Source organism: Microbacterium hanjuni, from assembly GCF_043556395.1.
GTDB lineage: Bacteria > Actinomycetota > Actinomycetes > Actinomycetales > Microbacteriaceae > Microbacterium.
Genome location: NZ_JBIGIK010000002.1, coordinates 1 through 113,210 on the forward strand (window position 1 = coordinate 1; position 113,210 = coordinate 113,210).

General features: G+C 68.9%; 108 protein-coding genes (1 of these 108 running past the window's edge). 39 read left to right on the forward strand and 69 right to left on the reverse strand.

The genetic code is table 11. The annotated features are described in order from the left end of the window. Positions 1–519 precede the first annotated feature (519 nt). From ccsB to ACFXP5_RS07740, 7 genes are all read right to left on the reverse strand, one after another. On the reverse strand, positions 520–1,548 hold the full coding sequence (ccsB, locus tag ACFXP5_RS07710) for a c-type cytochrome biogenesis protein CcsB (RefSeq protein WP_394544190.1): 1,029 nt from the start codon (positions 1,546–1,548) through the stop codon (positions 520–522). A 4-nt stretch (positions 1,549–1,552) separates the two neighbouring features. Next, positions 1,553–3,265 carry a cytochrome c biogenesis protein ResB gene (resB, locus tag ACFXP5_RS07715; protein ID WP_394544191.1) on the reverse strand — a complete coding sequence of 571 codons (1,713 nt, stop codon included), beginning with the start codon at positions 3,263–3,265 and terminating at the stop codon, positions 1,553–1,555. Further along, positions 3,246–3,998, reverse strand: a complete 753-nt coding sequence (locus tag ACFXP5_RS07720) for a cytochrome c biogenesis CcdA family protein (RefSeq protein ID WP_394544192.1) — start codon at positions 3,996–3,998, stop codon at positions 3,246–3,248. The genes resB and ACFXP5_RS07720 overlap by 20 nt, the downstream gene beginning before the upstream one ends. Further along, positions 3,995–4,585: a TlpA family protein disulfide reductase gene (locus ACFXP5_RS07725; protein ID WP_394544193.1), complete on the reverse strand. Its 591-nt coding sequence runs from the start codon at positions 4,583–4,585 to the stop codon at positions 3,995–3,997. The genes ACFXP5_RS07720 and ACFXP5_RS07725 overlap by 4 nt, the downstream gene beginning before the upstream one ends. Next, positions 4,585–5,226 carry a histidine phosphatase family protein gene (locus ACFXP5_RS07730; protein ID WP_394544194.1) on the reverse strand — a complete coding sequence of 214 codons (642 nt, stop codon included), beginning with the start codon at positions 5,224–5,226 and terminating at the stop codon, positions 4,585–4,587. The genes ACFXP5_RS07725 and ACFXP5_RS07730 overlap by 1 nt, the downstream gene beginning before the upstream one ends. Before the next feature lie 75 nt (positions 5,227–5,301). Then, positions 5,302–5,988 (reverse strand): DedA family protein, encoded by a 687-nt coding sequence (locus ACFXP5_RS07735; protein WP_394544195.1) that lies wholly within the window; start codon positions 5,986–5,988, stop codon positions 5,302–5,304. 113 nt (positions 5,989–6,101) lie between these two features. Then, positions 6,102–6,488: a DUF6264 family protein gene (locus ACFXP5_RS07740; protein ID WP_394527604.1), complete on the reverse strand. Its 387-nt coding sequence runs from the start codon at positions 6,486–6,488 to the stop codon at positions 6,102–6,104. Between the two features lie 100 nt (positions 6,489–6,588). Here ACFXP5_RS07740 and aspS point away from each other — a divergent pair, with 100 nt between their 5' ends. The 5 genes from aspS (at position 6,589) to ACFXP5_RS07765 (ending at position 12,099) form a co-directional block, all read left to right on the forward strand. Then, positions 6,589–7,932 (forward strand): aspartate--tRNA(Asn) ligase, encoded by a 1,344-nt coding sequence (aspS, locus tag ACFXP5_RS07745; RefSeq protein WP_394544196.1) that lies wholly within the window; start codon positions 6,589–6,591, stop codon positions 7,930–7,932. Positions 7,933–8,073: 141 nt separating this feature from the next. After that, positions 8,074–9,216: an ABC transporter substrate-binding protein gene (locus tag ACFXP5_RS07750; protein ID WP_394544197.1), complete on the forward strand. Its 1,143-nt coding sequence runs from the start codon at positions 8,074–8,076 to the stop codon at positions 9,214–9,216. After that, positions 9,213–10,166, forward strand: a complete 954-nt coding sequence (locus ACFXP5_RS07755; protein WP_394544198.1) for an ABC transporter permease — start codon at positions 9,213–9,215, stop codon at positions 10,164–10,166. The genes ACFXP5_RS07750 and ACFXP5_RS07755 overlap by 4 nt, the downstream gene beginning before the upstream one ends. Further along, on the forward strand, positions 10,163–10,996 hold the full coding sequence (locus ACFXP5_RS07760; RefSeq protein ID WP_394544199.1) for an ABC transporter permease: 834 nt from the start codon (positions 10,163–10,165) through the stop codon (positions 10,994–10,996). Before ACFXP5_RS07755 ends, ACFXP5_RS07760 begins: the two co-directional genes overlap by 4 nt. After that, positions 10,993–12,099: an ABC transporter ATP-binding protein gene (locus ACFXP5_RS07765; RefSeq protein ID WP_394544200.1), complete on the forward strand. Its 1,107-nt coding sequence runs from the start codon at positions 10,993–10,995 to the stop codon at positions 12,097–12,099. Before ACFXP5_RS07760 ends, ACFXP5_RS07765 begins: the two co-directional genes overlap by 4 nt. A 4-nt stretch (positions 12,100–12,103) precedes the next feature. Here ACFXP5_RS07765 and ACFXP5_RS07770 read toward each other — a convergent pair whose 3' ends face one another. Then, complete coding sequence (locus tag ACFXP5_RS07770) at positions 12,104–12,865, reverse strand: ParA family protein (protein ID WP_394544201.1); 762 nt, start codon at positions 12,863–12,865, stop codon at positions 12,104–12,106. A 142-nt stretch (positions 12,866–13,007) separates the two neighbouring features. Between ACFXP5_RS07770 and ACFXP5_RS07775 the strand changes: the two genes are divergently transcribed. Next, positions 13,008–14,222 (forward strand): mechanosensitive ion channel family protein, encoded by a 1,215-nt coding sequence (locus tag ACFXP5_RS07775; protein WP_394527616.1) that lies wholly within the window; start codon positions 13,008–13,010, stop codon positions 14,220–14,222. On the opposite strand, the gene ACFXP5_RS07780 is transcribed toward ACFXP5_RS07775, so the two are convergent. The 6 genes from ACFXP5_RS07780 to ACFXP5_RS07805 form a co-directional block, all read right to left on the reverse strand. Continuing rightward, a complete protein-coding gene (locus ACFXP5_RS07780) occupies positions 14,210–14,512 on the reverse strand; it encodes a Dabb family protein (RefSeq protein ID WP_394527618.1) in 303 nt (100 codons plus the stop codon). The genes ACFXP5_RS07775 and ACFXP5_RS07780 overlap by 13 nt on opposite strands. Further along, positions 14,509–14,787 carry a glutaredoxin family protein gene (locus ACFXP5_RS07785; protein ID WP_394527620.1) on the reverse strand — a complete coding sequence of 93 codons (279 nt, stop codon included), beginning with the start codon at positions 14,785–14,787 and terminating at the stop codon, positions 14,509–14,511. The genes ACFXP5_RS07780 and ACFXP5_RS07785 overlap by 4 nt, the downstream gene beginning before the upstream one ends. Before the next feature lie 9 nt (positions 14,788–14,796). Then, complete coding sequence (locus tag ACFXP5_RS07790) at positions 14,797–15,102, reverse strand: rhodanese-like domain-containing protein (RefSeq protein WP_394527622.1); 306 nt, start codon at positions 15,100–15,102, stop codon at positions 14,797–14,799. A 70-nt stretch (positions 15,103–15,172) separates the two neighbouring features. Continuing rightward, the gene (locus ACFXP5_RS07795) at positions 15,173–15,271 is read right to left on the reverse strand and encodes a 30S ribosomal protein bS22 (protein WP_003792170.1); all 99 of its coding nucleotides are present in this window, start codon (positions 15,269–15,271) and stop codon (positions 15,173–15,175) included. An 83-nt stretch (positions 15,272–15,354) separates the two neighbouring features. Further along, positions 15,355–15,546, reverse strand: coding sequence for a helix-turn-helix domain-containing protein (locus tag ACFXP5_RS07800; protein ID WP_394527624.1), 192 nt, complete (start codon positions 15,544–15,546; stop codon positions 15,355–15,357). 102 nt (positions 15,547–15,648) lie between these two features. Then, complete coding sequence (locus tag ACFXP5_RS07805; RefSeq protein ID WP_394544202.1) at positions 15,649–16,044, reverse strand: ArsR/SmtB family transcription factor; 396 nt, start codon at positions 16,042–16,044, stop codon at positions 15,649–15,651. Between the two features lie 125 nt (positions 16,045–16,169). On the opposite strand from ACFXP5_RS07805, the gene ACFXP5_RS07810 reads away from it, so the two are divergent. Both ACFXP5_RS07810 and ACFXP5_RS07815 read left to right on the forward strand, forming a co-directional pair. Then, positions 16,170–17,564, forward strand: coding sequence for a TrkH family potassium uptake protein (locus ACFXP5_RS07810; protein WP_394527627.1), 1,395 nt, complete (start codon positions 16,170–16,172; stop codon positions 17,562–17,564). Beyond that, positions 17,557–18,228 (forward strand): potassium channel family protein, encoded by a 672-nt coding sequence (locus ACFXP5_RS07815; RefSeq protein ID WP_394527629.1) that lies wholly within the window; start codon positions 17,557–17,559, stop codon positions 18,226–18,228. Before ACFXP5_RS07810 ends, ACFXP5_RS07815 begins: the two co-directional genes overlap by 8 nt. Before the next feature lie 91 nt (positions 18,229–18,319). Here ACFXP5_RS07815 and ACFXP5_RS07820 read toward each other — a convergent pair whose 3' ends face one another. Then, positions 18,320–19,138, reverse strand: a complete 819-nt coding sequence (locus tag ACFXP5_RS07820) for a bacteriorhodopsin (RefSeq protein WP_394544203.1) — start codon at positions 19,136–19,138, stop codon at positions 18,320–18,322. A gap of 131 nt (positions 19,139–19,269) precedes the next feature. On the opposite strand from ACFXP5_RS07820, the gene ACFXP5_RS07825 reads away from it, so the two are divergent. Both ACFXP5_RS07825 and ACFXP5_RS07830 read left to right on the forward strand, forming a co-directional pair. Next, positions 19,270–19,755 (forward strand): MarR family winged helix-turn-helix transcriptional regulator, encoded by a 486-nt coding sequence (locus ACFXP5_RS07825; protein WP_394544204.1) that lies wholly within the window; start codon positions 19,270–19,272, stop codon positions 19,753–19,755. 112 nt (positions 19,756–19,867) lie between these two features. After that, the gene (locus tag ACFXP5_RS07830) at positions 19,868–20,245 is read left to right on the forward strand and encodes a nuclear transport factor 2 family protein (RefSeq protein ID WP_394544205.1); all 378 of its coding nucleotides are present in this window, start codon (positions 19,868–19,870) and stop codon (positions 20,243–20,245) included. Positions 20,246–20,247: 2 nt separating this feature from the next. Here ACFXP5_RS07830 and proC read toward each other — a convergent pair whose 3' ends face one another. Further along, positions 20,248–21,093, reverse strand: a complete 846-nt coding sequence (gene proC / locus ACFXP5_RS07835) for a pyrroline-5-carboxylate reductase (RefSeq protein ID WP_394544206.1) — start codon at positions 21,091–21,093, stop codon at positions 20,248–20,250. Between the two features lie 65 nt (positions 21,094–21,158). Here proC and ACFXP5_RS07840 point away from each other — a divergent pair, with 65 nt between their 5' ends. From ACFXP5_RS07840 to ACFXP5_RS07860, 5 genes are all read left to right on the forward strand, one after another. Beyond that, positions 21,159–21,542, forward strand: a complete 384-nt coding sequence (locus ACFXP5_RS07840; RefSeq protein WP_394544207.1) for an ArsR/SmtB family transcription factor — start codon at positions 21,159–21,161, stop codon at positions 21,540–21,542. Position 21,543: 1 nt separating this feature from the next. Next, a complete protein-coding gene (locus ACFXP5_RS07845; RefSeq protein WP_394544208.1) occupies positions 21,544–22,203 on the forward strand; it encodes an SRPBCC domain-containing protein in 660 nt (219 codons plus the stop codon). Between the two features lie 84 nt (positions 22,204–22,287). Next, on the forward strand, positions 22,288–23,400 hold the full coding sequence (locus ACFXP5_RS07850) for an alpha/beta hydrolase (RefSeq protein WP_394544209.1): 1,113 nt from the start codon (positions 22,288–22,290) through the stop codon (positions 23,398–23,400). 10 nt (positions 23,401–23,410) lie between these two features. Beyond that, positions 23,411–24,340 carry a cation diffusion facilitator family transporter gene (locus tag ACFXP5_RS07855; RefSeq protein ID WP_394544210.1) on the forward strand — a complete coding sequence of 310 codons (930 nt, stop codon included), beginning with the start codon at positions 23,411–23,413 and terminating at the stop codon, positions 24,338–24,340. A 15-nt stretch (positions 24,341–24,355) separates the two neighbouring features. After that, positions 24,356–25,288: an LLM class F420-dependent oxidoreductase gene (locus ACFXP5_RS07860; RefSeq protein WP_394544211.1), complete on the forward strand. Its 933-nt coding sequence runs from the start codon at positions 24,356–24,358 to the stop codon at positions 25,286–25,288. Between the two features lie 10 nt (positions 25,289–25,298). Here the strand turns inward: ACFXP5_RS07860 and tadA are convergent, their stop codons facing one another. Then, positions 25,299–25,760: a tRNA adenosine(34) deaminase TadA gene (gene tadA / locus ACFXP5_RS07865; protein ID WP_394544212.1), complete on the reverse strand. Its 462-nt coding sequence runs from the start codon at positions 25,758–25,760 to the stop codon at positions 25,299–25,301. 40 nt (positions 25,761–25,800) lie between these two features. Between tadA and upp the strand changes: the two genes are divergently transcribed. Then, positions 25,801–26,433, forward strand: a complete 633-nt coding sequence (gene upp, locus ACFXP5_RS07870) for a uracil phosphoribosyltransferase (RefSeq protein ID WP_394527643.1) — start codon at positions 25,801–25,803, stop codon at positions 26,431–26,433. On the opposite strand, the gene ACFXP5_RS07875 is transcribed toward upp, so the two are convergent. After that, a complete protein-coding gene (locus ACFXP5_RS07875; RefSeq protein WP_394544213.1) occupies positions 26,418–30,035 on the reverse strand; it encodes a TM0106 family RecB-like putative nuclease in 3,618 nt (1,205 codons plus the stop codon). The two genes, upp and ACFXP5_RS07875, sit on opposite strands and share 16 nt — an antisense overlap. Before the next feature lie 82 nt (positions 30,036–30,117). Here ACFXP5_RS07875 and ACFXP5_RS07880 point away from each other — a divergent pair, with 82 nt between their 5' ends. Then, entirely contained in the window at positions 30,118–32,175 is a 2,058-nt protein-coding gene (locus ACFXP5_RS07880) for an NAD(+) synthase (RefSeq protein ID WP_394544214.1), read from the forward strand. 6 nt (positions 32,176–32,181) lie between these two features. Here ACFXP5_RS07880 and ACFXP5_RS07885 read toward each other — a convergent pair whose 3' ends face one another. Then, positions 32,182–32,676, reverse strand: coding sequence for a DUF427 domain-containing protein (locus ACFXP5_RS07885; protein ID WP_394544215.1), 495 nt, complete (start codon positions 32,674–32,676; stop codon positions 32,182–32,184). Between the two features lie 86 nt (positions 32,677–32,762). Here ACFXP5_RS07885 and ACFXP5_RS07890 point away from each other — a divergent pair, with 86 nt between their 5' ends. The 3 genes from ACFXP5_RS07890 to ACFXP5_RS07900 are packed head-to-tail and all read left to right on the forward strand — an operon-like array spanning position 32,763 to position 33,665. Further along, the gene (locus ACFXP5_RS07890) at positions 32,763–32,957 is read left to right on the forward strand and encodes a hypothetical protein (protein ID WP_394527647.1); all 195 of its coding nucleotides are present in this window, start codon (positions 32,763–32,765) and stop codon (positions 32,955–32,957) included. Further along, entirely contained in the window at positions 32,954–33,091 is a 138-nt protein-coding gene (locus ACFXP5_RS07895) for a hypothetical protein (RefSeq protein WP_394527648.1), read from the forward strand. Before ACFXP5_RS07890 ends, ACFXP5_RS07895 begins: the two co-directional genes overlap by 4 nt. A gap of 16 nt (positions 33,092–33,107) precedes the next feature. Continuing rightward, positions 33,108–33,665, forward strand: coding sequence for a phosphorylase family protein (locus tag ACFXP5_RS07900; protein WP_394544216.1), 558 nt, complete (start codon positions 33,108–33,110; stop codon positions 33,663–33,665). On the opposite strand, the gene ACFXP5_RS07905 is transcribed toward ACFXP5_RS07900, so the two are convergent. The 16 genes from ACFXP5_RS07905 to ACFXP5_RS07980 all read right to left on the reverse strand — a co-directional run bounded on the left by ACFXP5_RS07905 (position 33,653) and on the right by ACFXP5_RS07980 (position 51,581). Beyond that, positions 33,653–35,158, reverse strand: coding sequence for an MFS transporter (locus tag ACFXP5_RS07905; protein WP_394544217.1), 1,506 nt, complete (start codon positions 35,156–35,158; stop codon positions 33,653–33,655). The two genes, ACFXP5_RS07900 and ACFXP5_RS07905, sit on opposite strands and share 13 nt — an antisense overlap. 176 nt (positions 35,159–35,334) lie before the next feature. After that, a complete protein-coding gene (locus ACFXP5_RS07910) occupies positions 35,335–38,355 on the reverse strand; it encodes an AAA family ATPase (protein WP_394544218.1) in 3,021 nt (1,006 codons plus the stop codon). After that, positions 38,352–39,506 (reverse strand): exonuclease SbcCD subunit D, encoded by a 1,155-nt coding sequence (locus ACFXP5_RS07915; RefSeq protein ID WP_394544219.1) that lies wholly within the window; start codon positions 39,504–39,506, stop codon positions 38,352–38,354. The genes ACFXP5_RS07910 and ACFXP5_RS07915 overlap by 4 nt, the downstream gene beginning before the upstream one ends. A gap of 88 nt (positions 39,507–39,594) precedes the next feature. After that, on the reverse strand, positions 39,595–39,888 hold the full coding sequence (locus tag ACFXP5_RS07920; protein WP_394527653.1) for a DUF2277 domain-containing protein: 294 nt from the start codon (positions 39,886–39,888) through the stop codon (positions 39,595–39,597). A 56-nt stretch (positions 39,889–39,944) separates the two neighbouring features. Then, complete coding sequence (locus ACFXP5_RS07925; protein WP_394527654.1) at positions 39,945–40,283, reverse strand: hypothetical protein; 339 nt, start codon at positions 40,281–40,283, stop codon at positions 39,945–39,947. A 2-nt stretch (positions 40,284–40,285) separates the two neighbouring features. Beyond that, the gene (locus tag ACFXP5_RS07930; RefSeq protein WP_394527655.1) at positions 40,286–40,525 is read right to left on the reverse strand and encodes a hypothetical protein; all 240 of its coding nucleotides are present in this window, start codon (positions 40,523–40,525) and stop codon (positions 40,286–40,288) included. A 78-nt stretch (positions 40,526–40,603) separates the two neighbouring features. Then, a complete protein-coding gene (locus ACFXP5_RS07935) occupies positions 40,604–41,008 on the reverse strand; it encodes a DUF1622 domain-containing protein (protein ID WP_394544815.1) in 405 nt (134 codons plus the stop codon). A gap of 34 nt (positions 41,009–41,042) precedes the next feature. Next, complete coding sequence (locus tag ACFXP5_RS07940) at positions 41,043–42,440, reverse strand: glycoside hydrolase family 5 protein (RefSeq protein ID WP_394544220.1); 1,398 nt, start codon at positions 42,438–42,440, stop codon at positions 41,043–41,045. Positions 42,441–42,453: 13 nt separating this feature from the next. Next, the gene (gene arfA, locus ACFXP5_RS07945) at positions 42,454–43,965 is read right to left on the reverse strand and encodes an arabinosylfuranosidase ArfA (RefSeq protein WP_394544221.1); all 1,512 of its coding nucleotides are present in this window, start codon (positions 43,963–43,965) and stop codon (positions 42,454–42,456) included. 33 nt (positions 43,966–43,998) lie between these two features. Next, positions 43,999–44,886 carry a carbohydrate ABC transporter permease gene (locus tag ACFXP5_RS07950; RefSeq protein WP_394544222.1) on the reverse strand — a complete coding sequence of 296 codons (888 nt, stop codon included), beginning with the start codon at positions 44,884–44,886 and terminating at the stop codon, positions 43,999–44,001. Continuing rightward, positions 44,883–45,821 carry a carbohydrate ABC transporter permease gene (locus tag ACFXP5_RS07955; RefSeq protein WP_394544223.1) on the reverse strand — a complete coding sequence of 313 codons (939 nt, stop codon included), beginning with the start codon at positions 45,819–45,821 and terminating at the stop codon, positions 44,883–44,885. Before ACFXP5_RS07955 ends, ACFXP5_RS07950 begins: the two co-directional genes overlap by 4 nt. Before the next feature lie 77 nt (positions 45,822–45,898). After that, on the reverse strand, positions 45,899–47,260 hold the full coding sequence (locus tag ACFXP5_RS07960; protein ID WP_394544224.1) for an ABC transporter substrate-binding protein: 1,362 nt from the start codon (positions 47,258–47,260) through the stop codon (positions 45,899–45,901). Between the two features lie 160 nt (positions 47,261–47,420). Then, positions 47,421–48,374, reverse strand: coding sequence for a 3-hydroxyacyl-CoA dehydrogenase family protein (locus tag ACFXP5_RS07965; protein WP_394544225.1), 954 nt, complete (start codon positions 48,372–48,374; stop codon positions 47,421–47,423). Continuing rightward, on the reverse strand, positions 48,371–48,832 hold the full coding sequence (locus ACFXP5_RS07970) for a ribose-5-phosphate isomerase (RefSeq protein ID WP_394544226.1): 462 nt from the start codon (positions 48,830–48,832) through the stop codon (positions 48,371–48,373). Before ACFXP5_RS07970 ends, ACFXP5_RS07965 begins: the two co-directional genes overlap by 4 nt. Further along, entirely contained in the window at positions 48,829–50,604 is a 1,776-nt protein-coding gene (locus tag ACFXP5_RS07975) for a dihydroxyacetone kinase family protein (protein WP_394544227.1), read from the reverse strand. Before ACFXP5_RS07975 ends, ACFXP5_RS07970 begins: the two co-directional genes overlap by 4 nt. Further along, positions 50,601–51,581 (reverse strand): sugar phosphate isomerase/epimerase family protein, encoded by a 981-nt coding sequence (locus ACFXP5_RS07980; RefSeq protein WP_394544228.1) that lies wholly within the window; start codon positions 51,579–51,581, stop codon positions 50,601–50,603. The genes ACFXP5_RS07975 and ACFXP5_RS07980 overlap by 4 nt, the downstream gene beginning before the upstream one ends. 115 nt (positions 51,582–51,696) lie before the next feature. Here ACFXP5_RS07980 and ACFXP5_RS07985 point away from each other — a divergent pair, with 115 nt between their 5' ends. Continuing rightward, a complete protein-coding gene (locus ACFXP5_RS07985; protein ID WP_394544229.1) occupies positions 51,697–52,722 on the forward strand; it encodes a LacI family DNA-binding transcriptional regulator in 1,026 nt (341 codons plus the stop codon). 20 nt (positions 52,723–52,742) lie between these two features. Here ACFXP5_RS07985 and ACFXP5_RS07990 read toward each other — a convergent pair whose 3' ends face one another. The 11 genes from ACFXP5_RS07990 to fdhD all read right to left on the reverse strand — a co-directional run bounded on the left by ACFXP5_RS07990 (position 52,743) and on the right by fdhD (position 68,861). Then, complete coding sequence (locus ACFXP5_RS07990) at positions 52,743–53,912, reverse strand: COG1470 family protein (protein WP_394544230.1); 1,170 nt, start codon at positions 53,910–53,912, stop codon at positions 52,743–52,745. Between the two features lie 84 nt (positions 53,913–53,996). Beyond that, positions 53,997–56,711, reverse strand: a complete 2,715-nt coding sequence (locus tag ACFXP5_RS07995; RefSeq protein ID WP_394544231.1) for an alpha/beta hydrolase-fold protein — start codon at positions 56,709–56,711, stop codon at positions 53,997–53,999. 247 nt (positions 56,712–56,958) lie between these two features. Continuing rightward, positions 56,959–57,258 (reverse strand): GNAT family N-acetyltransferase, encoded by a 300-nt coding sequence (locus ACFXP5_RS08000; RefSeq protein WP_394527657.1) that lies wholly within the window; start codon positions 57,256–57,258, stop codon positions 56,959–56,961. Positions 57,259–57,278: 20 nt separating this feature from the next. Then, positions 57,279–58,709, reverse strand: a complete 1,431-nt coding sequence (locus ACFXP5_RS08005; protein ID WP_394544232.1) for a GH1 family beta-glucosidase — start codon at positions 58,707–58,709, stop codon at positions 57,279–57,281. Further along, complete coding sequence (yicI, locus tag ACFXP5_RS08010; protein WP_394544233.1) at positions 58,706–60,934, reverse strand: alpha-xylosidase; 2,229 nt, start codon at positions 60,932–60,934, stop codon at positions 58,706–58,708. The genes ACFXP5_RS08005 and yicI overlap by 4 nt, the downstream gene beginning before the upstream one ends. Continuing rightward, positions 60,934–61,836: a carbohydrate ABC transporter permease gene (locus tag ACFXP5_RS08015; protein WP_394544816.1), complete on the reverse strand. Its 903-nt coding sequence runs from the start codon at positions 61,834–61,836 to the stop codon at positions 60,934–60,936. The genes yicI and ACFXP5_RS08015 overlap by 1 nt, the downstream gene beginning before the upstream one ends. Next, positions 61,836–62,810 (reverse strand): carbohydrate ABC transporter permease, encoded by a 975-nt coding sequence (locus ACFXP5_RS08020; RefSeq protein ID WP_394527661.1) that lies wholly within the window; start codon positions 62,808–62,810, stop codon positions 61,836–61,838. The genes ACFXP5_RS08015 and ACFXP5_RS08020 overlap by 1 nt, the downstream gene beginning before the upstream one ends. A gap of 87 nt (positions 62,811–62,897) precedes the next feature. Then, a complete protein-coding gene (locus ACFXP5_RS08025) occupies positions 62,898–64,208 on the reverse strand; it encodes an ABC transporter substrate-binding protein (protein ID WP_394544234.1) in 1,311 nt (436 codons plus the stop codon). A 128-nt stretch (positions 64,209–64,336) separates the two neighbouring features. Further along, positions 64,337–65,362 carry a LacI family DNA-binding transcriptional regulator gene (locus tag ACFXP5_RS08030; RefSeq protein ID WP_394527663.1) on the reverse strand — a complete coding sequence of 342 codons (1,026 nt, stop codon included), beginning with the start codon at positions 65,360–65,362 and terminating at the stop codon, positions 64,337–64,339. A 299-nt stretch (positions 65,363–65,661) separates the two neighbouring features. Then, positions 65,662–67,959, reverse strand: coding sequence for an FdhF/YdeP family oxidoreductase (locus tag ACFXP5_RS08035; RefSeq protein WP_394527664.1), 2,298 nt, complete (start codon positions 67,957–67,959; stop codon positions 65,662–65,664). After that, positions 67,956–68,861 carry a formate dehydrogenase accessory sulfurtransferase FdhD gene (gene fdhD, locus ACFXP5_RS08040; RefSeq protein WP_394527665.1) on the reverse strand — a complete coding sequence of 302 codons (906 nt, stop codon included), beginning with the start codon at positions 68,859–68,861 and terminating at the stop codon, positions 67,956–67,958. Before fdhD ends, ACFXP5_RS08035 begins: the two co-directional genes overlap by 4 nt. Before the next feature lie 52 nt (positions 68,862–68,913). Between fdhD and mobA the strand changes: the two genes are divergently transcribed. The 7 genes from mobA to ACFXP5_RS08075 all read left to right on the forward strand — a co-directional run bounded on the left by mobA (position 68,914) and on the right by ACFXP5_RS08075 (position 74,310). Further along, complete coding sequence (gene mobA / locus ACFXP5_RS08045) at positions 68,914–69,561, forward strand: molybdenum cofactor guanylyltransferase (protein WP_394544235.1); 648 nt, start codon at positions 68,914–68,916, stop codon at positions 69,559–69,561. Next, on the forward strand, positions 69,558–69,842 hold the full coding sequence (locus tag ACFXP5_RS08050) for a DUF6457 domain-containing protein (protein ID WP_394527667.1): 285 nt from the start codon (positions 69,558–69,560) through the stop codon (positions 69,840–69,842). The genes mobA and ACFXP5_RS08050 overlap by 4 nt, the downstream gene beginning before the upstream one ends. Then, on the forward strand, positions 69,839–71,071 hold the full coding sequence (locus ACFXP5_RS08055) for a molybdopterin molybdotransferase MoeA (protein WP_394544236.1): 1,233 nt from the start codon (positions 69,839–69,841) through the stop codon (positions 71,069–71,071). The genes ACFXP5_RS08050 and ACFXP5_RS08055 overlap by 4 nt, the downstream gene beginning before the upstream one ends. Before the next feature lie 355 nt (positions 71,072–71,426). Beyond that, positions 71,427–72,134: a winged helix-turn-helix domain-containing protein gene (locus tag ACFXP5_RS08060; RefSeq protein ID WP_394527669.1), complete on the forward strand. Its 708-nt coding sequence runs from the start codon at positions 71,427–71,429 to the stop codon at positions 72,132–72,134. Between the two features lie 28 nt (positions 72,135–72,162). After that, complete coding sequence (locus ACFXP5_RS08065; protein ID WP_394544237.1) at positions 72,163–72,825, forward strand: M23 family metallopeptidase; 663 nt, start codon at positions 72,163–72,165, stop codon at positions 72,823–72,825. A 52-nt stretch (positions 72,826–72,877) separates the two neighbouring features. After that, the gene (locus ACFXP5_RS08070; RefSeq protein ID WP_394544238.1) at positions 72,878–73,849 is read left to right on the forward strand and encodes a DNA-3-methyladenine glycosylase family protein; all 972 of its coding nucleotides are present in this window, start codon (positions 72,878–72,880) and stop codon (positions 73,847–73,849) included. 44 nt (positions 73,850–73,893) lie between these two features. Next, positions 73,894–74,310, forward strand: a complete 417-nt coding sequence (locus ACFXP5_RS08075) for a VOC family protein (protein WP_394544239.1) — start codon at positions 73,894–73,896, stop codon at positions 74,308–74,310. Positions 74,311–74,319: 9 nt separating this feature from the next. Here the strand turns inward: ACFXP5_RS08075 and ACFXP5_RS08080 are convergent, their stop codons facing one another. After that, on the reverse strand, positions 74,320–75,153 hold the full coding sequence (locus ACFXP5_RS08080; RefSeq protein WP_394544240.1) for a siderophore-interacting protein: 834 nt from the start codon (positions 75,151–75,153) through the stop codon (positions 74,320–74,322). A gap of 58 nt (positions 75,154–75,211) precedes the next feature. On the opposite strand from ACFXP5_RS08080, the gene ACFXP5_RS08085 reads away from it, so the two are divergent. Next, positions 75,212–76,249: a hypothetical protein gene (locus ACFXP5_RS08085; protein WP_394544241.1), complete on the forward strand. Its 1,038-nt coding sequence runs from the start codon at positions 75,212–75,214 to the stop codon at positions 76,247–76,249. A gap of 27 nt (positions 76,250–76,276) precedes the next feature. Next, the gene (locus ACFXP5_RS08090) at positions 76,277–76,498 is read left to right on the forward strand and encodes a hypothetical protein (RefSeq protein WP_394527675.1); all 222 of its coding nucleotides are present in this window, start codon (positions 76,277–76,279) and stop codon (positions 76,496–76,498) included. 9 nt (positions 76,499–76,507) lie between these two features. On the opposite strand, the gene ACFXP5_RS08095 is transcribed toward ACFXP5_RS08090, so the two are convergent. The 6 genes from ACFXP5_RS08095 to ACFXP5_RS08120 form a co-directional block, all read right to left on the reverse strand. Next, positions 76,508–77,347, reverse strand: a complete 840-nt coding sequence (locus ACFXP5_RS08095) for a hypothetical protein (RefSeq protein WP_394544242.1) — start codon at positions 77,345–77,347, stop codon at positions 76,508–76,510. Continuing rightward, on the reverse strand, positions 77,334–79,922 hold the full coding sequence (locus tag ACFXP5_RS08100) for a DUF4062 domain-containing protein (RefSeq protein WP_394544243.1): 2,589 nt from the start codon (positions 79,920–79,922) through the stop codon (positions 77,334–77,336). The genes ACFXP5_RS08095 and ACFXP5_RS08100 overlap by 14 nt, the downstream gene beginning before the upstream one ends. Positions 79,923–79,992: 70 nt before the next feature. Further along, positions 79,993–81,330, reverse strand: coding sequence for a hypothetical protein (locus tag ACFXP5_RS08105; RefSeq protein WP_394544244.1), 1,338 nt, complete (start codon positions 81,328–81,330; stop codon positions 79,993–79,995). A gap of 18 nt (positions 81,331–81,348) precedes the next feature. Then, positions 81,349–81,789 carry a hypothetical protein gene (locus ACFXP5_RS08110; protein WP_394544245.1) on the reverse strand — a complete coding sequence of 147 codons (441 nt, stop codon included), beginning with the start codon at positions 81,787–81,789 and terminating at the stop codon, positions 81,349–81,351. Between the two features lie 80 nt (positions 81,790–81,869). Continuing rightward, on the reverse strand, positions 81,870–82,313 hold the full coding sequence (locus ACFXP5_RS08115) for a GNAT family N-acetyltransferase (protein WP_394527680.1): 444 nt from the start codon (positions 82,311–82,313) through the stop codon (positions 81,870–81,872). A 9-nt stretch (positions 82,314–82,322) separates the two neighbouring features. Further along, entirely contained in the window at positions 82,323–83,237 is a 915-nt protein-coding gene (locus ACFXP5_RS08120; protein ID WP_394544246.1) for a DMT family transporter, read from the reverse strand. 105 nt (positions 83,238–83,342) lie between these two features. On the opposite strand from ACFXP5_RS08120, the gene ACFXP5_RS08125 reads away from it, so the two are divergent. Continuing rightward, positions 83,343–84,968 (forward strand): RecQ family ATP-dependent DNA helicase, encoded by a 1,626-nt coding sequence (locus ACFXP5_RS08125; RefSeq protein WP_394544247.1) that lies wholly within the window; start codon positions 83,343–83,345, stop codon positions 84,966–84,968. Positions 84,969–85,063: 95 nt separating this feature from the next. Then, complete coding sequence (locus tag ACFXP5_RS08130) at positions 85,064–85,894, forward strand: alpha/beta hydrolase (RefSeq protein WP_394544248.1); 831 nt, start codon at positions 85,064–85,066, stop codon at positions 85,892–85,894. A gap of 10 nt (positions 85,895–85,904) precedes the next feature. Here the strand turns inward: ACFXP5_RS08130 and ACFXP5_RS08135 are convergent, their stop codons facing one another. Beyond that, on the reverse strand, positions 85,905–86,300 hold the full coding sequence (locus ACFXP5_RS08135) for a VOC family protein (RefSeq protein WP_394544249.1): 396 nt from the start codon (positions 86,298–86,300) through the stop codon (positions 85,905–85,907). Between the two features lie 135 nt (positions 86,301–86,435). Between ACFXP5_RS08135 and ACFXP5_RS08140 the strand changes: the two genes are divergently transcribed. Both ACFXP5_RS08140 and ACFXP5_RS08145 read left to right on the forward strand, forming a co-directional pair. After that, entirely contained in the window at positions 86,436–87,275 is an 840-nt protein-coding gene (locus ACFXP5_RS08140; RefSeq protein ID WP_394544250.1) for a helix-turn-helix transcriptional regulator, read from the forward strand. 110 nt (positions 87,276–87,385) lie between these two features. Continuing rightward, the gene (locus tag ACFXP5_RS08145; RefSeq protein WP_394544251.1) at positions 87,386–88,309 is read left to right on the forward strand and encodes an SDR family oxidoreductase; all 924 of its coding nucleotides are present in this window, start codon (positions 87,386–87,388) and stop codon (positions 88,307–88,309) included. 24 nt (positions 88,310–88,333) lie between these two features. Here the strand turns inward: ACFXP5_RS08145 and ACFXP5_RS08150 are convergent, their stop codons facing one another. Genes ACFXP5_RS08150 through ACFXP5_RS08180 form a run of 7 tightly spaced genes read right to left on the reverse strand, consistent with a single transcriptional unit; the run spans position 88,334 to position 96,806 of the window. Next, entirely contained in the window at positions 88,334–90,037 is a 1,704-nt protein-coding gene (locus ACFXP5_RS08150) for an alpha-amylase family glycosyl hydrolase (protein WP_394544252.1), read from the reverse strand. Then, positions 90,034–91,314, reverse strand: coding sequence for a glycoside hydrolase family 36 protein (locus tag ACFXP5_RS08155; RefSeq protein ID WP_394544253.1), 1,281 nt, complete (start codon positions 91,312–91,314; stop codon positions 90,034–90,036). The genes ACFXP5_RS08150 and ACFXP5_RS08155 overlap by 4 nt, the downstream gene beginning before the upstream one ends. After that, on the reverse strand, positions 91,311–92,405 hold the full coding sequence (locus tag ACFXP5_RS08160) for a Gfo/Idh/MocA family protein (RefSeq protein ID WP_394544254.1): 1,095 nt from the start codon (positions 92,403–92,405) through the stop codon (positions 91,311–91,313). The genes ACFXP5_RS08155 and ACFXP5_RS08160 overlap by 4 nt, the downstream gene beginning before the upstream one ends. After that, positions 92,402–93,454 carry a zinc-dependent alcohol dehydrogenase gene (locus ACFXP5_RS08165; RefSeq protein ID WP_394544255.1) on the reverse strand — a complete coding sequence of 351 codons (1,053 nt, stop codon included), beginning with the start codon at positions 93,452–93,454 and terminating at the stop codon, positions 92,402–92,404. The genes ACFXP5_RS08160 and ACFXP5_RS08165 overlap by 4 nt, the downstream gene beginning before the upstream one ends. A 30-nt stretch (positions 93,455–93,484) precedes the next feature. Further along, entirely contained in the window at positions 93,485–94,399 is a 915-nt protein-coding gene (locus ACFXP5_RS08170) for a carbohydrate ABC transporter permease (RefSeq protein WP_394544256.1), read from the reverse strand. Next, positions 94,396–95,418, reverse strand: coding sequence for a carbohydrate ABC transporter permease (locus tag ACFXP5_RS08175; protein WP_394527691.1), 1,023 nt, complete (start codon positions 95,416–95,418; stop codon positions 94,396–94,398). Before ACFXP5_RS08175 ends, ACFXP5_RS08170 begins: the two co-directional genes overlap by 4 nt. Continuing rightward, entirely contained in the window at positions 95,415–96,806 is a 1,392-nt protein-coding gene (locus ACFXP5_RS08180; RefSeq protein WP_394527692.1) for an ABC transporter substrate-binding protein, read from the reverse strand. Before ACFXP5_RS08180 ends, ACFXP5_RS08175 begins: the two co-directional genes overlap by 4 nt. Before the next feature lie 121 nt (positions 96,807–96,927). Between ACFXP5_RS08180 and ACFXP5_RS08185 the strand changes: the two genes are divergently transcribed. Together ACFXP5_RS08185 and ACFXP5_RS08190 are read left to right on the forward strand one after the other, a co-directional pair. Next, positions 96,928–98,073, forward strand: a complete 1,146-nt coding sequence (locus ACFXP5_RS08185; RefSeq protein ID WP_394544257.1) for an ROK family transcriptional regulator — start codon at positions 96,928–96,930, stop codon at positions 98,071–98,073. Further along, positions 98,070–99,194, forward strand: coding sequence for a glycerate kinase (locus ACFXP5_RS08190; RefSeq protein WP_394544258.1), 1,125 nt, complete (start codon positions 98,070–98,072; stop codon positions 99,192–99,194). The genes ACFXP5_RS08185 and ACFXP5_RS08190 overlap by 4 nt, the downstream gene beginning before the upstream one ends. Positions 99,195–99,217: 23 nt before the next feature. On the opposite strand, the gene ACFXP5_RS08195 is transcribed toward ACFXP5_RS08190, so the two are convergent. Next, positions 99,218–99,790 carry a GNAT family N-acetyltransferase gene (locus tag ACFXP5_RS08195; RefSeq protein WP_394544259.1) on the reverse strand — a complete coding sequence of 191 codons (573 nt, stop codon included), beginning with the start codon at positions 99,788–99,790 and terminating at the stop codon, positions 99,218–99,220. A 137-nt stretch (positions 99,791–99,927) separates the two neighbouring features. Then, positions 99,928–100,215, reverse strand: coding sequence for a GlsB/YeaQ/YmgE family stress response membrane protein (locus ACFXP5_RS08200; protein ID WP_394527696.1), 288 nt, complete (start codon positions 100,213–100,215; stop codon positions 99,928–99,930). A 140-nt stretch (positions 100,216–100,355) separates the two neighbouring features. Between ACFXP5_RS08200 and ACFXP5_RS08205 the strand changes: the two genes are divergently transcribed. Then, positions 100,356–101,027, forward strand: coding sequence for a response regulator transcription factor (locus ACFXP5_RS08205; protein ID WP_394544260.1), 672 nt, complete (start codon positions 100,356–100,358; stop codon positions 101,025–101,027). 210 nt (positions 101,028–101,237) lie between these two features. Here ACFXP5_RS08205 and ACFXP5_RS08210 read toward each other — a convergent pair whose 3' ends face one another. The 4 genes from ACFXP5_RS08210 to ACFXP5_RS08225 form a co-directional block, all read right to left on the reverse strand. Continuing rightward, positions 101,238–102,122, reverse strand: coding sequence for an NmrA/HSCARG family protein (locus tag ACFXP5_RS08210; protein ID WP_394544261.1), 885 nt, complete (start codon positions 102,120–102,122; stop codon positions 101,238–101,240). Positions 102,123–102,157: 35 nt separating this feature from the next. Beyond that, entirely contained in the window at positions 102,158–104,461 is a 2,304-nt protein-coding gene (locus ACFXP5_RS08215; RefSeq protein ID WP_394544262.1) for an FAD-binding protein, read from the reverse strand. Between the two features lie 37 nt (positions 104,462–104,498). Next, complete coding sequence (locus tag ACFXP5_RS08220) at positions 104,499–105,110, reverse strand: TetR/AcrR family transcriptional regulator (protein WP_394544263.1); 612 nt, start codon at positions 105,108–105,110, stop codon at positions 104,499–104,501. Between the two features lie 309 nt (positions 105,111–105,419). Next, positions 105,420–106,004, reverse strand: coding sequence for a TetR/AcrR family transcriptional regulator (locus tag ACFXP5_RS08225; RefSeq protein ID WP_394544264.1), 585 nt, complete (start codon positions 106,002–106,004; stop codon positions 105,420–105,422). 70 nt (positions 106,005–106,074) lie between these two features. On the opposite strand from ACFXP5_RS08225, the gene ACFXP5_RS08230 reads away from it, so the two are divergent. Then, on the forward strand, positions 106,075–106,854 hold the full coding sequence (locus tag ACFXP5_RS08230) for a glucose 1-dehydrogenase (RefSeq protein WP_394527702.1): 780 nt from the start codon (positions 106,075–106,077) through the stop codon (positions 106,852–106,854). 56 nt (positions 106,855–106,910) lie between these two features. Next, entirely contained in the window at positions 106,911–108,323 is a 1,413-nt protein-coding gene (locus ACFXP5_RS08235) for an HNH endonuclease signature motif containing protein (protein WP_394544265.1), read from the forward strand. Here ACFXP5_RS08235 and ACFXP5_RS08240 read toward each other — a convergent pair. Both ACFXP5_RS08240 and ACFXP5_RS08245 read right to left on the reverse strand, forming a co-directional pair. Further along, the gene (locus ACFXP5_RS08240) at positions 108,295–108,564 is read right to left on the reverse strand and encodes a putative antibiotic biosynthesis monooxygenase (RefSeq protein ID WP_394544266.1); all 270 of its coding nucleotides are present in this window, start codon (positions 108,562–108,564) and stop codon (positions 108,295–108,297) included. The genes ACFXP5_RS08235 and ACFXP5_RS08240 overlap by 29 nt on opposite strands. Positions 108,565–108,657: 93 nt before the next feature. Continuing rightward, positions 108,658–113,210 carry the 3' portion of a metallophosphoesterase gene (locus ACFXP5_RS08245; protein WP_394544267.1) on the reverse strand. It continues 544 nt past the right edge of the window, so the window shows 4,553 of its 5,097 coding nt (coding positions 545–5,097); its start codon lies off the right edge, out of view — the gene reads right to left on this strand; its stop codon occupies positions 108,658–108,660.

Sequence of the window (113,210 nt, forward strand, 5' to 3'; positions counted from 1 at the left end):
GCATACGAAACCGGAATAGGTAACGCAGCGAGTTTGAACTGACGATCGGATGTCATTACTGACAAATCCGTTTAATCTCAAAAGAATCTCACCAACCAACCCAAAGGGCTGGTTGCGAGGTTTTTTGGCATTTTGACAAGTGCACGCTGTTGAGTTCTCAAGGATCGGATGCTCCCACGTCCAGCTTCACAGCCTTCCGCAGGGCAACTTCACTACCTTATCCCCACCACCCCAACATGTCAAGCAGAACTTTTCGCCCGCGAGAGCAGACGCTGTTCTACCCACCAAGCCGGGGGGCTGGGGTTCCTCATCCTAGACCTGGTGGTCCACCCGCTCAAGAGCGGGCTGGGATTCGGGATGTTCTACCGCGTGAGGGGGCGGGGCCGAAGCCTCTGCGCTCTCCCTGTGGGGCCGAACAGATAGAACATTACGTCAGCTTCGCGCCCTCGGCCAATCGCCCCGCACCCCGGGCGTGTCGCCCGCCCGACGGCGTCCGCAGGACGGCGGAACGACCGGTGTTCAGGACAGACCGGAGTAGACGTGCAGGCCCTTGAAGAACATGTTCACGATCGTGAAGTTGAACATCACGGCCGAGAAACCGATGATCGACAACCACGCCGAACGGGTGCCGCGCCATCCTCGGGTCGCCCGCGCGTGGATGTACCCCGCGTAGAGCACCCAGATGACGAAGGTCCACACTTCCTTCGTGTCGAAGCCCCAGTACCGGCCCCACGCGTCGTTCGCCCAGATCGAGCCGGCGATGAGCGTGAAGGTCCAGAAGATGAAGCCCACGATCGCGAAACGGTAGGCGAGCGACTCGAGCGCGTCAGCGCCGGGGATCGTGCCGAGGAAGGGCAGGCTGATCTTGGCGCGCGGACTGTCGGACGCCGCGACCTCGACGGCCCGTCGTTCCCGACGGGCTTGCAGCAGCTGCAGCACCGACAGCGCGAAGGCGAGGGCGAACAACCCCGTCGCCAGAGCTGCGACGAAGACGTGCACGACCAGCCAGATCGATTTGAGCGCATCGGGCAACGGGGAGATCTCGACGTAGAAGGTGAGGGTCGCTCCCCCCAGGAGCACCACGGTGAGCCCGGTGATGAACGAGCCCAAGAACTTGAGGTCGTACCGCACCAGCACCGCGAGGTACACCGCCACGATGAGCATCGTGCCGGTGAGGGAGAACTCGTACATGTTCGACCACGGCACCCGGCCTGCGGCGATTCCGCGCGTCACGTCCGCCCCGACGTGGAACAGGAAGGCCAGCACCGTCAGAGAGGTGCCGATCCTCCCCCACACGAACCGCGGCTTGTCGGCCGCGGCCCCGTCCCGCGCGTTCGGGGAGGGGGTGCGGGGTCGGGATGCTGCTGCCCCACCGCCGGCGGCGACGAGCTCGCGTTCGTACGCAGCATCCTGCGCCTTCAACGCGATGTCGGAACGCCGGGCGAGGTCCACCGCGTAGGCGGCGAAGGCCAGAACGTAGACCCCGATCGCCGTCCAGACAAGCAGCACGGAGACTGCGTCGAGTGAGAGCGGTTCGGTTCCGGGCATGGTCTCAGTCTACGTCGGAGGCCCGGATGCGGGCCTCGAGGGCGAGGTTGTGACGGGCTTCGAGCTGCTCGACCGCGTCGGTGAGGGTGGGGTCCTCGCCGCGGGCCAGACCCGCGTATTCGATGCGCACGGTGTCGCCGTCGGGGGTCGCTTTGACCCACACCCGTCGGCGGGGCACGAAGAGGCCGGCGAGCAGACCGCCGAGGGCCAACAGGGCGAACGCCAGTACCCACGGCGCGGCGATGTCGCGGTGCACCGACAGGGAGACGAAGCGCTTCACGCTCTCGGCTGCGCCCGCGGTGGTCGCGTCATCGAAGGTGATGGTGCCGAGGCCGTCGGGGAGATCCTGCGTCTGCCCTGGGGCCAACTCGATCGAGTCGATGCCGGTGTCGCCACCGGTGAGCTGGGTCATCTCGGTGGTGTCCAGGGTGTACACCGACCGCGGCGTGCCGCCGTCGATGCCGAGATCTCCCGTGTACACGTTCAGGGTGAGCACGGGGTTGATCAGCGCCGGGTAGGCCGACGTGAACGCCCCGCTTTCGAGTGGCGCCTGCGTCGGGTAGAAGAAGCCGACGAGTCCGAGCTGCTCGGGAAGACCGTCGGGCACCTTGACGACTCCGAGCGAGGTGAGGTTCGTGTCCTGCGGCAGGAACGGGATCGAGTCGGTGTAGACGACATCGCCGGCGGCATCGCGGATCGTGACGGTCGGCGCGTACCCGTTGCCGAGGAGATAGACCCGGTCCCCCGCGATGTCGAGCGGATGGTTGACCCGCACGTCGTCTTGCTGCGGCTCCTCTCCGGCCAACCGCGTGGTGAGGTTCGCGGAGAAGTCTCCCGCTTGACCCGACCCGATCTCACCGAACGGCACGTACGAGACGTCGAAGCTGTCCAGCGTCAGGGAGTAGGGGGCGAGGTTGTCGGCGTTCACGAAACGGCCGGGGTTGAAGGAGGAGTAGTCGAGCAGCGTGTTGGTGAAGGTCGTCCCCTCCACGATGACGCGCTGGCCGGTGTAGGTGAATCCCCCGCCGACGCCGACGGCGATCAGCACCCCGACCAGCGCTCCGTGGAAGACGAGGTTGCCGGTCTCGCGCAGGTACCCCCGCTCCGCCGAGACGGAGAAGGAGCCGCGGCCGTCGTACCGCTCGACGCGATAACCGCTCTTGCGCAGCTGCTCTTGAGCGAGCTCCACCGCTTCGCCGGCGACTGCCGTCGCATCGGGGCGGGATGCAGCATCCGCGTCGTCGGAGAGATCGATCACGCTCTCGCGGTAGGCGTCCAGTCGGCCCAGCCGAGCGGGAGTGCGCGGCGGCCGGGTGCGCAGGGCCTTCCAGTGGTGCTTCGTGCGCGGCAGCACGCAGCCGACGAGCGACACGAACAACAAGAGGTAGATCGCGGAGAACCAGGGCGAGGTGTAGACGTCGAACAGGCTGAGGTTGTCGAGCACCGGCGCGAGGTCGGGGTTGTCGGCGAAGTACTGCGTCACGCCGTTCGGATCGGCGCTGCGCTGCGGCACGATCGAGCCGGGAACGGCGGCGATCGCGAGCAGCAGCAGCAGAACGAGCGCGGTGCGCATGCTCGTGAGCTGTCGCCAGCCCCACCGCGCCCACCCGGTGAAACCGAGCACGGGCTGGGTGATCTCGGCGCCGTCGGCGTGGTCGGAGGGGCGAAGCGGATCGCCGGCGGAGTCGTTCTCGGTGTCAGAGCGGGAGAGGGACATTGCCCATCACCCCCTGCAGCTGCGACATGAGCGAGCCCCAGACGCCCGTGACCATCAGCAGTCCGAGCACGATGAGCAGGGCGCCGCCCAGGAGGTTCACCGCGCGGATGTGCTTGCGCACGAACGCGACCGAACGCGTGACCCAGCCGAAGCCGAGGGTGAGCAGGACGAAGGGGATGCCGAGGCCGAGTGAGTACGCGAGTCCGAGCAGGGCCGCCCGGCCGGGATCGCCGAGGTTCCACGAGATCGAGATGATCGCGGCAAGGGTCGGGCCGATGCACGGCGTCCACCCGATGCCGAGCGCGACGCCGAGCAGGGGGGCTCCGATCAGCCCGACGCTGCTGAGCGTCCGCGGCCGGAACGTGCGCTGCGCCAGACCGAACAGCCCGATGAAGACGAGTCCCATCACGATGATGACGACGCCCATGACGCGCGTGATCGGGTCGGCGTACTGCAGGAAGAAACGCCCGACCGTTCCCCCCAGCACGGTGACGGTCATGAAGACCAGCGTGAACCCGGCGATGAAGAGCAGCACCCCGCCCAGCAGCCGGCCACGACCGGGAGAGGCGGATGCTGCCGAGCGCCGCGGTGTGACCGTGCCGCCGATGAAGCCGAGGTACCCCGGAACGAGCGGGAGCACGCAGGGGGAGAGGAAGGAGACGAGGCCCGCCGCGAGCGCGATCGGTATCGCCAGCCAGAGCGCACCGTCGAAGACGATCGCGCCCGGATTCACGGCGACTCCGCGAGCGTGTCGCGCACGAGGGTCTCGAGGATGGAGGATTCCGTCAGTTCGCCGATGATGCGGGCAGCGACCCGCCCCTGCTCGTCGACGACGAGGGTGGTCGGAGTCGCGTTGATCGGGGTCTCATCCGCGAACGCGAGCTTGACGTCGCCGGAGTTGACGTCGATCACGCTGGGGTAGGTGACGCCGTTGTCGCGCGCGAAGGACGCCGCCGTCTGAGCCTGGTCGTACGTGTTCACACCCAGGAAGGACACCGGCTGACCCGCGAAGGCGGAGAACGCCTCCTCGAGGCGCGGCGCTTCGACGATGCACGGGCCGCAGGCCGCGTACCAGAAGTTCACCACGAGCACCTCGCCCGAATAATCGGCGCTCGACACCGTCGTGCCGGAGTCGGTGGTGCCGGAGAACTCGACGGGCGCTCCCCGCTCGGCCGGGGGGATCTCGACCACGCGGAAATCTCCCGCGATGAAGCCCTTGTTGTCGCCGTCGCGGTACTGCTCCGCGAGCGGATCGCTGGTGCACGCGGCCAGACCGACCGCCAGCGCTGCGGCGGCGACCGCGGCGAGCACGCGGCGCATCACACCGCCCCCACGTCGACGGCGCCGGCGGTCGAGGCGGGCTCGGCGTACGCGGTCTCCACCCACGCCCACCCGGATGAGGCATCGTGCCGCTCCAGCGTCGTGACGCTGGAGAGTGCGCACCGCCGACGGCGAGGATCGTGGCGCAGGGGTTCGCCGGCGACCGCGAGGTGGGTGACCCAGATCGGCAGCTGGTGCGAGACGAGCACCACATCGCCGGATGTCGTGCGGTCCCACGCGTCGTTCATCGCCGCGTGCATCCGAGCGACGATCCGCTCGTACGGCTCCCCCCAACTGGGGATCTCGGGGCGGGACAGGTGCCGCCAGTTCACGGGGTTCGCAAGGGCCTGTCGCATCCGCCGCCCCTCGAACACGTTCGTGGGCTCGATGATGCGCTCGTCGATGAAGGGGTCGATGCCGAACAGCTCCTCGAACGGTTCCGCCGATTCACGCGTGCGCTGCAGGGGGGAGACGACGAGTGCGCCGATGGGACGGTGCAGTCCGTGCACGTAGTCCGCTGCCTGACGTGCCATGCGACGGCCGTCGGCGCTCAGACCGAAACCGGGAAGGCGTCCGTAGAGCACGCGTCGCGGGTTGTGGACCTCGCCGTGTCGGACGAGGTAGAGGCGGTCGGCGGGCACGATTTCCAGTCTAGGGCGGCGGGTTCTGCGAGGCCCCTGAGCGTGGGGCGGATGCTTCGACGGCGAACGGTCTGCTCAAGCCCCGTCGGGCTGGCGCTCGCGCCGGTAGCCGGCGAGCGAGCGGATGCGCACCACGACGAACCACGCGATCGCGGCCACGGCGACGGCGATGACGAAGTACTGCAGGATGTCGGCGTACCGCTCGATCACGTGCCAGTTCTCGCCGAGCAGGTAGCCCGCCATCACGAAGATGGTGTTCCAGACCGCGCTGCCGGCGGCGGTGAGCAGGCCGAACTTCCACAGGGGCATCCGCGACACTCCCGCCGGGATGGAGATGAGGCTGCGGAAGATCGGGATCATCCGGCCGAAGAACACCGCCGCCCACCCGTGTTTCACGAACCACGCGACGGTGCGGTCAACGTCTTCGCCCTTCATGAGCGGCATCCACTCCGCGATTCGGCGCAGGCGTGCCGCCCCGAGCCACACGCCGATGCCGTAGAGCACGAAGGCCCCCACGACCGAGCCGACCGTGGTCCAGATGAGGGCTTCGGCCAGGGTGAACGAACCGCGGCTCGCGGTGAGGCCGGCCATGGGGAGCACGACTTCGCTCGGAAGCGGCGGGAAGAGGTTCTCGAGGGCGATCGCGGCTCCCGCCCCGGCGGGGCCGATGACCTCCATCAGCGAGACGGTCCAGTCGGCGAGGGCGCTCAGCCACGAACCGTCGCTCGTGGGAGTGGTGGCATGCAGCAGGGTGTCGGTCATCGGGTGCCTTCGCGCTCGGTGATCGGCCGCCCGAACGGGCGCCCGCCGCCCACCCTAAAGCCCCCACATCAGGGATTCCTGGGTGCCCGTGAGGAGTGACGGTGATGGCCCGGCTATCGGAAGGAAGCGCCGACGATCGCCGCGGCGACGAACCACAGCCCCACCATGAGGGCCGCCGCAGCCAGCGGTGCCCAGAATCCCAGCCGGCGTTTGATCAGCAGCACCACGGTCGCGCCCACCGCGACGAGCAGCACCACCCACGGCGCCAGCACCCCGAACCACAGCCCGAGGTTGAACACGCCCTCGTCGCAGAGCGTGGGGCGGCATGCCTGGGCGGCCATCGCCAGAAGCGATCCGGCGTACGAGGCGGCGAGCGCGAACAGCGTCAGCAGCACCAGCAGCACGATCGTCACCGCCACGTCCCAGACCCGCACCCGACGCACACGTGCACGCTCGGGCGGCAGGGTGCGGTAGGAGGACGGTGGCAGGGAGAACGTCACTTCTCCGAGTGTAGAGAGGAGCGGATGCCGGGAAGGAGGCCCGGTTCGCAGCATCCGCCCGCCACGAGCGGCCCCGTGCCCGCACGTAGACTGAACGACCGTGAGCGAACGCGTATTGGTCAAGCATCTTCAGTCCACCCCCGACGGCCCGGTCACGGTGTCGGGATGGGTCGAGACGGTGCGGGACCAGAAGAAGGTGCAGTTCGTCATCCTGCGCGACGAATCCGGTGCCGTGCAGCTCGTGAACCCCGCGACGCGAGAACTCGGCGAGGACGCCGACGCCGCCCGCGAATCGGCCCTCGCCCTGACGGAGACGATCTCCGCCCTGACGACCGGCACGTTCCTCACCGTGCACGGCGAGCTCAAGCACGACGAGCGGGTCAAGCTCGGCGGCGTGGAGATCAAGGTCGCCACCCTCGACATCGCCGCCGCCGCCCTCGCCGAGACGCCGATCGCGGCGGACAGCGGGATGGACAAGCGCATGGACTGGCGCTTCCTCGACCTGCGTCAAGCGCGCAACAATCTCATCTTCCGCGTGCAGACCACCCTCGAGCACGCGATGCGCACCTACTGGATCGAGCGCGACTACATCGAGATCCACTCCCCCAAGCTCATGTCGAGCCCGTCGGAGTCGAACGCCGAGCTGTTCAAGATGGAGTACTTCGAGGACAAGACGGCCTACCTCGCGCAGAGCCCGCAGCACTTCAAGCAGATGGCGCAGTCGGCCGGCTTCGGCAAGATCTTCGAGATCGGCGACGTGTTCCGCGCCGACCCGTCGTTCACCAGCCGCCACGCGACGGAGTTCACCTCGGTGGACGCGGAGATCAGCTGGATCGACTCGCACGAAGACGTCGCGGTGATGCAGGAAGAGCTGCTCACCGCCGCGATCTCGGCCGTGAAGGACAAGCACGGCGCCGAGATCCAGGAGCTGTTCGGCATCGAGGTCGTCGTGCCGACGCTGCCGTTCCCGCGCATCCCGCTCGCCGAGGCGCGCGAGATCGTGGCGAAGCGGGGCTACGAGATCCCCCGCGCCGACGGCGACCTCGACCCCGAAGGCGAGCGCCAGATCTCGGCCTATGTCGAGGAGACCTCCGGCTCGCAGTTCGTGTTCATCACCGACTACCACCCCGAGATCCGGCCGTTCTACCACATGCGCGACCCCGAGACCGGGCTCACCCGCAGCTATGACCTCCTGTTCAAGGGCGTGGAGATCACGACCGGCGCGCAGCGCGAGCACCGCGTCGAGGTGCTCGAGCAGCAGGCCACCGAGAAGGGCCTCGACCTCGCCGGTCTCGAGCACTACCTCGACTTCTTCCGCTACGGCACCCCGCCGCACGGCGGTTTCGGCATGGGACTCGCCCGCGTGATGATGCTGCTGCTGGGTGAATCCTCGATCCGCGAGGTCAGCTTCCTGTTCCGCGGCCCGACCCGCCTCGCGCCCTAGCCCGGCACGCGCGCGGGCCGCCCGCGTTCGCCCGCGAGTCACCGCACGTTCACCGATTGCGGTGCCCCGCGTCATTTAGCCTTCCTAAGTTTCTCTCGTCCCGGTGTGCCCTCGTGCATGCCGATCACCGAGAGGAAACACATGTCATCGTTTCGCCATCCCCGCCGCACCGCGGTGGGAATCGCCCTGACCACCATCGCCGCGCTGGCACTGGCCGGCTGCGCCGGATCTGCGGATGCTTCGTCCGACGGCTCCGACGGAGGCGTCGACGCGTCGACGGCCACCGCACTCTCCGACTTCGGCACGATGGAAGACCTGGAAACGGCCGCCAAGGCGGAGGGCCAGCTGAACGTCATCGCGCTCCCCCGCGACTGGGCGAACTACGGCGAGATCCTCGACCTCTTCGCCGAGCGCTACCCCGAGATCACCATCAACGAGCAGTCGCCCGACATCTCCAGCGCCGAGGAGATCCAGGCCGCCGAGACGAACGAGGGCCTCGACACCGCGCCCGACGTGTTCGACCTCGGCCTCACCGTGGCCCTGCAGAACACCGACTCGTTCGCGCCCTACAAGGTCGAGACCTGGGACGACATCCCCGACGCGCTGAAGGAGTCCACGGGCCTCTTCGTCGGCGACTACGGCGGGTACATGTCGATCGGCTTCGATTCGACCCGCTTCGACGCGCCCGAGAGCCTCGACGACCTGCTCGGCGCCGACTTCCGCGGTGCCGTCGCCCTCAACGGCGACCCGACCCAGGCCGGCGCCGCGTTCGCCGCGGTCGGTCTCGCCACGGTGCAGTCCGACGGCACGCTCGACGACTTCCAGCCCGGCATCGACTTCTTCTCGAAGCTCAACGACGCCGGGAACATGCTGAAGCTCGACGTCACGAGCGCCACCGTCGCGAGCGGTGAGACCCCCGTCGTCTTCGACTGGGACTACCTCAACGCCGCCCACAAGACGGACGTCCCCTCGTGGGAGACCGTCGTCCTCCCGGGCACCGGCTACGCCGGCTACTACAACCAGGCGATCAACGTGAACGCGCCCAACCCGGCCGCCGCGCGCCTGTGGCAGGAGTTCCTCTACAGCGACGACGTGCAGAACCTCTGGCTCAAGGGGGGCGCCCGCCCCGCCCGCATGGAGGCGATGACGGCCGCCGGCACGATCGACGAAGAGCTCGCGGCGGCCCTGCCGGCCGTTCCGGACGAGACCGTCGTTCCGACCGAAGACCAGTCCGCGGCCGCCGGCACCCTGCTCGGCGAGAAGTGGGCAGCGGCGGTCCAGTGACCTCCGACGTCCTCGACGGTCCTTCCCTGGACCGCGTGACGAGCCCCGTCGCGCCGGAGAGCCCTGCCACGCAGGGTGCTCCGGCGCGGCGGGGCGCCGCAGCGCGGGTGGGCGGATCCTGGTTGGGTCTCGTTCCCTTCGCCGCCTACGTCCTGCTCTTCCTCGCGTTGCCGACCGTGCTCGCGGTGGCGTCCGGCCTGTTCGACGGGGAGGGCGCCTTCACGCTCGACAACCTCGCCGCACTGGGCGACCCGGTGGTGCTCACCACCTTCTTCAACTCCACCTGGGTATCGCTGCTCACGGCCGTCGTCGGCGCCGTCGTCGGCGCCCTCGTCTGCTACGCCATGCTGGGCCTCAGCGAGACCGGGTTCGTACGCACGACCGTGGACGCAGCATCCGGTGTGCTCGCGCAGTTCGGCGGCGTCATGCTGGCGTTCGCCCTCATCGCGACGATCGGCACCCAGGGCGTCGTGACGCAGGTGCTCAAGAACGCGCTCGGCATCGACCTCTTCGCCGACGGTGTCTGGATCTACGCGCTGCCCGGCATCGTCGTCGCCTACCTCGTCTTCCAGGTGCCGCTGATGATCATCACGTTCATGCCGGCGCTGTCGGCGCTCAAGCCGCAGTGGGTCGAGGCGCACCTCACCCTCGGCGGCACGCGGGCGAGCTTCTGGCCGCACGTCGGGTTCCCGGTGCTCGCGCCGTCGTTCCTCGCGAGCCTCCTGCTGCTGTTCGCGAACGCGTTCTCGTCGTACGCGACCGCCGCCGCGCTCGCCAGCCAGGGATCGCAGATCGTGCCCTTGCAGATCCGCACCTCGCTCACCAGCGAGACGGTGCTCGGCCGGGAGAACCTCGCCGGCGCACTCGCGCTCGGCATGATCGTCGTCGTCGCGGTCGTCATGACGGTGTACGCCCTCATCCAGCGCCGGGCAGCGAGGTGGCAGGCATGAACGGGTTCGCTCCCTCCCGCACCGTGCGGTGGGTCATCGGCGTCGTGGTCGGGCTCGTCTTCGCGGTGCCCTTCGTGTCGACGTTCCTCTACACGCTGTCGTCCCCGACGGGCGGGTACTCCTTCGACCGCTGGGTCTCGCTGTTCGACCCGGCGAACTCCGCCGCGTTGAAGCCGATCTGGACGGGTCTGGGCAACTCGCTCGTGCTCGCCCTGGTCACCGTCGCGCTGGTGCTGTTCCTCTTCACCCCGACGATGGTGCTGGTGGCGCTGAAGTTCCCGAAGCTCCGCCGTGGCTTCGAGTTCCTCGCCCTGCTGCCGATCTCGATCCCCGCGATCGTGCTGGTCGTCGGGCTCGCACCCATCTACCTGCAGATCGGACGCACCCTGGGCACCGGGGCGTGGACCCTCGCCTTCGCGTACGGCATCCTCGTGCTGCCGTTCACCTACCGCTCCATCCAGGCGTCCATCGACGCGATCGACCTCAAGACGCTCTCCGAGGCCGCTCGCACGCTGGGGGCCGGCTGGTTCACCGTGCTACTGCGGGTCATCGCCCCCAACCTCCGGCAGGGGCTGCTCGCAGCATCCCTCATCTCGGTCGCGGTCGTCCTCGGCGAGTTCACGATCGCTTCGCTGCTCAACCGCCAGGTACTGCAGACCGCACTCGTCGTGATCAACCGTCAGGACGCGTACGCCGCGGCCATCTTCACCCTGCTCGCGCTCGCCTTCGCGTTCGCCCTGCTGCTGATCATCGGACGCGCCGGCCGCGCCCGATCCGGCCCTTCGACTCGCGCCCCGGGCGCTCGCTCAGGAATCAGGAAAGCCTCATGACCACTGCTGACACCCACCCGCGTAGCCTCCCGCGCACGTCCGACAACGCCCTGCTCGCCGAGGCGGGCGAGGGAACGCGCGTGCAGTTCCGCGGCATCGTCAAGGACTACGGCACCACCCGGGTGCTGCACGGCGTCGACCTCGACATCGCGCCCGGCGAATTCGTCTCGCTGCTGGGCCCCTCGGGGTGCGGCAAGACCACGGCCCTGCGCGTGCTCGCCGGCCTCGAGAACGCCACCGGCGGTTCGGTGTTCGTCGGCGGCAAGGACGTCTCGGGCGTGCCGACGAACAAGCGCGACATCGGGATGGTCTTCCAGTCGTACTCGCTGTTCCCGCACCTGCGGGTGCTCGAGAACACGGCCTTCGGATTGCGTCGACGCGAAGTGGGCAAGACGGATGCTGCGCGCCGGGCAGCCGACGCGCTCGACCTCGTCGGTCTCGGCCACCTCGGTGACCGCTACCCGCACCAGCTCTCGGGCGGCCAGCAGCAGCGCGTCGCGCTGGCGCGCGCCCTCGTTACCGAGCCGCGCGTGCTGCTGCTCGACGAGCCGCTGTCGGCGCTCGACGCCAAGGTGCGCGTGCAGCTGCGCGACGAGATCCGCCGTATCCAGCTGCGCCTCGGCATCACCACCGTCTTCGTCACCCACGACCAAGAGGAGGCCCTGGCGGTCTCCGACCGGATCGCGGTCATGAACGCGGGACGCATCGAGCAGATCGGTACACCGGAAGAGCTGTACCTCCGCCCCTCGTCGGCGGATGTCGCAGCGTTCGTCGGCGTTTCGAGCCTCGTGCCGGGAGTCGTCCGCGGCTCGTCGGTCGAGGTGTGGGGAACCACGCTGCCCCTGCAGGCCGAGGCGCCCGAGGGTGCGGTCGAGGTGTTCCTCCGCCCTGAGAACGTGCGCCTCGTGGGCACCGGCGAGGCCGGCGTCGACGCGGTCGTGCAGGAGAGCACGTTCCTCGGCAGCTTCCGCCGCACGCTCGTGCGCACTGCTGACGGCTCGCTCGTGCGCGTGCAGCACCCCGCCGCCGAACGCGTCGAGTTCGACGAGGCGGTGCGCATCGCGCTGGCACCGATCCCGGTGCTCACCCGCCCGGTCGGCTGAGCGCTCAGCGCTTGCGTTTGCGGGGCTTGGCCTTCACGATGCCCTGCACCCGCGCCCAGAGAGCCGTGTACGCCTTCGCCGCTTCCGAGGTGGGGGCGTACACGGCGATCGGCGCCCGCTCGGTGCCCATCCGCTCGACGTTCACCGTCGCGGGCACGACCACGTCGACGACGGCGCCGTCCTGTGAGGGCAGGGTCGTCACGGCCTCGCGGTGCAGGGTCTTGCGCCGATCGACCATCGACAGGAACGCCACCACGGGAGCATTCGAGGCGGAGGCCGCGACGAACTCCTCCACCTGGGCGAGCGCACGCATGGACAGCGGCGAGGGAACGAGCGGCACGACGACCGCGTCGGCCGAGTAGACCGCATTCTCCGCGACGAGGGATGACCCGGGAGGGCAGTCGAGGATCACGACGTCGTAGTCGTCCGCGACCTGTTCCAGGATCTTCGACACCCGCTGCTCGGACTTCTTGGCCTGGTCGAACACCAGGTCGAGGTCCCGGTAGCTGGCATCGGCCGGCAGCACGTCGATCCCGTCGACGCTCGTGGAGCGGATGGCGGAGGCGGCCTTCTTGTCGCCCGCGACGAGTGCGCCGACCCCGCCCTTGACCTTGGGTTTGACCTGCATCACGAAGGTGGCGGCGCCCTGGGGGTCCAGGTCCCACAGCAGCACCCGCAGGTCGCGAGCTGCCTCCCACGCGAGATTGACTGCGGCCGTGGTCTTACCGACGCCGCCCTTGGTGCTGTACACCGCGATGACCTTCATCCGCCCACCCTAGGGACACCACGCCCGTTCCGCACCGAAGCGGTGCGGACTCGCCGCGCGCCGTTCGGCGTCCCGTCACCCGGGCCCAGCGGACGGAGAGGTGGCGCCGATACCGTGGGAGCATCCCGCCCCGAGGAGGATCATGCTCGACCCCTGGTTGCAATTCGGCATCACACTCGTCGTCGCGGTCGTCGCCGCCATCGTCGTGACGGCTGTCGTCGCGTTCGCCGTCCGCGTGCTCGCTCGCCGGCGGGAGTGGCCGCACGGGCTCGTCCGACACGGCCGACGTCCCTTCCGCGTCCTCGTCCTCCTCGTCGCGCTCTGGATCGCGGTCTCGATCGCCCTTCCCGTCGAGGACGACCCGGCGTGGAGCGACCCCGTCGACCAGCTCTTCACGATCCTGATCATCGCCGCGGCCGCGTGGTTGCTGGGGGCGATGGTGCTCTTCGCCACGGACGTCACCCTGGGGCGGCACCGCATCGACGTCGCCGACAACCGGGTGGCCCGTCGCATCCGCACCCAGACGCTCATCGTCCGTCGGCTGGCCGTCGTGCTCATCGTCATCGTCGCCTTCGCGTCGATCCTCATGACCTTCCCGGCCGTGCAGACCTTCGGCGCGAGCCTGTTGGCGTCAGCGGGTATCGCCTCCGTCGTCGCGGGCCTCGCCGCTCAGTCGGTGCTCGCGAACGTGTTCGCCGGGGTGCAGCTCGTCTTCAGCGACGCGCTCCGCGTCGACGACGTCGTCGTGGTGGAGGGCGAATGGGGCCGGATCGGCGAGATCACGCTGAGCTACGTCGTGGTCGACCTGTGGGATGACCGCCGACTCGTGCTGCCCTGCACCTACTTCACCACCAAGCCCTTCGAGAACTGGACCCGCGAGGGCAGCGAACTGCTCGGCGCCGTCGAATTGGATGTCGACTGGCGCGTCTCGCCCGCGCGCATGCGCGAGCACCTCGAGACCGTGCTCGCCGGGACCACGCTGTGGGACGGACGCGCCTCGGTGCTGCAGGTGACCGACGCGGTCGGCGGTTTCGTCCGGGTACGCATCCTGGTCACCGCCGCCGACGCTCCGACGCTGTTCGACCTTCGCTGCCACGTGCGCGAAGCGATCGTGGCGTGGGTGCAGCATTCCGAGCCCGACGCACTCCCGGTGCAGCGCGTCATGATCACACAACCGGATGCTGAGACCACCGTCCGGCCCCCGATGCCCGCCGATGCGGGCGCCGGTCTGTTCACCGGAAGCGCCGCCGCCGAGGAACGAGCCGCCCACTTCACGCAGGCGATCCCCGTCGTCGGCGATGGCTCACGCCCGCGGACCGGATCGATCCGTGCGGAGGAGCCCGGTCAGAACGGGTAGTCGACGGTGGCGCGCTCGGCGACGAGGGTGCGCACGAATTGCGCCGCCTCCACGTGGGCGGGGTGCACCTGGTAGAGCTCGAGTGCTTCGACGTCGGCGAACTCCGCGACCAGGGCGACATCCCAGTTGGTCGCGGGGAACGCGACGTTCGAACCGACCTCGAGGTGCTGGATCTCGCTGATCAATGGCGGAAGGGTGAGCAGGCGCTCGGCGATCTGCTCGGCGTGCAGGGCGCGCGTGTCGGCATCCTCCGCCGCCAGCTTCCACAGGACGAGGTGTCGGATTCTCACGCGGGTGCTCCTTCTCGGTCGGCCTCGAGGAGCGCGGTCCGCAGGCGATCGGCCGAGAGCCGCCAGTGCGCGTGAAGGTCACCGTTGATCAGGACGACCGGGATCTTCTCCCACCACAGCGCGTGGAGGGAGGGGTCATCGAGAATGGAGACCTGCTCGACGACGACCGCGTCCGCGGCTTCCGCCGGCAGGTCGGCGATCACCACGTCGACGATCTCGCCGGCCACATCGCACAGATGGCAATCGGGCTTGCCGATGAGCGTGAGAGTGGTCACGCTCTCAGCCTACGGTGATTCGACCCGCTCGACGGGGTAACCGGAAGCGATCCACTCGCCCGTTCCGCCATCGACGTTCGTCGCGTCGTGACCACGCGCCGTGAGCGCCTCCACCACGCGGCTCGAGCGCCCGCCGACCTGGCAGATGACGTCGAACGAACCGTCGGGAAGCTGATCGAGGTGCTCGCCGATCGACGACATCGGCAGGTTCACCGCGCCGGGCACATGGCCCGCGGCGAACTCGTCGACCTCGCGGACATCGATCAGCGGAACACCATCGCGCTCGCGGAGCTGATGGACGGTGATGGACTTCATGGTTCCTCCTCGCCGGTGCCGCGGATGCACGAAGCGCCCGCCACGATGGACAGGCGCTCGGTGGTTGCCGCTACTTCTTGTTGCGGCGCTGGTGGCGCGTCTTGCGAAGCAGCTTGCGGTGCTTCTTCTTCGCCATGCGCTTACGGCGCTTCTTGATGACTGAACCCACGGGAAACCTCACTAAGTCGCGGTCTGGGTGCCGGTTGCGGCGCCCGAGATCAGGCAGGTGCGGAAAAAATGCCTCGGATCAGTCTAGCCGACGTCGGAGACCGGACGTTGCAGGGCCTCCACGACGGCGGATTCGGGCACGCGATAGCTCCGACCGAATCGCACGGCGGGGAGTTCCCCCGCGTGCACGAGTCGGTACACGGTCATCTTCGACACCCGCATCACCTCGGCCACCTCGGCGACGGTGAGAAAGCGCACGTCCGACAGATCGGCCATGATCCCCCCTCGTCCTCCGGTGTGCTGGACACACTCTAGGGGTTGGGTGCGACGGGTGTAAACCGCTGTGATCAGTGTGACGGGTGTGCTCACGGAGCCGCGTCAGCGGCCGGGGAACTTCCGCAGGGCGCTGGCGACGGCGTGCTTCGCGGATGCTGCGGCTCGACCGACGACGTCGGCGGCATGCGCGGCGGGCTCGGGCAGCGACAGCGCCGGGGCGGGCTCCACGGAGAAGAACGGCACGAGCCAGTCGTCCACCTGATCGAGGGGGGCGGTCGCGAGGCTGTAGTACCGGTGCTGGCCCTCTTCGCGCACCGAGACGAGCTCGGCGTCCCGCAGGACCTTGAGGTGCTTGGACACGGTGGGCTGGCTCACACCGAGCGTGTACACGATCTGCGACACGCTCGTGCCGTTGTCACCGCGCGTCTCGCGATCCAGCAGGAGCTGGAGGATGTCACGACGGGTACCGTCGGCAATCACGTCGAAGATGTCCGCCATGCGTTTAGGTTAGCCGTGGGCCCGCCGGGATACCATGATTCCCGGTTCGGCCTAGCGAGACGAGGGGGTAACCCGCTATGGCGCTCCCCCCGACGAGGCCACGAGCTCGAAGCTCGCTCCCCGGAATGCTCGGCGATCTGTGGGACAGGCTCCGCGACTCCACGACGTCCTCTCCGGCGCGTTTCGCGGTCATCATCTTCGTGACCCTGATCCTGTTGTTCACCGCGCTCTTCTCCCTCCCCGCCGCTTCCGCCGACGGACAGCGCACCCCGATCGCCGACGCCCTCTTCACCGCCGTGTCGACCATCTGCGTGACCGGGCTGTCGACGGTCGACATGTATTCGCACTGGTCGCCGCTCGGGCACGTGATCACCTACATCGGCGTGAACGTCGGGGCTCTCGGGGTGCTGACCCTCGCATCCATCCTCGGTCTCATCATCTCCAAGCGCCTGGGCCTGCGGGCGAAGCTCATCGCCGCGGGCGATTCGAACCCGCTGCGCGCACACGGCGGGCCGGTCAACGAGGGCCAGACCGTCCGCCTCGGCGAGGTCGGCCAGCTGCTCGCGACGGTGGCGCTGTCGACGCTCGTGATCGAGGCCGTGCTGGCGGTGCTGCTCTACCCCTCGCTGCTGCTCGCCGGGATCGATCCGATCGCAGCGCTCTGGGAGGCGCCCTATTACGCGGCGATGGCCTTCACCAACACGGGGTTCGTCCCGAACGAGAACGGGCTGCTCCCCTTCGCCGACGACTACTTCCTGCTGACCATCCTGATGGCGGGTGTCTTCCTCGGCTCGATCGGGTTCCCCGTCATCTTCACCCTCTGGCGCCATCACTTCCGGTTCCGCCAGTGGTCGCTGCACGCCAAACTCACCATCATCACGACGGTCATCCTCTTCATCGCCGGGGCCGGCGCGATCCTGCTGCTGGAGTACAACAACCCGTTGACGTTCGGCCGCTTGGGTGCGTGGGACACCACCTTCCAAGCCTTCTTCCTGTCGGCGATGACGCGCTCGGGCGGCTTCTCGGTCATCGACATTGGCGACCTGAACGGCTCCACCCTCGTTGTGGGCTCGATGCTGATGTTCGTCGGCGGCGGGTCGGCGTCGACCGCCGGCGGTATCAAGGTCACCACCCTGGCGGTACTCGCCCTCGCGGTGTTCTCGGAGGCCAAGGGGCGCCAGTCCGTCGAGGCGTTCGGCCGTCGCATCCCGAGCGACGTGCAGCGGGTCGCCCTCTCGGTGGTGGCATGGGGCGCCACGATCGTCGCCCTGTCCACCATCACGATCGCCCAGATCACCCACGCCCCCGTCGAAGACGTGCTGTTCGACGTCATCTCGGGGTTCGCCACCGTCGGGCTCTCGACCGGTCTGACCGCTGAACTGCCCGATCCCGCCGTCTACGTGCTCGCCGTGACCATGTTCATGGGCCGCATTGGTACAGTGACTCTCGCCGCAGCGGTCGCCGCGACGTCACGTTCGCAGCTGTATTCGCTTCCCGTGGAAAGGCCCATCGTTGGTTGACCGGTTCAGAGGCGATGCGCCTGTCCTCGTGATCGGCCTCGGGCGCTTCGGAGCGGCGTGCGCGGGCGAACTCGATCGCCTCGATCGCGAGGTGCTCGCGATCGACGGCAGTCTCGAGCTCGTGCAGAAGTGGTCAGAGCGGGTGACCCACACCGTTCAGGCCGACGCGCGCAACATCGATGCGCTCAAACAGATCGGCGCGCAGGACTTCCAGGTAGCCGTCGTGGCGGTCGGGTCGCTGATCGAAGCATCCGTTCTCATCACCGCGAACCTCGTGGACCTCAAGGTGCCGCAGATCTGGGCGAAGGCCGTCTCGCAATCGCACGGCAAGATCCTCGCCCGCGTGGGTGCGAACCACGTCATCTACCCCGAGCGCGAAGCCGGCGAGCGCGTCGCGCACCTCGTGAGCGGTCGGATGCTGGACTTCATCCGCTTCGACGACGACTTCGCCCTCGCCAAGATGTACCCGCCGAAGCTCATCCGCGGAATCGGGCTCAACGAATCGGGCGTGCGCTCGAAGTACAACGTGACCGTGGTCGGCGTGAAGAGCCCGGGACGCCCGTTCCGCTACGCCGAGGCGAACACCGTCGTGACGAACCACGACCTCATCATCGTGTCGGGCACGAACAGCGACATCGAGCGCTTCGCCGCCCTCGACCGCTGACCCAGCTCGAGAATCGGGCGGACGGCCGAGAATCGGTGCGTCGCACTGATTCTCGGCCGCCGAGCCGCTTGTCGCCGGTGGCGACGAACCTTCAGACCGTTGCCGGGGTCTTCTCGTCGGCGAGGTGCTGCTCCTTCGCGGCGAATGCCGGGTCTTCCAGGAAGGACTTCGTGCGGGCGACCTGGAAGATGATGATCGCGTAGACGGCCTTGGCGATGATGTCGGCGATCGAGTAACCGACCTGCTTCCACACCCACCCGTCTGCGCCGAGGTCGAGCGCCGGCAGCAGGTAGGCGATCGGGTAGACGCCCCAGCTCAGCAGCAGCAGATAGCGGAGGTTGCTGAGCGTCTTGCGCACCGCCGGGGGCTGAGAGGCGAGCGAGCGGCTCAGCTGGATGAACAGCACGTACAGGATGAACAGGAACGGGATCGTGGAGAGGATTCCGAAGATCGTCCGCACCCCGAGGTCGCTGCTCACCTCACCGGGATAGCCGAGCACGATCATCAGGATCGCTGCCGGGACGAGCTGCAGGAGCAGGCGGTTCTGGATAGCCCGGGCGAGCGCGAGAACGGCGACGAGCTCGACGAGAAGCAGCGGAACCGTCAGCAGCCAGTCGACGTAGCGGTACCCCTCGTTGAAGGCGGCCCCCGCGGTCTCGGCGTAGTCCCCCGTTCCGCCGACCGATTCCGTGGTGAAGGCCGCGGTGAAGGAATCGAAGATGCGGAAGTAGTGGTACGCGGCGATTCCGCACACGACGAGCGCGATCGTGATCGCCAGCCGATAGCGCGGCAGGATCCGCGGGAGTGAGACGAGGAGGAATATCGCCGTGAACAGCTGCGCCGCGATGACCAGCGAGAGGGCGTTGTAGACGGTGTCGAATTGAGAGGCGGTCAGAAGGTCGGGAATCACGTCATTCTCCTTGGCCGGTCGTCGCCGACCGATCGTTTTGGGAAGCAACTCGATAATTAACTTACTTATGAAGATCGTTGCACAGTTGGTTCACGAATACGATGGGCAAATGGCGATCCTGCGAGGTGAACGTGACGACCGAGAAGGCTAGAGCGCATCGGCTCGATGCGTTCCCGGCTGCGGCGATCCGGTTCTCCCGAGCGCTCGATCGCAACCGCGAGCGCATCGCCGAGGAGGAGGGGCTCTCTGCGAACGAGCTGCGCGCGCTCTTCTACATCGGCGAGCACGTGACCGTGACCCCCAGTCAGTTGGCTAAGCACATGCACGTCACCGCGACGGCGATCACCTTCATCTCCCGCCGTCTGGTGGAGATCGACCTGGTTCACCGCGTCGCCCACCCCGCCGATCGGCGCCGGATCTTCCTCGAACTCACCCCTGCCGCTCACTCGGCGCTGGATCGGATCCACGCGGAGTTCGACGAGATGGTGCGCGAGGCGACCTCACACCTCGACAACGCTCAGGTACGGGAGTTCACGAGCGCTCTCGACTCGGTGGCGACGGCGATCACGGAGCGCACCGATCGCATCGGTCGGGCCAAGGACGCCGAAACGGCCTGACGATCGGGATGGGTCGCGCACGCGCGGGTCGGCGAGCGCTTCCCCTTCGGGCGGGCAGGGGGGCCCCGAGCGGGACCTTCCTCTGACCGCTCAGACGCGCCACGCTGGACGCATGACAGAGCACACCATCACCCCGGCCGATGCCCACCGCTGGGTCGAGGCGTACATCGCGGCATGGCGGTCGAACCTCCCCGACGAGATCTCGGGGTTGTTCACCGATGACGCGCAGTACCGCACCGAGCCGTGGGCCGAGCCCTGGATCGGCGCGAACGACATCACCGCGGGCTGGCTGCACCACGAGGACGAACCCGGCACGTGGGAGTTCACCTACGAGATCGCGGGCATCGACGCGGCGCGGGTGTTCGTTCAGGGTGTCACGCGGTACACCGAAGGGAAGGTCTACAGCAACCTCTGGGTCGTCGACCTCGCCGGCGACGGTCGGGCGCGTTCGTTCACCGAGTGGTACGTGAAGCAGCCCGATCCCAGCTGAGCTCAGGCGCCCGCCGCGAGTTCGCGCGAGCGGGCGAGGGCGGCATCGGTGGCACGACCGAAGAGTGCCGCGAGGTCGGCGTCCTGCAGGACGGCGATCGCGCGTTCGGTCGTGCCGTTGGGGCTCGTCACGCGGCGACGCAGCTCGGCCGGATCATCTCCGGATGCTTTCAGCAGAGCGGCGGCTCCGATGAAGGTGCGCTCGGCGAGCAACCGTGCCTCGGGTTCGGAGAACCCCTTGCCCTGAGCCGCTTTCGTCAGCTCCTCGATCAGGAGGAAGACGTACGCGGGGCCCGACCCCGAGATCGTGCTGAGGGCGTCGATGCCGTCCTCCGCGACCTCGACGACCGACCCGACGGTCGCGAACAGCGCGCGCACGAGAGCTGCCTGCTCCGGCGTAGTCGACGCACCCGCAGCGATGCCGGTCACGGCTTCCCCCACGACGGCCGAGGTGTTCGGCATCGCGCGGAACACCGCAGCATCCGCACCGAGGATCTCGGCGAAGGTCGCAAGCTTCACGCCCGCCGCGAGGCTGACCACGATCGTCCCCGTGCGCAGCTGGGGGGCAATCTCGCGCAACAGGTCGGGCACCATCGCCGGTTTGACGCCGATGAGCACGACGGCGGCGCCGGCCGTGGCGGCCAGGTTGCCGTCGGGGCGGTCCTCGAGCGCGATGCTCTCGACCCCGGCGAGGCGCCCGAGCGGTTCGGCCTTCGCTCCGGTGCGGTTGGTGACGGTGATCTCGGGCGCGATGCCCGAGGCGACGAGGCCGTGCAGGATCGCGCCTCCCATCGACCCCGCACCGAGGATCGCGATGGCAGGAAGGGCGGGGGGATGCTGCGTCGTCATGCCGCCATCCTACGACGGCCTAATTTCGTCTTGACTTATATAAGCAGGCACGCAACCATTGCCCTATGCACGCCCTCGACATCCTCGGCGATCCGGTCCGACGCCGCATCGTGGAGCTGCTCGGCGACGGCGAGCAGAGCGCCGGCGACGTCGGCACCGTCGTGCAGGCCGAGTTCGGGATCAGCCAGCCGGCGGTCTCGCAACACCTCAGGGTGCTGCGAGAGGCGGGATTCACGCGCGTGCGCCCCGAAGGCACGCGCCGCTTGTACGCCCTCGAGCCCACCGCACTGACCGAGGCGGACGCCTGGCTCGCACCGTTCCGCCGCTTCTGGGAACCGAAGCTCGCGGCGCTCGACACCGAGCTCGCCCGCGGGCGTCGGGAGCGTCGCCTCCATCCGTCCGCCACCACGAACGTTCGCCACGACACCACCACCGATGAGGAGCATTGACATGGTCGACACCACCACCCAGCTCGCCGCCGTCACCCGCGGCGTGCAGACCGCCGTGATCGACGGGCACGACACGCGCGTGCAGACCCTCAGCCAGACCTATGCCTCCCCCATCGACGACGTCTGGGACGCCGTGACCTCACCCGCGCGGATCGAGCGGTGGTTCCTCCCCGTCGAGGGTGAACTGAAGGTGGGCGGCAACTACCAGTTGATCGGCAACGCGGGCGGCACCGTGGAGGAGTGCGAAGCCCCCGCAGACGGGCGTGCCCGTTTCCGCGCGACGTGGGAGTACGGCGGCGGCGTGTCGTGGATCGGCGTGGAGCTGCTCGCGATCGACGCCGACGCGACGGTCTTCACGCTCACCCACCTCGCCCGCGTCGCCGATGTGCCCGCGGAGTTCTGGGACCAGTTCGGCCCCGGAGCGACCGGCGTGGGCTGGGATCAAGCGCTGCTCGGCCTGGCGCTGAACCTGCGCGGCGGCGATACGATCGCCCCCGCCGACGCGGAGACATGGATGCTGAGCGAGGACGGCCTGCTCTTCGCCCGTGCTGCGTGCGACGCCTGGGCGGCGGCGCAGGTGGCGGACGGCGCGGACCCCGTGGCCGCTCGCCGCGCCGCCGACGCCACCTTCGCGTTCTACACCACCGCACCGGAGGGGTGAACCCCGCCGTCCTGGCCCGCCGGGCGTGGGGCTGAGGTCTATCATCGGGCTCGGAGGGTGATGCCCCCGGAACGGAGACGACCCATGAGCCTCTTCGACGGGATCGAGTCCCGCCTGATCGAAACGCCGGCCCTGTCGGTCAACGTGCTGCAGCGCGTCGGCGATGACGTCGCGACGCCCGCGGATCGCACCGTCGTCTTCGTCCACGCCACCGTGGCCTCCTCGCTGTTCTGGCAGGAGATCCTGGTCGACCTGCCGAACGACCTCCGTCCCATCGCGGTCGACCTCCGCGGCTTCGGCGGCACGGAGAACGCCCCCGTCGACGCGACGCGGGGCGTGCGGGATTTCAGCGACGACCTCGCGGCGACCCTCGACGCCCTCGGCATCGAGACTGCCCACCTCGTCGGATGGGGGCTCGGCGCCGGCGTGATCATGCAATACGCGCTCGACCGCCCGGCGCTCTCGCTGACCCTGCAGTCCCCCGTCTCGCCGTACGGTTTCGGCGGAACCCGCCGTGACGGCTCCCGCCTGACCGATGACGACGCGGGATGCGGTGGCTCGGTCGCCAACCCGGACTTCGTCGAGCGCCTGACGGCGGGCGACGCCGGCGACGAGGCACCCACCTCGCCGCGCAACGTGTTCCGCGCCACCTACGTCTCGCCCGGCTACCGCTCCGAGCACGAGGACGTCTGGGTGGAGGCCATGCTCTCCACCTCGACGGCGGTCGGCAACTACCCCGGCGACGGGGTGCCGAGCGCGCACTGGCCGGGTTTCGCCGCCGGCGCCCTTGGCGTGCTCAACACGGTCGCTCCGCGCTACTTCGACGTGTCAGGCATCGTCGCGCTCGCCGACAAGCCCCCCATCCTGTGGGTGCACGGCGATGCCGACATCGTCGTGTCGGATGCTTCGTTCTTCGACGTCAACCACCTCGGTAGCCTCGGCATCGTCGCCGGTTGGCCGGGCGAGGACGTCGCCCCCGCGCAACCCATGCTCACTCAGACGCGCGACGTGCTGGACGCGTATGCTGCCGCGGGCGGCGAGGTCACCGAGGTGCTGCTCGCGGGGGTGGGCTACACGCCGCACCTCGAGCGTCCCGCCGCTTTCCGCCAGGCGTTGCTGAGCCGCATCGGCTACGTGGGCGCGAGGTCGGACCCTGCTCCCCCGACCGAGGCAATCATCATCCGCTCCGCCGATTGAGGGGCCCGACATGAGCGCATCCGGTGGCGGGCGAGCGATCATCGCCGCCTTCCTGGCAAATCTCGGCATCGCCCTCGCGAAGTTCATCGCGTGGTTCTTCTCGGGCTCGGCCTCGCTGCTCGCCGAGGCGATCCACTCCGTCGCGGACTCGGGCAACCAGCTGCTCCTGCTGTTCGGCGGCCGTCGGTCCCGCCGCGCGGCCGATCGAGAGCACCCCTTCGGCCACGGTCGGGAACGCTACGTCTACGCCTTCGTCGTGGCAATCATCCTGTTCTCCGTCGGCGGTGTCTTCTCCATATACGAGGGCATCGACAAACTGACGCACCCGCACGAGCTCGAGAACGTCTGGGTGCCGATCGTCGTGCTCCTCATCGCTGCCGCGCTCGAATCCTTCTCGCTGCGGACCGCGATCAAGGAGAGCAACCACGTTCGTCCGCCCGGACAGTCATGGGTGTCGTTCGTGCGCCGCGCAAAGGCGCCCGAACTCCCCGTCGTGCTCCTGGAAGACGTCGCCGCCCTCACCGGGCTGCTGTTCGCCCTGTTCGGCGTCGGGATGAGCGCGATCACCGGCAACACGGTCTTCGATGCAGTGGGCACCCTCATGATCGGCACCCTGCTGGTGCTGGTGGCCATCATCCTCGGCATCGAGACGAAGAGCCTGCTCGTGGGCGAGGGGGCGAGCGACGTCGACCACGACCGCATCGTGCAGGCGATCGAGGGGGCGCCCGAGGTCGAGCGGCTCATCCACCTCAAGACCCTCTACCTCGGCCCGGACGAGCTGCTCGTCGCCGCCAAGCTCGCCTTCAACGGCGCGAGCTCTCTCGCCTCCGTCGCGAGCGCGATCGACACGGTCGAAGAGCGCATCCGCGCTGCCGTGCCCGTCGCCCGTGCGATCTACCTCGAACCCGACCTCGACCGCAGCCGCGCGACCACCGACTGAGAGACGAAAGCCCCCATGGAGTACTGCCTGTTCACCGAGCCGCAACAAGGCTTCGACTACGACGACCAGCTCGCCTTCGCCCTCGCGACGGAGCGGTTCGGCTTCGACGCCTACTTCCGCTCCGACCACTACCTGCGGATGGGTGAGGGCGATCCCCTCCCCGGCGGGACGGACGCGTGGACCACGCTCGCCGGCCTCGCGCGCGAGACCAGCCGCATCCGCCTCGGCACCCTCGTCTCCTCGGCCACGCACCGCCTCCCCGGCGTGCTGGCGGTGCAGGTGGCGCAGGTCGATCAGATGTCGGGTGGACGCGTCGAATTCGGCCTGGGCACCGGGTGGTTCGAGCGCGAGCACCACGCCTACGGCATCCCGTTTCCGGCCAAACGGTTCGGCATCCTCGAGGAGCAGCTCGAGATCATCACCGGGATGTGGCAGACCCCGATCGGGGAGAGCTTCGACTTCGCGGGTGAGCACTATCGGGTGGAGGACTCGCCCGCTCTCCCCAAGCCTCGGCAGGAGCGGGTGCCCGTGATCGTGGGAGGGGGCGGCCCGACCCGGACGCCCGCGATCGCCGCGCGCTTCGCAACCGAGTTCAACATCGGCTTCGTCGCCGAAGAGACCGTGGCCGAGAAGTTCGCCGGTGTCCGAGCGGCCTGCGTGCGCATCGGGCGCGATCCCGCGTCGCTCAAGCTGTCGGTCGCGGTACCGACCCTCGCCGGTGCGACCCGTCGGGATCTCGAGCGCCGGGCGAAGGCCATCGACAAGCCCCTCGAGGAGTTCGAGGCGACCCCGGGCAACATCGCGGGAGGCCGCCACGAGATCGTCGCGAAGGTCGAGCGCCTCCGCGCGCTCGGCGCGGAGCGCGTGTACCTCCAGCTGCTGGACATCCGCGACCTCGAGCAGGTCGAATTCCTCGGCACGGAGGTGCTCCCCCACCTCCCCCGGTGACCGGGCGGGGTCAGGGGCGCCGCTCGGCGAAGAAGGTCTGCAGCAGAGCGGATGCTTCGGGGGCGAGGACGCCGGCGACCACCTCGGCACGGTAGGGCAGGCGGCGATCGCGCACGACGTCGTACATCGAGCCCGCGGCGCCCGCTTTGTCGTCCCAGGCGCCGAAGACGAGGCGGGACACCCGTGCCTGAAGGAGAGCGCCCGCGCACATGAGGCACGGCTCGAGCGTGACCACGAGCGTGCACCCGGCGAGGTGCCACGAGCCGACGGCCGCGGCCGCGCGTCGGAGCGCAACGACTTCGGCGTGGGCCGTGGGATCGTGGTCGACTTCACGGAGGTTCTGCCCCTCCGCGATCACCACGCCGCTCGCATCCATCACGACCGCCCCCACGGGCACGTCGCCCGCGTTCCCGGCGATCTCGGCGAGCTCGAGCGCACGACGCATCGCGGCGAGATCGGCGGCGGGGATCATGCGACTCCGTGATGAGGCTGCGGGCGGATAGATTGAGCCTATGCGTGTGCACGTCGCCGACCACCCCCTCGTTACCCACAAGCTCACGGTGCTGCGCGACAAGCGCACTCCGTCGCCGGTCTTCCGCCAGCTCACGGAGGAGCTCGTCACCCTGCTCGCCTACGAGGCGACCCGCAGTGTGCGCGTCGAGCCGGTCGAGATCGAGACCCCCGTGACCTCCACCGTCGGAGTGCGCATCGGCGAGCCGCGACCGCTCGTCGTGCCGATCCTGCGCGCCGGCCTCGGGATGCTGGACGGAATGGTCAAGCTGCTCCCCACCGCTGAGGTCGGTTTCCTCGGGATGGTGCGCAACGAAGAGACGCTCGAGCCCTCCACCTATGCCGAGCGCCTCCCCGACGATCTCAGCGACCGGCAGTGCTTCGTGCTGGACCCCATGCTCGCCACGGGCGGATCCCTCGGTGCGGCGATCGAGTTCCTCTTCCAGCGCGGCGCGCAGGATGTGACAGCGATCTGCCTGCTCGGCGCCCCCGAGGGCGTCGCTGCGATCGAGAAGCAGGTCGCGGGGCGCGACGTGACCCTGGTGCTGGGCGCCCTGGACGAGCGGCTCAACGAGAAGGGCTACATCGTGCCCGGTCTCGGCGACGCCGGCGATCGCCTCTACGGCACGGTCTGAGGCGCGACGGGCTCGAGCGGCTGGACGCTGCTCGCCTCGGGGCTGACCAGGCGGGCGAAGGCGCTGAGACGCGCGACGCCCTCCGGGGTGCGCGGCAGGTCGTCGAGCAGCCCCGGTGAGTACACCAGGTACGCCGCCTGCATCGCGCGGGAGAGCCCGACGTTGAGGCGATTGCGCAGCAGGAGGAACTCGAGCCCTCGCGGCGCATCCCGCCCGGCTGACGCGGCGAGCGACATGATCGCCACGACCGCTTCCTGCCCTTGGAAACGGTCGACCGTGCCGACGCGCACCTCGGGGAATCCGGCGGTCGCGAGGGCTTCTTCGACCGTGACCTGGTGCGCGTTGTAGGGCGTCACGACGATGATGTCGGATGCTTCCAACGGCCGCGGCGGGAGGACGACCGCCGTGCCGTCGGACTCGACCTCGCTGGAACGCCATGACCGCCCCACCAGGTGCTCGACGATCCGCACCACCTCCGTGGCCTCCTCAGGCGATCGCGTGGCGTTGCCGGAGTGGCGCACCGGAACGAGGTGGAGACCCGGCTCGACGCCCTCGAGCGAGCGCAGCGCCGTCACGGGGTGCGCGGCGAGCTTGCCCTCGTACGACAGCCGCGACACCGGGGCTGCGACGCGGGGGTGCATCCGCCACGTGCGCGACAGGAAGTAGCCGTACTCCGGCGGCACGACTTCTCGCCCGTCCATGACCCAGCCGAGAGCAGACGTGTCGACGGGCTCGGGGTGCGTGCCCTGACTCACCTGCGGCAATTGCTGGGGATCGCCGAGAAGCAGCAGGCGGGAGGAGGCGAGCGAGACGGCGATCGTGGACGCCAGAGAGAACTGCCCGGCCTCGTCGATCACGAGCAGGTCGAGGCTCTGCCGCGGCACACGCAGGTCGTGGCTGAAGTCCCACGCCGTGCCGCCGACCACGTAGCCGCCGGCCGCATTCTCCTCGGCGAAGGCCGAGAGACCGTTCTTCGGGAAGACGGTGAAGGACCGCGGCGGCCCGTTCGGATCCTTCGGAGCCTTCCCCACGCGCTGAGGAGCCACACCGGCGTCGACGACACGGTCGAGCATGTTCTCCACGACCGCGTGCGACTGAGCGACGACACCGATCTTGTACCCGCGTTCGGCGACGAGGCGCGCGATCACGTGCGATCCGATGTAGGTCTTTCCCGTCCCGGGAGGACCTTGCACGGCCAGATAGCTGTGGTCGAGGTCGATGACGCTCTGCACGATCGCGTCGATGTCGTCGCCGCGCGACGCCGTCAGACCGCCCGACACCACGCGCGGTGGACGCCGCGCGAGGATGTCGGTCGCCGGATCGGCCGGTAGCGCCGGGAGGCTCGCGAGCACACCGTCGGCCCACTCGTCGATCGCGGACTGCTGCTTCCCCGCGGAGGGCGGGGCCTGCGGGGTCAGCGCGAGCGGCAGCTCGCTCCACGTCACGCCGTCGACGGCGGTCTCTTCGACGACCGCGCCGTCGTCGAGCACGTCGATGACCTTCACGGCGCGCGCAGCGTGGATCCACCGCGGACCTGTCTCGGCGGGGAACGGCGCGGGCAGCTCGTACACCGCGAACGGCGAGGCACCGGCGCTCAACCGCGTGCCGGGTGCGAGGTCGCCGCGGATCTCGATGAGCCGGCGCTCGTTCCCGCGGCCGGTCTCGGGGAAGTGCCACTCCTCGACGACGCGGGAGCGGGTCGGATCGACCACGACGACGTCGCGGTTGTCTTCCCAGAGCGAGACGGGCTCGCGGAGGCGCAGGAAGTGCGTGGCCCAGAACGATTTGGCTTCGCGCGGGTAGTAATCGATGGCCGCGGCCGCCAACCGCAGCGCCTGCGCGTCGGCCTCGGGGGCGTCGCGCGCCCAGCGTTCGAGCGCGGCCGCCCGCGGCGACACCTCGTAGACGGTGTCGTCGGGCTCGGGATTGCGCGAGGGCACGAGGCCCGCTTCGCGCGCCCGATCCACGAGCCAATCCCGCAATCGACGGGTCGACACGCAGTCGTAGCGGTTGTAATCGGCAAGGTCGGCGAGCACTGCCTCCGACGCGACGGAGTCGCCGTCCTCCGCGAGCGCCCGGGCCTCGACGTATCGCACGATCGAATCGTCGCCGCGCTGCACGTCGGAGGTGCGCACCTCTTCGCCCATGTAGAGGGGCTCGAGCTTCTTGATCGAGTACGAGCGGGAGCCGACGCGCAGCGCCCGCCGCACGATCGGGTAGAGGTCGACGAAGACCCCGTCACGCAGGAGTTGATCGACCTCGGCCTCGCGCACCCCGTAGCGGGCGGCCATCGTCAGCAGGTGCGTCGGCTCGTACGGCGCGTAGTGGTAGATGTGCAGGCCGGGATGCTGTCGCCGCCGCAGCGCTACGAGGTCGAGGAAGCGTTCCAGCGCCGCCTTCTCCTCGGCGAAGGAGTGCGCCCAGAGGGCGGAGTAGTTCTCCTCGAGGTCGACCCACCCGAACAGGTAGTCGATGCCCCACTGCGCTGGCGCGCCGGGTTCGGTGTAGAGCGGGTCGCCTTCGAAGTCGAAGAAGAGATCACCGCGGTCAGGACGAGGGAGCGCGGCGAGCGCGGTCGGCATCACGACCTCGTAGATCGGCACCGCGGGAGCACCGACAGCTTCCGCGACGACCGTTTCCCCACCGATTGTTTCCATGACGATCTCGGGCACACCCGCGGGACTCGCCAGCTGCAGCCGCGCCTGGGTGCGCAGCATCGCGAAGACCTCGGGGTTCATCCCCGTCGGCGCCGCGGTGGCCTCGGCCAGGGCATCGATCGTGAGGACGCCGGCGGCGCGAAGGCGGGCGCGCTGCACCGGCCGCATGCCGGCGACGAGCAGCAGGTCGCGCGAGGCGACCACCTCGACCTCGCAGGTGGCGCACCGCCCGCACGCGATGATGTCGAGGTCGCCGCGCGGATCACCCCAGGCGATCGGCTCTCCGGCCGCCCCCAGGTCGACGCGGCGGTCGGCGATGAGCGCACGCAGCCGCGCGCGACGCAGCTCGAACACGGGGAGCAGATCGTCGACCCGGTGTGTACTGGTCGTACCGTCGCCGAGCAGCAGCTCGACGTGATCGGCGCGGGGCACGCCCAGCCGATCGAGCTGATCCACGTATGCCGCCAACTGCATCAGCGCGGTCACCCGGGCGTGGCGCGCGAGCTTGGTGTCTTGCACGACCCACCGTCGCTCGCTCGGGGCGCCACCGGTCTCGGCGGGCTCGCGCACGAGGAAGTCCGCGAATCCCACGAACTCCTCGGTGGCGAAAGCCGCCTGGTAGATCACCTCGGCGGCGTCGGAGGCGAGCGCTTCGCGCGTGCGGGCGACAGCAGCGGCGAGCGCGACAGGGTCGGAGGATCGAGCTTCGGGGATCACGACGACGGCGTCGCCGTAGCGCTGCTGGTAGGACTCCAGGGTGCGCACCTCATGGGCGATCCCCAGTCGTCCCGCCCGCTCGAGAGTGGGGTCGAACGGCTCCTCCACCGCCGGTACCCGGCCGAGCTTGGCGTCGATCGCGCGCAGCCAGGCGAACTCGCATTCGGCGGCGGCTTTGAGGTCGCTCGCACTCCAGACGATGCGGGCCTCGTTCTCGATGTATCGCATGCTCCCCTTCCGTCTTCGACAGTAGCCGCGGCCGCCGACACGCATCCGCGACCGCCGAGGCCACACCTGACAGACTGGGGCCATGAGTTCGACCCTCCCGTTCGAGAGCGCTTATCGACACGGCTTCGCGCGCGTGGCCGTCAGCACTCTGCCCGTCGCGATCGCCGACCCGCGGGCGAACGGCGAGGCCGTGATCGAGGCCGCGCGCGCCTGCGACGCCGACGCCGTGGCCGTCGCCCTCTTCCCCGAGCTCTGCCTCACCGGCTACGCGATCGAGGACCTCGTGATGCAGGACCCGGTGTTGGACGCCGTCGAGGCCGCGATCGCGCTCATCGTGGAAGCATCCGCCGATCTCCTCCCCGTGCTCGTGTTCGGTGCGCCGCTGCGTCACGGCAACCGCCTCTACAACTGCGCGGTGGTCGTTCACCGGGGCGAGCTGCTCGGGGTGGCGCCGAAGTCCTACCTGCCGACGTACCGCGAGTTCTACGAACGCCGGTGGTACGCGCCGGGCGACGACCAGGCGGGCGGCCGCATGCGGGTCGCCGGCCGGGACGTGCCCTTCGGTCCCGACCTGCTGTTCGAGGCGCAGGATGTGCCCGGTCTGATCGTGCACGCCGAGGTGTGCGAGGACATGTGGGTGCCGATCCCGCCGTCCTCGCATGCGGCCCTCGCCGGTGCGACGGTGCTGCTGAACCTCTCGGGCAGCCCCATCACGATCGGGCGTGCCGACGACCGCAAGCTGCTCGCGCAATCCCAATCGCTGCGCTGCCTCGCCGCCTACGCCTATGCTGCCGCCGGCATGGGCGAATCCACGAACGATGTCTCGTGGGACGGCCAGACCATGATCTACGAGGGCGGACAGCTGCTCACCGAGAGCGAGAGGTTTCCCGACGGACCCCGCCGCAGCGTCGCCGACGTCGACCTCGACCGGCTGCGCCAGGATCGCGCTCGTCAGGGCACCTTCGACGACAATCGCCGCACGGAGCCCCGGGTGTTCCGGACGGTGCCGTTCACGCTGCAGCCCCCGGCGGCCGACGTCGGGCTTCGGCGCGCCGTCGATCGCTTCCCGTTCGTCCCCGACGACCCGGCTCGCCTCGCCCAGGACTGCTACGAGGCCTTCAACATCCAGGTCTCGGGTCTCGAGCAGCGCCTTCGCGCGATCGGCAGCCCGAAGCCCGTCATCGGCGTCAGCGGCGGACTCGACTCCACCCACGCGCTCCTCGTCGTCGCCCGCGCGATGGATCGGATGGGGCGTCCGCGCAGCGACATCCTCGCCTACACGCTCCCCGGCTTCGCCACCAGCGAGCACACCAAGGCCAACGCGATCGCGCTCGCCGAGGCTGTCGGAGCCTCGATCGAGACCATCGACATCCGCCCCGCGGCCACCGAGATGCTGCAACGCATCGGACACCCCTTCGCCGACGGCGAGGCGGTTCACGATGTGACCTTCGAGAACGTGCAGGCGGGGTTGCGCACCGATTACCTGTTCCGCCTCGCCAACCACAAGGGCGGCCTGGTCATCGGCACCTCCGACCTCTCCGAGCTCGCGCTGGGATGGGCCACGTACGGTGTGGGCGACCAGATGAGCCACTACGCGGTCAACACCGGTGTGCCCAAGACCCTGATCCAGCACGTCATCCGATGGGTCGTGTCTTCGGGAGAGATGGATGCCGCCACCGCCGAGGTGTTGCAGTCCGTCCTCGACACCGAGATCAGTCCGGAGCTCGTTCCCGCGGGCCAGGACGGCCGCATCCAATCCACCGAAGACCGGATCGGCCCGTACAACCTGCACGACTTCACGCTGTTCCACGTGCTGCGCTACGGCTTCCGGCCCTCGAAGATCGCGTTCCTCGCCGCCCACGCGTGGCGGGACGCGGATGCCGGCGCGTGGCCGCCCGGATTCCCCGCCGACGAGCGGCCGCAGTACGACCTGGACGCCGTGGTGCGCTGGCTGGAAGTTTTCCTCCAGCGTTACTTCGCCTTCGCGCAGTTCAAGCGCTCGGCGATCCCCAACGGTCCGAAGGTCTCCCCCGCGGGCTCGCTCTCTCCGCGCGCGGACTGGCGAGCGCCGTCGGACGGTAACGCCCGCGTGTGGCTCGACGAGCTGCACGCCGCCGTCGCCGACCGAGCGGGGTCCTGAAGCGCGTCACCAGCCTCGGGAGCCCGGGACGCCCTTGAACGGCCCGGCGAGGTCGGACGTCACCCATCCGCCGTAGAACCCGCCCGGCTGCGGCTGCACCTCTTCGCCCGCCACGATGCACCGGTCCATCGGTGCGGCGTAGACCGCAACGCGGTCGGTCAGCACCTCATAGCCCGGCAGCGGGTGGGGATAGTTCCATGCCGCACGCGTCGCCGACTGCTCGCCACCGCGCACGTCGAAGTACCGCGCGGCGCCCTTGAACTCGCAGAACGAGGCGCCGTCGGTCGGCACGAGCGCGTCGCCGAAGGCGGCGATCGGAAGGTAGTAGACCGGCGGATGCGAGGTCTCCAGTACCCGGACCACGTCATCGGTGTCGACGATGCGCTCACCACCGAGGTCGATCTGGACGCGCGACGAGATGCGCTCCACCCGCGGCGGACGGGGGTAATCCCACACCGATTCCTGATCGGGGCCGACGGGATCCGGGTGCGGTGCGCTCATCCTCCGAGCCTCCGTCGCCGGCGGCGGGAGCGCAACCCCGGGTCCGCGATCGGCGGGCACCCGGGCTGAGACGGTAGCCTGTGGCCGTGGAGGACGAACAGCAGCTCAGTCGATCCCGGTACCGGGTGTATCCGATCATCGGTATCGTGCTCGGGCTCGTCTTCCTCGGTCTCGGCGCCGGCGCCTTCCTCGCGGGAGGCGGACCGATCGTCGGTACCATCGCGCTCGTCGGAGGGGTACTCGTTCTCGTGGTCTCGATCATCAACCTGGTGCGCGCGTGAGCGGCATGTTCTCGTCGGGGGACGACCCCAAGCGCCCCTCGGCCACCCGCATCGGCATCTGGGTGGTCGTGTCCTGCGTCGGGGCGTACTTCCTCATCTCCGGCCTCATCGGGGTCATCAACAACGGCGGGTGACTGCGAGGATGGCAGGGTGAGACTCCTCGTCGCCGCCCACGCTTCCGAACTCGTCGCCTTCGACGGCGACCTTCCCGGTTTCGACCGACTCCTGACGGGGGTCGGGAAGATCCCCGCCGCCTACGCATTGACGCGCGCGCTCGACGCGACGACCTACGAGGAGATCGTCGTGGTCGGTACGGCGGGGGCGATCGATCCCGATCTCGAGGCCGGCGTCTACGACATCGATGCCACCCTGCAGCACGACGTGAAAGACCTCGACGGGGTCATCGGCCAGCACATCTCGCTGCCGGCTCGGGTTCAGGTGCGCGCAGAAGGCGTGACGATCGCGACCGGCGATCACTTCATCGACGACGCGGACGCGGTCATGGCCATCCGGGCCCTCGGCGCACGCCTGGTCGATATGGAGTCGTACGCCTACGCGTGGGTCGCCGGCCAGTTCGGCGTGCCCATCCGCATCCTGAAGGCGGTCAGCGACCGCGCCCAGGACGGCGCGAGCGATGAGTGGGATGACGCCGCGCTGGTGTGCAGCGGCTGGCTGCGCGGCGCCATCCGCGAGCTCTACGGCGTCTGAGCCACCCCGTGACGGCGGCGTGACGCGAGGTCGACGACGCCGACGATGAGGGACAGCCCGAGGAAGATCCCCACTGCGATCATTCCGTACAGGTAGGCGTCGTGGTAGACGTCGATCGTCGGACGTGTTCCCTGCTCGCGGTAGACCGCGGCATAGAACAGCGCGAGCGCGACGGCGGTGCCGATGGCCGTACCGATGCGCTGACCGAGTTGACCGACGGAGCCCGCGAGACCCCCCTCGGCCACGGGGATGTCGGCCAGCATCAGGGTCTGATTCGGCGACAGTACGAGGCCGCTCGCGAAACCGCCGACGGTGAGGATGGCCGCCATGCCGATCAGGGTGTAGTCCGAGGGAATCAGGATCGCACCGGCGACGAGGCCGATCGTGCTGGCCAGCAGTCCCGCGACTCCCCAGACCACGAGCGGGCGGCCGATCTTCGACACGAGCACTCCGCCGAACCACGCCGAGATCGCCGAGGCGATGGCGAACCCGATCGTGACCATGCCCGCGAACACCGGCGGCAGCTCGAGTCCGGTCTGCAGGAACAGGGTCGTCAGGATGAAGGTCGCCGGAAGGGCGGCGAAGTACGTCGTGGAGATCAGCACCCCGTTGCGATACGAGGACTGCGCGAAGATCGCGAAGGGGATGAGCGGAACCTTCCCCCGTTCGGTGTACCGGCGCTCCCAGGCGATGAAGATTGCGATGAACAGCGCCGAGACCACCAACAGCCACCAGCGCTGCGGGTTGTCGCTCGGGGAGCCGGTGGTGAACAGGAACGGCCACATGAGCGCCGTCACCGCCAGCGCGAAGAAGAGGATTCCCACCGGGTCGAGCTGCACCTTGCGATGGGACTTCGTTCGGGTGTTGGGCAGCATCGTCGCGGCCAGGATGATGACGATGAGAGCGAGGGGCACGTTGATCCAGAAGATCAGGCGCCACCCGTCGGTGTCGCCGCCCAGCGCGATCAGGAGGCCGCCGAGGGTGGGACCGAAAGCGGTCGCGATTCCCACGGTGGCACCGAAGAGACCGAAGGCGCGACCGCGCTCAGCGCCCTGGAACAGCTGCTGGATGAGGCCCAGCACCTGCGGCATCTGGATACCGGCCGCGACTCCCTGCAGGAGACGTGCGACGAGGAGGACCCCCGCCGTGGGCGCCAGGGCGCACGCGAGACTCGTGACGAGGAACAGCGACAGGCCCACCAGGAAGAGGACGCGGCGTGAGCGCTGGTCACCGAGCCGGCCGGCCGGCACGAGCACGAGGCCGAAGGTCAGCACGTACCCCGACACGATGAGCTGAAGCTCGGTGGGGCCGGCGCCCAACGCGGTCTCGATCGACGGCAGCGCGACATTGACCTTGCTCAGGTCGAGGATCGTGAGTGCTGCGACCGACACCGCGATCCAATACGCACGCCACCGGTGCGCGGGGCTGAGTTCGATGTTCTGGGTGGGAGGGTGTGCGCCCTCTCGGTGCTGGGGCGAGGGCGCGTTCGACATCTTCCTCAGGGTAGCGGCGGTCGGGAGGGCTCCGGACCGTCACCGCGGAATTCACCCACCGGCTTCCGTCGGGATCGCTCGGAACGACGAGGTCCCGATCGGGGCGTCCCCGAGCACCGGGCGTCGCGCGGCGCAGCTGTGCGAATCGGAGGAGACCCGGCGGTGGCCCGAACGCTTCAGACGGGGAGCGCTGCGTCTTGGCGGATCACGCTCGGACCCTGCGGCGTCGCCTCGATCGCCAGCTGAGCCGGAACCTGCTCCTTCATCGCAGCGACGTGGCTGATGACCCCGACGGTGCGCCCACCCTGGCGCAGTTCGTCCAGCGTGCGCATGGCGAGATCGAGGGTCTCCTCATCGAGGGAACCGAATCCTTCGTCGATGAAGAGGGTGTCGAGCCGCAGACCTCCGGCGCGGGCGGTGACGACCTCGGCGAGGCCGAGAGCGAGCGCCAGGGATGCCAGGAACGACTCCCCGCCCGACAGGGACTGCGGCGGACGCGGTTGACCGGTGAAGGCATCGAGCACCTCGAGGCCGAGTCCGGAAGCAGCGCCCCGGGCCGCCAGCGCGTCGGAGTGCTGCAAGCGGTACCGCCCCGACGACATCTCCGCGAGGCGGAGGTTCGCGGCCGCGACGATCTCCTCCAGCTCTGCCGCGAGGACGAAAGTCTCGAGCGTCATCCGGTGCGTGTTGGGTGCGCGTCCCGCCACCGTGTGGGCGAGGCGCGCGATGACGGCGTGGCGCGCGGCGAGATCGGCGACCCCTCGAGCACCCAGATCGGCCCGCTGGGCGAGATCGCGCAGGCGTTCGGCGGTGGATGCTGCGTCGGCGAGCGCGGCGACCGCAGCGGCGAAGCGGTCACGGGCGGTGGCCACCCCGTGGGGCGGCCCCGCCAGGTCGACGAGCTCCTCCGGCGCATCGACGAGATCGAGCTCGAGTTGCAACAGGCGCTGGCGCACGGCGCGGAGCGTGGCGTCGTGTTCGCGGACGCGCTCGTCGAGGCGCGAGCGTTCGGACGTCGGGCGCAGCGCATCGCGGACGTCGGCGGGAGTGTCGAACGGCGACTCGGCGAGCCGCGCCGCACGGTCGGCGACGGCGTCGGCGCGGATCTGAGCACGCAGCGCCCGCTCGGCAGCGGCGTCGGTCAAAGCGCGCGCCGCCGCGCGCCGCGTTGCCGCGTCCGCACGTCGGAGCGCCACCGTGGCGAAGCCCGCCCGCACCGCGTCGAGCCCTCGGGCGGCCGTGTTCGCCCGTTCCGCGCTGAGCGCGGCCTGCTGATGCACGCGTGCGATCTCGTCGGTCAGCCGGCCGTGCTCGAGGGCGGCGGCCGAGACCAGCGCGTCGAGCTCGTCCCGCTCGGACGCCAGCCGTGCCGCGGTCTCGACATCGCCCTCGGCGGCGGACACGGCGACAAGGGCCCGCTCGTGAGCCGCCTCGAGGGAGGAGACCTCTTCGCCGCCCGCGCGAGCGGCGAGGCGGGCGTGCGCCTCGCGCGCCGAGCGGGCAGCCGTGCTCGCCACCCGGTCGGCCTCGACCGCGGCATCCTTCGCGCGCTCGGCAGTGTCGATCTCGGCGTCGGTGACGGGGAGGCCGGTGGGTTCAGCGGGGTGCGGGTGATCGGCGCCGCCGCACACGGGGCAGGCCTCCCCGTCGACGAGCGTCGCGGCGAGCTCGGCGGCAGCCCCGTCGAGACGCTGCCTCAGCAGTGCGGCGAGGAGCGCGGCAGCATCCTGCATCTCGGCGTTCGAACGGAGCACCGCGCGCTCGGCATCGCGCACGACGTCAGCGAGGGTCGCCGCTTCTCGCGCGGCCTCGAGACGGCGCTCCACATCGGCGAGGGTCGCGCGGGCTGCTGCCAGCGCAGCCGGCGCGCCCGCCACCACTGCCAGTTCGGCGGTGACCCGCTCGAGCACGGCGGGCACCGGCGCGCGCCTCTCGTCGAGTTCGTCGCGCTCGCGCACGAGCGCGGCCGCCGTAGCGTCCGCACGGTCACGATCAGCCGTCAGGGTGTCGAGGTCGGCCTCGGCCGTCGCCGCGGCGTCGCAGGCGGCGAGAGCTGCGGCGAGTTCGTCTTCGCGCGCGCCGAGGGCCTCGGCCGTCACCGCATCTTCGCCCAGAAGCATCCATCGCGTGAGCGCGTCGCGTTCGGCATCGACGGCGATGCGCTCGGCCGTCTCGGCCCGCTCGACCGTGTCGAGGAGGCCGCGCAGCGCCTCCGCCCGCTCGGCGAGCTGCAGGACGGCGCGATCCGCCGCGATCCGGGGCTCGGCCGCGTCGAGCGCGGCGAGCTCGCGGCGGGCCGCGTCGCGCTCTTCTTGAGCGCGACGGAGCGTCTGTGCGGCGCGCTCGCTCTCGACCGCTGCCGTGTGCGCCGCTTCGGCCTCGGCCCTCTCGCGGGTGAGCGTGTCGACCCGGTATTCCGCGCGCTCGACGGCGCGGACGAGCGCCGCGATGCGCGTCAGCGGGTCAGGGTCGGCATCGACCGGTGAGGGGGCACCGTCGCCGGAACCCACGCCGCCGGCGAGGTCGGCGGCCGCCACGATGCGCTCCGCCTCCTCGATGAGGACACGCACGCCCTCACCTTCCGAGGAGAGCGCCTGCTCCGCGGCCTTGCGCCGGGTTTCGAGTTCGTCGGCGTACTGCTCGTACGTGCGTGTCGCGAACAGGGTGCGAAGCAGCGCCTGCCGTTCGTCGTTGCGGGCGAGCAGGAACCGCGCGAACCGGTTCTGGGCGAGCAGGATGACCTGCAGGAACTGCTGCTGCGTGAGCCCGAGGATCTCGTCGAGGTGGGCGGCCACGTCGACGGGCCGGGCGGCGATGCCGGTCCACTCGTCACCGTCGCGGCGTTCCAACACGGCACGATGCGGCTCGGTGGTGAAGCCGTCGCCGCGGCGCTTGGGGCGCGTGTACTCAGGCGAGCGGGTGATCCGCCAGCGACCGCCCTCGGCGCTGAACTCCAGGCTCACCTCGGTGGGATCCTCGGGGGCGCAATGATCGCTGCGCAGCCGCCGGTCACCACTCTCGTACCGCGGCACGCCGCCGTAGAGCGCGTAGGTCACGCCGTCGAGCACACTCGACTTGCCCGAACCGGTGCGACCCGTGATGAGGAAGATGCCGTCGTCGGCGAAGGCGTCGAAGTCCACCACTTGCCGATCGCGGAACGGACCGAAGCCGGCGAGTTCGAGGCGGTGCAGCTTCACGCGGTGGCCTCGGTGAGCGTGCGCGCGTCGACGACCTCGCGGATGAGGTCGTTCTCCTGCTCGGAGGCGCCCTCTCCGGCGCGCACATGGGCGAGGAACGCGTCGAACAGTTCCGCGTCGTTGCGGGCCAGGCGCACGCGGTCGGCGTAGTCGCGCTGGTCGGCGGTGTTGCGCATCGCCGGGAGATGAACGACCGTGGCGCAGTAGGGGAAACGGCGCTGCAGTCGCCGCATCGGGTCGAGCTGCGGTGTGGGGTCGGTGTACTGCACGCTCACCCAGGCGTCTTCGTCGGCGGCGTAGGCCGGGTCTTCGAGCAACTGCTCGAGCGGACCCCGGAGGGTGACGAGGCGGCGAGGTACGGGCAGTTCGAGCCAGGTGACTGCTTCGAGGCCGTCGGCGTCGAGCGCGACCAGCCAGGACCCCCGCGGCTTGTCGCCCTCGCTGAAGCTGTAATGAAGCGGCGCGCCCGCATAGCGCACCCGCGGGGAGAGCTGCTGGCGTCCGTGGATGTGGCCGAGGGCGACGTAGTCCGGGCCGTCGAAACTCGACAGCGGAACAACGTCGAGGCTGCCCTGCCGGATCTCCCGCTCGACGCCCGGTGTCGCCTCGACCCCCGCAGCGAAGCAGTGCGCCGCGACGACCGAGCGACCGCCGCGCCGGGCCAGGTCGTCACGGACGAGACCCATCGCGTGGCTCATCGTCTGCGCTTGGCTGCGCAACTCGACACCCTCCCAGCGATGGCGCACGATGGCCGGCTCGAGGTAGGGGATGCCGTAGAAGTGCACGGGGCCGTGGGAGTCGGCGATCGTGACGGGGGTGCCGACCGACCCGGGGTCGGTGATCACCGTGATGCCCGCGCGCAGCAGCGCCGACTGGAACCCGAGTCGCGCCGCCGAGTCGTGGTTGCCGCTCGTGACGATCACCTGGGCGCCCGTGTCGGACAGGGCGAGGAGGGTGTCGGTCAGGACGCCGTAACAGGATGCTGCGGGGGCGGCGGAGTCGAAGACGTCTCCCGCGAGGACCACGACGTCGACCTCGTGCTCGCGGACCTGAGCGACCAGCGCATCCAGCACACCGCTCAGCGCATCGAGGGTCGCATGGCCGTGGAACGACCGCCCGATGTGCCAGTCCGAGGTGTGCAGAATGCGCATACCTGAACGCTACGTCGCCCCCCGGACATCGGGGCGGAGGCGCCCGGCCGAACGCCGATCCGAGCGGCCGCCACAGCCGAACGCGCGATCAGGAGGCGGCGGCCACGCGCGGGGCGTAACGGCCGGACTTCTCCGCCCGCGCGCGCGCTTTGGCCGCTTCTTCTTCCCGGTTCTTCGGGGGCGCCACGGCGACCAGGTCGGCCAGCAGGTGTCGCGTGGCGTGCGCGATCTCCTCGACGGCATGATCGAAAGCGGCCTGGTTCGCTTTGGAGGGGTTCGTCGTCCCTGCGATCTTGCGCACGTATTGCAGGGCAGCGGCGTGCACTTCGTCGTCGCTCGCGGCGGGGGCGAAATTGTGAAGGGTATGGATGTTCCGGCACATGCCGCACACGCTACGCGCGCGGCGCCCCCGCATCCATACCCTCCCCGGCAGAGCGCTCAGCCGTTGCTGACCTCGGCGGCGAGAGCCGCGAGGCGGTCGCCGGCGACCGAGATGCCGGAATCCTCGAACCGCTGGCGCAGCACTTCGGAGATGCGCTCGTCGTCCTTGTCGCCGACGTCCACGCGGGTCTGCGCGACGATGCCGGCGATCTTGTCGTCTTCGGACGCGTCGTGCATGTCCTGCGCCGGCGCATCCTGCGTGCCCGTGGCCGAGGTGGGGGTCTCATCGGAGACGGACCCGCCGTAGGAATCGGCGGCGGCGGCGCCTGCCCCGGGCGTGCTGTCACCGGTGACGGGGGTGCCGCTGGCGTCTTCGGGAACGTTCGTGGTGCTCATGGTCAGCTCTCTTCTGGGATGCCCGAGTCAGGGTCTGATCCCTGGCCGGCGTCGGGTGCTTCGATCGGATCGGACGGAGCTTCCCCGCCCTCGGAGGGGAAGCCGGAGTCGGCCAGCAGGCCGGAGCCCGCAGCGTCCTCGTTCTGTTCGAGGGTCTCCCCGTCGACGGCGTCGGCGCTTTCGAAGCCGCCGGGCGGGTCGGCATTGATGACGCCTTCGGGCAGGTCGGAACGGTCGCTCATCTCTGCTCCTCTCGTTTGTTCCACCTTCGTCCCGCTCGCGCCCCGACGAAGGGGGCTTGACGGGGCGGGCGCGTCCGGTCAGTCGTCGGCGACGGCGCGCCGGTCCTGCGCGACCGCCTCGGCCACCACCTGGCCGCCGCTCGTCAGAAGGGCACGGCGCCACGGCAGCACCCCGTCGATCTCGATCTGGATCGACATCGACAGCACCGTTCGGATGAGCACGATCAACCCGAGGATCGCAGCGTCCTCGAGGGAGGGCTTCGAGGTGATCGTGCGGATGAGGTCGGCCGCGACGAGCACCTCGAGTCCGAGCAGAATGGCTCCGCCGAGGGTCGTTCGCACCACCGTGAATGCCTGGCCGCCGCTCTCGCCTCGACGCAGGGAGCGCACCCCCAGCGTGACGGCGATGACGAACCCGACGACCATCGCGAACGCGCCGATGATCTCGAAGCCGACCGCGACAACGGTGAACCCATCCTCCATCTGCACGCCGCCAGTGTAGAAGGAGCGAGCGCGGCTAAGCGCGCGCGGTTGCGCCGAGGATCTCCGCCAATCTTGTCCTGACCCGGCAGTGACCGAAGGAGAACGCGTCAGCGAGGCGCTCCGCCTCATCGGCCGACATGCCTTCGAAGGCGCGCGCGAAATCTCCGACCATTGCTTCGGCGAGCATGACATGACGCACATGACCGTGGATCCAGCGCTTCGCCCCCCACGGGTACGGATGGAAGTCGGGGAACTCCTCCGCGAACAAGTCCTCTATGGGGTCGAGGATGTGCCGCACGCCGTCGGCCGTCGACCCCCACGAGTCCACTCCTAGTCGCGCCTTCTTGGCCAGGACGGGCTCGAGGCGACGCAGATACTCCGAAGCCGGGTCGACGGTCACCACGCCCTGCAGCCCGATGTCCTTATACGTCCACAGCGCCCAGCTCGCGTCGTGTTGGTCGTAGATGTCGAGCTGGTCCTGGAGCAGGCGATAACGCTCCTCGTCCCGCTTCGGGTCTCCGGTGTACACGGGGCCGAACTCCCCCACCCAGATCGGCGTCCCTGTCTCCCGCATGTACGCAGTTCGCTGCAGGAATGTCTCCTCCACGCGATCACGGTCGACGAATTGCCCCCGGCTCTCCCCCGGGTAGGGTCCGCCGTCGACGAACCCCGGAAGCGCGTAGTCGTGCGCGGTGTAGACGCAATTGGGGAGCGGGTCGCCGAGTTGATCGAACTGCGTCGAGTAGCGGTTGCCGTCCAAGAAGAGGATGTGTTCTGGATCGACGGCGCGGATGGCGGCCTCGAGGCGCCGGTAGAACGGCCCGATCGCCTCGCCGTGGGCATCGCCCGGCTCGTTCACCGGGTTGTACCCGGCTACGGCGGCGTTGCCGCAGTAGTGCTCGGCGATGCGCTCCCACAGGTGCACGACGCGGTCCTGAAATCCCCGCTGACTCCAGAAGCTCGCCCACTGGGTCGGGTTGTCACTGTGCCAGTGCTGGTTCTGAGCGCCTGGCAGGGCGTGGAGATCCAGGATGACGTAGATGCCGTACCGCGCGCAGGTTTCCACGACGCGATCGAGCCGGTCGAAGGCCTCGCTGCGGATCACGAACGGCTCGGCGTCGTCTTCGAAATGCCGGTAGTTCAGAGGGATGCGCACGCTGTTCAGCCCGAGCGTCTGCAAGAACCGGGCGTCCGCGTCGGTGAAGAAGACGTCGAGGAAGCGATCGAAGAACCTGCGGTACCCCTCCGGTCCCCATACGCGCAGGAGCGCCCGGCGTTGCTGCGACTCCGTACCGGGGTATCCGGTGATGAAGTTCTCCATGTTCATCCACCCGCCGAGACCGAAGCCGCGCAGGACGACGCGATCCTCCCCCGCAACGATGTCAGTGCCCCGAACGCGCAGCACCGGCGATCCGACGAGCGACGTGCGCACGTCCGACGCCCCCTCAGCCAAGGGTCAGCACCGTCCAGGAGACCGCGGGGAGGGTCACGGAGATGGTGTTCCCATCCCGGCGAGCGCTGGTGTTCTCGCGCGGGCGCACGCGATCCGGTTCGGAAAGGGTGTTCGCCGCGTGCAGGTCGTCGTCGTACAGCGACACCGCTGACGTGACCTCGACGTCGCCCAGCGCGCTGGCATCGATCTCGAACGATGCCTCCTCGCTCAGGCTGCGGTTGACGATGAAGGCGGCGGTGGTGCCGGTCTCGGCGTCATACGTTGCCACCGCGTCGATCGTCGGCACGGCGCCGTACGCAGCGGTGTCGTGCGTGGGGGCGTCGAGCTTCAGCTCGAGCGCGACACCGCGGGCGAGACGCGAAGCGATCGAGAACGGGAAGAACGTCGTCTGCCGCCACGCCGCGCCGCCCGGCTCCGTCATGATCGGGGCGATCACATTCACCAGTTGGGCAAGGCTGGCCGAGGTCACGCGGTCGGAGTGACGAAGCAGGGAGATGAGCAGATTGCCGAAGACGACGGCATCCATCACCGAGTAGCTGTCCTCGAGGAGGCGCGGCGCGACGGGCCAGGAGTCGGGGTCGGTGATCTTGTCCACCTCGTTGAAGCGCGTCTGGTACCACACGTTCCATTCGTCGAAGGAGATGTTGATCGTCTTGTCACTGCGGCGCAGTGCCTTGACATGATCGGCAGTCGCGGTCACCGCCTCGATGAAGCGGTCCATATCGACCGCCGACGCGAGGAAGCTCGCGTAGTCATCGTCTTTCGGCTCGTAATAGGCATGGCACGAGATGAAGTCGACGTCGTCGTAGGTCTGCTCGAGGACGATCCGTTCCCACTCCCCGAAGGTCGGCATCTGCGCTCCCGAGCTGCCGCAGACGACCAGTTCGAGGGACGGGTCCAGTTGACGCATCGCCGCGGCGGTCTGTGACGCCAGGCGCGCGTAGTCCTCGGCGGTGCTGTGCCCCAGTTGCCACGGTCCGTCCATCTCGTTGCCGAGACACCACAGGCGGATGCTGTGGGGTTCCGTGTGGCCGTTGTCGATCCGGTTGTCCGACAGCGCCGTGCCCGAGCGGATGTTGGCGTATTCGAGGACGTCGAGCGCCTCGGCGACGCCGCGGGTGCCGAGGTTGACCGCGTACATCATCTCGGCGCCGACCTTGCCGAGCCACGTGGCGAACTCGTCCAGGCCGATCTCATTGGTCTCGGTGGAGTGCCACGCCAGGTCGAGGCGGCGGGGGCGCTGTTCCCGGGGCCCGACGCCGTCTTCCCACTTGTATCCCGAGACGAAGTTGCCGCCCGGATATCGGACCGCGGTGACCCCCAGTTCGCGAACGAGCTCGATGACGTCCGTGCGAAAGCCGTCGGCGTCGGCGCTCGGGTGGCCCGGCTCGTAGATGCCGTCGTATACGCATCGGCCGAGGTGCTCGACGAAGGATCCGAACAGGCGGCGGTTCACGGGCCCGACGGTGAAATGAGGGTCGATGGTGAGGCGGGCGTGGATCATGTCTCTCTTTCGTACGGCGCGATGACCGGAGGGTTACTTGAGGCTGCCGATCGAGAGCCCGCCTTGCCAGTACTTCTGCAAGGTCAGGAACGCGATGACGAGCGGGACCACCGAGACGAGCGAACCGAGGATGATGATGCTCCACAGCGACGTTCCGCCCGAGTTGTTTGCCGAGGCGATGCCCTGCCAGAGTCCGATACCGACGGTGACCGGGAACAGACGGTTGTCCGAGAGCATCGCGAGCGGTAAGAAGTAGTTGTTCCAGGATGCGACGACCGACAGCAGCAGCACGGTCACGACCGCCGGCCGCAGCATCGGCAAAGCGACTTGGACGAAGATGCGCAACTCGCTGGCGCCGTCCACCCTGGCCGCATCCAGCAATTCGTCCGGCACCGCCTCGCGCGTGTATACGTGCATGAGATACACCCCGAACGGGTTCAGCAGTGTTGGCAGAATGACGGCCCAGATGGTGTTCGTCAGGCCGAGTTGCGAGAAGAGGATGAAGGTCGGGATCACCAGTGCGGTGGTGGGGACCATCACCGATCCGAGCAGAATAGCGAAGCCGAGCTGACGCCCCGCGAATCGATATTTCGCGAACCCGTATCCCGCCGCGACGGCGAGTACCGTCGCGCCCACTCCCCCGACGATCGCGTACATCGCCGAGTTCGCCAGCCACCGGACGTAGATGCCGTCCTGGTAAGTGAACAGCTGACCGAGGTTGCCCAGGTAATCGATGGTGTCCGCGAACCATAGGGCGCTGCCGCCCCCGAACAGCCCGGCGGCGTTTTTCGAGCTGTTGACGAACACCCACCAGAAGGGGACGAGGAAATAGACGAGCAGGAACGCCAGCAGGATCTGCATCGGAATGTAGCGCTGCTTACGCGGGCTGCGGGCGAGCAGTGCTCGATCGGTCGTGGTCATGACAGGAAGCTCCCGCGCTTTCGAGTGATGAACATGAAGAGGTAGACGCACACGAAGACGACGGCGCCCAGTGCGAAGGAGATGGCCGAGCCGTAGTTGTAGTTGGCGAGCGCGAAGGCCTGCTGGTACGCGTACATGTTCGGGGTGAAGTCGGTCGAGATCGCACCGGCCGCGAGATAGCGGAGGATCTGCGGTTCATTGAAGAATTGCAGCGTCCCGATGAGTGCGAAGACGAGGATCAGCACGAGCGCCGGCGCGATGAGCGGGATCTTGATCCGCCACACGATCTGCCATTGATTGGCACCGTCGATGCGCGCTGCCTCGTACAGCGTGGGATCGATCCCTTGCAGGGCCGCGAAGAGAATGATCATGTAGTAGCCGGCCCACTGCCACGTCACGATGTTCAGTAGACCGAAGAACACCAGATCCCGACTCAGCAGGTCCGGCGCCACGAGACCGAACGCCCCGAAGATCTCGGCTAGGGGTCCGAAACTTTTGCTGTACAGGAACCCCCACATCAACGCGCCGATCACGGCGGGGATCGCATACGGCAGGAACACCATCAGGCGGGCGAACCGCGCGAAGGCGGTGGTCACGACGTCGAGGATCAGCGCGATGCTGAGCGAAACGGCCATCTGGAGCGGAATGAGCACGAGCGAGAAGCGCAGCACGAACCAGATCCCGTCGAGGAAGCTGGGGTCCGAGAATGCCTTCAGATAATTGGCGAACAGGACGAACCGCGTGCCCCCGATGAGCTGTGTCTGGAACAGGCTCAGGTAGAGCGCGAACAGCAGCGGTGCCACGAGGAACGCGAGAAACACCACAGCGAACGGAGCGATGAAGGCCCAGCCCATCAGCCCGCGGCGGGGGCGGGGACGAGGGCGGGAGGGACGACGCGCACCGGGGGGCGCGGCCGTGATCTGCGTTGCGGTCATGGAAGGACTCCGGTCAGAAGGAGGGACGAGGCGGGGTCGGGGGCCGGTCCGGCGACGGACCGGCCCCCGACGATGGTTCACTCGACGGTGAAGCCCTGCTCCTCCGCGTAGGCGACGACGTCTTCCTGCAGCCGGTCGGCTGCCTCCGAGCCGGTGGCGGAGCCCTCATTGATCGCCGCCAGCTGTTCGGTGAAGGCGTCGAAGTAGTACTGGCCGAACGGCGTGTACGTCATGCCCTCGTAATCGTTCGCCGCCGGAACGTACACCTCCTTGTTGGCCTGTTGGCCACCGAAGAACGGCACCTCGTAATCCTCGAACTCCGGGGAGTTCAACGCGGACAGGTGGAGGGGGAAGATGACCTGGTTCTGCCACCCGTCCACCAACGAGGCCTCGTCGGCGTACACCCCGAAGGCGACCTTGGCCGCGAGCTCGGGGTTGCTGGCCTGGCTCGTGACCGAGAAGGCCGAGCCGCCCCAGTTGACCGACACCGGGTCGGAGGGATCCCACTGCGGCAGCGGTGCGACCTTCCATACCCCGGCGTCCTCGCCTTCGCCGACACCCGCCCCGGTGAGGTATCCCGGCGCCCAGGCAGCGGAGATGTAGGTCGCATAGTCGCCGCCGATCACGCCGGAGATGTACTCGGGAGTGAACTGGTCCTGCGTGCCCACCAGGCCCTTCTCAACGAGTCCCGCCCAATAATCGAGTACCTCCTTCGAGGAGTCATCCGCGAGGGAGATGCCGATGCTCTCCGGCGTTGCGGGGTCGTAGGTGAAGGGCTGCGCGCCGTTCTGGTACTGCAGGGCCATCATCACCGCCGGAACGTTCGCACCCAGGTCGCCGAAGAGGGGTCCGCCCGCATCCTTGACGGTCTGCGCCGCGGTCTCGTACTCAGCCCACGTGGTCGGGGGTGCGATGCCGTACTGCTCGAAGACGTCGGCGCGGTAGATCATTCCCATGGGCCCGCCATCGACCGGGGCGCCGTACACGCCGTCACCGACGGAGACGTCCTTCCACGCGCCGTCGCTGTAGTCGTCCTTCACGTCCTCGTACCCGAAACCGCTGATGTCGACGATCGCGTTCTGGATCTGGAAGGTCGGGATGCGGTCGGCCTCCACCATGATCACGTCGGGCGCGCCCGTGCCGGCCGTGATGGCCGTCTGGAATTTGTCGTACTCGTCGCCGCCTTGGCCGACGTTGGTCCAGCAGACCTGCACCTCGTCGTTCTCCGCGTTGAAGTTGTCTACGACGTCTTGCATGTTCGGATACCACGCCCACATGGTCACGACGGGAAGGTCGGTCTTGGTGATCGTGTTCGTGCAGTTCGTGGCGTCGTTTCCGCCGTCGGTGCTGCCGTCATCGGCACCACCAGCCGAGCAGGAGGCGAGTGCACCGGCGAGGAGCAAGCCGGCGGCAGCCGCGAGAACGGGTTTCGTCTTCACGGGAATTCCTTTCGATTGCGTGGACATCTGCGTCGAGCGCGCCCCCGAGCCGCCTCCGAGGTGGCGGGGAATGATCGAGGGACATTCGGTTCTACAACGTTGTATACCGTCGTTGTAAATATAGTAGCGCCCGGGACCTTCCGTCTGTCAACAGCGGGTATCAGTAGTCCACGGGCGCGGGACCCATCCGGCCGATCAGGGCGGAAAGCGCCGCGTAGGCGCCGTCTCGATACGCCGCGAGCTCTGCCGCCTTCTCTGGAGGCGTGGAGAGGAAGCCCCGCCCGCTCTTGAGGCCCTTATCGCCGTTCGCGACCCGCTCAGCGAGCGCCGGCGGCGCGGTGAACCTGTCGGGATAAGCGTCGTGCAACAGCTGGTAACAGGACGCATACACGTCCAGACCGGCGATATCGGCGATCGCGAACGGCCCGAAGAACGGCAACCGGAACCCGAACGTCGTCCGGGTGATCAGATCGACACCTTCCGCGGTGGCGACCCCCTCGTCGACCAATCGAGCCGCTTCGGTGAAGAGTGCGTACTGCAGTCGGTTCAGGACGAACCCCGTGACGTCCGCGACGCGAACCCCGATCTTGCCCGCCTCGGCGAGAAGACCGATGACCGCTTCCACCGCCGAGGGGTCGGTCGAGGCGTGCGGGATCACCTCGACGCCCGGGACGAAGGGAGCGGGGTTGCTGAAATGAACACCGAGGAAGCGATCCGGATGCTGCACCGCGGCCGCAAGGGTTCCGATCGCTATCGTCGAAGTGTTGCTCCCGATCAGCGCAGACGGCGGGCAGGCGATGCTGATGCGTCGGAGCGCGTCGTGTTTGACCTCCACGATCTCGGGCACGGCCTCCTCGACGAGATCGGCATCGACGACGGCGGCTTCGATCGTGGCGGCGATGCTGACGCGCCCAGCGATACGCTCGGCCGCGTCCGAGGGAAAAAGGCCGCGGCTCGCGTACTGCGCAGCTTCGGCGATGATGCGTTCTCGGTTCGCCGCGGCCACCTCGGCACTCACGTCGGCGAGGGCGACCTGTCGCCCCGCGAGGGCCAGAACCTGGGCGATGCCCCCGCCCATGTAGCCGGATCCGATCACGGCGATCTTCTCGATCATTTCCCATCCTCCTCGTAGTCGTCGATCAGTCGCACCTTGGCTGCGGAAGCAGAGGTCTCGTCGAAGCGATGCTGCAACCACTCATCGACCAGCTTCTTCGCGAGCTCGATCCCGATCACGCGCGCACCGAGGGTGAGCACCTGCGCATTGTTGCTCAGCACGGAACGCTCCACCGAGTAGCTGTCGTGTGCGGTCACGGCGCGGATGCCGCGTACCTTGTTGGCCGTGATCGCCACACCGAGACCCGTGCCGCAGACCAGCAGAGCTCGATCCGCCCTTCCTCGTGCGACGAGGACCGCCGCCCTCAGCGCCACCGTCGGGTAGGGCGAACTCTCCCCCGGCGTCACCCCCACGTCGATGACGTCCCCTACCCGGTCGTCAGCTTCGAGAAGCTCGCGGAGGATGTCCTTGTAGGCAGCGCCGGCGTCGTCCGCCCCCACGACCACGCGCCACCTCATGTCGCCACCTCCGATTCAGCAGGGGTCCCCGCTTCGCCGAGATCCGCATCTCGCACGAGGCTGTCCACGATGAGGACGAAAGAGGTCGCGCCGGGGTCGGCGTGCCCGACGCTCCGTTCGGCGAGGGGCCGTGCCCGTCCGCGCCTGGGTGACAGCGCGGCCGTCTGCTCGGACGCCGTGCGAGCTACCGCGACCGCACCTCGGAGTGCCGAGGTGACGTCTTCGCCTCGGTCGAGACCGGCGGCGAAGCGGTCCTCGAACGGCACGATCGCGTCGAGCATGGTCTTATCCCCGACGACCGCGCCGCCTACGGCTTGAACGCGGGAGCGCGCGGCGCTCACTGCGGCAGCGACGATGGCGCCCGTGTACGGGCCGTCGTCGCCCAGGGCGATCCCGAGCTCGATCAGCGCCGCCCCCCACAGTGCGCCGGAGGTGCCGCCCGCCACCTCGGACCACTGCTCGCCCGCGCGCGCGAGCAGTGAGCACACCCCTTCGTCGGCGCTATGCGCCTCAGCCGCGGCGACTGCGGCGGCGAGACCCCTCAGCATCCCCACCCCATGGTCGCCGTCGCCCGCTACGGCGTCGAGGTCGCCCAGCACGTCGACGTGTTCCGCCACCGCGGCGTGAGCCAATCGCAGGAGGCGCTGTGCAGTGGAGGCCGCAGCACGGGACTGCGTCGACACGGGCAGCGCGGCGCTCGCAGGTCGCGACTGCGCGGTGCCTCCGGAGCGGGGTGGCGCCGTCGCGACACGAGCATCTGGGCTCCCCGCATCGACCGCGAACGACCCTCGGCGAAGGGCCGGCGTCGAGATCGGGGCACGCCAGAGCTCCTCCAGTTCATCGTCCAGCCACATCACCGTCAGCGAGACCCCGGCCATGTCCAAGCTCGTGACGAGTTCTCCGCACTCGGGACCGACCACCTCGACCCCGATGCGCTCCAGCTCCGCCACGACGAAGCGGAACAGCACGAAGAGCTCCTCGTTCTTCACGGTCCCCAGTCCGTTCACCAGCAGTGCTGCACGTCTTGCGCCCTCGGGACGCTCCCGCAGGAGTGGCTCGAGGAGGGTGCGTGCCAACTCCGGCGCCTGTTGCAGCGGGACGTCGCGCACTCCCGGCTCCCCGTGAATTCCCAGGCCGATCGACATCATCCCGTCGGGGACCTCGAAGAGAGGGTGCGCGGCTCCCGGCAGGGTGCATCCCGCGAAGGCCACCCCGTGGCTGCGGGTGCGACTGTTGGCGAGGCGGGCCAGCCGTTCGACCTCGCTGAGATCGTCGCCGCGCTCGGCGGCGGCGCCGGCGACGTGGATGACGCACACCACGCCCGCGATCCCACGACGCTCATCCGCGTCCTCGGGCAGGGCGCTCGCGACGTCGTCGGTGATGTGCACGGTCCGCGCTTCACGTCCGCCCTCAACCAGGCGTCGCTCTGCCTCGCCGAAGTGCAGGACGTCACCGGCATATTTGCCGTACGCGAACAGCACCCCGCCGCCCGCCTCGGCCGCCTCAGCCACGCGCACCGCCTGCGCGGCGGAGGGCGAGGTGAAGACGTTGCCGCAGACCGCTCCGGCTGCCATACCCGAGCCGACATATCCCGCGAACGCGGGGTAATGCCCGGATCCGCCGCCGATCACGACGGCGACCTGCCCGTGTTCGAGCGGTCGGGCGCGAACGATTCCTCCGTCGACGCGGGTCACCTCGCTCGCGTGGACGAGGGCGAAGCCCTCGAGCGCGTCGTCGACGAAATCCTGGGGATCGGCGAAGATCCGCGTCATGGTCGTTTCCCTTCGATGGGCATCTGCCGCACCCGGCTGATCCCGGGACGGTATTCACGGCGGGGCAGGATCCGCTTGCGCAGGTATTCGCTGTTGGCGGCGCTCATGCTCAACCCGTCTCCCCCGTAGTGCTCAGTGCAGATGACGCCCTGGAATCCGGCGGCGAGCGCAGTCTTGACGAGCGACCGATAATCCAGCAGTCCCGACTCGAGGTAGGACGGGACCGCGGTGACGAGGTTGCGTTGGGCGTTCTCGTCACGGGTGTAGTTCTTGACGTGCCAGAAGTTTGCGTACGGAAGCGTCGCCTCGGCCACCTCGCGCCACTGCTCGATCGGTTCGGGGAGGCGAATGAGGTTTCCGAGGTCGGGATTGAGCCCCACGACGTCCATCCCGATGTCGTTGACGAGACGAACAGCGGATGCTGCGGTTCCGAGGAAGGTGTGCTCGTACATCTCGAGTGACAAGAGCATGCCGACATCGGCGGCATGCCGGCCGAGCTCGGCGAATCTCTGCACCGCGAGGTGCCACGCGGCCGGGTCATCGAGCGGATCGCGGTGGCCAGACACCGTCCAGAACCACAACTGTGCCGATTGCGCGGGTGTCAATGCACGATGAAGGCCCACCGAGACCACTCCGACACCAAGCTCGGCTGCCACGTCTAGGCAGCGATGTGTGTACGCCAGGTGGTCCGCCCCGTCGACCTCGTCGATGACGCTGCGGCGGATGAGCGACATGCTGGCGTATCGGACACCGGCGTCCCGGGCCGCCCTCCGGAGGTCATCGATCTCGGACGCGTCGAGCTGCCCGTAGCGGAGCCAGGAATCCGTCAGATCGACGTCGGCGAAGCCGGCGTCGGCGACCTCGCTCAGGTCGGCTCCCCAGCGTGCCGCCCGCTCGGAACGCGGGACGGCGGTACCCCCTGCGTCACCGAACGGCAGCATCGATGCTGCGATGGGCCAGTCGTCGGCGGTGATCATCGTTCTCCTCCTCTACATCGTTGGAACTTTCGTCCCGGCACGCGCTCAAGGGCCCGCGCCGAGCGGAATGAAGCCGTTAGAGTACTGAAACCGCGCATCAGGGACAGGAGCTTCGATGGGACCCACGATGCACGATGTGGCACGGGTCGCCGAGGTGTCGATCAAGACGGTCTCGAACGTCATCAACGACTACCCTCATGTGCGCCCCGAGACCCGTCAGCGGGTGCTCGATGCCATCACCGACCTCGGCTACCGCCCGAACCTCTCGGCCCGCGGACTGCGCTCGGGTCGCACGGGCGTCATCGGCCTCGCGATCCCCGCCTTGCGGGAGAACTACTTCGCCGAATTGGCCGATGCCATCATCCGCTCGGCCGAGAAGCGAGGGCTCGGCGTTGTCGTCGAGCAGACCAGTGGGGATCGGCAATCCGAATTGCTGGCGGTCTCGGGCGGACGCTTGAAGTTCATGGACGGCCTGCTCTTCAGCCCGGTCGGTCTCGGCCAGGCCGACGTCGACGCGTTGAATGTCGATTTCCCGCTGGTCCTGCTCGGCGAGCGCATCTTCGGCGGTCCGACGGATCACGTTGTCATGCACAACACCTCGTCGGCGGAAGCTGCCGTCGAGCATCTGCTGCAGATCGGTCGGCGCCGGATCGCGCTGATCGGCGCGGACCTCGCCCGTCGCGACGACGTCAGCTCTGCCAGTCTGCGGCTGCGCGGTTACACCGCCGCACTGCGCCGCGCCGGTCTCGAGGTGGCGCCCGAGCTCGTGCGTACGAGCGAGCATTGGAACCGCGCCGCAGGGGCCGATGCCGCGCGGCGACTCATCGCGGAGGGGGTGTCCTTCGACGCGATCTTCGCGTTGAACGACACGCTGGCTCTGGGTGCTCTGCGTGCGCTGGGTGAAGCGGGCATCACGGTACCCGGCGATGTAGCGGTCATCGGGTTCGACGACATCGACGAATCGCAGTTCTCGCTCCCCTCCCTCTCGAGCGTGGATACCGGCCGCGACCAGATCGCCGAACTGGCGGTCGATCTGCTCGTGGAGCGGATCGGGGAGAAGGGCGAACCGCGTGCCCCCCGCACGGTGAAGCCGGAGTTTCGCATCGTCCCGCGCGAGTCGACCGGCTTCACCGACACCTGAGAGACGGCGCGCGCGCAACGTCACTCCTGGCTCCGCTCGCCAGGGCCACCGGTCTCGACTTCTGCGGCGACGCCGACCAGCGCCCGAGTAGGCGGTTCAACCTCGGTCTCCGACGCGGCGGTCGCCGCTGCGACGGCCGCGTCGATGAGGGACTGCGTCCGCTGCCGCGCCCGCCGCCGAGCTCTGCGCCAGATCAGCGCTGCGCACGCCCCGGCGACGAGGAGCGCGATGAGCGACCAGGGGATGGACCAGAGAGTGAACGACACGGATGCGGGAGCGAGGCCGATGTCGATCGCATCCTCGCCGACGACCGTTGGCGTCACGGCCAGGTCACCGAAGCTCCAGATGCTCGGCCACACCTCCATCGTGACCACCGTCTCGATGGCCTGGCCGGGGAGAATCTCGCGCTGAGTGCTCTGCCCCGATGAGCGAGCGATGCCGAACGGTCCGGCCACCGTCATCATGGCGTCCGCGCCGAGACGGACGTTCCCCTCGTTCACGAGGTGGTAGCGCACTTCAACGGAGCCAGGAGCGAAGGGGTTCCACGATGGGGAATAGTTCGCTGAGAGAATCTCGGGCGAGACGGCCCCCACGATCTGGCCGGAGACCCGCAGGTGCACACGCACGCCGACCCGAGAGAGGAGCTGCACCGCATCCACGTTCCCCTCGGCGATCTCGGCGACGATGCCGAGGGGATGATCGCCAGGGGTCGCCGTCTCCGGCACCGCGATGCGCAGCGGAAGGACGACAGTCGATTCTGCTGCCACTTCGATGAAGATGCCTCCCCCCTCGCGCGGGGTCGACCCGCTCGCCCCACCGAGGACTGCCCACGACTCAGCGGCGTCGGGGGTCGACGACGGTGCCGCGATGTCGAACCCGCCCTCCGCGGTTGCTTGACCCGCCCCCGCGTAGACAGCGAACCTCACCGGGTTGGCGCTGTAGTTCGTCAGAGCGACATGATCGTCCGCGACGCTGCCGGGGTCGATCGTGTGGCGCAGAGACACCCGGCCGTCGGCACCGTCCGGGGTCGCGGGCTGGAGAGCCCAGGTGGTGTCGCTGGACGACGCGGCCGCGACAGCGGGAGACGTGGTCGCCGCCGCATCGAGCGCAGTCGCGCCCGACGCACCCGCGAGCACGAACGCGGCAGATGAGACGGCGATGATGAGAAGACGAGCGAAATGGGCGGCCATGATCCTCGGAGGGTCGGAGGGAGAGAGGATGGGCCCTCGGGCGAAACCGGTCGGTCGGACCGGCCACGCCCGAGGGCCCTGACGTCAATCGACGGGGAACAGCGAGACCCGCAGTACCCCGGTGTATGTGCCCGGCTGCGTGTCGACCGGCACTTCGAAACGCAGCTCGGCGCCGAGTGTTGCCGAGCCGTAGCGTCCTTCCCGGTCTGCAGCCGCGAGCACCGCCGGCACTTCCAAGCCGAGACCGCCGTCGAGCGCGGTCGTGACGACCGGACCCGAGGCGAGTCCAGCGCGCGGCGTCACCACCTTCGGCGACCACCCGAGGTGATCGGCTCCGATGGTGCGCCCTGCGGAGGCGAACGGGTCGGAGAGGGCGGTGACGGACCAGCCTCCCACTCCGGCCTGCTGGGCGGTGCGGGAATCCGACACCGTCACCTCGGGGAGTGCGCCCGTGAAGCGCAGGCGGTCGCCCGCGTTCACCGGCTCAGAGAGAGCAACACCCTCACCGAAGTCGGCCACGGTAAGAGCCAGCACCCCGTTCTCCGTTTCGGGGACGGTCGCTTCGACGGGGATGCCCGAACTGGTGTCGGGGGCGAACAGACGAGGGAGGAAGTCGATCAGCGCTTTCTGCCAGACGTCCCAGCTGTGAGGCCCCGGAATGGGAGCGTGGAACTCGTGTTCGATCCCTCGCGCCGTGAGCGCTGAGATGAGGCTCATCGTGTTCGGGTAGGTGAAGTCCTGGATGTCACCGGTGTAGATCCGCAGCAGCTTCGTTCCCGCGTTGATCGCGGCGACGTCCGCGCTGTCGGGCGGGAGGGAGAACGCGGAGAATGCACCGATGTAGGCGAACTCTCCCGGATAGGCGTACAGCGTGGACAGTGCCGCGCCCGACCCCATCGATAGGCCGGCGAGAGCCCGGTCGTCCGGATCTGAACTCGCGTGGTACGCACCCTCTGCGGCTGGGGCGATCCGCTCGCGGATCTCCCGCGGGTAGTCCACCCCGTTGCCGTTGGCCATGACGACCACCATCGGGACGATCGTGCCGCGAAGGTAGTGGTTGTCCAGGATCTGTGCTGCGCGACCCACCTCGATCCAGTCCGACCATGTCTGCCCCCCGCCGTGCTGCAGGTAGAAGACCGGGTACGCGTCCGCGCGTTCGGCGTCATACCCCGGCGGAGTCCAGACGTACGCCGAGCGCTGCTCCTCGCCAGCCGTGCTGGTGTAGTTCATGACGCTGACCGCGCCGCGCGACTCGGGCGCGACGTCGGCGGTGTACTCGCCTCGCAAGCCCGCGCCGGCCACCTGGAACGTGCTCCAATTGGGCTCGGACCGAACGGACGTCGGATTGCCGGCATCCTTCTTGTCCACCCGATCGACAACGAGTTTGTAGTAGTACGACCCGCCCTCCAGCGGCCCCAGGGTGAGGCGCCAGCGGTCGCCCTGCTTGACCATCGGGACACGCAACCAGTTGCCCGCCGGCCCCCAGTTCGCCCATACCGTGACGTTCTTGGCGGAGGCGTATTCGGTTCCGGTCTCGAATGTGACCACGCCGTTGTCATCGACCCAGGGCGTCGGTGTGGTTCCCGGCGCGGGGAGCGAGTGCAGACCGTCGAGCGGCAAGTGGCCCGCGCTCGGTGCGTGATCGTCATCGTCTTGGAAGATGCGGGAGGCGAAATCACGGAGGTTGTCTTGCCAGGTGTCCCAGCTGCCGCCCGTCTCTGGGGTTGCCCCGTCGACGTCGAACTCGACGCCGGCCTGGGTCAGCTTGTCCACCAGCGAGACCGTCCGGTTGTACGCGGGATCGGTCACGTTCCCCACATACAGTCGCACGAGGTCTGTCGCCGCGTTGATCTGGACGGCTTTGGTTGAACTGACGCTGCTGATCAGGCTGCCGGAGAAGGATCCGACCTGGGAGAACTCCCCCGTGTCGGTCAACGTCAGATTCAGCGCTTGGGAGGCGCCCCGGCCGATGCCGGCAATGGCCTGCTCAGCAGGGTCGTCGGAGACATGGAACGCAGCGCGGGCTGCCGGGAGGATGTTGTCAAGCACCTCGGCGCGCGGGTCCGACGAGGAGCCGTCGCCCATCACGACGACCATCGGCTCGGCGTCCTGCTCGACCGCCAGATTGTCGAGGATCTGGGCGACGCGTCCGAGCTCAGCCCATTCGCGATAGCTCTGCCCCTCGTCCTGCAGAAGGTACAGCACCGGGTAGGGCTCGGCCCGCTCGGCGTCGTACCCGGGAGGCGTCCACACGAGCGCTGAACGCTCGGCATCGGCGACGCTGCTGTCGTAGGTAATGGTTTCGAGCGCGCCGCCGGCAGGGACGTCGGCGAGCCACGCCGCCGAATCGCCCGCCACGAAGAACGTGTTCACCGCGGGCTGCGATGTCACCTCCTGCGGGGAGTCCGGGTTGCGGAACGTCACGAGCGACTCGGTACCGGCCACGGTGGCCTTGTACTGGTAGGAGTACAGGCCCGGCTCGAGGGGACCTATCGTCGCGGTCCAATTGCCGCCGCTCAATGAGAGGCCCAACTGCGCCCACGTCTTGCCCGGGCCGAAGTTCCCTTCCACCGCGAGGTGGCCGGGAGCGCTGCCGACGGCCGCCAACACGGCCGCGTTCGGCACCGTGAACCGATGAAGACCCTCTGCGGGCGCCGAGATCCACGCGTCCTGGCCGGCCGCCGTTGCCGGTTGCGCCGCGAGCAGCGTTCCGACGCCCAGGCTGGCCGCCATCGCCAGCGCAGCCCATCGCCGACGCCGACCCCGTCTCCTCAGCCGTCCGTCTGTGGATTCGATCACCATTGATTCCTCCGATCGCCCGCGCGTCACCGGTGTGACGCGCTGTCTCTGCGCGGAGCATGGATTGACGTGTCGATCTGGGGGATAGCGCCGGACTGGCGCGGTTTACAACGTCGTAAATGGCCCGCAACGGCCATGCTGTCTCACGGCGACGGTCGTGTCAAGCAGTTTTTCTATCGTTGTAAACACGGAGCGAAATGCGTCCGAGAACGCCCGGGAATCAGCCCGTCATCGGACGGGTGAGGGGTCAGCTCGCCGAGCGCTGCTGCAGGATCGCGGCGCGTTCGGGGCGAGCGGAGAACCAGTCGGCCACGTACCAGCAGACCGGCACGACCTGACGGGATCCGTCCTGCTCGAGCTGTGCCACCGCTCGCTCGACGAGTTCGCCGGCGTAGCCGTGGCCGCGGAAGGTGGGGATCGTGTACGCGCGGGTCATCGCAACGCTGCGTCCGTCGTCACGGTAGTCGAGCACCGAGACGAGGTCGTCCCCGTCGTGCAGGGTGTACCGCGAAGCATCCTTCTCGTCATTGAATCTCAGATCGCTCACCCCGACAGGGTACGCCCGCTTCACTCGGGCAGGATGCCCGTTGCTGCGAGCCGGGCGTACCAGCGTCCGCTGTCCTTGACGGTGCGCTCGAGCGTGTCGAAGTCGACGCGCACGATGCCGAACCTCTTGGCGTAGCCGTAACCCCACTCGAAGTTGTCCAGGAGCGACCAGACGAAGTATCCGCGCAGGTCGACGCCCTGCGTCATCGCCCGGTGCGCGGCGGTGAAATGGCGACGCAGGTAGTCGAGGCGCTCAGGATCGGGCACCGAACCGTCGGCGGCGACGACGTCGTCGAAAGCCGCCCCGTTCTCGGTGACCATGAGCGGTTGATCGGGGAACTGCTCGCGCAACGACAGCAGCAACTCCTCGAGCCCCTCCGGGGCGATGTTCCACCCCATGGCCGTGTAGGGGCCGGGCTGCTGCACGAACTCGACGACCTCGTTGCTCCCGGGCCACGCGGTGCCACCGCCGGCGGCCTTGTGCCCGTCGTTCTGCTGCTTGGGCGAGACACCGTCCCACATCCGCACGGTGGCGGTGGAGTAGTAGTTGACGCCGAGGACGTCGATCGGCTGGTGGATGTCGGCGAGGTCACCGTCACGGATGAACGACCAGTCGGTGACGGATGCGGTGTCCTCGAGCAGGTCTGCGGGGTACTCGCCGAGCAGCATCGGGCCTGTGAAAGCGCGGTTGGCGAGCGCATCGATGCGGCGCATCGCTTCGCCCGCGCCCTCCCCCTCACCGCGCAGCACGTGGAAGTTGAGGGTTACGGAGTACTCGGGATCGCCCGCCGAGGTGGCGCGCAGCGCCTGCACGGCACGCCCGTGCGCGAGGTTCAGGTGGTGCACCGCGGCCAGCGCCGCGGCCGGCTCGTGCCGACCGGGGGCATGACCCCCCTGACCGTAACCGAGGTAGGCCGAGCACCACGGCTCGTTGAGGGTGGTCCAGGTGTGGACCCGCTCTCCCAGGGCGCGCCCCATCACCTCTGCGTAGGTCGCGAAAGCGTCGACCGTCTCGCGCGCCGCCCATCCGCCGGCGTCTTCGAGGGTCTGCGGAAGGTCCCAGTGGTACAGCGTGGCGACGGGGCGGATGCCCCGCTCGAGCAGACCGTCGACCAAGCGCGAATAGAAGTCGACACCGCGCTGATCGACCGCCCCCGTGCCGGTGGGGATGACGCGCGGCCAGGCGATCGAGAAGCGGTACGCGTCGAGCCCGAGCTCGGCCATCAGGTCGAGGTCGGACTCCCACCGGTGGTAGTGGTCGCACGCCACGTCACCCGTGTCGCCGTTCCAGACCTTGCCGGGCGTCTTGCTGAAGGTGTCCCAGATCGAGGGGAGGCGACCGTCTTCGGCCGCCGCGCCCTCCACCTGGTACGACGCGGTCGCGGAGCCGAAGGTGAAGCCCTCCGGGAAGACGAGTCCGCTGTCTCGGAAGTCGGCGTTGCCGGTGCTCATCGGGTCACTTTCGTCCGGTCGGCGGTGAGGGTCTCGCTCCGCCCCTGAGGGGTGGTGACGACGACGTCGGCGGTGCCGTCCCCGCCGGGGAACACGCGCAGCGTGAGTCCGTCGAGGTAATCGTAGTCAGGCCGATCATCACGAGCGCCCCACGGCAGCACCGCGCCCGGGCGCACGTAGAGGGGCAGGCTCTGATAGCCGTGGACCTCACGACGCCAGCCTCCGGACACGGTCTCACCGGTGATCAACGAGGTCCACTCGCCCGCAGGAAGGTAGAACTCCACCTCGCCCGACTCGGTGAAGACCGGGGCGACGAGCAGGTCCGCGCCCAGCATGTATTGACGGTCGAGGTAGGCCGCGGTCGGGTCGTCGGGGAACTCCAAGGCCATCGGTCGCATCACGGGCACGCCGGTGGCCGCTGCCTCGATGCCACGCTGGTAGAGGTACGGCATGAGGCGCATCTTCAGACGCGTGAAGAAGCGGGTGACATCGACGGCCTCGTCGTCGAACTGCCACGGCACGCGGTACGAGCTCGAACCGTGGAAGCGGCTGTGGGTCCCCAGCATCCCGAACGCCGTCCATCGCTTGAACACCGCCGCATCCGGCGTGCCCTCGAACCCGCCGATGTCGTGGCTCCAGTAGGCGAAACCGCTCATCGCGAGCGACAGTCCGCCGCGCAACGTCTCGGCCATGGACACGAACGTCGAGGTGGAATCCCCACCCCAGTGCACGGGCATGCTCTGCCCGCCGACCGTAGCCGAGCGGGCGAACAGCACGGCGTCCTGGTCGCCCCGCGCTTCGACGAGGACGTCGTACACGGCCCGGTTGTACAGCTGCGTGTAGAGGTTGTGCATGCGGTCGGGAGCGCTGTCGTCGAAGTAGTCGACATCGAGCGGGATGCGCTCGCCGAAGTCGGTCTTGAAGCAGTCGACGCCCTGGGCGACGAGGGCGCGCAGTTTGTCCTGATACCAGCGCGTGGCGTCGGGGTTGGTGAAGTCGACCAGGCCCATCCCTGCCTGCCACAGGTCCCACTGCCACACCGATCCATCGGTGCGCTTCACGAGAAATCCCTGCGAGGCGGCCTCCCCGAACAGCGGCGAGCGCTGGGCGATGTAGGGGTTGATCCACACGCACACGCGGAGATCGCGCTCGTGCAGGCGCTGCAGCATGCCGTCGGGATCGGGGAAGACCCGCGGATCCCACTCGAAGTCGCACCAGTTGAACTCGCGCATCCAGAAGCAGTCGAAGTGGAACACCGACACCGGCAGCTCGCGCCGGGCCATCTCATCGATGAACGATGTGACGGTCTCCTCGTCGTAATCGGTCGTGAAGCTGGTCGAGAGCCACAGCCCGTACGACCACGCCGGCACGACCGGCGGTCGCCCGGTGAGCGCGGTGTAGCGCGAGAGCACGTCCTTCGGCGTCGGCCCGTCGATCACGAAGTACTCCAGCACCTCCCCCGGCACCGAGAACTGCACGCGCTCCACCGCTTCGGAGCCGATCTCGAAGGAGACGTGACCGGTGTCGTTGACCAGCACCCCGTACCCACGGCTGGAGACGTAGAACGGCACGTTCTTGTACGCCTGCTCGCTGGAGGTCCCGCCGTCGGCGTTCCAGATCTCCACCGTCTGGCCGTTCTTGACCAGGGGGCCGAAACGTTCCCCGAGGCCGTAGACCAGTTCACCGACTCCGAGTTCGAGCTGCTCGTGGACGAAGGCGCGCGGGTGGCCGACGGGGCTGCCGGTGCGCGCGTTGCCGACGATGCCCGGGTCGACCTGGGCGTGGTCGGTCAGGGTCATGTACCCCTCGGACTTGAGTCCGCTCCCCGTGAGTCGCCGCCCGTTCGAGGAGAACGACAGCGCCCACGGCGCCCCCCTCTCGATGCGGGCGGTCAACGACCCTGAGCGCACCTCGGCGCCGGAGGCATCCGAGGTGATCGTCCCCACCGACGCCGCTCCGGGGAGGGCGAACGACAGCGGCGCCCCGCCGCCGACGTGGTGCACGATGCGCACCCGGACGACACCCTCGAGCGGCGAGGACAGGGTCACGGTCAGGGTCGGACGGTTGAGGGTGTCCCCCCGTCCCGTGATGACCTTCGTCGGCGCGGTGATGACGAGACCGGGACCGTCGACGGTGTCGCCCGTCTCCCAGATGTCATAGGCCTCCTGGCCGTACAGCGCGGTGACGCCGGGACGCAGCTGCCAGAAACCATCGGTGAACTTCATTACTTGACTGCTCCTGCGGTGATGCCGCGCGTGAGGGTGCGCTGGAAGATGAGGAAGAAGAGGAGGGTGGGGATGAGGCCGAGCAGCGCGGACGCGCTGGTGGTGGTCACGTCCATGAGGCGGTCGCCCTGGAGCACGCTGATGGCCACCGGAACGGTCTGGTTCTCGTTGGAGACGAGGAACGTCAACGGGATCAGGAACTCGTTCCAGGTCCAGATGAAGAAGAAGATGAGCAGCACGGCGAGCGTGGGGCGACTGATCGGGAAGATGACCCGCCACAGGATCTTCCACCGGCTCGCGCCGTCGATCGCGGCCGCCTCGAGCACCTCCTTGGGGAAGGTGCCGAAGACCGAGGCGAGGAGGTAGGTGCCGAACGCCGCCTGGATGACGGTGAAGACGATGATCACCGACCACACGTTGTTGTAGAGGCCCACCGCCTTGAACATGTAATAGAGCGGGTACAGCAGGGCTTCCTGGGGCAGCAGGTTCGCCAGGAGGAACAGCAGCACGACCCACGAACGCCCCTTGATGCGCCCGATGCCGATCGCGAAGGCGTTGAGCACCGAGAGCAGGACGGCCAGGACCGCGACGGTTCCGGAGATGAAGAACGAGTTCCACACCTTCTCGGGGAAGTTGACGCGCTCCCAGAACGCCGCGATGCCGTCGAAGTAGAGCCCGGTCGGCAGTGCGAGCGGACCGCCGTTGGAGTAGTCCGCGGGCGATTTGAAGGAGTTGACGACGATCAGGTAGAACGGCGCGATGATGACGATCGCGGCGACGATCACGAAGGCGAGAAGCAGCCAGTCGATGCCGCGCCGCTTCGTCATACCGCCGCGCGGCTTGATCGTCCGCGGCGTCTTCTGCCCGGGCTTCGCCGTGGTCACGGCCATGGTGGCGACCATCACAGACCCGCCCTTTCTTTGCGTTCCGCGGCGTTCTGCGCGCGGATGAACAGCACGGCGACGATCGTGACGACGATCGTCAACGCGGTGGCGATCGTGGCGCCGTAGCCGACCTGTTGGGATTGGAAGAACTCGCTGTAGGCGTAGTACGCCGGGACGATGGTCGAGTCCCCCGGGCCGCCGCGCGTCAGGATGTAGACCGGTCCGAAGACCTTGAGCGCGGCGATGGTGCTGGTGAGGGCCACGACATAGATCTCGGGACGGATGATGCTCACGGTGATCGAGCGGAACCGCTGGAACCAGTTGGCCCCGTCGAGTTCGGCCGCCTCGTAGAGCTCCGGGTCGACGCGCTGGAGCGCCGCCATGAAGATCACGACGGGGTAGCCGATCTGGATCCACACCAGGACGACCATGATGCTGATGAGCGCCGTGTCGGGTGAACCGAGCCAGTTGTGGGCGAGGGAGCCGAGGCCGATGCCCTCGAGGATCCGGTTGAGGGCGCCGTCCTGGGGGCGCAGGATCCACCCGATGACGATGCCGGCGACAGCGACGGGGAGGATCTGCGGCAGATAGTAGGTCGCCCGCAGGAAGCTGGCGAACCGGCCCCCGAACTTGCGCCCGATGACGTCGAACAGCAGCGCCGCGAGCACGAGGCCGATGATCGTCGGAACGATCACCATCGCGATGATCATCCAGATGCTGTTGAGGAACGACGTCCAGAACGTCGCATCCCCCATCAGTTCGACCCAGTTGTCGAGCCCGATGAACTCGGGCGGCTTGATGCCGCGCCACTCCGTGAAGCTGAGGTAGACGTTCCACACCAGCGGAACGATGACGATCACCGTCACCAGGACGAGGCCCGGCACGAGATAGAGCCAGTAGCCGGCGCTGCCTCCGCGACCACGCTGGGGGATCAGCGGTTCTTCGGGGGGAAGTTTGGCCCGCGGGGGGCGGACGAAGGGAACAGCGGTCATCACCGGCTCCTCGGAAGAGAGATGGATGCTGAGGTCCTCAGCAGGAGGGGGAGGGGGCCCGCCGCGATGCCGCGGGCCCCCGGGATCTCAACGGAAGTCGTCGACGTAGGAGTCGTACGCGGTGCCGAGGCCCTCCTGGACTTCGGCGGGCGTCTTCGTGCCGTTGATGAGCTCCTGCGTCTCGGCGACGAGGTCGTCGTAGAAGGTCGGCGTCGGCCAGTCGGGGTAGAAGGCCAGGCCGTCCTTGTCGTTGACCGCGTTGAAGGCCTGGATCAGCTCGAGGCTCTTCTCATCGGTGATGTCGGCCTCGTCGGCGGCGACGGGGAGACCGCCGTTGTTGCCGAGAAGGGCCTGGATCTCGGGGCGCATCGTGATGTCGATGAACTTGTAGGCCAGGTCCTTGTCCTTGGCGTTCTCCGGAACGACCCACAGGTTGCCGGAGGATCCGGGGGTCAGGTCGCTCCCGGGGAAGGGGAAGAGGCCGAAGTCGAACCCGGACACCTCGTCGACGAACCGGCCGTACCACCAGCTGCCCGACACGAAGATGGGCGAGGTCCCGTTGATGAACGACACCCCGGCGTCCTCGGCCTTGACCCCGGTCACGTCCTTCGAGAAGTACCCCTTGTCGGCGTACTCCTTCAGGGTCTCGGTCGCGTAGGTGATCTCCTCCCCCGTCCAATCGACGGGGTTCTCGTACAGCTGGTAGTCGTTGACGAATTGACGGTCGGCCTGGCTCAGGGCCAGCTGGTACCAGAGCTGACCGATGGGATACTCCAGGCCCGCTTCGGCGAGCGGCGTGACGCCCTGCGCGACGAAGGCATCCATCACCTCGACGAACTCGTCGTACGACGTCGGGATCTCGAGCCCGGCCGCGGCGAACATGTCCTTGTTGTAGTAGACCGTGACGAACTCGCCATAGTTCGGAACGCCGTACCAGGACCCCGAGCCCATGACGCCGTCCTCGTTGTATTTGGCCGTCGTCTGCAGGGCGGGAGCGAGCTTGTCGTCCCAGCCGTACTCGTCGACGGCGTCACTGATGTCCGTCAGGAGTCCTTGGCTGGCCAGGAGGCCCGCCGTGGCGTTGCCCTTGTTGAACTCCATGATGTCGGGCGCCTCGTCGGAGTTGAGCACCTGGCTGGCGGTCGAGCGGATCTGCTCGAAGCTCTTCTCCTCGAATTCGACCGTGGCTCCGGTTTCCTCCTCGAAGACCTTGATGGCTTCGTTCCAGGCGATTCCCATCGCGCTGGTCTCGCTCTCGTAATGCCAGAGCGTCAGGGTGTTGTCCCCGCTCTCCTCCGCCCCGGATCCGCCCGAGCAGGCGGAGAGGGCGAGCACGGCTACCGTCGCTGTCGCGATCGTGGCGGCCACTCGGCGCTGGGTGGTTGTCATGCGTGCCATCGTCGGCACTCCTTTCATCAGAACCCGGGTCGCGGACGATCCGGGTGGTGGGGTCGACGGTCGGTCTGGGCGCGTCATCGAAGCGCTTCGACAAGGGACAGTCGGGGGCGATATTCAGTTGTGGGGGGTTATCGGTGCGAGGAGGTGACAGGGGGTGCGACCGAGCCGTGGGAGAGGTACGTCGGCTCGAGCAGGTACAGGTCGGGGGCGGGTCGATCGGGGCCCAGCGCGCGGACGGCGAGATCGACCGCCAGGTCGCAGGATGCCTGCGGAACGAGCGGAATCGTGTCGACCGGGGTCGGCAGGGCGGCGGTGTCGAAGGAGGCACCGACGGCGATCACCGAGACATCCCCCGGCACGGCGAGCCCTTCGGCGGCGAGGGCCTCCAGCGCCGCCGCGTGGGCTTCGGCCGCGCAATGCAGCAGCACCGCCGTCGCCCCGCCCCGCACCATCTGCACAGCTGCACGAGCCGTGGCGGCCAGATCGGGCATGATCGCGCCCGACGAGGCGAAGTCGAGGTGGACCCCACGCTCGGCCGCTCGCTCCACGGCGGCCGCGCGAACGCGAGGCGGGAAGTTCGATTTCACGTAGGCGATGTCGGTCTGGCCGAGCATCCCGATCCTCTCGTGCCCCGCGTCCGCGAGCACGTCGACGGCGAGGCGTGCGCTCGCGGCGAAGTCGAGGTCGACGCAGACGAGGCCATCGCTGTCGTCGGGCACCCCGATGAAGACCACGGGGGTCGTGATCGCTCGCGCGAGTGGCACCCGGTCGTCGTCGGGCGCCACGTCGAGCACGATGATCGCGTCGACGAGACCGGAGGACGCGACCCGGTTCATCCCGTCTCGGGCCTGCTCGTCGGTGAGAAGCAGAATGTCGTAGTCGTTGCGGCGAGCGGCGATGGCCGTGGCCAGCACGAACGACATGTGCGTCGGTGCGTGGGTGTCGGTGCGCAGCGGTTCCGTGAGCGCGAAGATCTGCGTGCGGCGGCCCGCCAGCATCCGCGCCCCGGCATTGGGGCTGTAACCGAGCTCGTCGACGGCCCGCTCGATGCGAGCGCGGGTCGACGGGGAGACCGGACGCTTGCCGCTGAGGGCGTAGGAAACGGTGCTGATCGACACGCCGGCGGCCTCTGCCACCTCGTTGATCTTGACCATTTCGACCTCATCGTCTCAGCGCACACCGGAGGTGATCCGGTGATGATCTGTCTTCGTCGAAACGCTTCCGCGAAGCGCTTCGCTGCGAATCTAAACGCGCCGGCCGAAAAACGCAACACATTTGCCGGATCGAGCAACAAATGGCGCGGCGCAGCCTCCTTCCGGCCCAGCGATGCCGACTCGACATCTCCGCGCCGAGACGACACTCCCGCGGCGCCGCGACGGTGTCGTCTCGGCGTCCGGGTGTCGACTCGGCGGGACGGGCGAGCGGGCAGGTCCCCTGAACCCGAAGAATGCGGTCAGACGGCGAGCGCAGGCTCGAGTCGCACCACCACCGACTTCGAGACGGGGGTGTTGCTGCCGATCCCGGTGCTGTCGAGGGGGACGAGCACGTTGGCCTCCGGGAAGTACGCCGCGGCGCACCCCTTCGCCGTGGGGTAGGACACGATCCGCTGACCGCGCAGCACCCGGTCGGGCTCGTCGCGCCATTCGCTGAACACGTCCACCCGATCGCCGTCTTGGAAGCCGAGCTCCACCAGGTCGTCGGGGTTCACGAAGACCACGTCACGCCCGCGCTTGATGCCCCGGTAGCGGTCGTTGAGACCGTAGATCGTCGTGTTGAACTGATCGTGCGCACGGAAGGTCTGCAGCAGCAGCCTGCCCTGCGGGCGTTCGACCGCCTCGAGCTCGTTCACCGTGAGCTTGGCCTTGCCGATGTCGTTCGTGAACGTGCGGGAATCGCGCGGCCCGTTCGGCAGGTGGAAACCGTCGGGCAGTCGCACCTTCGCGTTGTAGTCCGCGCAGCCGGGCACGACGTGGGCGATGTGCTCGCGGATGATGTCGTAGTCGTTCTCGAAGCCGGCCCAATCGATGCCGTAGCGGTCCCCGAGCGTGGCAGCGGCGATGCGCGCCATGATCGCGGTCTCGGACAGCAGAGTCGGAGCGACCGGTTCGATGCGCCCGCGGGAGGCGTGCACGAGCGAGACCGTGTCCTCCACCGTGACGAACTGGTCGCCCGACAGCTGGTGATCGATCTCGGTGCGCCCCAGGGTGGGGAGGATGAGCGCCGCGTCGCCCGTCACCACGTGGGAGCGGTTGAGCTTCGTCGAGACCTGCACCGTCAGCTCGGTGCCGCGCATCGCCCGCTCGGCGAAAGCGGTGTCCGAGATCGCGCCGACGAAGTTGCCGCCGAGGGCGAACCAGACCTTGATCTTGCCCTGCTCCATCGCGTGCATCGCCTTGACGCTGTCGTAGCCGTGCGCGCGCGGCGGGTTGAAGCCGAACTCGGCTTCGAGGGAGTCGAGGAAGGTGTCGGACATCTGCTCCCAGATCCCCATCGTGCGGTTGCCCTGCACGTTGCTGTGCCCGCGGATGGGCGAGGCGCCGGCACCGGGCTTGCCGATGTTCCCGCGCAGCAGCAGGAGGTTGATGATCTCCTTGATCGTGTCGACGCTCTTGCGGTGCTGGGTGATCCCCATCGCCCACGTGATGATCACGCGATCGGCGGCGAGGTAGCGCTGGGCCATCTCGTCGATCTCGGCCGAGGTGAGCCCGGTGGCTTCGAGGACGGCGGCCTCATCAAGATCGGCGAGATGCGCCTTCAGTTCATCCAGTCCGACGCAGTGCTCGTCGAGGAAGTCCTGATCGAGCACCGTGCCGGGGTTCGCCGCTTCCGCGTCCAGCACCCGCTTCGACACGGCCTGCAGCAGCGCCATATCGCCGCCCAGGCGTACCTGCAGGAACTGGTCGGCGATCTTCGTGCCCTCCCCGATCACCCCGCGCACCTTCTGCGGGTTCTTGAACCGCAGCAGTCCCGCCTCGGGGAGGGGATTGACCGCGATGATCGACCCGCCGTTGCGCTTGACGTCCTCGAGCGCGGTGAGCATGCGGGGGTGATTGGTGCCGGGGTTCTGGCCCATGATGATGACCAGGTCGGTGTCGAGGAAGTCGTCGTAGACGATCGTGGCCTTACCGACCCCGATGGTGTCATTCAGCGCGTTGCCGGTGGACTCGTGGCACATGTTCGAGCAGTCGGGCATGTTGTTCGTACCGAACGCGCGCACGAAGAGCTGGTAGATGAACGACACCTCGTTCGAGGCGCGACCGCTCGTGTAGAACGCCGCCTCGTCGGGGGAGTCGAGGCTGTTCAGCTTGTCGGCGAAGACACGGAAGGCCTCGTCCCAGCTGATCGGCTCGTAGTGATCGCTGCCGGCGGGCTTGTAGACCGGCGAGGTGATGCGCCCCTGCATCCCCAGCCAGTACTCCGTCTTGTCCGCGAGGTCGCTCAACGAGTGCTCGGACCAGAACGTGTCGGGGATGGTCACCGGGGTGGCTTCCCAGACGACGGCCTTCGCGCCGTTCTCGCAGAATTCCAGTGTGTGGCGCTTGTCCGGATCGGGCCAGGCGCAGCTCATGCAGTCGAAACCGTCTTGCTGGTTGATCGAGGTGAAGAGCTTCGCGGTACGCGTCGCTCCGAGATCGAGCAGGGCGGGCTCCATCGCGTGCGTGATCGCGGGGATGCCGGTCGCCCAGGTCTCGGGGTGCGTGACCTTCGGGTTCGACTCGTCGACGTCGGCGACGGGAGGCTTGCGACTCATCGGGCACCCGCCGTCTCGCGCTCGAGCGGTGACGCCTGTGCGGGCTCGATCGCGGGCTGGGCCTCGCGCACCCGTTCGGTACCGCTGTAGATCACCATGGAGTCTCCTCTGAGAAAGCCGATCAAGGTCATGCGAAGTTCGACGGCCAATTCGACCGCGAGAGAAGAAGGTGCCGACACGGCGGCGAGCACCGGAATGCCGGCCATCGACGCCTTCTGGGTGAGTTCGAAACTGGCGCGCCCCGACACCATCAGCACCGTTCCGCGCAAGGGCAGGCGGTTTTCCTTGAGCGCCCAGCCGACGACCTTGTCGACGGCGTTGTGACGGCCGACGTCTTCACGCAGCACGAGCAGCTCTCCGGTGGCCGCGTCGAACAGGCCGGCCGCGTGCAGGCCGCCGGTCTTCTCGAACACGTCCTGGTGGGCGCGCAGGATGTCGGGGAAGGTGATGAGCAGGGCCGGGTCGATCGTGCTGCGGTCTCCGGCCACCTCGTACGCCGACAGGGTGCGCACCGCGTCGATACTCGCCTTGCCGCAGAGCCCGCACGAGCTGGTCATGTAAAAGTTGCGCTCGAGGCTGGGATCGGGCGCCGGCACTCCGGCCGCGAGGGTCACATCGAGCACGTTGTAGGTGTTCGTCCCGTCGGCGCCGGAGTTCCCCTCCGCGCTGACGCAGTAGCGAGCGGCGGCGAAGTCGTCGCCGCGGCGGATGACCCCCTCCGACACCAGGAACCCCGCGGCAAGGTCGACGTCGTGGCCGGGGGTGCGCATGGTGATGGCGAGGGAGTTGCCTCCCACGCGGATCTCCAGCGGCTCTTCGACGGAGAGGTGGTCTTCGCGGACGACTCGGGATCCGCCGACCGTCAGGCGGGTGACGCGACGACGTGCGGTTATTCTGCCCATGGTTGCAGGTCTATCACCTGACCTGATCGCAGAACAGGAGCTCGAGTCAGACGTGTCGCTGGAGAGGGGCCCCGTTGGGGCCAGGTACCCGGTGCTCTTCGACGCGATCGTGCTGAGCGGCGGCCGCTCCACCCGCCTGGGCCAGGACAAGGCGCGATTGATGCGCGACGGTCGCTCGCTGCTGGCGGCGACCGTGGCCGCGGTGCGCGAACGCGGGGCGCGACGCATCCTGGTCATGGGCGGGCCCCTCACCGGTCTCGGCGACGGTGTAGCTTTCGAGCGTGAGGATCCCCCGTTCTCCGGTCCTGCCGCAGCGGTGGCCGCTGGCATCCAGCGTCTCGGTGCCGACAGCCCCTTCGCCCTGGTGGTCGCCTGCGACATGCCGATGCTCGGTGACGCACTCGACGCGCTCGTCGGCGAAGCATCGCGCGAACCGGACCCCCGCGACGGATTCATCGGGGTCGACGCGGACGGCCGCCGCCAACAGCTGCTGCTCCTCGCCCGTACGGGGGCGCTTTCGGAAGCGGTCGAGCGCGCCGGCGGATCGACCGGCCTCATCGACGCCTCGATGCGCACACTCCTCGCTCCCCTCGACCTCGTCGGCGTGCCGCTGCCCGAGGGCTCGGCGGATGACATCGACACGACGGACGACGCCGTCCGCTTCGGCTACGCCCCCGAGCGGAAAGGCAGCACCCCATGACCGATGACAACCAGGCCCTGGTCGCCGAGTGGACGCGACGCCTCACCACCGGCCTCGGCATCGACCCCGCGGTCGTCGACGCTAACGCCGTCCTCGCCCTCGCCGGCCAGGCCGCGCACTCGGTGGTGCGCCCCGCGGCGCCCGTCACGACGTACATCGTGGGATTCGCCGCCGGCCTGCTCGCGGCCGACGGGATCGACGCCGACGAGGCCTACGAATCCGTGCGCCGCGCCACCGCCGTGCTGATCGACGACTTCGCGGCGGAGCGCTCCGAAGAATGACCCGTGACGAGCGCGCGCTCGCCACGCCCTGGACCCGAGCGCGCGCGCTGGCTCACGCGGCGGGCACCGCGGCGGCGCTCGCCCCCGAGCACGTCGCCTTGCTCGACGCCTCCGGACGCTGGCTGGCCGCCGATGTCGTCGCGCCGGAACCGCTCCCCCACTTCGACTCCTCCGCGATGGACGGCTGGGCGGTCTCGGGCACCGGGCCGTGGCGCCTCGACATGTCATCGGACGATCGGATGCTGGCGCCCCCGCTCGCTCCCGGGTTCGCGCGTCGTGTCGTCACCGGCCAGCAGATCCCGCCGGGCGCCACCGCCGTGGTGCGTAGTGAACGCGCATCGGAAGACGGGGGCGGCGAGCACGGCCGGCTGCGCCTGCATCCCGGCACGCCCGACAGCGAGGCGGCCGAGGGTAAGCACGTGCGGCGTGCCGGGGCGGAAGCCCACCGAGGCGAGACGCTCGTCGCTGCGGGAGTGCAGCTCAACCCCGCGCAGGTGGCGCTGGCCGCCGCCTGCGGTCTCGACGCGGTGCGGGTCGCCGCCACCCCGCCCGTCGCCCTCGTGCTCACCGGCGACGAGGTCGTGGTGTCGGGCCGCCCCCGCCCCGGCGAGGTGCGTGACAGTTTCGGCCCGACCCTTCCCCCCTTGCTACGGATGCTGGGGGCCCGCCCGACGACCACCTCACGGCTCGGCGACGACCTGGGCGCGATCGAGGAACACCTGGTCGGTCCTGAACCACTGGTCTGCACGACGGGGGGGACCGGCGGCTCGGAGGTCGATCACGTCCGCCGAGCGCTCGATGACCTCGGCGCTCGCTTGATCATCGACGGCCTCGCCGTGCGCCCCGGAGCTCCGACGGTCCTCGCCGAACTCCCGGACGGTCGCTTCGTGCTGGCACTGCCGGGCAACCCCCTCGCCGCGATGGTCGGACTCCTGCTCGTGGGCGCCCCCTTGCTGGTCGGGCTCGCCGGGCGGGTGCTCGAGCCGCTACCGACCGTTCCGGTCGACCTCGCCGCGGATCGGCGCCACTCCGGGCGAGCGGGGGGCGCCGACATCGTGCCCTTCACGGCCGGACCCGAAGGCGCCCGACCGACCGGCTGGACCGGTGCCGCCATGCTGCGCGGGCTCGCCGCGGCCGACGGCCTGCTCGTGCTCGAATCGGCAGGTACGACCGAAGCATCCGTTCTGCCGCTCCCCTGGCGTACCGAGCTGATCCCCCCTCACCGGTAGGGGCGCTGCCTGACGCTATTGTTGGGAGATCGCCCGCGGAGTTGACTCCGGGCGACGCTTTCGGAAATAATCAGCGCATGACTGACTTCGCACGCTCCTTGTCCGCCGTGGAGGCGAACGGGACTGCCGGCATGATGGCCGGCCGCGTTGTCATGTGCTGTCGAATGTGTCGCTGACTCGGTGACCTCCGCCGGGACCCCGCTCCGCTTCTGATCGTCGAGCGTCGTCCCCCGAGACATCGGTGATCGCGTCGATCACGCGTACCCGATCGTCTTGCCACCGGCCCCCGCGGGCCGCCCCGCACATTCGAACCCGCACATCTCTTCCGGGTTCTCACGCAAGGACTCCCGTTCCCATGTCGAACACCGCTCTCCTCGAACGCCCGACCGCTCCCTCCCGCCACCTCCGCGCGCTGCCGAAAGACGCTCCGGCGCCTGCGGCTCGCCCCGCCCTCCCCGCCGGGAGCACGCCGCGCGGCTTCGCCCTCTACGTCGGCATCGACGAGACCACCGCAGCCTCCGCCGGCGTGAGCCTCGGTGTCCTGGTCGACGCCCTGCGCCGGACCCTCGCCGACCTCGCCCCCGCTGCCGAGACATACGCCACGGTGGCTCTCGCTCCGGTCGGCGCCGGCGGCCGCGACGTGGACGTCGTGCGCCTCGCTCTGCACGAGCCCTCGGCGATCGCCCGCACGAAGGACGACGCCGAAGACCAGGACCGCGCGCCCGGCGGGGTGGTCGTCGACATCTCGCGCAAGCGGGTGCTGCTGGACGGCGAATCAGCCGCCTTCACCTTCAAGGAGTTCGAGCTGCTGCAGTACCTCGTGCTGCGCGAGGGTCGCACGATCGAGCGCGCCGAGCTCGTGTCGTCGCTCTGGGACGCGGCGACCGATGACGACGCACCCGGCGAGCGCACGATCGACGTGCACGTGCGCCGACTGCGGGCGAAGCTCGGCGCATACGAGGACATCGTGCGCACCGTGCGCGGGGTCGGCTACCGCTTCGACCGGCACGCCGACGTCTCGATCCGCTACGGCCACGGCACCCCCTCCCCCGACCGGTTCTGAGCGGCGCGTGCTCGGAGGCGGACGAGCTGTGGATGGCGTCCCCCCGAGCGACGGTCCGGTCGTGCTCGACTACCCGCTCGCCGGCAGCTTCCGCGCCCGCAACAGCCCCGCGAGACGCGTTCCGAGTCACGGCACGCACCTCATGGGCACGACCTACGCGATCGACTTCATCCCGGTCGACGCGCGCGGGCGCTCGGCGCCGTGGCGGTGGCGGGCAGCACTGTCGACCGAGCCCCCCGAGGACTTCATCGGGTTCGGGGCGAGCGTGCTGTCCCCGAGCGCCGGGACGGTGGTGATCGCCCACGACGGCGAGCACGATCATGAAGCGCGGCGCTCGCAGCCCGCCCTCCTCGCCTACCTCGCCGCGCAGCCTCGGCGGATCGCGGCCGGCCCCGGCGCTATCGCGGGCAACCACGTGGTCGTCGCCCTCGGCGAAGGCGGACCCTTCGTCCTCGTCGCGCACCTGCGGGAAGGGTCGGTGGGCGTAGCGGTCGGCGAGCAGGTCGCCACGGCCCAGCCGATCGGCGAGTGCGGCAACTCGGGCAACAGCACGCAGCCGCACGTGCACGTGCAGGTCACCGACAGCATCGATTGGCCGCGTTCACGCGGGATCCCCCTCGCCTTCGCAACGGCGCAGGGATTCGAACTCCCCGGCGAATCCGAGATCGTCCGCGTCCCCCCGCGGCCCTGAGCCCCGCGCCCTGACCGCGCCCCGTGTCCAGCCCCCGACGTAAAGTGGCCGCATGAGGTCGATCGGGGAGCGCGCGCGGATCACCCGCGATCCCCGCCCCGTGGCGACGCGACCGCGCGAGAGCGAGTACCGCCCCCAGCATCCGCTCGACCTCTTCCGCGCCGTCCTGCCGCAACGCCACGGCTCCGGCGATCCGACCATGACCACGGCCGGTGGCATCATCTGGCGTGCGAGCCGCACTCCCGACGGTGTCGCGACGCTGGCTCTGCGTGAAGGGCCCGGCGGGGTCGTGCGCGCGGCAGCGTGGGGGCCCGGGGCAGACTGGGCGCTGGGCCAGGTGCCGGCGCTCTGCGGTGCCGACGATGACCCTTCGGGCTTCGACGCGAGCGTGCACCCGCTCATCGAGGAAGCGCATCACCGCCACCCCGGCCTACGTATCGGGCGCACCGACCTCGTGTTCGACGCGCTCGTCAGCGCGATCATCGAGCAGAAGGTCACCGGGCTGCAGGCCTTCGGGGCGTGGCGCCGCATCGTGACCTGGTACGGCGAGCGCGCGCCCGGTCCGACCCCGAAACCGATGTTCGCGCCGCCGACGATCGAGCAGTGGCGGCACGTGCCGTCGTGGGCGTGGCACCGCGCGGGACTCGAGCCGCCGCAATCGCGCACGATCGTTGAAGCGGCTCGGCACGGCGAGTCGATCGTGCGCGCCACGACGCGGGCGAGCGACGGGATCGAGCGCGAACGCCTGTTCACGAGCCTGCGCCGGATCGGGCCCTGGACCTCGGCCGAGACCCGTATCCGCGCCTTCGGCGACCCCGATGCGGTGAGCGTCGGCGACTACCACCTCGCCCACCACGTCGGGTACGCCCTCACCGGGTCGCGGGTCGATGACGACGGGATGCTGGAGCTGCTCGCGCCCTGGGCGGGCCACCGCCAGCGGGCGATCCGGCTGCTGTACGCGAGCGGTCGGATCGAGCCTCGTCGAGGCCCGCGGCTGCATCCGGAAGACCACCGCGACCGCTGATCCGGGCTCTTGCGGGGCTGCTCCACCCACGGGACACTGTCGGCATGTCCACGACCTTGAATCCGTATCTCTCGTTCCACAACACCGCGCGCGACGCGATGGAGTTCTATCGCGACGTGTTCGGTGGAGAGCTGACGATCGATACGTTCGCGGCTTACGACATGGGCCAGGATCCGGCGGAGAACGACCTGGTCATGCACGCGCAACTCGAGACGCCGAGCGGGTTCACGCTCATGGCCTCCGACACACCGAGCTCGATGCCGTGGCAGCCCGCTGCCGGCTTCTCCATTTCGATCAGCGGCGACGAAGAGGAGCAGCTGGAACGGTGGTGGAACGCCCTCGCCGACGGCGGCACCGTCGCCATGCCCCTCGAATCGCCGCCGTGGGGCGGCCGGTTCGGCATGCTCACCGACCGCTTCGGCATCGCCTGGATGGTCTCGATCGCCCCCGGCGAGGGGTGACCAAGCCCGTCAGTGCGCGGTGTGCTTCCAGTAGCCCGTGAAGCTGATCGCCGATTTGGCGACGCCCGCCGCGATCCAGTGCCGCCGCAGCGCGGCGCACATCGCCTGCTCACCCGCCACCCAGAAGTAGGTCGGCGCGACGGGGGCATCCGCCAGGGTGGCAGCCTTCAGCACGGCCTGCCCCGGGATGGCCGCCGGCTCGTCCCGGACGACCCAGACGATCTCGACCCCGACCGGACCGGCGAGGTCCTGCCGGTCGTCGGCGTGGGGGATCTCGATGAAGGCGCGTCCGGTGACGGTGGGCGGGAGCGACGCCAGAATGCCCGCGACGGCGGGGAGGGCCGTCTCGTCCGCCACCACTTCGACGCGGTCTGCGACCTCGGGGGCGGGGGTGAACGTGATCCCCTCGTCGAGGAGGGCGACGGCGTCGCCGCGCGCGCAGCCGTCGGCCCAGGATGCTGCGGGACCCGACGATCCGTCGACCGCCGAGCGGTGCAGCACGAAGTCGACGTCGATCTCGGCGCCGCTGATCCCCTCTGCGCGGTGGGCGCGCACCGTGTAGTTGCGCAGCACCGGCCGCTCGGTCTTGGCGATGGTGAGGTAGCGGAGATAGGAGAGGGCGTCGAGCCTCCCGGGCAGCCGCGACAGCGACGTCTCCGAGACCGGCAGGAACAAGCGGAACCACTGGTCGAAACCCATCGGGCGGAACTGGTCGATGTCCCCGCCACCGAGTGTCACGCGCGCGAAAGTGGGCGAGATCTGCTCCCGGCGCACCACGTGCAAGGTGAGGAGGCGGCTCTCGGCGGGCTTCACCCGCGCCGGGGTCGCATTCGTCCGGGCCATCTCATTCCTCCGGGTTAGGGTCCCCTCACCCTAACGAATGGCTCGGTACCCTCGAGGAATGCCCGACGCCCCCGTCCCGCCGGCGGCGCACGTCCGCCACATCGTGCGCCCACCGGGCCTGCACCGTCTTTCCGCGCACGGCCGCCGTTGGGCGGACGAGGTCGGCGACCCGGTCACCGACCCCGCGGTGCTCGATCGGCTCGACCGCTTGCGCATCCCTCCCGCGTGGACGCACGTCTGGGCGGCGACCGATCCCGACGCCGCCCTCCAGGCCACCGGTGTCGACGCCCGCGGCCGCACGCAGTACCGGTATTCCGAGGCTGCCGTGGCGGCGGCCTCGGAGAACAAGTTCCACCACCTGCTGCAGTTCGCCGGCGCGCTGCCGGTGCTGCGCGAGGCGGTCGAAGCCGATCTCGGCGGCGGCGTCGCCGGGCAGCGGGCCACGGCCGTCGTCGTGCGTCTGCTCGACCGCGGGCTCTTCCGCGTCGGCAACGATCGCTACGCCCGCGACAACCACACCTACGGCCTCACGACTCTGCGCCGCGATCAGGTCACCCTCGTCGGCGACACGGCCGTCTTCGATTTCGTGGGCAAGGAGCATCTGGCGCTGCATCTGGAAGTCGAGGATGCTGCCGCCACCGCGGTGCTCCGAGAACTGCGAGCTCAGCTCGGCCCGCCCGACGGCGCGCTGTTCGCGACGGAGGATCCGCCGCTCTGGCGCCGCGTGGACAGCGCGACGGTCAACTCCTTCATCCACACCCACGGCGGGGTCGCCGGATCAGCGAAGGCGTTCCGCACCTGGGGGGCGACCGTGGTCGCGGCCGCCGTCACCGCCGGTGCGACCTTCCCCGCGCCTTCCTCGCGGCGCAGCGCCGACCTGCTCCCCTACGACGCCGCCGCCCGGCTGCTCGGCAACACCCCCGTCGTCGCTCGTGCGTCCTACGTGCACCCCGACGCGATCACCGCCGGGCGCACGGCCGCGGTCATCGGCGCCGTCCGCAACGCCGCCGCCCGTCTCGGTTCGGAGGACGTCCGCCATGTCTTCCCCGATCCCGAGGTGCAGGCATCCGTTCTGGATCATCTGTCGGAACGATGACACAGCTGCCGCGGATAGGCTGAGCGCATGAGCGAACCTCGCACCGGCTGGCCCCGCGGCCGCACCCATTGGCTGCTCGGCACGGTGCTCGTGCTCGCACTCGGAGTGCTGTTCGGACTCATCTTCGGCAACGTCTGGCTCGGCATCGTGCTGGGCGCCGTGATCTCGATCGGCTGGCTCATCGCCTACGAGTCGTGGCGCGGTCGTAACGTCGGCGTCAACGACGACGACCACGGCATCCAGCTCTAGCAGCCCGCCCTATCGCCCGATCCCTCGGCGGGCGCGCCGCTCCATGGCGATCGTGAGCGCGCCGTAGCCGATGACCGCGAACCCGACGAGTGCGATGAAGCCGTAGGCGGCGGGACGATCCCACAACAGGTCGCCGTGCGCGACGACGAGCGACGCGACGATCGCGGCGAGGCTGATCAGCTGCGATTGGAACAGGATGCGGAACGCACTCCACCGGTCATCGCGCAGCATCCCCCACGCCACGACACCCGTGAGACTCAGCACGGTGCCGACCACCTGAGCGGTCAGCGGCGTGATCGTCCACGCCCACACCGGGATCACCAGCTGCGGGGCGACGAAGAGGATGGCGCCCGTCAGGAGAGCGAGGGTCCCCACGACGATCACTCCCGCGCGAAGAGGTCGCGGCACGCGCGTATCGGCCGGATCGGGGAGGCCGTCGTCGTCCCCCCGCTGCAACCAGGCCAGCAGGGCGACAGCGAAAGGGGTGGTCGCGTACAAGGCGAGCCACGTGAAGAAGAAGATGTTCGAGGAGAACTTGTCGAGGTGGATGAGCGTGGACACCAGCAGAGCGCCCGCGAACACGGTCACCGCGGGGAAGCCGTGTCTCACGCGGTGCCACCGCCGCTCGCGCGCCACGCGGACGAAGAACCAGATGCCACCGACGTACGCCGAGGCGAGGAGGTAGGCCGTCAGCGGGGGGTCGATCTGCCAGGCGAAGAGTTCGCCCGATCGACGAGGGAAGCCGAAGAGCAGGAAGACTGCGCCGGCGAGGAACGGGATGATGATGACGGCGACGATCCTGGTCGCCGGCAGCACGGTGCTCGGCAGCTTCTCGTCAGCCCCGGACATGCTCGAGCACTTTCGCGAGAGGCATCTGCTCGCCGCGCACGGCGGCCTCGTCGATCACAGCCGCCCCGCCCGCTGCGCGCAGCGCCTCGACGGCTGCGGACTGGGGGGTGAAGCCCGCCTCGTTCACGAGGCCGGTGCGGCGGCGCAGCCGAGCCACCGCGCCGCTCAGCAGCCCCACCGACTCCGCCTGGCCGCGCGCCGCGGCCACGCCGAGAAGTCCGTCGAGGCCGTAGACGACGCCCTCGTCATGGCCCAGTTCGAGCGAGATGTCGAGCGCCTCGGCGAAGTCGGCTTCTGCCGCGTCGATGTCTCCGGCGAGGAAGCTCGGCCACCCGCGGTTGTGCTGCGCGATGGCACGACCGAGCAGTTCCCCCTCCGAGGCGGCTTCGCGCACGCTGGTGTCGAGACGCTCGGCCGCTCGCGCCGGCTGGCCCATCGCCAGGTCGAGACGGCCGAGGGCCACCTGTGCCATCGCCTCCCCCCAGACGTCGTGCGCGACGCGGAAGTGGGTGAGGCTCGCCTCCAGATCGCCTCTCGCTGCCTCGACGTCCGGTGCGGGCCGGACCGAGAGGTGCGCGAGTCCGAGCGACAAGCCCGCCAGCCCGGCGCCGGCCGGGTCTCCCACCTCGTCGAACAGGGCGACGCTCCGAGCAAGACCGGGCACCACATCGATGTCCGGGTCCTGCCAGAAGGCGATCGCCCGGGTGTAGTAGAGGGCGATGGCCTCGGTGCGCGGCGCGAGCTCGATGCCGCTCTGCTCGGCCACCTCCATGAGTTCGGCCATCCACGCCCGCACCAACCCGAGCCGGCCGCCGATCCACAGCGGCATGTACATCGACCAAGCGAACTCTGCGGCGGCGTCGAGGTGCTTCGTGTCCAGAAGGTACCGCTCGACGGCGGCATGGTTCTCCGTCTCCGCAGTGAGCCGTGCGAGGAAGGGCACCTGCTCGACGCCGCGCAGATGGTCGTCGATCGTTCGCGCGAACGCGATGTAGTACTGCGCCCACCGCTCGGTGGCAGCCGTATCGATCGGGGCGCGCTGGAGCGCGTAGGCGTGGACGACCGCGAGGGTACCGAAGACGAGTTCTCCTCCTCGCTCGAACCGCCGCAGCAGGCTCGCGTCCATGAGCGCGTCCAAGACGCCGAGCGCGTCGACCTGGACGAGGTCGCCGTCCTGCGTCGCAATCCCCTCCGCGAGAACAGCCTCGGCAGCAGCGAGCGAGAACGGCCCGCGGAACACGGCGATCGCGTCGAACGCCGCGGCCGCCTCGCGATCGAGGAGTCGCACACTCCACTCGATCGTGCTGCGCAGCGCCTGCTGGCGGACGGGCAGGTCCCGTGCGCCGCCGACGAGCAGCGTCAGCGCGGAATCGAGTCGTGCGAGCAATTCGGGAGGCGTCATGGTTCGGGTACGCGCGGCCGCCAGCTCGATCGCCAGCGGAACACCGTCGACAGCGCGGACGATCCCCGCGACGGCCGCGCAGTTGTCCTTCGTGATGCCGAAATCCGGGCGCACGGCCTGGGCTCTCTGGACGAAGAGCTCCACCGCGCTCGCCGCTTCCGCGTCGTCCGTGTCGGCGTCCGCGGACGGCACGGTGAGCGCACCGAGTTCGAAGATGCGCTCCGCGCGTACGCGCAAAGGGGAGCGACTCGTCACGAGCACCTGCAGGCGCGGTAGGGCGGTGATGAGATGAACGAGGTCGTCGGATGCTGCGAGCAGGTGCTCCATGTTGTCCACGACGAGCACCAGGTCTCGCCCGGCGAGTGCTGCGACGAGTTTGTCCTGGAGTCGCTCACCGCCGGTGTCGCGGACTCCGAGCACGCGGGCGATCTCGGGCACGACCTGCGACGGAGCGGACAGCGCCTCGAGGAGAACGAATGCGACCTCGCGTCCTTTCGCCGCGAGCGCGTCGGCGGCAGCGATCGACAACCGCGACTTGCCGATGCCGCCGGGCCCGACGATGGTGACCAGCCGGACTCCAGGGGCGTCCAACAGCTCGAGTACCGCGCCCAGCTCACGTTCGCGGCCGACCAGCGAGCTGAAAGAGGCGGGAATCGACGAGGAGGCCGCGGGGGTGCCGACAGCCGTACGAGACGAGGCGCCGAACCGCTCGGCCATCAGCACGGCAAGATCATCCGTCAGCAGCGCCTGAAGTTCTGCCGGGGTGTCGAACGACCGATACGAGGTCTTGTCGTCGGAACGGATGCGGTCCAGGAGCTCCCGCAGCCGCGGCGCGCGCTCTCCCCCGCCGCGACGGAGGTAGACGAGGCGCGGCATCCCCTCGGACAGCGAATATTCGTCTTCGAGGCCCGAGACGTCCTCGTCCGGCGCGACCCAGCCGTACTGTTCGCCGTAGATACCGACGAAGATGTCGCTCTGCGCGAGGTACGAGCGGTAGAGCGAGCGCGGCGGGTGGGGGCGGGCGCCGAGCTCGAACATCACCGGCGCGAGCCGCAACGATTCGATCGCAGCGCGCGCGGCGGCCCGTTCGGGCTCGAGCTCACGGAGCGTGGAGCTGACGAAGACTCGAATGCGCTGGTCGGGTGTGCGGATCATGTCTGTCGACGTGTCCATAGGAGCAGTGTGGACCCACGCGACCGCGCACGTCTAATCGGGGAGCGGACCCACGCGAAACCCGGCGGCGTCAGTCCCAGGGGTCGTACGAGCTGCCCGCGGCGATGGCCTCGTTGAGTCGGTCCAGCTCATCGAGACGCTGTTGTTCGGCGAGCTCGAAGTCGCCGACGACGAGGTGCAGGATCTGCGCCCCCAGCTCGACCTCCCAGCTGAGATTCTTGATCAGCTCGTACAGCATGACGGTGAGGTCGTAGAGCGTGTAGCTCGGCCCGTAGACCCCCACCCCGATGGAAGGGTCGCGGGAGACGGCGGCACTGGTCGTGCATCCGAGTGCCAGGCTGGCGATGCTGTCGAGCTCGCTCTTGACGCTCGGCATGTAGGTTCCGGTGATCTCCTCGATCAACGGCGGATTGATCGCGATGACCTCGTCCTGACCCGAGACCGAGGGAGGACTCAGGTCGTACGACGAGGTGTCCGCGCGGATGTTCGCCAGGTTCTTGGTGATGTTGTCGATGATCGCCTGTTCTTCAGCGGCGATGCGGTCCGAGAGGCCCTGCAGCATGCCCTGCAAGGTGTCCATGGCGCCGGCGTAGTCGCCGAAGGACTTGTCGACCTCGTTGCCCCCGGTGGGCGGGTCCTTCAGGATCTCGATACCGAGACCGGCCACCTGAAGGGGCAGCGTCGCCCCGCCCGAGGCGAAGATGCTCAGACCCTTCGCGGCCCAACCGACCACCGTGAGCACCTGGTTCCAGTCGACGGAGCCGGCGTCCACCGCCGCGTCGATCTTCTGCGTCGCTGTCTGCAGGATCGCCGCGACGTCATCGCGCGCTGCCTGCCACAACCCTTGCTGCGACGCGACGTTGACGCCGCGGGCGATGGAGATCGCGTGATAGCCGCTGACGGCGAGGCCGAGCTGCGCCAAGAACTTGTCCTTGAACGCCGCGATCGCCTGGCCGGACATCGCGTTCAGGTTCTGCTCGATGAGCGAGAGGGTACCCGCGAGCGGTCCGCCGCCGCTGGCCGCCCCGTCGCTCGTACTCCCGCCCGCTGCGAGACGGCGGGTCACCTGGCGGCACGTCTCCACGATGGGTTCCACGTCGGCGGGGTCGGGAAGATCGGTCCAGGGTTCGACGATGGCGTCGACGCTTGCGCGGATGTTGGCGAAGGACTCCTGGAAGTAGGCGTCCTTGCTCTCGTTCTGCAGCCACTCGATGAGGAAGTCGTCGACCGACCAGTCCCCGCCGCCCTCTCCGTCGGCACCGGGGCGGCTGACCTTCAGGTCCGAGCCGCGGTTGCCGTTGACGTACTCCCCGCCCATGAGGTCGTAGCCCTCGTCCTTCATGAACAGATCGATCGCCGATCGCTTGATCTGGCCGACCAGGGTGCTGAACTCGTCGTAGCTCGCCATAGCGGCACTCCTTCTTGGTTAGTCGGCCGACGTCGTGACAGGTGAGGGCGGAGCAACCACGGCCTCGTTCCGGTTCCCGCGGGTGCGATAGACGATGAGCACCGCGAGGCTCGCCCCCATCACGAGCACGATCGAGGCGAACCGGTTGGTGCGCGCGTCGCCGCAGGCCGCGAGCAGCCCCGCCTCGGCGCGTTCACGGAAGCGCGCTTCCTGTTCTTCGTCGGCCGATTCGCCCAGGCTCTCCAGCGACGTCTCGATGGCCTCGGCGCCACCGTTCGTCGTGCTGTCGTATCCGTGCACCGATACCGCACCCGGCATCTCCCAGCCGAGCGGGCGGCAGGACACGGTTTGGTCAGCGCCGACCGTGACCGTCGACGGCGAGAAGAACAGCCACCCGATCCCCAGGACCACGATCGCCACGATCGCCGCTTTCAGCCACACCACGTTGCCCCCCGTCACACCGGCAGTCGCGCGGCGGTCGGCCGAGGATGCACGATCGTTCGTGCACATCCTATCCAGCGCGAACCACCGCGCACTTGTCAGGCGCGTCTCATCGGAAGATGGGGGATCCCGTCCTCCGCGAACGGCTCGCCCGCGACCTCGAAGCCGAAGCGCGCGTACCACCCGGCCAGGTGGGCCTGGGCGTCGAGCACGATCGGCAGACCGGGCTCGCGTTCTTCGCACCGCGCGACGGCGCGCCGCATCAGCTCGGCTGCCACCCCCTCGCCGCGGGCGGACGCCGCCGTGGCCACGCGGCCGATCCGCATCGCCGCAGCCTCAGCCAGCACCCGGAGTGTCGAGATGACCTCACCGTCCTGCTCCGCCCACAACAGCTCGGCGCCGGGTTCGATGTCGCGACCGTCGATCTCGGGGTAGGCGGCGTCCTGCTCGACGACGAACACCGACACGCGCAGCCAGAGGATGCGGTACAGCGCGAGCGGCGCGATCTCGGCGACGGCGGAGCGATGGAAGGTGGAAGACACCCCTCGACGCTAGCGGGGTGAGAGCGCGGTCGGCGCCGGCGTCCGCGATCGCACGGCGAGCCCCGCGCAGGCGATGACGGCAAGGCCGCCGAGCACGGTCAGGAGGGTGACCTGCTCGCGCAGGAGCAGCGCCGCCCACGCGATCGAGAGCACCGGCTGGATCAGCTGCACCTGGCTGACCCGTGCCATCGGCCCGATCGCGAGGCCGCGGTACCAGGCGATGAAGCCGAGGAACATGCTCACCACCGACAGGTAGGCGAACGCGAGCCACCCCTCGAGCGGGGCGGTGGGGGGCTCGACCAACGCCGACGAGAGCGTCAGCGCAGCCATCACCGGGAGGGCCAGCACCAGGGCCCACGAGACGGTCTGCCACGCCCCCAGCTCGCGCGCCAGCATCCCTCCCTCCGCATAGCCGATCGCCGCCGCAACGACGGCGCCGAGAAGAAGGAGGTCGGCAGACTCGAGCGCGAACCCACCGCCGTTCAGCGTCGCGAACACGATCGCAGCGACCGCGCCGAGGGCGGCCGCCGCCCAGAACGACGCTCGAGGGCGCTCACCGGTGCGCAGGACCGTGGCGACGGCGGTGGCCGCCGGGAGGAGCGCGATGACCACCGCGCCGTGGCTCGCGGTCGAGGTGGTCAGGGCGAGCGAGGTCAGCACGGGGAAGCCGACGACGACTCCCGCCGCGACCACGGCCAGGCGGGCCCACTGCATGCCGGTGGGGGGATGCTGCCGCGCGATCGCGAGTGCGGCGGCAGCGAGCACCGCCGCGACGACGGCGCGCCCGGCACCGACGAACAGAGGGGAGAGCGTCTCCACGGCGATGCGGGTGAAGGGCATCGTGAACGAGAACGCGGTGACCCCCAGCATCCCCCACCCCAATCCGGCGCGGTGGGAAGGACGGGAGCGGGATGCGAGGGCCATCCCCCGAGTGTGGACGACCGCCTCGTGCGCCGCGGGCGGGGCGGGCGTACCACCGCCGATCGCGTGGACCGCCCCCACCGCGTCGAAATGCGATGAACTGGAGGGGTGAATCGAGAGCGGATCCAGCGCGTCGCCCGCGAGTCGTACGGCATCGAGCAGTTGCGCGACGTGCAGGTGGAAGCCATCGACGCGGCCGTCGAGGGCCGCGACGTGCTGGCGGTGTGGGCGACGGGATCGGGAAAGTCCGCGGTCTACCAGATCGCCGCGACCCTCCGCCCAGGGCTGAGCGTCGTCGTATCGCCGCTCATCGCGCTCCAGGAGGACCAGCTGGTGCGGTTGCAGGAAGCACCCGACGCACCGGAGGGGGTCGTGCTGAACTCCACGCGCGGCGAAGCATCCCGGCGCGAGGCGTGGCGACGCATGCGCGAGGGCGAGGCCGAGTTCGTGCTGCTCGCCCCCGAGCAGCTCGCCAAGCCGGAGGTCATCGCCGGGCTCGCCGAGCTGGAAGTGTCGCTGCTCGTGGTCGACGAAGCGCATTGCATCGCCTCGTGGGGGCACGACTTCCGCCCCGACTACCTGCTGCTCGGTGCGGTGGCCGAGCGGCTCGGGCGCCCCCCGATCGTCGCCCTCACGGCGACGGCATCCACCCCCGTGCGCGAGGAGATCATCGAACGCCTCGCTCTCGCCCCGGATGCTGCGGTGCTCATCGGCGACGTCGACCGACCCAACATCACGCTCGGCGTGAGTCGGCACGGTGAAGACCACGACAAGCGCCAGGCGGTGCTCGCGCAGGTGACGGGCCTGACCGGACCCGGCCTGCTCTACACCTCCACCCGGCGCGACGCCGAGTGGTACGCCGCCGAGCTCGCCGCCCGGGGTGTGCGCAGCGCGGCGTACCACGGCGGCCTGCCCGCCGCAGAGCGGCGCCGGGTGCACGAGCTCTTCCACGTCGACGATGTCGACGTGGTCGTGGCCACCTCCGCGTTCGGGATGGGCATCGACAAACCCCACGTGCGGTTCGTGGTGCACGCCGATGTTCCCGATTCGATCGACGCCTATTACCAGGAGCTCGGTCGCGCGGGCCGTGACGGGATGCCCGCCACGGCGACGCTGCACTACCGCCCCGAAGACCTGGCGCTCCGTCGGTACTTCGCGACCAAGCCCCCGGGGGAGGCGGAGCTTCGCCGCATCGTCGCCGCGCTCGGCGAGGGTGCCCGCGCGCCCGCCGATCTCGCGGATGCGGCCGAGGTGACGCCGCGGCGGCTCACGGCGCTGCTGACCCTGCTGGTGGACACCGCCGCCGCGCGTCTGGAGGGCGGCGTGGTCGCGCTGCGGCCGGACATCGACCCTGCGGTCGCAGTCGCCGCCGCCCTCGAGCGGGCGGAGGATCGCGAACGGATCGACCGGTCGCGCATCGACATGCTGCGCGCCTACGCCGAGACCCGGCGGTGCCGCCGACAGGCACTGCTCGGATACTTCGGTCAGGAACCCGCCGAGCCCTGCGGCAATTGCGACACCTGCGCCGGAGGCTCGGCCTACGAAGACGCCGGGGCGGCGGATACTGCGGCGCACGGCGGTTTCGCCGTCGATGACCGCGTGCAGCATCGGGTCTGGGGCGAGGGAACGGTGATGGAGGTGGACGATGACCGCATCACCGTGTTCTTCGAAAGTCAGGGCTACAAGGTGCTGTCCCTCGCCGTCATCGCGGAGACGGGTGTGCTCGGCCGCTGAGTCCGGTGTCGAGGCAGTTCCCGACGGATGACGGAGGCATTCGCACCACCGTATGGCGAGCATCGGAGTACCCGAACCGCGCGAGGAGCTGCCCCATGAGCGAGCCACTGCTTTCCCCGACCGACACAGACGTCCGGTATGCGGCGGTCGGGGGATCCCCCCTCCTCCTCGACGTCTACCGTCGCGACGTCGATGAGGACACGGATGCTGCGCGCCCCGCGATCGTGTTGATCCACGGCGGCGGCTGGTTCCGCGGCGACAAGAGCAAGGAGGCGAGTCTCGCGACGCGCCTCGTCGATGAGGGGTACGTCGTGTTCGTACCGAACTACCGCCTCGCGCCCCGTGACCCCTTCCCGGCGAGCCGCGACGACGTGTTGGCCGCGGCGGTCTGGGCGATGACATCGGGCGTGCAGTACGACCGCGAGCGCCTCGCGTTCGTGGGCGGCTCGGCGGGCGGCAACCTCGCGGTGGAGGCTGCCATCGCGACGGGCCGACCGGCGGTGAGCTGGTCGGGCATCTTCGACCTCGAACACTTCATCACCGAGACCGACGGCTCGATCGCCGCCGAGCCCACCCAGCAGGATCTCGACGCGATGCGCAGCGCCGACATCAACCAGACCGGGCCCGACGATGCCTTCCTCCGCTGGGTGATCCTGGAGGAGGTCGGCGGGGACCGCAGCCGACTGGCGGCCGCATCCACGACGCAACATGCCACGGCAAGCAGCGGGCCGGTGTACTTCGCCAACTCGCTCGACGAGTTCGTGCCGATCGCCGACCCGATGGCGATGCAGCGCGCCCTCGCCGCGGTGGGTGTCGCGAGCACGCTGCAACTGATCCCCGGGCACGCGCACGCGGAGGGCTACACCGACGAGGCGATCGAGGGAACGCTCTCGTTCCTCGCCAGGGCGCTGGCGGTTCCCGCGTGAAGCGCGGCGGTCACTCCTCGTAGCCGATCAGCCACCTCACCCCGAAACGATCGGTGACCTCGCCGTCGTGCGCCCCCCACGGCCGCCCCTGCAGGGGGTCGATGTCGGTGCCACCCTTCGAGAGCTCGGCGAACCAGCCCTCAAGGGTCGCCGGGTCGGCGGTGCCGAGGAGGGAGAAAGAGATTCCTCGGAGGTGCAACGCCGCCTCATCAGCCGTGGCGTCCGCGCCGGCGAGGGACACGAGTCCGTGGAGCATCCCGTGGGCGATCGCGTCGGGCGGGCCGTCGGAACGCCCGAAGTCGGAGTAGGTGTGCAGGTCGAGCTCGCCGCCGAAGACATCGCGGTAGGAGCTCAGCGCCTCACGCGCACGGTGGGCGAATTTCAGGTACGGCACGAGACCGGTCATGCCGCGACCCTAGGCCAGCCCACCGCCACGGGCCAGGCCCGGTGCGCAGGGGTGGATCGACAAACCGTGGCTCTTCCGGCGCCGCTCCGCTAAGAACGAGGGAGTGCCGCCGATCCCCCGGCGCGAAAGGACGAGATGATCGATCGCGTCGGATTGGCCACCTTCCTGCGTCACCGACGGGAGTCGCTGCAACCGGAGGACGTGGGCCTCTCACGCGGGCAGCGGCGGCGCACGACGGGCCTTCGCCGCGAAGAGGTCGCGGCGCTCTGCCACATGTCGACCGACTACTACGCGCGCCTAGAGCGGGGCACGGGGCCGCAGCCGTCGGAGCAGATGATGGCGTCGATCACCCAGGGGCTCCACCTCTCGCTCGTCGAGCGCGATCACCTCTTCCGCCTGGCGGGCCACAATCCCCCGCCGCGCGGAGCCGCGGGCGATCACATCAGCCCGGGGCTGCTGCGCATCCTCGATCGCCTGCACGATACGCCGGCCGAGATCATCAGCGAGGTGGGCGAGACGCTTCGGCAGTCGCCGCTCGGCGTCGCTCTCACCGGTGACGCGGCCCTGCGCACCGGGCCGGCGCGCAGCCTCGGGTACCGCTGGTTCACCGACCCCTCCCTCCGCGCGCCGTACCCGCCCGAGGAACGCGACCATCTTTCCCGCGTCTACGTCGCGGGATTGCGCGAAGTCGTCACGCTGCGCGGACCCGGCTCGCGGGCAGCGCAGCTCGCTCACCTCCTCGAGGGGCGGAGCGAGGAATTCCGGATGCTGTGGGCCACCCACGAGGTCGGGCTGCGCCCGAGGGATGTCAAGCGTTTCCATCACCCGGAGGTCGGCGCCCTCGAGCTCGAGTGCCAGACCCTGCTGGATCCCGAGCAGTCGCATCGCCTGCTGGTCTACACGGCTGTCCCCGGGAGCGAGAGCTACGACAAGCTGCAGTTGCTCGCCGTGATCGGCGCGTCCTCGGTCGTCTGAGGGGTGGCTCCAGCATCCATGGATCGTCAGGCCCTGAATATTCGTCGGCCGCGGGTCGAGCATGAGTTCCAGGCACCCGCCTTCTTCCTCGACATTCTCAGGAGCACACCATGGCACGCGAGCGCATCCTTCCCGATCTGACCGGACGCCTGGCTGTGGTCACGGGCGCCAGCGACGGCATCGGACATGTCATCGCCACCCGTCTCGCCGCTTCCGGCGCGGAGGTGATCATGCCCGTCCGCTCGGCCGCCAAGGGGGTCGCCGCAGCGGACCGGATCCGCGCCGCGGTGCCGGGAGCGCGGCTCAGCACCAGCCAGCTCGACCTCGCGTCGCTCGAATCCGTCGCCGCTCTGGCGGACGAGCTGGTCGGGGAAGGCCGCCCGATCGATCTGCTCGTCAACAACGCCGGCGTGATGACGCCCCCCGAGCGCCAGGAGACGCGCGACGGATTCGAACTGCAGTTCGGCACGAACCACCTCGGACACTTCGCGCTGACCCTAGGCCTCCTGCCGCTGCTCCGGGAAGGGAAGGCGAGGGTGACGCACCAGACCAGCATCGCCGCCCGCACCGGCGAGATCCTGTGGGACGACCTCAATCAGGAACGCTCCTACGACGTGATGAAGGCGTATACGCAGTCGAAGATCGCGGTGGCCCTCTTCGCGCGGGAGCTCGAGGCGCGCAGCCGGGCGGCGGGGTGGGGCATCAGCAGCAACCTGGCGCATCCCGGTATCTCGCCCACGAACCTGCTGGCCGCTCAGCCGGAGCTGGGCCGCCCCGATGCGAAGCGCGAACGCCGTCTCATCACCCTCCTGTCCCGGCTCGGGATCGCCGGAACGGTCGACAGCGCCGCTCTGCCGGCGCTGATGGCGGCCACCCTTCCCGACGCGCGCGGCGACCAGTTCTACGGACCTCGCCGCCTGATCGGAGGGCCGCCGACCGAGGTGAAGCTGTGGACGCCGATGCAGGACATGGACGACGCCCGGCGCCTGTGGGACGCCTCGGAGGATCTCGTGGGCGTCCGGGTCACGCCGTGACGGTCAGGCCTCGATCGGGCGGAGTCAGGGCGTCGAGGGTTCGACACGCAGCCAGACGTAACCGAACGGAGCCAGCAGGACCTGCTCCATTGATCGGCCCGTCACCACGTCGGTGCCGCGAAGGCCGGGAAGCGCCACCTCGTCGCCGCTGACGTTGACGACCGCCAGCAGTTCGTCGGCGGTGCCCGGTGCGCGCCGGACGGCGAAGACCCGCTCATCGAGGTGCTCGATCGACTGGGCGGCGAAGGGCGAGAGAGCGGGCAGCGTGCGTCTTGTCTCGAGCAGATGGCGGAGGCCTCCGAGCATGCCGGAACGGCGCGGCGAGGCGGAGAGTTCCTCGGCGAGGAGGTCGGCGTCGAGCACCGCGCGGTTGATCCGTCGCGCGATGTCGGACTGCTCCATCCCCTCCCGGTCCTGCCCGGAGCCGAGAAGCGAGTGGTAGTAGACGGCCGGCACGCCGATCACCGACAGCAGGATGGCGTGCGCCGCGAGACCGCGGGTCACAGCCGAAGCATCCGGATCGTCGTCCTCCGGGTCGACCAGCGCGTCGAGGTAGTTCGTGTTCAGCTCGTAGACGCCTTCGGTGCCGTCGGCACGCCGCGCCATCGACACGCGGCCACCCCGGGCGACGGTGCGCTCGACCAGCAGGGCGCGGTCGTCGTCGGTGAGCAGCCCCTCGGTCGGGCGGATACCGATGCCGTCGTGGCTGGCCAGGAAGTTGAACCAGGTCGCCGTCTCGCTGACCGGCCCGATCCCGTCGGCCCAGGCGGAGAGCGCCGTGGCGCGCCCGGTGACGAACGCGTGCAGGACGAGCGGGGGCAGAGCGAATTGGTAGACCATGTTCGCCTCATCGGAGCCGTTGCCGAAGTAGGTGATGTTGTCGGCGTGGGGGACGTTGGTCTCCGTCAGCAGGAGTGTTCCCGGTGCGAGCGCGTCGAGAAGTGCTCGCCAGATGCGCACGACGGCATGCGTCTGGGGCAGGTGGATCGAGGTCGTGCCCGACTCTTTCCAGAGGTACCCGATCGCATCGAGGCGCACCGTACGGGCGCCGCGGGCGACGTAGCCGAGCAGGACGTCCGTGAGATCGAGCAGGACGGCCGGCGTCCGGGGGTCGACGTCGATCTGGTCGGGTCCGAAGGTGGTCCACGCGCGGGCGACGGTGCCGTCGGGTCGGCGGTACTCGTGGACGAGGGGGCTCGTTCGCGGGCGGACGACGGACGCGGTGTCGAAGTCGTCACCGGGTTCGAGGAAATACCCGGCGTAGCGCGGATCCCGCGCGAGCCAGGCGAGGAACCACGGGCTCGAACCGGACACGTGGTTGGCCACGAAGTCGAGGGCGAGGGCGTGATCGGTGCGGAGGTCGGCGATGTCGTCCCACGAGCCGAGCTCGGGGTTCACCTCCCGGTGGTCGATGACACCGAACCCGTCATCGGAGGTCCAGGGGTTGATCGGCAGCAGGTGAACGTCGGTGACGGCATCGCGCACGTGGGTGCGCAAGACGTCGGCGAGCGTGTGCAGCGGAGTCTCGCCCGCTCTCCGGAAGGCGTCACCGTAGGTGATGAGGTAGGCGGTGCCTTCGTCGGGCCGGCTTCGCGCGGCGTCGGCGAGGGTCGGCGCCCACGTGCGTGCGAGGGCGAGGAGTCCGTCCAACACCTCCCCCGGGTTCGCCGGGTAGAGCTCCTGCACGAGCGGCTCGAGGCGGTGGCGCAGGTCGTCTGTCCCGCTCATCGGCGCGGTCCTTCCAGAAGCTGCCGGACGAGTTCCCACCCGCGGTCATCGAGTGCCGCGATCCGGTCCGAGAACCCGCGCACCCCGGGGGCGCGCAGCACCACGTCGGCCCATTCCTCGCGGAGCGCGAACTCGGGACGCGCGACGAGACAATCGGGGTCGGTCATCCAGAGCCGCCCGTTCTGCCACGCGCGCGCTTCGAGCGACATCCGTCCGCGGAGCCCTTGCGAGCCGTCTTCACCCCCCTCATGGAAGGTGTCGGAGGCGACGCGCATCGCGTCGACGAGCCCGACACTGGGCAGGATCGGGGCGCCGCAGCCGAGGAGGAACGCTTCAGGGCCCATCATGTCCCGGATCAGCTGCAGCCCCGAACGATAGGCCTCGATCGGCGTCGCGTCCGGCAGGAAGCGCCCAGCGTCGACCGCGCCCGAGTAGAGGAAATCGAGCTTCAGGTAATCCACGCCGAGGCCCTGAAGACCGCCGAAGACATCGACGAGGTAGTCGCGCACCCCCGGGTGCGTGAGGTCGAGCCCGACGAGGTCGTCGCCCCAGTTGAACCCGGCCGGGCCGGTGAGCCATTCCGGGTGTCGCTGAGCGACATCGGAACCGGCTCCGACGCAGAACGGGGCGAGCCAGATGCCCGCGCGCCGACCGCTGTCGTGGATCGCGGCCACCACGTCGGGGAGCGAGCCGAACCGGGGATTCGGCCGGTTCCACTCTCCGGTGCCCAGGCTCCACCCGTCGTCGACCTGGATCACGTCGACCGGCAGCTCGCGTTGCTCGATCTCGCGCAGGTTCTCCCAGACGTCGGCCGCCGTCACCTCTTCGAAGTACTGATACCAGGTGCACCAGACGCGCGGGACGGCCGCGACAGCTCTGACACCCGCTGCTGCGGCGAAGCGGTCGCCGAAGAGCTCGAGGGCGCGCTCGCCGGAAGCATCCGTCTCGGTCGTTTCGACGGGTCCGCTCGCCCGCACCACGACACGGTCCTCGAGCCAGTGCGCCGTGATGGACGGCACCTCGCTGGCGGCGTGGAGCGCCGCGTAGGTGCGCACCGGGGCGCCGTCGCCCGGATCGATCACCAGGAGACCTTCGCCCTGGACACCCTCGTCCGGGAGCTCCGTGCCCGGTCGGAAGCGCATGAGGTGCTGCCACCGCTCCTGCGGACGGTGGGCGGCGTCTCCGCGCCGGTACCAGGTCGTGGGGCTCCAACTCTGCCAGCCCTCTGCATAGATGCGTGCGGAGGCGGCGACGGGTACCTCGTCGATGACGATCATGCGAACTCCCGACGCGAAGAGGCGGCCAGGTCGAGGCCCGTCGGTCGCACCGGCACGCCGCCGGATGCTGCCGAGGTCACCGCGGCGAGACCGAGGCGAACGGTCGCGAGGACGTGCTCGGCGGAGTTCTCCGGCTCGCGCTCGTCCGCGATCGCCGTCAGGAGCTCGCCCATGGCGCCGGCGAAGCCATCGGGGAACCACTCGCCGTCGAGGGCGAAGCGGGTGGTCTCGCCGTCGTGCTCCCACTCGAGCGCATCACTGCCGAGCAGCACGCTCCCCCGGATGGTGCCCGTCGTGCCGTGGATCCAGAAGGGGCATCCGCCGGTGCGGGTGCGCGCGTCTCCGACGATGCGGATCGCGGCCGACGCGCCATCGGCGGTGCGGAACGCGACGTCCGCCTGCCACGGGTTGCGGGCCTCGACCGGCTGCTGGGGCACCCTCCCGTCCGAGGCGGTGACCGAGGTGACCGCGCTCCCCTCGAGCCAGCAGCGGCTGATGTCGATCCAGTGCACGAGGTAGTCGGCGATCAGCATGTGCGGGATCGCATCGAAGGGGGTGCCGACGAGGGGCGGCAGCGGTTTGTCGAGGAGATGGGTCACCCCGACGACCTCGCCGATCGCACCCTCCCGGACGAGGAGGGTGGCCAGGCGCCAGGCGGGCGCCCACCGGGCGTTCTGGTTGACCGCGACCCGGAGTCCGCGTTCGCGGGCGGTCTCGAGGAGACTCTCCAGGCGCGGGAGCTCTGCAGCATCCGCCAGGAGGGGCTTCTGCACCAGTACGTGCTTGCCGGCTGCGATCGCCGCCTCGATCAGATCGAGTCGCCCCTCCGGTGAGGTCGCGATGTCGACGACCGCGACGCGGGGGTCGCCGAGCAGTTCGGCGACGGACTCGTAGACGGCCGGGATGTCGAAGTCGCGAGCCAGACGGTGTGCGCTCGCGGGCGTTCGCGAAGCGACCGCCACGACGGGGATCTGCCACGCTGCGTAGGCGGGGAGATGCGCGGAGCGGGCGATGGCCCCGGCCCCGATCAGCCCGACACCGGGGGCGTTCTCCGGGATCTGCGGGCGGACGTCGCGGTGGCCGCGCGTCATCGTTCGGGCGCCGCTTCGAAACGGAGGACCGCCTGGATGATGTCGGGGTCGCCGGCATCGAGGCGCGTGAAGATCTCCGACACGTCGGCTGCGGCGACGACGTCGGTGACGAGCGCCCCGGCATCGACGGCGCCGGAGAGGATCTGGTCCATCACGGTGCTGACCAGCCGCGGCTGATCCCACCGTCCGCCGAGCGCGACCGGCACACCGGAGATCTGGCTGGCGACCACACGCACCCGGTTGTGGTGGAACTCCTCACCGAGTCTCAGATTCGAGGCGCCCCCCTGGTAGAACCCCGATGCGGCGACGACACCCTCGACGACGACCGATCGGATGGCTTCGTGAAGAGCACGGTCGGTGCCGGAGAGTTCGATCGCGCTGTCGGCTCCCCCACCCGTGAGCGCGCGGATCGCGGCGCCGGCACCCCCCGGACGCAGGGCGTCGATGGCCTCGGCGGCACCGAACCTCCGAGCGGTGTCGAGCCGGGTCTGCAGGGTGTCGACCGCGAACACGCTGCCCCCGGACAGCGTCGCGAGTCGGGTCGCCAGCAGGCCGATGACCCCCTGCCCGAAGATCGCTACCCGCTCCCCCAGCCGCACGTCGGCCGCCAGGACCGCGTTCAGCGCGATGGACCCGACGCGCGCGAAGGTGCCCAGCACCGGGTCAGCCGTCGGCGGCAGCACCCGTCGCGACACCGCCGCGACGGGAAGGACGGCGTCACTGCGATGACCCCAGATCCCATGGACGACATCTCCGACCTGCACCTCGGTGACGCCCTCGCCCAACTCGACGATCTGGCCGACCTCGGAGTACCCCCAGCCTTGAACGGGGTAGCCGAAGCTCGGCTCGCCGGGAACGAACAACCGGCGCTCGGCGTCCCAGGTGGAGGTCAGATACGGGTTCGTTCCTCGGTAAGCGGTGAGCTCGGTGCCTGCCGAGATGCCGGAGAACCAGGTAGCGATCCGAACCGTTCCCGGAGTCAGCTCGACGGCCGGGATCTCGACGAGCTCGACCTCGCCGGGGGCGGTGAATTGCACGATCTGGGGCACGACGGGGCGCCCTCCTTCCGGGTACGGCGGTCAGCCCTTTTCGGCACCGGCGGTCAGACCGCCGGTGAGCAGACGCTCGGAGGCGAAGAACAGGATGATGATCGGCAGGGTCAGGATGACGGAGCCGGCCATGAGCACGGTCGTGGGCACCTCGATGCTCCCCGAGAGCTGGGACAGCCCCAGCGACACGGTCCACGAGTCGCGCCGCTCGACGAGGAAGAGCAGAGCGAACAGGAACTCGTTCCAGGCGATCATGAAGATGAAGAGCCCGTTCGAGACGATGGCCGGCATCGCGAGCGGCAGGCTCACCCGCCGCATGATCTGCAACCGGGTGCACCCGTCGATCGCCGCCGCCTCTTCGAGGGACACCGGGATCGTCGCGAAGTAGTTGCGGAGCGTATAGATCGAGACGGCCGCGACCTGCGACACGTAGACGATCAGGAGCCCCACGAGCGAGCCGCGCAGGCCGATCTGGGTGAAGAAGACGAACAGCGGAACGGCGAGCAGGATCGCGGGGAAGAAATACACCGCGAGGAAGAGCGCCGAAACCTGGCGTTGCCCGAAGAACTTGAGCCTGCTCACCGCGTACGACCCGGGGATCGCCACGAGCAGCGTCAGCACGACCGTGCCGAGTGCGACGAGCAGCGAGTTGCGCATGAAGACGATGAAGCCCTGACCACCATCGGACACCGGGGCGAGGACGTTGGCGTAGGTGGAGAGGTCGAACTCCTCCAGCGAGATCCACAGCGCGCCCGGGTTCTGCAGCAGGGAGTCGAGGCTCCGGAAACTGAGCAGGAACATGTAATAGAAGGGGAACACCGCGATGAACAGCAGCACCACGATGACAACGGGACGGAGGATGCGGAACAGGGCGATCTCGAACCGGTCGCGACTGATGCCCCGTCGCGCTGACGCGGGCCGCTCCCGCAGGGTCGTGGTGGTCATGACACCTCCTCCTCTCGGCCGAACAGCTTCAGGTAGACCGTCACGAGGACGGCCAGGATCGCAGCGAGCACCAGCGCCTGCGCAGCAGCCGCCCCGATATCGCCGCGCGCGGTGAGGTAGTCGAAGACGCGCACCGACACGACCTCGGTGCCGGCACCTCCGCCGGTGAGCAGATAGATGTCGTCGAAGTTGTTGAACGTCCAGATGAAGCGCAGCACGCAGAGCACGGCGATCGTGGGGATGAGTTGCGGCAGCAGGATGTGGCGGAAGCGCTGCGTGGGAGTGGCCCCGTCGATGCGCGCCGCCTCGTCGAGCACCTCGGGGACGGCGGCGAGACGGGCGGTGAGGAAGAGGAACGCGAACGGGAACGAACGCCACGCCTCGAAGAAGATCACGGTGATGAGCGCGATCGGCAGCTCGATCTCCCACCCGAAGATCGACACCGGGAGGGAGCGCTGGGAGAGGAACGCGATGGGGTCGTCCCAGCCGAGGACGGTGGTGCCGAACCAGTTGACGAGCCCGAACTGCGGATTGAGCATCGTCGACCAGACGAAGGTCGCCGCCACCACGGGCGCCACGTACGGAAGGAGGAGCGCGGCCCGAATGAGGCTGCGCCCGCGGAAGGGGGTGCGCAACGCGAGGGCTGCGATCAGACCGATGCCGATCGCGAGGGCCGTGCCGCACACCGAGTAGACCAGTGTCGTCCACAGCGCGCTGAAGAAGCCGGGTGAGGTGATCACGTCGACGAAGTTGTCGAGCGTGTACTCGCCGAAGAAGCCCGTGCCTCGGATGTTGATGAGGCGCACGTCCTGGAAGGCGAGCGAGACCGCCCAGAGGATCGGGATGACGACCGCGACCGTGATGATGATGAGGGTCGGGGCGATCAGCAGCAGACCCGAACGGTTCTCCTCCCGAGTCTTACGCGAGCGGGAGCGTCCTTTCCGCGGCTTCGGAACCTGCGGGCCGCCCGCAGCGGGGGCCGGGCCCGTGAGGCCCGTCCCCCCTGCGAGTTGCGTCATTCGAGAGACTCCGCGACCGATTTCACGGTCTCGGCGGCCGTGGCTGCCGCGGCAGCGGGGTCGCCGCCCTGCGACACGTCGTTCACGGCCGTGGAGACGGGCAACTCCCCCTGGAGGGCGCCGAGCAGATTGCCCTGACCCTGCGTGATACCCCAGCGGGCGATGTCCTGAGGTCCGGCCGCCACCGCTTCGAGGACCTCGGGAGCGTAGAAGTCCGACAGCGGCGCCTTGGTGTCCACTCCAGCGGGAAGCGTCGCCCACGCGTCGGAGTACAGCGTCGGCTCGTCGGGCGTGCCCGTTCGAACCGGCACCTTCCCCTCCGGAGCGATCCCGATCCAATCCTCGTAACCGGTGCCCATCATGTATTCGATGAACGCTTGCGAAGCGTCGGCGTTGGCTCCGTCGGTGATCGTCCACGACGTGATCTCGCCGAACTGGGCGGGACCGTCGGCGTCGGGTCCTTCGATGGCGGTCACGACACCCGTGTTGTTCGCGAGGAACGCGGGATCTGCGGCGCATTCTGCGCAGGAGGGCTTGGCGTCCTCGCGCAGACCGGCGAGCTCATCGAGGATGAAGCTCGACCAGATGACCATCGCGGCATCTCCGGCGAAGTAGGTCGCGCGGGTGGAGTCCACGTCCTGGGCGCCCGGCACGGAGTAGTTCTGGGTCAGGTCGCCGTAGAACTCGAAGGCGGCGACGCACTGGTCGGAATCGAGCTCGACGTCACCCGCCTCGTTCACCAGCTCGCAGTCGTTGCCGAGCGCGATCTGCTCGAAGGTCTGCTCGGTGAAGGCATCGCCGGGGGCGGTCGCACCCACGAAACCGGCCACGTCACTGGAGTTGAGCGTCTCCGCCGCCTCGAGCACGGCCTCGTACGTGTCGGGCGCAGCGAGGCCCGCGGCCTCGAACAGGTCGGTGCGATACAGCAGCATCTGAGTCCAGGACTCGCTCGGGACGGCCAGGTGCGTGTCACCGTCCGAGGTGAGCTCGAGAGCCCGCTCGGAGAAGGTCGACGGGTCGAGGTTGTCGATGACCGCGCCGACAGCATCCGCGTCGACGAGCTCGTTGGCGGACAGGGTGCGCACCTGCGGCAAGGAGATGCCGCCGATGACGTCGGGGAGATCGCCGGCCGCGGCGGATGAGGTGATCAGCTGGGCGAACTGGTCTTCGGCCACCGACACCACTTCGACCGGGATGCCGGTCTCTGTCGTGAAGGAGTCGACGATCGCCTGTGTTGCGGCGACGCGGTCGGGGAGATCTTCCTGCAGCCAGAAGGTGATGCCCTCGTCGCTGCTGTCATCACCCCCGGAGGATGTGCAGCCGGCGAGCGCGAGCACGGCCGCCGCGCACACCGCCGTCATCGTCAGTGCTGTGGGCTTAATCTTCACCGAGCGCCTCCTTGCGCGAACATTGCAGAACGGATGTCGCCGCGAGTGCGGCCAGTGGATATGTATAAAAGCTAGGTTGGTAATGTCTAGCTGTCAAGCATAATGACCAGGGGGGTGTCCGATGCCGGGACCGGGAGATGTCCTCGACCTCATCCGCGAGCGTCGAGCCCTCACGCGCGGAGACGTGCTCGAGATGACTGGGCTGTCCCGGATGACGGTCTACGGGCGCATCGACACCCTGCTGGAGGCGGGACTCATCGTGGAGACCGGAGCCGACCGGGTGACGGGCGGCCGCCCCTCTCGCCACCTCGCGTTCAACTCCGCCCACGCCGCGGTGATCGCTGCGACCGTGGACACGACCCACACCACCGTCGCGATCACCGACCTCGCCGGTCGCATCACCGCGGAGGAGCGGATCGAGGTCGCGGTGGCAGACGGCCCCCATGCCACCCTCACCGCGATCATCTCCAGTTCGCAGCGCCTGCTCGAGAAGGAGGGCATCGCGATCGAGAGGGTCGCCGGGATCGGCATCAGCGTGCCCGGACCGGTGGATCCGGAAACGGGGCGGCCGAGTCAGCCGCCCATCATGCCGGGCTGGGACGCCTATCCGATCGTCGACCACCTCGCCGACGCACTCGGGGTGCCGGTGCTGGTCGCCAATGATGCGGATGCTGCCGCGCTCGGCGAGCAGCAGGCAGCGCACCCCGACTCTCGCGCCCTGTGCTTCATCAAGGTGTCCTCCGGTATCGGGACGGGCATCGTGCTCGGCGGCCAGGTGTATCGCGGCACCGACGGCGGCGCGGGGGACATCGGCCATGTGAAACTCACCGGTCACGACGAGCTGTGCCAGTGCGGGGCGCGCGGCTGCCTCGCCGCCGTCGCCTCGGGGGGCGCCGTCGCGCATGCGCTGACCGCTCTGGGCAAGGACGCGGTGTCCGGTTCGGATGTCGGCGCGTACCTCGCCGCCGGCGACCCCGATGCCGCGCGCCTGACCCAGGACGCCGGCCGGGTGATCGGCGAGGTGGTCGCGACCGTCGTATCGCTGCTGAACCCCTCCGACGTCGTGCTGGGTGGACGATTGGCGTCCGCCCCCCTGCTCGCCGGGGTGCGCGAAACCCTCTACCCGCGCTCACTCCCCCGCGCCACGCGCCACCTGACGATCAGCCTCTCGACTCTGGGTGAGCGAGCCGCGATCGTCGGGCTCACGGCGCTCGTGGTGGAGCGGGAGTATTCGGCAGCCGCCGTGAACGCGGCGGTCGCCCGGTGACCAGCGCCCGACCCGTCGTCATCGCGCTCGATTCATTCAAGGGGTCGATCTCCGCGAAGGACGCCGTCGCCGCGCTCGCGGCGGGATGGCGATCTGTCCGCGACGACAGCATCCGTCCCCTCCCCATGGCGGACGGCGGCGAGGGCACCCTCGAGGCCTTCGCCACGGCGGTGCCGTCAGCCACGCGCATGCCGATCCGGGTCGTCGGACCCGACGATCGCCCGGTCGAGGCTTCGTGGCTCCTGCTCCCCGCCACTCCCGACGACCCGGCGGGCACCGCCGTCGTCGAACTCGCCGGCACGTCGGGCATCGAACTGCTCCGCCCCGATGAGCCCCTGCGGCCGCTCGACGCTCACACCCGGGGCTTCGGGGAGGCGATCGCCGCAGCCCTTTCCCACGGGGTCTCTCGCCTGGTCGTCGGTATCGGCAGCAGCGCCTCGACCGACGGCGGCGTCGGCCTGCTGCGGGCCCTGGGAGCCCGGTTCCTCGACGCGGCCGGTGAGGAGATCGCCGCCGGCGGGCGCGGACTCGCCGAGCTGCGGTCGGTGGATCTGTCGGGCGTGGCTTCGCTCCCCGCCAACGGGGTGACGGTGCTGACCGACGTGACCAATCCGCTCACCGGCCCGAGCGGCGCCGCCGCGGTGTTCGGCCCGCAGAAGGGGGCGGACGCTCACCACATCGCGGCCCTCGACGCGGGACTCGCCCGCCTCGCCGAGGTACTCGGGATCGACGCCGCCACGCCCGGCTCGGGTGCTGCGGGAGGCGCCGGGCTGGGGCTCCTGGCGTGGGGCGCGCGGCTGGCCCCGGGTGCGGCGGCGGTCGCCGACCTCATCGGATTGACGGATGCTGTGGCGACAGCATCCATCGTCGTCACCGGCGAGGGGTCGTTCGATGCGCAATCCGCTGCGGGGAAGGTGCCGGGGTTCGTCGCCGGCGTCGCAGCCGCGACGGGCACTCCCGTCGCCCTCGTCGCAGGACGCATCGCGCCCGGAGCGGAAACCTCGCCGTTTCTCGCCACGGTCTCGCTGACCACGCTCGCGGGATCCGCGCAGGAGGCGATGGCCGAACCCGCGCGATGGCTGCGCGCCGCGGGGGCGGCGCTCGCCCGACGGCACGGCTGAGCACCGCGCGAGAGCGCGCCCGCTCAGCCCGCCGGGATCTCAGCCCGCATGACCCAGCGCCACTTCGCGATGCGGCGCACGCGCACGAATCCGAAGCGTTCGTAGAGCTCCTCCGGGCCGGTCTGGAGGTAAGCCCCCCGTTGCGGGGGCCGATCGATCGTCTGCTCGGGGTACGCCTCGACCGCGCCTCCGCCCGCGCGGGCGATCTCCGCCAGCGCCGCCTCGACCGCAGCCGCCGCTATGCCTTTGCCGCGGTCCTTCGAGTTGGTGAAGATGCAGCCGATCCGCCAGTCGGGAGGTTCGTCGGCTCCCGCCTCGTAAGCGCGGGTGTTCTTGACGTTGGGAAGCTCTCGCGGGGTTCCGAACTGGCACCACCCGACGCACCGATCGCCGCCCTCGTAGACCAAGACCTGTCGCACACGACCGTCGTCCACCAGCTTGCGTTTGGCGTCCCGGTTGCCCTCGCGCGAACCGGTGAAACCTCCGGGATGAAAGCCCATGCACCAGCATCCGCCCCACACCCCGTTGTTCGCCTCGACGAGACCGTGGAAGTCGTCCCAGGTGTCGACGGTCAGCATGCGCGTGGTGAGCACCATGGCGCCCATTGTGATCGCACCGCGTCATGTGCTCAAGGCTCGGGGAGACACGACAATGCCCCGCGTCCTGTTCGGACGCGGGGCGTTCTCGCGTTGGTTCTGCGCGGTGGGCCGACGATCACGTCGACCCACGACGATCAGGAGCGGCGACGTGCGGAGGTGCCGCGTCCCTTGACCATGACGTAGACGACCAGGGCGATGATCGCACCGATGATCGAGCCGATGATGCCTGCGGGCTGGAGGAAGCCGTCGGCCGCGTCCTGCCCGAAAAGCAGGAAGCCGAGGAATCCGCCGACGAACGAACCGACGATCCCCAGGACGATGGTCATGAGAATGCTCATGCTCTGCTTGCCGGGAACCACGGCGCGGGCGATGAATCCGGCGATGAGGCCGACGACGATGATGGTGATGATGAGACCGAGCATGGTTGCTCCCTCTTGTGGACGCCGAGCGGCGTATCGGGCCGGCACCGTTCGGTGCGCGGGATGCCGCAATTCGCGACAACACCTGACTTCACCACCCTTCAGGGTGTGCCGACACACCCCTGGGGGTGTAAAACTCGAATATGCCCTCAGCTCCGAACGCGCGGCCCATCACCGTTGCCCTCGTCGACGACTACGACGTGGTGCTGAAGGGTCTGGCGCATCTGTTCGACGATTACCGGGATCGCGTGCTGGTCGCCGAGATCGATGCGAACCGCGGTGTCAGCGATGCGGTCGATGTCGTGCTGTACGACTCCTTCGCCCAGCCGGAGTCCGATCACCATGAGATCTCCGAGCTGATCGCGAACCCCAGAGCTCGACGCGTCGTCATGTACACGTGGAACTTCCACCCCGAACTGGTCGAGTCGGCCCGCGGGAAGGGCGTGCACGGTTATCTGTCGAAGACCCTCACGGCACCGCAACTGGTCGCGGCGATCGAAGCAGTGCACGCGGGTGAGCTCGTCTTCAGCGACCAGAGCCGCCGTGCGCCGAGTGCGCCCGGCCTCGATTGGCCGGGCCGACTCGAGGGCATCACCGATCGCGAGTCGGAGATCCTCGCTCTCATCACGCAGGGCAAGAGCAACGCTGAAGTCGCCGCCCTCACCTACCTCAGCCCGAACACGGTGAAGTCCTACATCCGATCCGTCTATCGGAAGATCGGCGCCACCAGCCGCACCCAAGCGGTGCTCTACGGCGTCAGACACGGGTTCACCCCCGACACCCACCGCATCGACCACTGGATGGGCGGGCCGTGAGCCTCGGGAGTTAAGCGGACTATTTCGTCCGCTTAACTCCCGAATCGAGGCATACTGGAATCATGACAAACCCGGAAAACACTCAGCCGACTCGACCGTGGTACAAGAAGGTCTGGATCTGGGTGATCATCGGCCTCGCTGTCACGGTCATCAGCGTGATCAGCAACCTCGTGTTCTGACCCCCGACCGGCAGCGCGAGGCCGTCGTCGCTCACCCCTGCTCTGTACCCGCCGCCAGGACACGTGCGCGCTGCGTGATCAGCCACGTCGGAAGGTCGGAGATCCCCTCGACGAGCGCGCGGCTTCGAGAGAGATCCGCCTGATACGCGGATCCCCCGGCGAACCACCGGAACATCGCCTTCAGATCCTCGTCGCCGCCGAGATACTCGAGGGGGATGGTCTCGAATCGTGCGGGTAACCCGAAGGCCTCTGCAGCCTGCGCGGCGACGCGATCGAGCGTGGGCTCGTCGCCGGCGAGCTCGATCGCGTCCCCGTGAGCTCCTGGCTCCATGAGAAGGCGGGCAGCGGCGCGGCCGATGTCGCGGACGTCGACCATCTGCACGGGGACATCTCCCGGCATGGGCATGCGGATGACGATCTCCCCTTCGCCATCGGGGGCGAGTTGCTCGGCGAGGTTCTCCATGAAGAACGTGGGTCGGAGGATGGTGGCGGGCACGAGCGCGGTGAGACGCTTCTCCACTTCGAACTTGCTGTCGAAGTGAGGAATCCCCGTGTTGCGCTCAGCACCTCCGACGGAGGAGTAGACGACGTGGGGAACCCCCGCGCGAGCCGCCGCTTCGGCGACCGTGCGTCCTCGACGCACCTCACCTGCGGTGCCGTCCGGCCCGTCGAACGTGGTCATGAAGAAGAGGCCGGCGACGTTCGAGAGCGCCGCAGAGAGCGACTCTTCATCCTCCTGGTCTGCTGTCACCACCTCCGCGCCGGCATCGCGAAGGGCGCGGGCCCGGGGAGAATCGGGGTTGCGGACCACCGCCCGCACGGGGACGCCCTGTTCGAGGAGGGCGTCGATCACGCTGCGGCCCTGCTGTCCTGTCGCGCCGATCACGGCAATGGGGAGTCGCTGGTCGGAAGCCATCTCGTTCTTGATTTCCTCTCGTGCGTTCGAAACGATCAGTCGGCCTCGGGGGAGGCCACGACTTTGCCGTGGAGCTCACCGGCGGCGGCCTTCTCGTGGATCTCGCGAAGATCACGCAGCGGGACTCGCTGAGCAACGTTGACGGTGAGTTCTCCGCTGTCGACCAGGGCGACGAGTTGGGAGAGTTCATCGACCTTCGCTTCGACGAAAACCCCTGCCGTTCGCACTCCGCGCGTGTCATCGCCAGGAGTGGTCATCCAAGCGGTCGTGGATACGACGATGCCGCCGTCCCGGACAAGCGCGACGAGACCGGCGAACTCCTCGGGGCTGATCGGTGCCAGGTTCAGCAGCACGTCGACAGGCTCGTGGACCGAGTCCAGGACAGCAGAGCTCGTGTGGTCGATGACCTCATCCGCTCCAGCCGCCGTGACGCTGTCGCGGCTCCGTGGGCTCGCGGTGGCGATGACGTAGGCACCGGCGCGCTTGGCGAGCTGGATGGCGTACCCGCCCACGGATCCGCCGGCACCCGTGATCAGCAGCCGCTGACCGTCTTTGAGGTCGGCGAGGTCGAAGAGAGCCTGCCATGCGGTGAGCGCGACCGACGGCAGCGCGGCTGCGTCGGAGAGATCGATGCTGGACGGCGCTACGGCCAGCACATCCGCCGGGGCGACGACGTACTGCGCCGCAGACCCGTCCGCGCCCATCGGAATGAACCCGACCACGGCGTCGCCGACCTGGAAGTCGGTGACGCCGGTGCCCAGCGCGGCGATGGTGCCGGACACGTCATACCCCGGCACGTGGGGCAAGGAGACCGGGAACGGGAGTGTGCCGCTCCTGATTCCGGAGTCGGCCGGGTTGAATGCCGACCCGGCTACGCGGATGAGCACCTGTCCCTCTCCGGCGACGGGCTGGTCCGCGTCCTCGTACCGAAGAACCTCGGGGCCACCGAACTCGTGGAAACGCACTGCTTTCATAACGGGCCTCTTCTCTCGTTGATTCGACGTCTGTCCACCGCTGAGGAGCCGTGACCGGCGAATGAGACGATCGGGGTCGACACGGTCGGCGATGACGCGGGCGCGCTCCAGAACATCGTCGCGGAGCGCTGAGGGAGCCGCCGCCGCACCTTCCAGCCACGACCCCGGCGCCACCCCCGTGTCGGCGTCCTGCCATGTCGTCCTCAGCGCCTCCAGGCCAGCCTCGATCCGGGGACGGTCCGCCACCGCCATCGAGCCCACTCCGTGATAGACGAAGGGTCCGGGGGGAGAGACGACAGCGCCCTCTCGCCTCGTCGGTGCGCCGGCCACGTGCCGGATTTCGACCATGACCAGCGGTGAATCCTTCGCAGCCGCGGCCGTCAAGATCCGCTCAGCAAGGTCAGGGGTCGAACTGTCGAGCCACCGGGCATCCCCTACTGCTGGGGATGCGGTCGGCGGATCGAGATGGATGCGTGCCAGTCCGGCCGCATCCTTCGGACCCCAGTCATCGACCACGGGAGTCGCGGCGGCGCGCATGGCATCGAGGAGCGGAGCCGCCCCATCGGGGCCGTCCGGGTCAGCGATCGCAAGGTGGATGGCGACCGACCCGTGGAGCTCCTTGGGGAACGGCGGCACCGGCGGAACGTGGATCACCGCGATGCTCGAAGCGACACTCTGACCAACCGACTCCAGACCACGCTTCCACGCGCTGACAAGCTCGGGGAGGGCGCTCGCGTGCCACAAGAGCAGACCAGCGTGCAGATTGCTGACCGGTTCGAGATCGAATTCCAAAGCGGAAGCGATCCCCACCCCGCCGGCTCCCCGGAACGCCCATATCGCGTCCCGGTCGATCTGCTCGGCCGCATCGTCTGCGGCGATGCGGTGCCGGCCCGAACCGTCGACGTAGTGCACGCGGCGGAGGGAGGAGCTCGCGAGCCCATCGCGGCGCACCAGCCAACCGATTCCCCCGGCGAAGGTGTACCCCGACACGGAGACGGTGGGCGAAGATCCGGCGAGACCCAACAGTCCGTGCTTCTCCGCAACGGCGTTGACGGCGCCCCACGTGGCTCCCGCCCCCACGGTCGCCACCCGCGATTCGGGGTCGATCGACACCCCGTTGAGGCCTGACGTGTCGAAGAGCACATCGTTCTCTCCCACGGGCGCACCCGCACCGTGGCCGGTGGCCTGCACCACCACCCCGAGGTCACGCCCGGTGGATCGCGACAGGGCAGCGACCTCCGCCAGCGATGTCGAAATATCGGCCGGACTCACGATGACGGCGACGCGCGCCGGGCGCTGCGTCGTCGCCGAGTTGTCGGGCCGGGTTGCGGATACGTATTCGTCAGTTCCTGCGTCGAAGAGCACAGGAACAGAGTATCCCTAAGCGGAGAAATTCGTCCGGTTATTTCGAGAGTTCTGAACCGGTCTCGTCGTCCCCGGCGAGACCCGCGGGTGTCGTGATTCCGCGGATGAACACCGACCGCTGCTCGGCCGCACTCTCGGCCCATCCCGGCACGTTCGTCATGGGCTGCGCCAACATCGCACCGAACCGCACGACGGTCCAGCCGGTGACCTCGGGGCGAAGCGTGCCGTCCGCGTGCCCCCGCTCGATGATTGCGGCCATGACCGCCTTGAGCTGATCTCGCACGCGCGCGGACTCGGTGCCCTCCGTGTTGGGCACACCGTGCAGCGGAAGGACGAGCTGGTCACGGTGCTGGAAGGACTGTCGCAGATAGCGCTCGATCGAATCGACGCCCGACGCGCCCGATGCGAGGGCGTCCTCAGCTTCGGCGAGCAGAAGCCGGTAAGCGCGGAGCTGTAGCGCCTCCAACAGCGCCGCCCTGTTCGGGTATCGACGATAGAGCGTGCCGATCCCCACCCCGGCCTCCGCCGCGATCTGGGCGAGCGGGACGTTCCGGCCGACACCGAGGCCGGCACGGATGGCTGCAGCCATCACGCGCTCGGCATTCTCCGCGGCGTCGCTGCGGAGCTTCTTCGGCTGATCGGGAGACATTCTGGACTTCATCGTATGCGGATGGGCTGAGTGGCCGGGCAGCTCGCCAGCGCTCACTCCGGGCCTGTTCCGGCGATTCCGATGTCCGAACGAAGCTCTTCGAAGCGACCGTTCCCCGCGGGAAACCAGGCGCTTTCCTCCCCCTGGAAAGAATCACAGAAAGATAACGAGAAACTCTTCCCTTTCGTTACCTCGCCGTTATAGAGTCATCGCACGGTAGTTGTTTTGCTGTGACAACTACCGACATGTGATTGCAGGACACTCTTGGTGCAAGGGACAAGGGCCGGCCGGAAGCCTCTCCGACCGGCCCTACTCTTTGCCCGCTGACCTGCCCCACAGCAGAGCGGGAAGATCCACTGCCGTCAGAGCAGAGCGGTAGACGTTCACAGCATCCGCTCCCTCGACCGCGCTCTCCTCGAAGGAGATCCGCATCGCGGTGACCAGCACCCCGGCGATCACGTGCCGCTCGAGGTCGCTGACCGGACGCCGCAGCCACGGCTGGATCGCCTGGCCCAGCGCCGCCTCGAACGCACGGATGGTCGATAGCCAGACCGCGTAGAGAGCCGGCTCGGCGAGGATCAGCGGCACGAGCCGCGCGGTCGTCACCCCGCGCTCGCCCCACAGCGACCGTGCGAACGCGGCCACGAGCACCTCTTCGAGTTCGCCTCCCTCGTTCTCGCGCAACTCTGCGGCGACGAGGTCGATGCCGTGCTCGAGCACCGGACGGATGGCCTCGGCCTTCGTCGGGAAGTACCGGTAGAACGTGCGCTCCGCGACTCCCGCCCGTTCGCAGATGCGCGCCACGGGTGTCGCGTACCCCTCCGAGAGGAAGGCGAGCGTCACGCGCCCTGAGACCGCGAGCCGGTTCTGATCGGCGTATCGCGTCGAGGGCATGGAGATGAGCGTACCCTTTTGGCAGAGACTGCCAAATGCATACCCGCGGGCGGTCGAGAGAGGAACGCACATGTCTGAGCGGTTCACCGGAAAGACCATCGCGATCACGGGCGGCGCCAGCGGAATGGGGGCAGCGCACGCGCGCGCCTTCGTCGCCGAAGGCGGATCCGTCGTGCTGGGCGACGTCAACGACGAGGCCGGCCAGGCGCTCGCCGACGAGCTCGGCGATCGTGCTCGCTACCGCCACCTCGACGTCGCCGACGAGGCGCAGTGGGCGGAGTTCGTCGAGTTCGCCGAGGCAGAGTTCGGCCCCTTGTCCGTGATGGTCAACAACGCCGGAATCGGCGGAGCGGGCACGCCGGTGGAGTCATCGACGCTCGCCGGATGGCGGCGCACCCTGAGCATCAACCTGGACGGCGTCTTCCTCGGCACCCGCGCCGCGATCCCTTCCATGAAGAAGGCCGGCGGTGGGTCGATCATCAACATCTCGTCGTTCGCGGGGCTCGTCGCCACGCCGTTCAGCTCGGACTACACCACCAGCAAGTTCGCGGTCCGCGGCTTCACCAAGGCCGTCGCGATGGAGGTCGCGAGCGACAACATCCGCGTGAACAGCGTGCACCCGGGCTACATCCGCACTCCGATCCTCGGACCCCTGGGTGAAGAGGTCGTCATCGGTAAGGTCGCGATCCAGCGGATGGCTCAGCCCGAAGAAGTGAGCAAGATGGTGCTGTTCATCGCCTCCGATGACGCCAGCTACTCCACCGGCTCGGAATTCGTGGTCGACGGCGGCTGGTCGGCCGGCTCGCCGGTGGGCATCGCCGAGACCAACGCGCAGTACTACCAGCGCTGAGCGGAGGGGCCTCCGGCTCGCCGGGCGATGTCGGAGGCCCTCCCTACGCTGGTGTCATGGCGAAAGACCCGTCGATGCAACCTCCCGAGTGGGTGATCGACGAGGCCTGGATTGCGGCCCAGCTGTTGTTGCACGAGTCGGATGCTGAGGGGCCCATCGACGAGTGGTCGGAACCGCACCGTGATCCCGCCCTGCCGTGGTCGGTGACCTCCGGTGTCGAGCATGATCACGCGGTCGACCGTCTCGAAGCGATCACCCGATCTGCTCGAGCGAGTATCGCCGAGCAGTACGGCGTCATCGCGGGGGTACTCCGTGACGCGGCCGAGGTTCCCGAACCCTGGGTGGGACAGGATCCGACCCTCGACCCTTCGTGGGTGGACCCGCGGAGACGTTCGGCCGCGACCGTGCGTGCCGAACGGCGGGAGTTCGCGGTTCGCGCTGCGGTCGCCGACGTCGCGATCCGGTTACGCCTGTCGGAGATGACCGTGCGCACGCGCGGCCACGTGGCTGATGCGCTGCGGCAGCGGTGCCCGAGGCTGTGGGCGACATTCGTGGCGGGCGACGTCGACGAGCGCAACGCGACCACCGCGGCGGAGTTCGCCTCTTCCCTTCCCGATGATGGCCCCGAGGCGTGGGCGGCGTTCGACGACACCGTGACGGCCGTGGGCTCGGTGTTGACCCCTGCCAAGTTCCGCGTCACCGCGCGTGCGGCCCGGGAGCGGGTGCACCGCGAGTCGATCGAGGTGCGCGCGCGCCGCGCGGCGGAGGACCGCCGCGTCTGGGTCATGCCCGAGCTCGATGGCATGGCTACCCTGACCGCGATCCTCCCCGCGGCCGACGCGCACGCGGCGATGGGACGATTGGATGCGATCGCGCGCCACCTTCACGACGCGAGCGACGAGACCCGCACCCTCGCACAGTTGCGCGCCGACGCCTTCGCAGACCTCCTCACCACGGGGTCGACCGAGGCGTCGGACGCCGGCAAGGCTTCGCGGTCGAAGCCCTCGGTCGCCATCACCGTCCCGGTACTGAGCCTGCTCGGCGAGAGCGAAGAACCGGCCACGCTCGACGGCTACGGTCCCATCGACCTGGATACCGCGCGCCGCCTCGCCGGGGAGGCGTCCTCGTGGGTGCGGATCCTCACCCACCCGATCACCGGAACCGTGCTCGACGTGGATCGCACGACGTATCGCGTGTCAGCGGCACTCCGACGATGGCTCGGCACGCAGCATCCCACCTGCATCACCCCGGGATGTTCGAGGCCGGCCCGGGAATGCGACATGGATCACGTGATCGATTGGCAATTCGGGGGCACGACGAGAGACACCAACCTCGCCCCCGAGTGCGAACCGCACCATCGCTTGAAACACGGCTCGCTCTGGCACATCTCGGTCGACGACGACACGGGCCGGCTCACGTACTCCAGCCCCACCGGTCACGTCACCGAGCCCGACCCCGCGCCGTTCTAGCGTCGGCGATACGCACCCACGCCTTGAGCAGCAGGGGAACGAAGAGGTAGACCGCCGGGGGGATGACCGCCAGCGTGACGATGAGGGACCTCAGGACGATCGATCCCAGGGGCTCCGACGGCGACAGCAGCCCGTTGACCAACGTGACTTCGGGGAAGATCACGAGCCAGGTCAGGAACGCGCGTACGTGCACGGAGGGAGGCTGGTGCGGCGCACCCTCGGCATGCGGTTGCGTGTGCATGCCCCCAACGTAGCGAAGCCACCGGTCGGTGGGGGCCGCGCGAAAAGCGGATGCGGCGTGCCCGTGAGAGCCCGCCGCATCCGCTGTTCGCACCTAGGAGTTCTGCGCCCGACGTCGGCGCATCAGCACGAGGAGCGCCCCGAGCAGCGTGAGTCCGGCTGCCCCGAACACCCAGGGCACGACAGCGGTGAACTCACCACCCGTGGTCGCGAGATCGCTGTCCGCTCCGCCCGCGGGCTGGCCGGCAGCATCCGGATCTCCTTCGCCGTCGTCGCCCGTGCCGGGCACATCCGAACCGGGGTCACCCGGCGTTCCGGTCCCCGGCTCACCTGAACCGGGCCCACCCGAACCGGGCCCACCCGTTCCTGGCTCACCGGATCCGGGCCCACCCGTTCCGGGCTCCGCGGCGGCGATCACCGAGAACATGCTGACCGGCGAGTAGTCGACCGCGTCGTACGGGTCGGTCGTCTTCACATACCAGCCGCGATCGCCTAGCTCGGCGAGCGGCCACGTGGCGGTGAGGACGGCGGGGCTGTTCACCTGCGGGAACGCGGCGATCTCGTTCGTCGTCAGGATCTCGGCGGTGAAGGCATCGGTACCGAGTGTGCGAACGCCGGGCTCGATGCCGAGCTGGTCGTACGTGAGCTCGAACTCCTGGTTCGCGTACGGGTCGGCACCCTCGGCGAGCAGGTTGAGGTCATCCGAGTTGTACACGTCGAGCGACGGCGAGTAGGTGCGCACCATCATGCGCTCGCCCTCGTTGTCGAAGTGCAGCAGCCGCAGGTAGCCGAGGCCCCCCTCGGGCAGTCCCTGGTAGTCGAACAGCAGCGAGAACACGTCCCTGTCGTTGACCCCGTCACCGTTGTCATCGAACGAATCGGTGCGGGTGAGCGCATCGTGGTAGTGCCCGGAGAACACCATCTTGACGTTGGGGTTCGTGGCGACGACCTCGTCGAGGATCCGCTGCGGGATCTCGCCCAGACCGCCGGTCGTGAGGATGAACTCGTGCTGAGCGATGATCGCGACGCGGTCGGGGTGCTGCGCGAGCACCTCGTTCATCCACGCGATCTCCGCGTCGTCCGGGCCCCATCCCTGGTACACCATGATGAAGTCGATGCCGCCGGCCGAGATCAGGTCGTAGTGACCGCGGTTGTCCTCGTAGCTGCCGCCGTACCAGGGGTTGTCCGCGAACCGGTCTTCACCGAACCAGGTGCTGTAAGCGCTGTAATCCTCCAGCTCGTGACCTACGTCGTGGTTTCCGGCCAGCACGCCGTACGGGAGGTCGGCGTCATCCAGACGCTGGTACTGCGGGTCGGCGTTGTCCTTCCACTGGTACTCCTGATCCCAGTCATCGACGATGTCGCCGGTGTGGAACAGGTACTGCAGGTTCAATTCGTCACGCTGATCGAGAAGGTACGAGTGGATGGCCTTCTGGTGCTTGAACGGGTCACCGGGCATCGTGTTCTCGTTGTAGTACTGCGTGTCCGACTCCCATCCGAACGTGAAGTCGTAGTCCGAGCGGGCGACATCCTCCGCGTTGTGCGGAGTGACAGCCGTGTCGCGGTTGCTGAGATTCTCGCCCGCGAATCCCTCGGAGTGCTGCACCAGCATCCGCACCTTGCCGTCGACCGCGTAGGTCGCCGCGTCGATGACGCCCGTGAGGGTGAACTGCTCGTCGTCGGCGGTCGCGACGTGACGGGTGACTTCGTCCCAGCCCGAACCATCGGCGCGCATCGCGTACAGCAGCACCGTCGCGTCGGCGTTCGCGCGGCCCGACCACGTGGCGCGCACCTGGGAACCGGGGGTGATGTCCCCGGTGTTCAGGTCGAAGACCTGGTAGGGGAACTCCTCGTCGGATGACACGTCCGTGCTCACCCCGTCGACGGCGGCCAGCTGCTGCAGCTGCTCGCTCGAGATCGTCGTGGGCTGGTCGCGCTGAACGTCGAGCGCGTCGTTGACCGTGCCGGCGCTCGTCGCCACCTCACCGTCGGCGAGATCGAGCCGGCGGCCCTCGAGGAACGACACGTCCAGCTTGTCGTCGGTGGGGTCGGTGACCTGCGCCTGAAGGGTGACGTTCCCGGCTTCCACCTCAGCACCCTCGGCGGGGGCGAGGATCGTGCCGGTCGGCTGCTCTTCGAAGGTCGTGAAGACCGCCTTCGACGTGGCCACGTTGCCGACCTTGTCGGTGGCCGTGATCGACAGCTCGTGCTGTCCGGCGGGCAGCGTCACCGACGAGGTCGTGTAGGGCAGCGTGATCGCGGCGCCATCGAGGGTCGCGACCATCGAACCGTCGGCGACACCGGACCCGGCGTCGACGACTGTCGCGTTGATGTCGATCTGACCCTGATACTCGCTTCCGTCGACAATCGTCGAGCTGATCACCGGCGCGGTGTTGTCCACCGTGACGGTGCGCGTCGCGGTCTGCGTGCCGTCGATCGCGCGAACCCGCACCGGGCCGTCCTGCGTCTTGGTGGTGTCCCACACGTGGGTGACCGCGGAGAACGCGTCGTCGGGCAGCGTGAATCGCGCGTCGAAGTAGTCGTACTTCCCCGTGGAGCCGTTGGACGCGTTGACGCTGTCACCCATGCCAAGCACCCGAGAAGGGTCGTCGTAGCCCGTGGGGGTGAGGGTGCGACCATCGGGCAGCACGAGTCGAAGCGTGCGGATGTCGAAGTCGTCGTTGTTCTCGCCGAGGTCGATCTCCGGAGCCTTCTTGGTGCCCGCCCAGACGCTGACCACGAGGTCGTCGCCCTGCTTGGTGTACTCGAGCGGCACCGCGGTACTCAGGGTCTCCCAGGAGGTGATCGTGTTGTCGAAGATGCGCAGCACGTCGCGCTCGGCGCGCGGGCCGTCACCCACGAGGACGCCGTTCTTGAAGTAGAAGTTGACGCCCGAGACCTGGAATGCGAACACCGGGGCACGCTCGAGGCTCGGAGCCGTGTCGACGGTGTCATCGCCGATGGAGAGCTCGACCGTCGAGGGGTAGTTCTCGCCTCCCGCGATGATGTCCGTGGACCCGGAGACGAACTGGCCGTCGGTCACGTTCAGGCGCACCGGGGAGGTGTCGACCCCGGTCACCCCCACGCGCGTCGTGGCGAGGCTGGTGTCGTTGGTGCCGTCGCTGACGACGACGGAGTACTCGTACCAGCTCTTGCCGATGAGATCGACCGCCGGTACCTCGTAGGTGTAGGTACCGTCACCGCTGTCGGTGAGGTTGATGGTGAGCGGGGTCGCGTCGACATCGTTGCGCAGCGTCATGGTGGCGGTGCGCGCGTCGACGTTGTCGGCGATCGCGAACGAGATGAGGAAGTCGGCGGCAGGGTCGATCGCCGCCGGCGTGCGGTCGGTGATCGTCGGCGCAATCGTGTCGGCCGGGACGATCTGCAGACCCGCGGGCACCTGATCCTCCTGGACGACGCCGGGCGTCGCGGGAGCCAGGTCGACGATCTCCGCCAACGAGGGGTCTTCTGCGCCGGCGACGTAGCGGATGCCCAGATCCGGCTGCACATCATCGGTCGGCAGGTTCATGTTGTAGTACGAGCGGCTGACGGAGTGACCGGTGTTGGTGATGACCTCGACGCCGCGCGCACTTCCGTTCGCCATCCCGGCGCTGGTGATCTCAACGAGGTTCTTCCCCATCGTCAGCGAGCTGCCGAAGGCGGCGTTGAATTCCGCCTCCCCGAGCGCGGCGTTGCCACCGTTCTTGATCCAGAAGACGAGCGTCTCGCCACCGGGGATCACGACGTTCGCCGGCACCGCGGGCCACAGGGTGGCGGTGCTCGTGTCGGGGTACAGGTAGTTGATCGAGTAGTCCGAGAAGTCGATCGGCGTGCTGTTGGCGTTGTAGACCTCGATGAACTCGAAGGCGTCGCTGCCGCCCAGGTTGATCTTCGAATCCGGCAGCACCTCGGTCACCTGCAGCGGAGCCGTGACCACCGTGGGGTCGGGCTGCGGGTCGAACGCGAGCCCCTCGAGCGCCTCCGGTGCCACGACGCCCGGTGAAGGCGCGGCCGGCTCGGCGAGGATCTCCAGGCCCCGGTCGTTGACGTCGCCCGGGAGGCGGAAGTGCGCGCTCTGACCGGCGGCGGTGACCGTCCGGGCGTAGGTCGACCAGCTGACGATCGCGTTGTTCTGAAGCACGCGGATGCCCCGCGGTCCGGTGTTGGCCATTCCGGCCTGTCCGGTGACGCGCACGACGCGGGTCTCGGCGGGAGTGGCGGACTGCGCGCGGAATTCATCGACGGTCTTGGCGAACGAATCCACCTTGCCGCTGGCATAGCTCACCCAGAAGACGACCGTCTCGCCGGCGCCGATCGTGGTCGGCTCGGCGACGGTGAGAGCGATGTCCTTCGCGCGGTCGTCGGTGTCGACGTAGATGTAGGAGAACGAGAAGCCGTCGGCAGCGAGGTCGATGGCCTCGCTCGTGGGGTTGTGCACCTCGAAATACTCGAAGTTGTCATCGCCGACGCTGTCGGGCGCGATCTCGGTCACGATCAGCGGCCAGTCCTTCGCCGCTCCGGGCTGGGGTTCGGGCTGCGGTTCGGGCTCGGCGACCGGGCGAACGAGTGCCTCAGGGGCCACGACGCCCGGCGAGCGCGGCGCGTCGGTGGCGAGCACGTCGAGACCGAGATCGGCGGCGTCCGCGG

Bases quoted from the DNA above. Each gene is read 5' to 3' on its own strand.
- ccsB (WP_394544190.1), bottom strand. From the start codon at position 1,548: ATGCCCGGAACCGAACCGCTCTCACTCGACGCAGTCTCCGTGCTGCTT.
- resB (WP_394544191.1), bottom strand. From the start codon at position 3,265: ATGTCCCTCTCCCGCTCTGACACCGAGAACGACTCCGCCGGCGATCCG.
- ACFXP5_RS07725 (WP_394544193.1), bottom strand. From the start codon at position 4,585: ATGCGCCGCGTGCTCGCCGCGGTCGCCGCCGCAGCGCTGGCGGTCGGT.
- ACFXP5_RS07735 (WP_394544195.1), bottom strand. From the start codon at position 5,988: ATGACCGACACCCTGCTGCATGCCACCACTCCCACGAGCGACGGTTCG.
- ACFXP5_RS07750 (WP_394544197.1), top strand. From the start codon at position 8,074: ATGTCATCGTTTCGCCATCCCCGCCGCACCGCGGTGGGAATCGCCCTG.
- ACFXP5_RS07760 (WP_394544199.1), top strand. From the start codon at position 10,163: ATGAACGGGTTCGCTCCCTCCCGCACCGTGCGGTGGGTCATCGGCGTC.
- ACFXP5_RS07765 (WP_394544200.1), top strand. From the start codon at position 10,993: ATGACCACTGCTGACACCCACCCGCGTAGCCTCCCGCGCACGTCCGAC.
- ACFXP5_RS07770 (WP_394544201.1), bottom strand. From the start codon at position 12,865: ATGAAGGTCATCGCGGTGTACAGCACCAAGGGCGGCGTCGGTAAGACC.
- ACFXP5_RS07775 (WP_394527616.1), top strand. From the start codon at position 13,008: ATGCTCGACCCCTGGTTGCAATTCGGCATCACACTCGTCGTCGCGGTC.
- ACFXP5_RS07790 (WP_394527622.1), bottom strand. From the start codon at position 15,102: ATGAAGTCCATCACCGTCCATCAGCTCCGCGAGCGCGATGGTGTTCCG.
- ACFXP5_RS07800 (WP_394527624.1), bottom strand. From the start codon at position 15,546: ATGGCCGATCTGTCGGACGTGCGCTTTCTCACCGTCGCCGAGGTGGCC.
- ACFXP5_RS07805 (WP_394544202.1), bottom strand. From the start codon at position 16,044: ATGGCGGACATCTTCGACGTGATTGCCGACGGTACCCGTCGTGACATC.
- ACFXP5_RS07810 (WP_394527627.1), top strand. From the start codon at position 16,170: ATGCTCGGCGATCTGTGGGACAGGCTCCGCGACTCCACGACGTCCTCT.
- ACFXP5_RS07830 (WP_394544205.1), top strand. From the start codon at position 19,868: ATGACAGAGCACACCATCACCCCGGCCGATGCCCACCGCTGGGTCGAG.
- proC (WP_394544206.1), bottom strand. From the start codon at position 21,093: ATGACGACGCAGCATCCCCCCGCCCTTCCTGCCATCGCGATCCTCGGT.
- ACFXP5_RS07840 (WP_394544207.1), top strand. From the start codon at position 21,159: ATGCACGCCCTCGACATCCTCGGCGATCCGGTCCGACGCCGCATCGTG.
- ACFXP5_RS07845 (WP_394544208.1), top strand. From the start codon at position 21,544: ATGGTCGACACCACCACCCAGCTCGCCGCCGTCACCCGCGGCGTGCAG.
- ACFXP5_RS07850 (WP_394544209.1), top strand. From the start codon at position 22,288: ATGAGCCTCTTCGACGGGATCGAGTCCCGCCTGATCGAAACGCCGGCC.
- ACFXP5_RS07855 (WP_394544210.1), top strand. From the start codon at position 23,411: ATGAGCGCATCCGGTGGCGGGCGAGCGATCATCGCCGCCTTCCTGGCA.
- ACFXP5_RS07860 (WP_394544211.1), top strand. From the start codon at position 24,356: ATGGAGTACTGCCTGTTCACCGAGCCGCAACAAGGCTTCGACTACGAC.
- tadA (WP_394544212.1), bottom strand. From the start codon at position 25,760: ATGATCCCCGCCGCCGATCTCGCCGCGATGCGTCGTGCGCTCGAGCTC.
- upp (WP_394527643.1), top strand. From the start codon at position 25,801: ATGCGTGTGCACGTCGCCGACCACCCCCTCGTTACCCACAAGCTCACG.
- ACFXP5_RS07875 (WP_394544213.1), bottom strand. From the start codon at position 30,035: ATGCGATACATCGAGAACGAGGCCCGCATCGTCTGGAGTGCGAGCGAC.
- ACFXP5_RS07880 (WP_394544214.1), top strand. From the start codon at position 30,118: ATGAGTTCGACCCTCCCGTTCGAGAGCGCTTATCGACACGGCTTCGCG.
- ACFXP5_RS07885 (WP_394544215.1), bottom strand. From the start codon at position 32,676: ATGAGCGCACCGCACCCGGATCCCGTCGGCCCCGATCAGGAATCGGTG.
- ACFXP5_RS07905 (WP_394544217.1), bottom strand. From the start codon at position 35,158: ATGTCGAACGCGCCCTCGCCCCAGCACCGAGAGGGCGCACACCCTCCC.
- ACFXP5_RS07915 (WP_394544219.1), bottom strand. From the start codon at position 39,506: ATGCGCATTCTGCACACCTCGGACTGGCACATCGGGCGGTCGTTCCAC.
- ACFXP5_RS07920 (WP_394527653.1), bottom strand. From the start codon at position 39,888: ATGTGCCGGAACATCCATACCCTTCACAATTTCGCCCCCGCCGCGAGC.
- ACFXP5_RS07925 (WP_394527654.1), bottom strand. From the start codon at position 40,283: ATGAGCACCACGAACGTTCCCGAAGACGCCAGCGGCACCCCCGTCACC.
- ACFXP5_RS07930 (WP_394527655.1), bottom strand. From the start codon at position 40,525: ATGAGCGACCGTTCCGACCTGCCCGAAGGCGTCATCAATGCCGACCCG.
- ACFXP5_RS07935 (WP_394544815.1), bottom strand. From the start codon at position 41,008: ATGGAGGATGGGTTCACCGTTGTCGCGGTCGGCTTCGAGATCATCGGC.
- arfA (WP_394544221.1), bottom strand. From the start codon at position 43,965: ATGATCCACGCCCGCCTCACCATCGACCCTCATTTCACCGTCGGGCCC.
- ACFXP5_RS07950 (WP_394544222.1), bottom strand. From the start codon at position 44,886: ATGACCACGACCGATCGAGCACTGCTCGCCCGCAGCCCGCGTAAGCAG.
- ACFXP5_RS07955 (WP_394544223.1), bottom strand. From the start codon at position 45,821: ATGACCGCAACGCAGATCACGGCCGCGCCCCCCGGTGCGCGTCGTCCC.
- ACFXP5_RS07965 (WP_394544225.1), bottom strand. From the start codon at position 48,374: ATGATCGAGAAGATCGCCGTGATCGGATCCGGCTACATGGGCGGGGGC.
- ACFXP5_RS07970 (WP_394544226.1), bottom strand. From the start codon at position 48,832: ATGAGGTGGCGCGTGGTCGTGGGGGCGGACGACGCCGGCGCTGCCTAC.
- ACFXP5_RS07975 (WP_394544227.1), bottom strand. From the start codon at position 50,604: ATGACGCGGATCTTCGCCGATCCCCAGGATTTCGTCGACGACGCGCTC.
- ACFXP5_RS07980 (WP_394544228.1), bottom strand. From the start codon at position 51,581: ATGATCACCGCCGACGACTGGCCCATCGCAGCATCGATGCTGCCGTTC.
- ACFXP5_RS07985 (WP_394544229.1), top strand. From the start codon at position 51,697: ATGGGACCCACGATGCACGATGTGGCACGGGTCGCCGAGGTGTCGATC.
- ACFXP5_RS07990 (WP_394544230.1), bottom strand. From the start codon at position 53,912: ATGGCCGCCCATTTCGCTCGTCTTCTCATCATCGCCGTCTCATCTGCC.
- ACFXP5_RS08005 (WP_394544232.1), bottom strand. From the start codon at position 58,709: ATGAGCACCGGCAACGCCGACTTCCGAGACAGCGGACTCGTCTTCCCG.
- yicI (WP_394544233.1), bottom strand. From the start codon at position 60,934: ATGAAGTTCACCGATGGTTTCTGGCAGCTGCGTCCCGGCGTCACCGCG.
- ACFXP5_RS08015 (WP_394544816.1), bottom strand. From the start codon at position 61,836: ATGGTCGCCACCATGGCCGTGACCACGGCGAAGCCCGGGCAGAAGACG.
- ACFXP5_RS08020 (WP_394527661.1), bottom strand. From the start codon at position 62,810: ATGACCGCTGTTCCCTTCGTCCGCCCCCCGCGGGCCAAACTTCCCCCC.
- ACFXP5_RS08025 (WP_394544234.1), bottom strand. From the start codon at position 64,208: ATGGCACGCATGACAACCACCCAGCGCCGAGTGGCCGCCACGATCGCG.
- ACFXP5_RS08030 (WP_394527663.1), bottom strand. From the start codon at position 65,362: ATGGTCAAGATCAACGAGGTGGCAGAGGCCGCCGGCGTGTCGATCAGC.
- ACFXP5_RS08035 (WP_394527664.1), bottom strand. From the start codon at position 67,959: ATGAGTCGCAAGCCTCCCGTCGCCGACGTCGACGAGTCGAACCCGAAG.
- fdhD (WP_394527665.1), bottom strand. From the start codon at position 68,861: ATGGGCAGAATAACCGCACGTCGTCGCGTCACCCGCCTGACGGTCGGC.
- ACFXP5_RS08050 (WP_394527667.1), top strand. From the start codon at position 69,558: ATGACCGATGACAACCAGGCCCTGGTCGCCGAGTGGACGCGACGCCTC.
- ACFXP5_RS08055 (WP_394544236.1), top strand. From the start codon at position 69,839: ATGACCCGTGACGAGCGCGCGCTCGCCACGCCCTGGACCCGAGCGCGC.
- ACFXP5_RS08060 (WP_394527669.1), top strand. From the start codon at position 71,427: ATGTCGAACACCGCTCTCCTCGAACGCCCGACCGCTCCCTCCCGCCAC.
- ACFXP5_RS08070 (WP_394544238.1), top strand. From the start codon at position 72,878: ATGAGGTCGATCGGGGAGCGCGCGCGGATCACCCGCGATCCCCGCCCC.
- ACFXP5_RS08075 (WP_394544239.1), top strand. From the start codon at position 73,894: ATGTCCACGACCTTGAATCCGTATCTCTCGTTCCACAACACCGCGCGC.
- ACFXP5_RS08080 (WP_394544240.1), bottom strand. From the start codon at position 75,153: ATGGCCCGGACGAATGCGACCCCGGCGCGGGTGAAGCCCGCCGAGAGC.
- ACFXP5_RS08085 (WP_394544241.1), top strand. From the start codon at position 75,212: ATGCCCGACGCCCCCGTCCCGCCGGCGGCGCACGTCCGCCACATCGTG.
- ACFXP5_RS08090 (WP_394527675.1), top strand. From the start codon at position 76,277: ATGAGCGAACCTCGCACCGGCTGGCCCCGCGGCCGCACCCATTGGCTG.
- ACFXP5_RS08095 (WP_394544242.1), bottom strand. From the start codon at position 77,347: ATGTCCGGGGCTGACGAGAAGCTGCCGAGCACCGTGCTGCCGGCGACC.
- ACFXP5_RS08100 (WP_394544243.1), bottom strand. From the start codon at position 79,922: ATGGACACGTCGACAGACATGATCCGCACACCCGACCAGCGCATTCGA.
- ACFXP5_RS08105 (WP_394544244.1), bottom strand. From the start codon at position 81,330: ATGGCGAGCTACGACGAGTTCAGCACCCTGGTCGGCCAGATCAAGCGA.
- ACFXP5_RS08120 (WP_394544246.1), bottom strand. From the start codon at position 83,237: ATGGCCCTCGCATCCCGCTCCCGTCCTTCCCACCGCGCCGGATTGGGG.
- ACFXP5_RS08130 (WP_394544248.1), top strand. From the start codon at position 85,064: ATGAGCGAGCCACTGCTTTCCCCGACCGACACAGACGTCCGGTATGCG.
- ACFXP5_RS08135 (WP_394544249.1), bottom strand. From the start codon at position 86,300: ATGACCGGTCTCGTGCCGTACCTGAAATTCGCCCACCGTGCGCGTGAG.
- ACFXP5_RS08140 (WP_394544250.1), top strand. From the start codon at position 86,436: ATGATCGATCGCGTCGGATTGGCCACCTTCCTGCGTCACCGACGGGAG.
- ACFXP5_RS08145 (WP_394544251.1), top strand. From the start codon at position 87,386: ATGGCACGCGAGCGCATCCTTCCCGATCTGACCGGACGCCTGGCTGTG.
- ACFXP5_RS08150 (WP_394544252.1), bottom strand. From the start codon at position 90,037: ATGAGCGGGACAGACGACCTGCGCCACCGCCTCGAGCCGCTCGTGCAG.
- ACFXP5_RS08155 (WP_394544253.1), bottom strand. From the start codon at position 91,314: ATGATCGTCATCGACGAGGTACCCGTCGCCGCCTCCGCACGCATCTAT.
- ACFXP5_RS08160 (WP_394544254.1), bottom strand. From the start codon at position 92,405: ATGACGCGCGGCCACCGCGACGTCCGCCCGCAGATCCCGGAGAACGCC.
- ACFXP5_RS08170 (WP_394544256.1), bottom strand. From the start codon at position 94,399: ATGACCACCACGACCCTGCGGGAGCGGCCCGCGTCAGCGCGACGGGGC.
- ACFXP5_RS08175 (WP_394527691.1), bottom strand. From the start codon at position 95,418: ATGACGCAACTCGCAGGGGGGACGGGCCTCACGGGCCCGGCCCCCGCT.
- ACFXP5_RS08185 (WP_394544257.1), top strand. From the start codon at position 96,928: ATGCCGGGACCGGGAGATGTCCTCGACCTCATCCGCGAGCGTCGAGCC.
- ACFXP5_RS08195 (WP_394544259.1), bottom strand. From the start codon at position 99,790: ATGGTGCTCACCACGCGCATGCTGACCGTCGACACCTGGGACGACTTC.
- ACFXP5_RS08200 (WP_394527696.1), bottom strand. From the start codon at position 100,215: ATGCTCGGTCTCATCATCACCATCATCGTCGTCGGCCTCATCGCCGGA.
- ACFXP5_RS08205 (WP_394544260.1), top strand. From the start codon at position 100,356: ATGCCCTCAGCTCCGAACGCGCGGCCCATCACCGTTGCCCTCGTCGAC.
- ACFXP5_RS08210 (WP_394544261.1), bottom strand. From the start codon at position 102,122: ATGGCTTCCGACCAGCGACTCCCCATTGCCGTGATCGGCGCGACAGGA.
- ACFXP5_RS08220 (WP_394544263.1), bottom strand. From the start codon at position 105,110: ATGTCTCCCGATCAGCCGAAGAAGCTCCGCAGCGACGCCGCGGAGAAT.
- ACFXP5_RS08225 (WP_394544264.1), bottom strand. From the start codon at position 106,004: ATGCCCTCGACGCGATACGCCGATCAGAACCGGCTCGCGGTCTCAGGG.
- ACFXP5_RS08230 (WP_394527702.1), top strand. From the start codon at position 106,075: ATGTCTGAGCGGTTCACCGGAAAGACCATCGCGATCACGGGCGGCGCC.
- ACFXP5_RS08235 (WP_394544265.1), top strand. From the start codon at position 106,911: ATGGCGAAAGACCCGTCGATGCAACCTCCCGAGTGGGTGATCGACGAG.
- ACFXP5_RS08240 (WP_394544266.1), bottom strand. From the start codon at position 108,564: ATGCACACGCAACCGCATGCCGAGGGTGCGCCGCACCAGCCTCCCTCC.